This window comes from Ruegeria sp. CL7, assembly GCF_056536445.1.
Genome location: NZ_JBQFPQ010000007.1, coordinates 109,548 through 200,018 on the forward strand (window position 1 = coordinate 109,548; position 90,471 = coordinate 200,018).

76 protein-coding genes, 2 tRNA genes, 1 pseudogene and 2 riboswitches (1 of these 81 cut by a window edge) are annotated in these 90,471 nt (G+C 58.9%); of the genes and pseudogenes, 37 read left to right on the forward strand and 42 right to left on the reverse strand.

Features of this window, described 5'->3' with window-relative positions:
* The 4 genes from ACR0LI_RS16305 to ACR0LI_RS16320 all read right to left on the reverse strand — a co-directional run.
* On the reverse strand, positions 1-457 hold the 5' portion of the coding sequence (locus ACR0LI_RS16305) for a queuosine precursor transporter (protein WP_171637404.1). 191 nt of this gene lie to the left of the window's left edge; 457 of the gene's 648 nt are visible here — the first part of the coding sequence; its start codon is at positions 455-457; its stop codon lies off the left edge, out of view.
* 91 nt (positions 458-548) lie between these two features.
* Positions 549-1,433 carry an esterase-like activity of phytase family protein gene (locus ACR0LI_RS16310; protein WP_171637405.1) on the reverse strand — a complete coding sequence of 295 codons (885 nt, stop codon included), beginning with the start codon at positions 1,431-1,433 and terminating at the stop codon, positions 549-551.
* A complete protein-coding gene (gene mepA, locus ACR0LI_RS16315; RefSeq protein ID WP_480718851.1) occupies positions 1,406-2,269 on the reverse strand; it encodes a penicillin-insensitive murein endopeptidase in 864 nt (287 codons plus the stop codon). Before mepA ends, ACR0LI_RS16310 begins: the two co-directional genes overlap by 28 nt.
* Positions 2,266-3,633 carry an MFS transporter gene (locus ACR0LI_RS16320; RefSeq protein WP_480492034.1) on the reverse strand — a complete coding sequence of 456 codons (1,368 nt, stop codon included), beginning with the start codon at positions 3,631-3,633 and terminating at the stop codon, positions 2,266-2,268. Before ACR0LI_RS16320 ends, mepA begins: the two co-directional genes overlap by 4 nt.
* Before the next feature lie 128 nt (positions 3,634-3,761).
* On the opposite strand from ACR0LI_RS16320, the gene ACR0LI_RS16325 reads away from it, so the two are divergent.
* The 3 genes from ACR0LI_RS16325 (at position 3,762) to yaaA (ending at position 6,969) form a co-directional block, all read left to right on the forward strand.
* Complete coding sequence (locus ACR0LI_RS16325; protein ID WP_005980077.1) at positions 3,762-4,049, forward strand: YggT family protein; 288 nt, start codon at positions 3,762-3,764, stop codon at positions 4,047-4,049.
* A gap of 76 nt (positions 4,050-4,125) precedes the next feature.
* Positions 4,126-6,165 carry a DNA helicase RecQ gene (gene recQ, locus ACR0LI_RS16330; protein WP_480718852.1) on the forward strand — a complete coding sequence of 680 codons (2,040 nt, stop codon included), beginning with the start codon at positions 4,126-4,128 and terminating at the stop codon, positions 6,163-6,165.
* A 33-nt stretch (positions 6,166-6,198) separates the two neighbouring features.
* Complete coding sequence (yaaA, locus tag ACR0LI_RS16335) at positions 6,199-6,969, forward strand: peroxide stress protein YaaA (protein WP_209835175.1); 771 nt, start codon at positions 6,199-6,201, stop codon at positions 6,967-6,969.
* Between the two features lie 90 nt (positions 6,970-7,059).
* Here the strand turns inward: yaaA and ACR0LI_RS16340 are convergent, their stop codons facing one another.
* Positions 7,060-9,318, reverse strand: coding sequence for a response regulator (locus tag ACR0LI_RS16340; RefSeq protein WP_480718853.1), 2,259 nt, complete (start codon positions 9,316-9,318; stop codon positions 7,060-7,062).
* 116 nt (positions 9,319-9,434) lie between these two features.
* Here ACR0LI_RS16340 and ACR0LI_RS16345 point away from each other — a divergent pair, with 116 nt between their 5' ends.
* Together ACR0LI_RS16345 and pbpC are read left to right on the forward strand one after the other, a co-directional pair.
* Positions 9,435-14,861: an alpha-2-macroglobulin family protein gene (locus ACR0LI_RS16345; RefSeq protein ID WP_480718854.1), complete on the forward strand. Its 5,427-nt coding sequence runs from the start codon at positions 9,435-9,437 to the stop codon at positions 14,859-14,861.
* 36 nt (positions 14,862-14,897) lie between these two features.
* Entirely contained in the window at positions 14,898-16,934 is a 2,037-nt protein-coding gene (gene pbpC / locus ACR0LI_RS16350; protein ID WP_480718855.1) for a penicillin-binding protein 1C, read from the forward strand.
* Here pbpC and ACR0LI_RS16355 read toward each other — a convergent pair.
* From ACR0LI_RS16355 to ACR0LI_RS16370, 4 genes are read right to left on the reverse strand one after another with little or no spacing between them, the layout of a single operon-like run.
* Positions 16,931-18,973: a hypothetical protein gene (locus ACR0LI_RS16355; protein ID WP_480718856.1), complete on the reverse strand. Its 2,043-nt coding sequence runs from the start codon at positions 18,971-18,973 to the stop codon at positions 16,931-16,933. The genes pbpC and ACR0LI_RS16355 overlap by 4 nt on opposite strands.
* Positions 18,970-21,732: a DUF4159 domain-containing protein gene (locus ACR0LI_RS16360; RefSeq protein WP_480492091.1), complete on the reverse strand. Its 2,763-nt coding sequence runs from the start codon at positions 21,730-21,732 to the stop codon at positions 18,970-18,972. The genes ACR0LI_RS16355 and ACR0LI_RS16360 overlap by 4 nt, the downstream gene beginning before the upstream one ends.
* Positions 21,729-22,604 (reverse strand): DUF58 domain-containing protein, encoded by an 876-nt coding sequence (locus ACR0LI_RS16365; protein ID WP_171637426.1) that lies wholly within the window; start codon positions 22,602-22,604, stop codon positions 21,729-21,731. Before ACR0LI_RS16365 ends, ACR0LI_RS16360 begins: the two co-directional genes overlap by 4 nt.
* Positions 22,601-23,608, reverse strand: coding sequence for an AAA family ATPase (locus tag ACR0LI_RS16370; protein ID WP_152459465.1), 1,008 nt, complete (start codon positions 23,606-23,608; stop codon positions 22,601-22,603). Before ACR0LI_RS16370 ends, ACR0LI_RS16365 begins: the two co-directional genes overlap by 4 nt.
* 64 nt (positions 23,609-23,672) lie before the next feature.
* Between ACR0LI_RS16370 and ACR0LI_RS16375 the strand changes: the two genes are divergently transcribed.
* Positions 23,673-24,248, forward strand: a complete 576-nt coding sequence (locus ACR0LI_RS16375) for a DUF1285 domain-containing protein (RefSeq protein WP_209835170.1) — start codon at positions 23,673-23,675, stop codon at positions 24,246-24,248.
* Here ACR0LI_RS16375 and ACR0LI_RS16380 read toward each other — a convergent pair.
* The gene (locus ACR0LI_RS16380; protein WP_209835169.1) at positions 24,231-25,199 is read right to left on the reverse strand and encodes a DMT family transporter; all 969 of its coding nucleotides are present in this window, start codon (positions 25,197-25,199) and stop codon (positions 24,231-24,233) included. The two genes, ACR0LI_RS16375 and ACR0LI_RS16380, sit on opposite strands and share 18 nt — an antisense overlap.
* A 158-nt stretch (positions 25,200-25,357) precedes the next feature.
* On the opposite strand from ACR0LI_RS16380, the gene ACR0LI_RS16385 reads away from it, so the two are divergent.
* Both ACR0LI_RS16385 and ACR0LI_RS16390 read left to right on the forward strand, forming a co-directional pair.
* Entirely contained in the window at positions 25,358-26,113 is a 756-nt protein-coding gene (locus ACR0LI_RS16385; RefSeq protein ID WP_210093629.1) for a hydroxypyruvate isomerase family protein, read from the forward strand.
* 74 nt (positions 26,114-26,187) lie between these two features.
* On the forward strand, positions 26,188-26,418 hold the full coding sequence (locus tag ACR0LI_RS16390; protein WP_171117031.1) for a DUF2798 domain-containing protein: 231 nt from the start codon (positions 26,188-26,190) through the stop codon (positions 26,416-26,418).
* 20 nt (positions 26,419-26,438) lie between these two features.
* Here the strand turns inward: ACR0LI_RS16390 and polA are convergent, their stop codons facing one another.
* From polA to ACR0LI_RS16405, 3 genes are all read right to left on the reverse strand, one after another.
* Positions 26,439-29,237, reverse strand: a complete 2,799-nt coding sequence (gene polA, locus ACR0LI_RS16395) for a DNA polymerase I (RefSeq protein ID WP_480718857.1) — start codon at positions 29,235-29,237, stop codon at positions 26,439-26,441.
* 70 nt (positions 29,238-29,307) lie between these two features.
* On the reverse strand, positions 29,308-29,778 hold the full coding sequence (locus ACR0LI_RS16400) for a hypothetical protein (protein ID WP_480718858.1): 471 nt from the start codon (positions 29,776-29,778) through the stop codon (positions 29,308-29,310).
* An 82-nt stretch (positions 29,779-29,860) separates the two neighbouring features.
* The gene (locus ACR0LI_RS16405) at positions 29,861-30,037 is read right to left on the reverse strand and encodes a zinc-finger domain-containing protein (protein WP_171637437.1); all 177 of its coding nucleotides are present in this window, start codon (positions 30,035-30,037) and stop codon (positions 29,861-29,863) included.
* 87 nt (positions 30,038-30,124) lie between these two features.
* On the opposite strand from ACR0LI_RS16405, the gene ACR0LI_RS16410 reads away from it, so the two are divergent.
* A complete protein-coding gene (locus ACR0LI_RS16410) occupies positions 30,125-31,117 on the forward strand; it encodes an ABC transporter ATP-binding protein (protein WP_480718888.1) in 993 nt (330 codons plus the stop codon).
* Here the strand turns inward: ACR0LI_RS16410 and ACR0LI_RS16415 are convergent.
* Positions 31,114-31,578: a DUF1203 domain-containing protein gene (locus tag ACR0LI_RS16415; protein ID WP_171724734.1), complete on the reverse strand. Its 465-nt coding sequence runs from the start codon at positions 31,576-31,578 to the stop codon at positions 31,114-31,116. The genes ACR0LI_RS16410 and ACR0LI_RS16415 overlap by 4 nt on opposite strands.
* A gap of 110 nt (positions 31,579-31,688) precedes the next feature.
* Between ACR0LI_RS16415 and ACR0LI_RS16420 the strand changes: the two genes are divergently transcribed.
* The 3 genes from ACR0LI_RS16420 to ACR0LI_RS16430 all read left to right on the forward strand — a co-directional run bounded on the left by ACR0LI_RS16420 (position 31,689) and on the right by ACR0LI_RS16430 (position 36,143).
* Positions 31,689-34,607: an error-prone DNA polymerase gene (locus ACR0LI_RS16420; protein WP_480718859.1), complete on the forward strand. Its 2,919-nt coding sequence runs from the start codon at positions 31,689-31,691 to the stop codon at positions 34,605-34,607.
* A 48-nt stretch (positions 34,608-34,655) separates the two neighbouring features.
* On the forward strand, positions 34,656-35,069 hold the full coding sequence (locus ACR0LI_RS16425; RefSeq protein WP_209835165.1) for a group III truncated hemoglobin: 414 nt from the start codon (positions 34,656-34,658) through the stop codon (positions 35,067-35,069).
* Positions 35,070-35,204: 135 nt separating this feature from the next.
* Positions 35,205-36,143: a DMT family transporter gene (locus tag ACR0LI_RS16430; protein WP_480718860.1), complete on the forward strand. Its 939-nt coding sequence runs from the start codon at positions 35,205-35,207 to the stop codon at positions 36,141-36,143.
* Here ACR0LI_RS16430 and ACR0LI_RS16435 read toward each other — a convergent pair.
* Together ACR0LI_RS16435 and ACR0LI_RS16440 are read right to left on the reverse strand one after the other, a co-directional pair.
* On the reverse strand, positions 36,138-36,716 hold the full coding sequence (locus ACR0LI_RS16435) for a hypothetical protein (RefSeq protein ID WP_480718861.1): 579 nt from the start codon (positions 36,714-36,716) through the stop codon (positions 36,138-36,140). The two genes, ACR0LI_RS16430 and ACR0LI_RS16435, sit on opposite strands and share 6 nt — an antisense overlap.
* A complete protein-coding gene (locus ACR0LI_RS16440; protein ID WP_209835163.1) occupies positions 36,716-37,828 on the reverse strand; it encodes an S-(hydroxymethyl)glutathione dehydrogenase/class III alcohol dehydrogenase in 1,113 nt (370 codons plus the stop codon). Before ACR0LI_RS16440 ends, ACR0LI_RS16435 begins: the two co-directional genes overlap by 1 nt.
* Before the next feature lie 130 nt (positions 37,829-37,958).
* On the opposite strand from ACR0LI_RS16440, the gene ACR0LI_RS16445 reads away from it, so the two are divergent.
* Both ACR0LI_RS16445 and ACR0LI_RS16450 read left to right on the forward strand, forming a co-directional pair.
* Complete coding sequence (locus ACR0LI_RS16445; protein ID WP_171637451.1) at positions 37,959-38,246, forward strand: I78 family peptidase inhibitor; 288 nt, start codon at positions 37,959-37,961, stop codon at positions 38,244-38,246.
* 62 nt (positions 38,247-38,308) lie between these two features.
* On the forward strand, positions 38,309-39,961 hold the full coding sequence (locus ACR0LI_RS16450; protein WP_480718862.1) for a DUF6504 family protein: 1,653 nt from the start codon (positions 38,309-38,311) through the stop codon (positions 39,959-39,961).
* Between the two features lie 3 nt (positions 39,962-39,964).
* Here ACR0LI_RS16450 and ACR0LI_RS16455 read toward each other — a convergent pair whose 3' ends face one another.
* Complete coding sequence (locus ACR0LI_RS16455; RefSeq protein WP_171637455.1) at positions 39,965-40,690, reverse strand: SDR family NAD(P)-dependent oxidoreductase; 726 nt, start codon at positions 40,688-40,690, stop codon at positions 39,965-39,967.
* A 193-nt stretch (positions 40,691-40,883) separates the two neighbouring features.
* On the opposite strand from ACR0LI_RS16455, the gene ACR0LI_RS16460 reads away from it, so the two are divergent.
* The 5 genes from ACR0LI_RS16460 to ACR0LI_RS16480 are packed head-to-tail and all read left to right on the forward strand — an operon-like array spanning position 40,884 to position 45,090.
* On the forward strand, positions 40,884-42,215 hold the full coding sequence (locus ACR0LI_RS16460; RefSeq protein WP_171637457.1) for an NAD(P)/FAD-dependent oxidoreductase: 1,332 nt from the start codon (positions 40,884-40,886) through the stop codon (positions 42,213-42,215).
* A complete protein-coding gene (locus ACR0LI_RS16465; RefSeq protein ID WP_480718863.1) occupies positions 42,169-42,714 on the forward strand; it encodes a chalcone isomerase family protein in 546 nt (181 codons plus the stop codon). The genes ACR0LI_RS16460 and ACR0LI_RS16465 overlap by 47 nt, the downstream gene beginning before the upstream one ends.
* Complete coding sequence (locus ACR0LI_RS16470; RefSeq protein WP_480718864.1) at positions 42,714-43,937, forward strand: MFS transporter; 1,224 nt, start codon at positions 42,714-42,716, stop codon at positions 43,935-43,937. Before ACR0LI_RS16465 ends, ACR0LI_RS16470 begins: the two co-directional genes overlap by 1 nt.
* Positions 43,934-44,551 carry a DUF3833 domain-containing protein gene (locus tag ACR0LI_RS16475; RefSeq protein WP_480621452.1) on the forward strand — a complete coding sequence of 206 codons (618 nt, stop codon included), beginning with the start codon at positions 43,934-43,936 and terminating at the stop codon, positions 44,549-44,551. Before ACR0LI_RS16470 ends, ACR0LI_RS16475 begins: the two co-directional genes overlap by 4 nt.
* Positions 44,548-45,090 (forward strand): DUF3833 family protein, encoded by a 543-nt coding sequence (locus tag ACR0LI_RS16480; RefSeq protein WP_171206657.1) that lies wholly within the window; start codon positions 44,548-44,550, stop codon positions 45,088-45,090. Before ACR0LI_RS16475 ends, ACR0LI_RS16480 begins: the two co-directional genes overlap by 4 nt.
* A gap of 29 nt (positions 45,091-45,119) precedes the next feature.
* Here the strand turns inward: ACR0LI_RS16480 and ACR0LI_RS16485 are convergent, their stop codons facing one another.
* Together ACR0LI_RS16485 and ACR0LI_RS16490 are read right to left on the reverse strand one after the other, a co-directional pair.
* Positions 45,120-45,344 (reverse strand): hypothetical protein, encoded by a 225-nt coding sequence (locus tag ACR0LI_RS16485; RefSeq protein WP_152459486.1) that lies wholly within the window; start codon positions 45,342-45,344, stop codon positions 45,120-45,122.
* A gap of 301 nt (positions 45,345-45,645) precedes the next feature.
* Positions 45,646-45,798: pseudogene (locus ACR0LI_RS16490) on the reverse strand (IS5/IS1182 family transposase); the annotation flags it as partial.
* A 73-nt stretch (positions 45,799-45,871) separates the two neighbouring features.
* Positions 45,872-46,075: riboswitch (cobalamin riboswitch) on the forward strand.
* An 82-nt stretch (positions 46,076-46,157) separates the two neighbouring features.
* Here ACR0LI_RS16490 and ACR0LI_RS16495 point away from each other — a divergent pair.
* Both ACR0LI_RS16495 and ACR0LI_RS16500 read left to right on the forward strand, forming a co-directional pair.
* On the forward strand, positions 46,158-47,411 hold the full coding sequence (locus ACR0LI_RS16495; RefSeq protein ID WP_480718865.1) for an aromatic ring-hydroxylating oxygenase subunit alpha: 1,254 nt from the start codon (positions 46,158-46,160) through the stop codon (positions 47,409-47,411).
* Between the two features lie 5 nt (positions 47,412-47,416).
* A complete protein-coding gene (locus ACR0LI_RS16500) occupies positions 47,417-48,499 on the forward strand; it encodes an FAD-binding oxidoreductase (RefSeq protein ID WP_480718866.1) in 1,083 nt (360 codons plus the stop codon).
* A 16-nt stretch (positions 48,500-48,515) separates the two neighbouring features.
* Here ACR0LI_RS16500 and ACR0LI_RS16505 read toward each other — a convergent pair whose 3' ends face one another.
* A complete protein-coding gene (locus ACR0LI_RS16505; RefSeq protein ID WP_209835156.1) occupies positions 48,516-48,791 on the reverse strand; it encodes a hypothetical protein in 276 nt (91 codons plus the stop codon).
* A gap of 282 nt (positions 48,792-49,073) precedes the next feature.
* Between ACR0LI_RS16505 and ACR0LI_RS16510 the strand changes: the two genes are divergently transcribed.
* From ACR0LI_RS16510 to ACR0LI_RS16520, 3 genes are all read left to right on the forward strand, one after another.
* Positions 49,074-50,351: a tyrosine-type recombinase/integrase gene (locus ACR0LI_RS16510; RefSeq protein WP_480718867.1), complete on the forward strand. Its 1,278-nt coding sequence runs from the start codon at positions 49,074-49,076 to the stop codon at positions 50,349-50,351.
* An 847-nt stretch (positions 50,352-51,198) separates the two neighbouring features.
* Positions 51,199-54,576 carry a hypothetical protein gene (locus tag ACR0LI_RS16515; protein WP_480718868.1) on the forward strand — a complete coding sequence of 1,126 codons (3,378 nt, stop codon included), beginning with the start codon at positions 51,199-51,201 and terminating at the stop codon, positions 54,574-54,576.
* 434 nt (positions 54,577-55,010) lie between these two features.
* On the forward strand, positions 55,011-56,462 hold the full coding sequence (locus ACR0LI_RS16520) for an AAA family ATPase (RefSeq protein WP_480718869.1): 1,452 nt from the start codon (positions 55,011-55,013) through the stop codon (positions 56,460-56,462).
* 168 nt (positions 56,463-56,630) lie between these two features.
* Here ACR0LI_RS16520 and ACR0LI_RS16525 read toward each other — a convergent pair whose 3' ends face one another.
* Entirely contained in the window at positions 56,631-57,077 is a 447-nt protein-coding gene (locus ACR0LI_RS16525; RefSeq protein ID WP_480718870.1) for a terminase small subunit, read from the reverse strand.
* 386 nt (positions 57,078-57,463) lie between these two features.
* Positions 57,464-57,539: transfer RNA gene (locus ACR0LI_RS16530), tRNA-Lys, on the reverse strand.
* A 210-nt stretch (positions 57,540-57,749) separates the two neighbouring features.
* Here ACR0LI_RS16530 and dapF point away from each other — a divergent pair.
* Together dapF and mtaB are read left to right on the forward strand one after the other, a co-directional pair.
* Positions 57,750-58,592 (forward strand): diaminopimelate epimerase, encoded by an 843-nt coding sequence (gene dapF / locus ACR0LI_RS16535; protein WP_480718871.1) that lies wholly within the window; start codon positions 57,750-57,752, stop codon positions 58,590-58,592.
* Positions 58,589-59,845, forward strand: a complete 1,257-nt coding sequence (gene mtaB, locus ACR0LI_RS16540; protein WP_480718872.1) for a tRNA (N(6)-L-threonylcarbamoyladenosine(37)-C(2))-methylthiotransferase MtaB — start codon at positions 58,589-58,591, stop codon at positions 59,843-59,845. Before dapF ends, mtaB begins: the two co-directional genes overlap by 4 nt.
* A gap of 22 nt (positions 59,846-59,867) precedes the next feature.
* On the opposite strand, the gene ACR0LI_RS16545 is transcribed toward mtaB, so the two are convergent.
* The 4 genes from ACR0LI_RS16545 to petA all read right to left on the reverse strand — a co-directional run bounded on the left by ACR0LI_RS16545 (position 59,868) and on the right by petA (position 63,169).
* A complete protein-coding gene (locus ACR0LI_RS16545) occupies positions 59,868-60,284 on the reverse strand; it encodes a nuclear transport factor 2 family protein (protein ID WP_480486281.1) in 417 nt (138 codons plus the stop codon).
* 150 nt (positions 60,285-60,434) lie between these two features.
* On the reverse strand, positions 60,435-61,220 hold the full coding sequence (locus ACR0LI_RS16550; protein ID WP_171724762.1) for a cytochrome c1: 786 nt from the start codon (positions 61,218-61,220) through the stop codon (positions 60,435-60,437).
* A gap of 17 nt (positions 61,221-61,237) precedes the next feature.
* Entirely contained in the window at positions 61,238-62,569 is a 1,332-nt protein-coding gene (gene petB / locus ACR0LI_RS16555; protein ID WP_480718873.1) for a cytochrome b, read from the reverse strand.
* Positions 62,570-62,584: 15 nt separating this feature from the next.
* Positions 62,585-63,169: a ubiquinol-cytochrome c reductase iron-sulfur subunit gene (petA, locus tag ACR0LI_RS16560; protein ID WP_152459513.1), complete on the reverse strand. Its 585-nt coding sequence runs from the start codon at positions 63,167-63,169 to the stop codon at positions 62,585-62,587.
* A gap of 461 nt (positions 63,170-63,630) precedes the next feature.
* On the opposite strand from petA, the gene ACR0LI_RS16565 reads away from it, so the two are divergent.
* The gene (locus ACR0LI_RS16565) at positions 63,631-64,077 is read left to right on the forward strand and encodes a c-type cytochrome (protein WP_171638455.1); all 447 of its coding nucleotides are present in this window, start codon (positions 63,631-63,633) and stop codon (positions 64,075-64,077) included.
* 19 nt (positions 64,078-64,096) lie between these two features.
* Here the strand turns inward: ACR0LI_RS16565 and ACR0LI_RS16570 are convergent, their stop codons facing one another.
* Positions 64,097-64,708: an FMN-binding negative transcriptional regulator gene (locus tag ACR0LI_RS16570; RefSeq protein WP_480718874.1), complete on the reverse strand. Its 612-nt coding sequence runs from the start codon at positions 64,706-64,708 to the stop codon at positions 64,097-64,099.
* A gap of 54 nt (positions 64,709-64,762) precedes the next feature.
* A riboswitch (FMN riboswitch) is annotated at positions 64,763-64,962 on the forward strand.
* 119 nt (positions 64,963-65,081) lie between these two features.
* Here ACR0LI_RS16570 and ACR0LI_RS16575 point away from each other — a divergent pair.
* The 5 genes from ACR0LI_RS16575 to cobO all read left to right on the forward strand — a co-directional run bounded on the left by ACR0LI_RS16575 (position 65,082) and on the right by cobO (position 69,024).
* Positions 65,082-65,522 (forward strand): 6,7-dimethyl-8-ribityllumazine synthase, encoded by a 441-nt coding sequence (locus ACR0LI_RS16575; RefSeq protein WP_210093605.1) that lies wholly within the window; start codon positions 65,082-65,084, stop codon positions 65,520-65,522.
* A gap of 118 nt (positions 65,523-65,640) precedes the next feature.
* Positions 65,641-66,741: a chorismate synthase gene (gene aroC / locus ACR0LI_RS16580; protein WP_480718875.1), complete on the forward strand. Its 1,101-nt coding sequence runs from the start codon at positions 65,641-65,643 to the stop codon at positions 66,739-66,741.
* Positions 66,725-67,387, forward strand: a complete 663-nt coding sequence (locus ACR0LI_RS16585; RefSeq protein ID WP_480718876.1) for an HD domain-containing protein — start codon at positions 66,725-66,727, stop codon at positions 67,385-67,387. Before aroC ends, ACR0LI_RS16585 begins: the two co-directional genes overlap by 17 nt.
* A gap of 45 nt (positions 67,388-67,432) precedes the next feature.
* Complete coding sequence (locus ACR0LI_RS16590) at positions 67,433-68,368, forward strand: DMT family transporter (RefSeq protein ID WP_480718877.1); 936 nt, start codon at positions 67,433-67,435, stop codon at positions 68,366-68,368.
* Between the two features lie 56 nt (positions 68,369-68,424).
* Positions 68,425-69,024 carry a cob(I)yrinic acid a,c-diamide adenosyltransferase gene (cobO, locus tag ACR0LI_RS16595; protein WP_480718878.1) on the forward strand — a complete coding sequence of 200 codons (600 nt, stop codon included), beginning with the start codon at positions 68,425-68,427 and terminating at the stop codon, positions 69,022-69,024.
* A gap of 74 nt (positions 69,025-69,098) precedes the next feature.
* Here cobO and arsB read toward each other — a convergent pair whose 3' ends face one another.
* The 4 genes from arsB to ACR0LI_RS16615 are packed head-to-tail and all read right to left on the reverse strand — an operon-like array spanning position 69,099 to position 73,199.
* Complete coding sequence (gene arsB, locus ACR0LI_RS16600) at positions 69,099-70,118, reverse strand: ACR3 family arsenite efflux transporter (RefSeq protein WP_480718879.1); 1,020 nt, start codon at positions 70,116-70,118, stop codon at positions 69,099-69,101.
* Positions 70,115-71,380, reverse strand: coding sequence for an organoarsenical effux MFS transporter ArsJ (arsJ, locus tag ACR0LI_RS16605; RefSeq protein WP_480718880.1), 1,266 nt, complete (start codon positions 71,378-71,380; stop codon positions 70,115-70,117). Before arsJ ends, arsB begins: the two co-directional genes overlap by 4 nt.
* The gene (locus ACR0LI_RS16610) at positions 71,377-72,375 is read right to left on the reverse strand and encodes an ArsJ-associated glyceraldehyde-3-phosphate dehydrogenase (protein WP_480718881.1); all 999 of its coding nucleotides are present in this window, start codon (positions 72,373-72,375) and stop codon (positions 71,377-71,379) included. Before ACR0LI_RS16610 ends, arsJ begins: the two co-directional genes overlap by 4 nt.
* On the reverse strand, positions 72,372-73,199 hold the full coding sequence (locus ACR0LI_RS16615; protein WP_480621434.1) for an arsenate reductase/protein-tyrosine-phosphatase family protein: 828 nt from the start codon (positions 73,197-73,199) through the stop codon (positions 72,372-72,374). Before ACR0LI_RS16615 ends, ACR0LI_RS16610 begins: the two co-directional genes overlap by 4 nt.
* Before the next feature lie 235 nt (positions 73,200-73,434).
* On the opposite strand from ACR0LI_RS16615, the gene ACR0LI_RS16620 reads away from it, so the two are divergent.
* A tRNA-Thr gene (locus ACR0LI_RS16620) sits at positions 73,435-73,510 on the forward strand.
* Between the two features lie 62 nt (positions 73,511-73,572).
* On the opposite strand, the gene dxs is transcribed toward ACR0LI_RS16620, so the two are convergent.
* From dxs to ACR0LI_RS16650, 6 genes are all read right to left on the reverse strand, one after another.
* The gene (gene dxs, locus ACR0LI_RS16625; RefSeq protein WP_171638434.1) at positions 73,573-75,501 is read right to left on the reverse strand and encodes a 1-deoxy-D-xylulose-5-phosphate synthase; all 1,929 of its coding nucleotides are present in this window, start codon (positions 75,499-75,501) and stop codon (positions 73,573-73,575) included.
* 16 nt (positions 75,502-75,517) lie between these two features.
* Positions 75,518-76,384, reverse strand: a complete 867-nt coding sequence (locus ACR0LI_RS16630; RefSeq protein ID WP_480718882.1) for a polyprenyl synthetase family protein — start codon at positions 76,382-76,384, stop codon at positions 75,518-75,520.
* The gene (locus ACR0LI_RS16635; protein WP_171638430.1) at positions 76,385-76,627 is read right to left on the reverse strand and encodes an exodeoxyribonuclease VII small subunit; all 243 of its coding nucleotides are present in this window, start codon (positions 76,625-76,627) and stop codon (positions 76,385-76,387) included.
* On the reverse strand, positions 76,624-77,550 hold the full coding sequence (locus ACR0LI_RS16640) for a histone deacetylase family protein (protein WP_480718883.1): 927 nt from the start codon (positions 77,548-77,550) through the stop codon (positions 76,624-76,626). The genes ACR0LI_RS16635 and ACR0LI_RS16640 overlap by 4 nt, the downstream gene beginning before the upstream one ends.
* A gap of 68 nt (positions 77,551-77,618) precedes the next feature.
* Positions 77,619-78,320: a response regulator gene (locus ACR0LI_RS16645; protein WP_152459691.1), complete on the reverse strand. Its 702-nt coding sequence runs from the start codon at positions 78,318-78,320 to the stop codon at positions 77,619-77,621.
* A complete protein-coding gene (locus ACR0LI_RS16650; protein WP_171638426.1) occupies positions 78,317-78,829 on the reverse strand; it encodes a MarR family winged helix-turn-helix transcriptional regulator in 513 nt (170 codons plus the stop codon). Before ACR0LI_RS16650 ends, ACR0LI_RS16645 begins: the two co-directional genes overlap by 4 nt.
* Positions 78,830-78,990: 161 nt before the next feature.
* On the opposite strand from ACR0LI_RS16650, the gene ACR0LI_RS16655 reads away from it, so the two are divergent.
* From ACR0LI_RS16655 to ACR0LI_RS16665, 3 genes are all read left to right on the forward strand, one after another.
* Positions 78,991-79,857, forward strand: coding sequence for a branched-chain amino acid aminotransferase (locus ACR0LI_RS16655; RefSeq protein WP_152459689.1), 867 nt, complete (start codon positions 78,991-78,993; stop codon positions 79,855-79,857).
* A gap of 108 nt (positions 79,858-79,965) precedes the next feature.
* A complete protein-coding gene (locus ACR0LI_RS16660) occupies positions 79,966-80,916 on the forward strand; it encodes an AraC family transcriptional regulator (protein WP_171638422.1) in 951 nt (316 codons plus the stop codon).
* Positions 80,917-81,027: 111 nt separating this feature from the next.
* Positions 81,028-81,393, forward strand: coding sequence for an SPW repeat domain-containing protein (locus tag ACR0LI_RS16665; RefSeq protein ID WP_480621432.1), 366 nt, complete (start codon positions 81,028-81,030; stop codon positions 81,391-81,393).
* 257 nt (positions 81,394-81,650) lie between these two features.
* Here the strand turns inward: ACR0LI_RS16665 and ACR0LI_RS16670 are convergent, their stop codons facing one another.
* The 5 genes from ACR0LI_RS16670 to ACR0LI_RS16690 form a co-directional block, all read right to left on the reverse strand.
* Positions 81,651-82,952 (reverse strand): adenylate/guanylate cyclase domain-containing protein, encoded by a 1,302-nt coding sequence (locus ACR0LI_RS16670; protein WP_171638420.1) that lies wholly within the window; start codon positions 82,950-82,952, stop codon positions 81,651-81,653.
* A gap of 178 nt (positions 82,953-83,130) precedes the next feature.
* Entirely contained in the window at positions 83,131-84,321 is a 1,191-nt protein-coding gene (locus tag ACR0LI_RS16675; protein WP_171724776.1) for an acyl-CoA dehydratase activase-related protein, read from the reverse strand.
* Positions 84,272-86,407 (reverse strand): BadF/BadG/BcrA/BcrD ATPase family protein, encoded by a 2,136-nt coding sequence (locus ACR0LI_RS16680; protein WP_480486260.1) that lies wholly within the window; start codon positions 86,405-86,407, stop codon positions 84,272-84,274. Before ACR0LI_RS16680 ends, ACR0LI_RS16675 begins: the two co-directional genes overlap by 50 nt.
* Positions 86,404-87,915 carry a hypothetical protein gene (locus tag ACR0LI_RS16685; protein WP_480718884.1) on the reverse strand — a complete coding sequence of 504 codons (1,512 nt, stop codon included), beginning with the start codon at positions 87,913-87,915 and terminating at the stop codon, positions 86,404-86,406. The genes ACR0LI_RS16680 and ACR0LI_RS16685 overlap by 4 nt, the downstream gene beginning before the upstream one ends.
* A 152-nt stretch (positions 87,916-88,067) precedes the next feature.
* The gene (locus tag ACR0LI_RS16690) at positions 88,068-89,735 is read right to left on the reverse strand and encodes an amidohydrolase family protein (RefSeq protein WP_480718885.1); all 1,668 of its coding nucleotides are present in this window, start codon (positions 89,733-89,735) and stop codon (positions 88,068-88,070) included.
* A gap of 311 nt (positions 89,736-90,046) precedes the next feature.
* On the opposite strand from ACR0LI_RS16690, the gene ACR0LI_RS16695 reads away from it, so the two are divergent.
* Entirely contained in the window at positions 90,047-90,340 is a 294-nt protein-coding gene (locus ACR0LI_RS16695; RefSeq protein WP_480718886.1) for a hypothetical protein, read from the forward strand.
* The last annotated feature ends 131 nt before the right edge of the window (positions 90,341-90,471 follow it).

Sequence of the window (90,471 nt, forward strand, 5' to 3'; positions counted from 1 at the left end):
AGAAGGTGACCGAGGCCGAGAAGGCGATAGTAAAGAAGATCGCGGTATCCAGCGCCGAACCTACCAAGGTCGAGACCAGCGGCGCACGCCACCATTGACCGCCGCGCATGGCGTTGAACACGGTGACGTCGGTCAACTGCGCGATCAGGAACGCGGTGCCCGAAGCGACGGCGATGCGCAGCGGCACGGCGGCATAGGTAAACCCGTCGCCCTGAAGCATGATCTGGCTGCCGATCAGCGAGCAGATCACCCCGGTGACGAAGCCCGCGAAAACAACCTTGCGGGCCGGGCCCACACCGTAGACGCGGTTCATAATATCAGTGACCAGAAAGGCCAGCGGATAGGTGAAGGCACCCCAGGTCAACAGGCCGTCAAAGATCAGGAACTGGACCAGGATGTTCGAGGCCACGACGATGGCGGCCATGGCAAGAATGCCGGGAATATAGTTGCGTTGCATTTTGTGATGCCCGTTTTGACAAGGTAGCGGCGACTTGGCCAAGGGACCGTCCCAAGGCAGGCTGTGCGTTTAGACCTTCATCTGCCGTGTGTCAATCGGGCAGCAGATACTCGACCAACTCGGTCCGTTGCAGTGCCAGAAAGTTGTCATCCGAGATCATCGTGGCCCGCAAACGTCCCTGATCATCCCGCCAGATCGACAAGCCTTCGAGGTTGTCATGCGCGCCGGTTCCGGTTTCGAACAGGGTTTCCTCGGCGTTTGGCACGTCGCCTGTCAGATCCCATCGCCGCAGGCGCGAGCGAAATCCGATTGCCGTGAGGTTTCGCTCCAACACGTAGAACCGCCCATCAGGACCGAAATCAGCGGCAACCGGTTTGAACCAACCACGCTGGGGCAGAACAAATGGGGTCGACCAGGTTTGGCCATTCCAGCGATAGACGGGAATATTTCCGTCCGAGGTGCGGTTCGTTTCCGGCAGCGTATACAGCCGCCCGCGCCTGTCGATGGCCAGACCTTCAAAGGACCCGTTGTCGGCGAGATGCTGAAATGCCTGCGGGCGTGGCAATACACGCGCCTTCGTGCCAGGTGCGGGGTAATGGGCGACGCGGTGCACCCCTTCGAATGAGATATAGAATCCACCGTCAGGAGCCGCCGCAATCCCCTCGGAATCGCCAACGCCGCCGGACATGAGATGCCCATTGCTGGACAGAACCGGCCATTGCCCCAGAATGCGAATGCCGGTGATCTCGCCATCAAGACGTTCAATGCGCGCAATCACCAACCGTGCCCGGTCGCTCAGCGCCATCATTTGCTGCCCATTGTCCGAAATGTGCAGCGCCGAGAATCCACCGAACCAATCCGCCTTGTCACGCCATGCAAAACTGCTTTGATGTGTGGCGGTTTTTACATCCACTCCAGGGGCCGCCGTGGCCAGAAACAGTGCCGCACCTACTTGGATTGCAAGACTGAGGCGCATTGCTTCGGCAAATCGGCCAGCACATATTCCCGGCGTTTCTTGGGCACCGGCGCGTTCGGGTCGGGCGGCGGCGGGTTCAGAATGTTACGCACCCATTGTTGCGCCTCGGCACAGCCATCGCCTTTGGGTGGTGCATCCTGGTTGACGCATCCCTTTGATCCTCTTGGGCATTTCAGGCGCACATGGAAGTGGTAGTGATGCCCCCACCAGGGCCTGATCTTGCGCAGGTAGGCCCGGTTGCCTTTTTCATCGTTGCACATCTGAACCTTAGCCCCGGGGAACACGAAGATACGTGCCACGCGCTTGTCCTTGGCGGCTTCGCGCAGTACCGCGTGGTGCTGTTTGGTCCAGTTGCTGTTGACGTAGGCGCCGTTCGAGCGGCGCAGCGATATGGACGAAATATTCTCGCGCGCCTTGCGCGACAGGCGCATGTTGTCACCCGGAAGCATCCAGATATCGATATCCAGCCCCAGCTGGTGCGAGCGATGGCCCGAAGTCATTGGCCCGCCCCGCGGCTGGCTGATATCCCCGATATAGAGACCGTTCCAACCCGGCTGTTTGGCTGCAAACCGGCTGAGGTCCTGCACGTAATCGATCGCTTCGGGATGCCCCCAGTTGCGATTGCGCGACAGTCGCATGGCCTGCCACGTGGGCCCGGTCTCGGGCAATTGAACCGATCCGGCCGCACATCCGCGCGAATAACTGCCGAAAGCAGCCGATTTTTGTTGCGAGCTTACCTTCTGTGCCCCGAACAACTGCTTTGCCAAGGGCTGCGCCGATGCCGTATTCGCCAGCGCGGTTATTACCAGTAGTGCCAAAAAACGTAGTAAAATCATCTGCTCTGATCCCCTTCAGGTCTGACCCAGCGCATCAGGAATAGACCCAGAATAAACAACAGAATGATTGGTGACACCCCCAGACGCGCACTGCCGGTTGCGGTTGTTGCAATCCCGATCAACAACGGGGCCGCAAAAGCGGTCGCGCGCCCCGACAGACCATAAAGACCAAAGCTTTCGACCGGGGTTTCGGGGTCGGTGTGGCGCACCATCATCGAACGGCTGGCCGATTGCAGAATGCCTCCCATGCCACCGATCAGCACACCACAGCCAAAGAAGACCATGTCTGGCAGGTTGGATCCGTCAGGCAGGCCGATGCCGTAGATCTGCGTCCGGTTCATCGACACCACTGTGACGCAGACGAAAATCAATACCCAGATCGCTACCAATATCACTGGTTTCGGGCCGTATTTCTTGTCTGCCTTCCCCCCGATCCACGCAAAAACGGCCGAAGCGAGAACGCTGACGATCCCGAATACTCCGATCTTGATCAGATCCCATTCCAACACCAGCCGCGCGTAGACACCACCAAAACTGTACAGCCCGTTCAGAGCGTCGCGATAGAACATGGACGAACCGAGATAACTGGCCAGACTGACGCGATAGCGCAAGTTAGACACTGATTTCGACAACAGGCGCAGCGCCTCACCCACGCTTCCCTTCCTGTCCGTCGCCGCATCGTCGCGGACCCACAGGAAGTATGGCACCATGAACAGAATGAACCAGATTGCCGTAAATGGGCCGACAAAACGCGTGCCTTCCCGGGTGGCGGCATCCAGACCAAAGGCGGGCGTCATCCCGATCAGGGTTTTGCCGTTTGGCTGTTCCACAAACAGCGCCAGCATGATCGCCAGCGAAATCAGCCCTCCAAAATAGCCAAAGGCAAAGCCCGAGCCCGAGATCTCGCCCACTTCGCTGTCATCGCCCAGATCGGGTAGCTGCGAGTTGATGAAGATCAGCGCATATTCCGCACCTACAAAGCCGAAACCAAAAGCCGACAGCATCAGCCACATGTTGGAGCCATCGGGCATCGTATACCAAAGCGCCGCGGACCCGACCGCATACATGACCGAAAAGGCAAATATCCACGGGATGCGCCGCCCCGAGACATCCGCCATCGCCCCCAGAAGCGGCGCACCAAAAGCGATGATCAGCCCGGTGATCGTCAGACAGTTCGCCCAAACAGTCTGCGCGCGCGCCGCAGCCGCCTGCGCATCCAGCCCTTCAGTGGTGAAATACCCGGCGGCGACGCCCGCGAAGTAAGGGCCAAAGACAAAGGTGACCAGAAGGGTGTGAAAGGGCTGGCTGGCCCAGTCAAAGAACCACCAGCCCCAGATGCGCCTGCGCTTGGAAATCTCTGCCATCTCTGCCCCTGTTTATCGTTGCGATTATATGACTGGGCTTTCATTCAAATCGCAAGCGTTGAGTGCCAGACACTTGCTCTTTGTCGCCATGGTGCTTAGGTCTCGGCCAACAAGAATACGGAGAACCCATGCTGTCGCTGATCCAAATCCTGCTGCTGATCCTGGACATTGTCTGGTTCATCATCCTGGCCCATGTGATCATGAGCTGGCTGATCAACTTTCAGGTGCTGAACTTGCACCAACAGCTGGTCGCGCAAATCTGGTACGGGCTGAACCGCCTGTTAGAGCCTATCTATGGCCCGATCCGGCGCATCCTGCCCAATATGGGCGGTCTGGACCTGACGCCGCTGGTGGTGCTGATCGGGGTCTATGCGCTGCGGATCATCCTGATCAACAACGCGGTCTATTTCTACTGACCTCTTGTTCCCCGATTCCGACTGTGTGATTGTCCTTTCAAGAGCAGTCAAATCTTGAAACAGGGCACCCCCGCACATGTTCGACGCCGCGCCTCTGCTGCGAGATGTCTTTGGATTCGATGAATTCCGCCCCGGGCAGGAAGAGATCGTCGATGCCGTAACCGCCGGCCAGAACGTGCTGGCGATCATGCCCACGGGCGGCGGCAAATCCCTGTGTTATCAACTGCCTGCCCTGCTGCGCGACGGGGTCACGGTGGTGATCTCGCCGCTGATCGCCCTGATGCGCGATCAGGTGCGGGGGCTGCAAGAAGCCGGGGTCGAGGCCGGCGCGCTGACCTCGGGCAACACGCCCGAGGAAACCGATGCCGTGTGGGAAGCGCTTGAGGCCGGGCGGCTGAAACTGCTTTACATGGCGCCCGAACGGCTGGCGGCAGGCTCGGCACTGGGCATGTTGCGGCGGATCAATGTCAGCCTGATCGCGGTGGACGAGGCCCATTGCGTCAGCCAGTGGGGCCATGATTTCCGGCCTGATTATTTACGGATCGGAGAGCTGCGGCGCGCCCTGAACGTGCCTCTGGCCGCCTTCACCGCGACCGCCGACGCCGAAACACAGGACGAGATCGTCGAGAAACTGTTCGACGGCACGCCTCCGCGCAAGTTCCTGCGCGGCTTCGACCGCCCGAACATCCACTTGGCCTTTGCCGCCAAGGACAGCCCGCGCAAGCAGATCCTGGATTTCGCCGATGCGCGCCGGGGCCAGTCGGGCATCGTCTATTGCGGCACCCGCAACAAGACCGAAGTTCTGGCGCAGGCGCTGCGCGAACAGGGCCACAGCGCCTGCCACTATCACGGTGGGATGGAGGCCGAGGACCGCCGCATCGTCGAAACCCGCTTCGCGCGCGAGGACGGGTTGATCGTGGTGGCCACCGTGGCCTTTGGCATGGGCATCGACAAACCCGACATCCGCTGGGTCGCCCATGCGGACCTGCCGAAATCCATCGAGGCCTATTACCAGGAAATCGGCCGCGCTGGGCGCGACGGCGGGCCGGCCGAGACCCTGACTCTGTTCGGCCCCGACGATATACGTTTGCGGCGGTCCCAGATTGACGAGGGGCTGGCGCCACCCGAACGCCGCATGGCGGATCATGCGCGGTTGAACGCGCTGCTGGGGTTGGCCGAGGCGCTGGAATGCCGCCGCCAGACCCTGCTGGGCTATTTCGGGGAACAGGCCGCACCCTGTGGCAAATGCGACCTGTGCGATACACCGCCCGAAGTATTTGATGGAACAACACCCGTCCGAATGGCCTTGTCCGCGATTCTTCGCACCGAGGAATGGTTTGGCAGCGGTCATCTGATCGACATCCTTCTGGGAAACGAGACCGACAAGATCCGCGCCCGTCGTCATGATGGTCTGTCCACCTGGGGCATCGGCAAGGACTGGTCGCGCGCGCAATGGCAGGCAATATTCCGCCAGATGATGGGGCACGATCTGGTGCGCCCCGACCCCGAACGCCACGGGGCCTTGCGGATGACCGAGGCCGCCAAACCAATTCTCAAGGGCGAGGCAAAGATCAACCTGCGCAAGGACGCCCTACGCAAGGCAACCCGTCGCCCCGCCGTGAAAGCCATGGTGTCCGATGAAGATGCGCCCTTGCTGTCGGCTCTCAAGGCCAAGAGACGCGCATTGGCAGAATCCGCCCGGGTCCCGGCTTATGTCATTTTTCCGGATCGTACCCTGATCGAAATGGCGGAAAAACGCCCCATGACGCTGGACGAGATGGCCCGGATCGGCGGCGTCGGCGCCAAGAAGCTGGAACGGTATGGCGACACCTTCCTTGAAGTGATAGCGGGCGAGGCCCAGGCGTTGCACCCGGCGCGGCGCAAGCTGGCCGGTCGCGATCAGGGCGACATCTATGACCGTTTGCTGGAAGTACAGTCCCAATTGTCCCGCGGTCCCGAGGGGATAGACAAGCCTCTGACCTGCTCGGCCTCGCAACTGGCAAAGGTGGCACAGATGCGCCCGGATGACCTGCGCGGGCTTGAACAGGTGCTGGGCGACCGGCGTCACGAAAGGTTCGGCACCGCCTTTCTGGACGTGCTGCGTGAGGCGGGCTAGATACGCCGGGACAGGTAAGGAAAGAGGGCAGGTATGCTGGTAGTGATTTCCCCGGCCAAGCGGCTGGACTGGACAGAGCGGGATGTTGAAGTCACACAGCCCGATTTTCAGGATGATGCGATCAGACTGTCCAAAACCGCGCGCAATCTGACCCTTGGCGATCTGAAAAAGCTTATGGGTCTGAGCGATGATCTGGCGCGCCTGAACCGCGATCGCTATCGTGCTTTTTCCGAAATGCCAGACGCCGATGCAACGCGCCCGGCCGCGCTGGCCTTTGCTGGGGACACCTATCAGGGTCTGGAAGCAGCTTCGCTCGATCCTGATGAACTGGCATGGGCACAGGATCATCTGCGCATCCTCTCAGGTCTCTATGGTGTCTTGCGGCCACTGGATGCGATACAGCCCTACAGGCTGGAGATGGGCAGCAAGCTGAAAACACGGCGCGGCAAGACCCTGTATGAGTATTGGCGCGACCAGCTGAGCAAAGCTCTGAACACACAAGGCAACATGATCGGCAGCGACGTTCTGATCAACTGCGCCAGTCAGGAGTATTTCGGCGCCGTGGACCCGAACGCTCTGAAATTGCGCGTCATCTCGCCGGTGTTCATGGAAGACAAGAACGGCACTCCGAAGATCGTGAGTTTCTTTGCCAAAAAGGCGCGTGGTGCAATGGCGCGATATGTCATTCAGCACCGCCTGACCGACCCCGATGCCCTGCTGGATTTCGATGCGGGCGGTTACGCGTATCGTGCTGACCTATCGGAAAAGGATAAACCTGTCTTTGTTCGACCTTATTCGTCCTGAGACCCTGACAACCTGATCGATATTTCCTTCCACGGTTCTGGGCCGTGGATCCGAGCGAGGGGCCAGCCCCTCGCGCTCCACGGGATATTTTCAGCCAGATGAAGTGGGATCCTGTTCGCGGTCACACATGGGTGCATGTTTCTGGGCGAGGTGATTGTCCATGACTTCGCTTACGCCATCCGGTTGGTGTTGCAGGATCATTTGATGAATATGATTTTTGCGCAGCGGTTTCGTCATGTAGTGATCCAACCCCGCGGACAGGATGCCCTGATCGTCACCGGCCATTGCATGAGCAGTTAAGGCGACAATCGGGACATGACGCCCTGTTTCGACCTCGAGCCTGCGGATTTCAGCAGTGGCCTGTTTGCCGTCCATTTTTGGCATCGATATGTCCATGAAGATCAAGTCCGGGTCAAATTCCTGAAACATCTCGACGGCTTCTATTCCATTGGACGCAAATCGCAGATCTATATGCAGGTCTTTGACCATCTTTTTCAGGATCAGCTGGTTGGTAAGATTGTCCTCGGCCGCAAGTACCTTCATGCGCCTTGCTTCCAAGGCCTTGGTTTCTTGGCGGACAGAGACGGGTTTTCGCTGCGTCGAACGACGTTCTGGCGGCGGGGTGTCCTTGAGAGCCACGAGCCTGGAATACAACTCGGCCCTGGGGATCGGCCTCTGCAACACACCGTCGATCAGTTCGCGGGCTGGGTGCGTGTGGATCAGAGATGGATTTGCAGACATCACGATGACCGAGGCGTCGCCCCACCCACGGTCTTTGAGGGTGACGGCAAGATCCAAGCCATCCATATCCGGCAGATCATGATCGCACAGGACAAGTTCAATCGCGCCATGCATTTCTGCCAGCGCCTCGGCCCCTGACGCGCAAACCGTCACTTTGGCCCCCAAACGGCCAAGTTGTTTCGCCAAAATGGCCCGGTTTACGGCCAGATCCTCGACCACCATGACATGATTCACACAATCCGCCAGTTTCGGAGGCTCGGGCTGTGGGCCTTCTGCCGTGGGCAGCGACACCCTGAACCCGAAACAGGATCCCCAACCCGGTTCGCTTTCGACCCAGACTGAACCGCCCATCATGGTGATCAGGCGCCTGGTGATCGCAAGACCCAACCCGGTGCCTTCAAATTGGCGATTGCGTTCATCTTCGACCTGATTGAACTCACCAAAAACGTGGTTGATCTTTTCTGCATCGATACCGATGCCGGTATCTTCGATGGCAACATGGATGTCGCATGTCTGAGCCTGGGCATGCGGAACGCCTGTCACACGGATCAGGACATGACCTTCCGTGGTGAATTTGACTGCGTTGCCGACCAAATTGGTCAGAACCTGCCGTATTCGGCCCGGATCGCCCACAAAAAGGGTGGGCAGGAACAGGTCGTAATCCACAAGCAACGTGAGCCCCTTGTCACGCACGCTTGGCTGCAACAGCATCGCGACTTCAAGAATGCAGCGCTCCAGATCGAAGGGTTCAGGGTGCAGAACCAGCTTGTCCGCCTCGATCTTGGAGTAATCAAGCACGTCGTTGATGATAACCAACAATGCCTCACCCGAATTGCGGATCGTGTTGACATAGAGCCGCTGTTCTTCGTCCAGCGGAAATTCATCAAGCAGTTCGGCCATACCCACGATACCATTCATCGGCGTGCGGATTTCGTGGCTCATATTGGCGAGAAAGGCTGATTTGGCCCTGTTGGCCGCTTCCGCCCGTTCGCGGGCAACCTTCAGTTCTGTTTCGTGCCGGACCGACGCGGTGATGTTGAGTGCCAGGCTGACCACGTCACCACCGCTGCCACGCTGATCAATCAGGCGAATGTAGTGACCGTTCCACAGCTGCATGACGATCGGAGTTGGATTGGCCCGATTCCAGCGTGCCTGCATTCTGGCCTGCCATTCCTCGGCAGTTTCGTCACCGGTATCGACAATTCCTTCGGTGGTCAGCAATTGCAGAATGCGCTGGTAGGAAATCCCTGGCGCCACCTCATCCAGCCCTTCAAACACGCTGAGATATGCAGCGTTTGCGCTGATGAGCCTGCTGTCGCCGTCAAAGAATGCAAACCCGTCCTGAATGGTCTGGATCGAATGCCAAAGGCGGCGTTCGGCAATCTCGATCTTGGCATGAGCAACAGAGAGATCGGATTTGACCTTTTCGTTTTCCCCACGAACAGTTTCGACTTCGGCCTGAGTTTCACCAATGCGCCTGGTCAGCGCCATGGCGTGTTGGCCCAGTTTGCGATTGGCGGCCGAAAGCTCGGCCTGTTTCAAGGCAAGCATTCGTTCGGCTGCCAGACGCGCACGCCGTTCCTGTGCCAGTTTGTTTGCAAGACTCATTTTGATCGATTCCGGGACGTTCGGATTTCAGCATCGCGACAGAGAATGAAAAACTGTTTAAGCCGTTGCGCTACAGGCGCGCGCCATGCAAGGTTGAGCCCAAAGAGGAGAGCACGATGCACCGCTTTGTTTTTATTTCAATAACTTACATAATTGGCCTTCTGATCCTTCCCGCCGCCGTTCTGGCGCAGAGTGCGGTGCCTGAGTTCCGCTATGTCACCTCTCGGGACACGGATTTTTACGGGTCGGATCTGGATCCGTTGTTCGACACCGATCTGAAGTCCTGTGTTCAGGCCTGCTCGGCCAACGCGCAATGTACGGCGTTCACCTATAACACCCGTTCCGATGCCTGCTTTCCCAAAAGTGGCGTGAACAGACAAGAGGCGTATCAAGGCGCATTGTCCGCGCAAAAGGTGCCAAGCAGCGAACAGACTCTAATCTTGGGAAAAACGCGCGCGCAAGCACTGAGCGTCCTGAGTTCTGACGATCTGGATCACGCAAGAAAACAAGCCCGCGATCTGGGATTCCTGCACCCGGCAGGGGGGTATGATCTGCGGGCCGTTCTGGATGCGGCGCGCGACGCAGGCAGTGTCGCACAAACGATGCAGTGGACCGGTGTCGCCGTATCGCTCAGCGACCGCGCGGATCTTTGGGTGGAATATGCGCACCTGCTGCTGGCCATGAACCCTTCGGGTTGGAACGAGCGGCGCGACCTGCGCAACCGCGCGCTGAATGCGGCGATCAATGGCTATCTGCGCGCCGAAACCCCCGGCACCCAGATCGCTGCTCTGATGACCCTTGCGGAAGCCCTGGAAGAGGTTGAGCGCGGGCGCGACATGATTCCCGTTCTTCGGTTGGCCGAGCAGGTGCAGCCGCGCGAAGACGTGCTGACCGCATTGGACAAAGCCATCGGCAAATACGGTTTCCGCGTGGTCGACAGCTCGGTCGAAAGCGATGCGGCAGCCCCCAGGATCTGTATCGAACTCTCGGAATCACTGGTCAAGGCCGGGGTCGACTATGATCCCTTCGTTCAACGTGACGCCGATGGGCTGGTCGTGCAGGCCGAGGACAGCCAGCTTTGCATCGATGGGGTCGCGCATGGCCAGCGTTATCGCCTGACATTGCGCGAAGGCTTGCCTGCCGCCTCGGGCGAAGCACTGAATCGCAGCATCGAACTGACCCATTATGTACGCGACCGGACGCCTTCGGTTCGGTTTCCCGGACGCAGCTATGTCCTTCCGAAATCTGCCAACGCGGCCTTGCCCGTCGAAACGGTCAATGTCACCGAACTGGACCTGACCCTGCGGCGGGTCAGTGACCGGAACCTGTTGCGGGCCGTGCAACAGGACTTTTTCGGCCGCCCGCTCAGCGAATGGCAGGAGGAAGAATTCTCGGACCAGATTGCCCAGGACATCTGGACGGGTACTGCCGAGGTTTCAAACCAGTTGAACCAGACCATGACGGCACGTCTTCCCATGGCCGAAGCGATCTCGGATCAACCTGCCGGTATCTATGCATTGACCGCCCGCGTTCCGGGGGCCGATCCCTATGACGATCCCGGCGCAACGCAATGGTTTGTGCTTTCTGATCTGGGGATCAGCACCGCTCTGGGCACTGACGGGCTGCACGTGACCGTGCGCGGGCTAAGCGACGCGGCACCGCGCGAAGGTGTCGAAGTTTCGCTGATCTCAGGGGCGAACGCCGTCATCTCATCGGCACAGACCGATGAAACCGGCTATGCAAGGTTCGATCCGGGCCTGACACGCGGCACAGGGGCCAGTGCGCCTGCTCTGGTGACGGCGGCAATCGATGAGAGGGATTTCAGCTTTCTCTCGCTGACCGATCCTGCCTTTGACCTGTCGGATCGCGGCGTTGAAGGGCGCGCACCGGCGGGGCCGGTCGATGTCTTTCTGACCACCGACCGAGGTGCCTATAGGGCCGGCGAAGTAATCCATGTCACCGCCCTGTCCCGCGATGGCAAAGCGCAGGCCATCGAGGGCCTGCCTCTGACGGCGATCCTGTATCGCCCGGACGGGGTGGAATACCGCCGGTCTGTCTCGGATGGCGGTGTTGCCGGGGGCCATGTCTTTGCCCTGCCCGTGGCCGCAGACGTACCGCGCGGCGCATGGAAGATTGAAATCAAATCCGATCCAAAAGGCGATGCGCTGGCGCGTCAGACCGTTCTTGTCGAGGATTTCCTTCCCGAACGGATCGATTTCGAACTGACCCTGTCCGACGCACCCCTGCGCCCCGGCGACAGTCCACCGCTCGCGATCGACGCGCGCTATCTGTTTGGAGCGCCGGGGTCGGACCTGAGCATTGACGGGCAGGTCATCGCCCGCCCGGCGAACACGGTCCCGGGCTACGACGGATATCGCTTTGGCCGCTATGATGCAGAAACCTCGATCAAGAGCACATATTTCGGAGACACGCGCACAGACGCAACCGGGCACGCGACCGTGGCGGTCAAAGTCCCCGTGTTAGAAACTGAAGGAAAGCCAATCGAAGCTGAAATCATCGCCCGGCTGGCCGATGGCTCGGGCCGCCCGGTCGAGCGTCGCCTGACCGCGCCCGTCCTGCCGCCGCACCCTGTTATTGGTGTCAAACCTCTGTTCGACGAAGTCATCCCGGAAGGCACCGAGGCAGCGTTCGAGATCGTTGGCCTGTCTCCTGAGTTGACGCCCGTTCCGATGCGTCTCCGCTGGACGCTGAACAAGATAGAAACGCGCTATCAATGGTACCAGCTTCACGGCGACTGGAACTGGGAACCGACAACGCGCCGCAGCCGTGTCGCCACCGGCGAGGTGGACGTCCTCTCTGACCCTCTGACGCTGACGCAACCGGTGGAATGGGGGCGCTATGAACTGGTGGTGCAGCGAGTTGACGGAACATATTCCGAAACCGCCGTCGATTTCTATGCGGGCTGGTATCAGGCCGCCGATGCATCGACCACGCCGGACCGGCTTGAAATGTCGTTGGATCGCGACAGCTATCGCATCGGGGATACGGCGCAGTTGCGGATCGTGCCCCGCATGGCCGGTGTCGCTCAGATCGAAGTCCTTTCGAACCGTCTGATCCACCGCCAGATCGTGGAGGTGCCCGAAGGGGAAACTCTGATCCCGATTGAAGTGACCCAGGATTGGGGCGCCGGGGCTTATGTCACCGCAACCGTGATCCGCCCAATGGATGTTGCAGCCGGTCAGAACCCGGCGCGGGCGATGAGCGTTGCCCATGCCAGCATCGATCCAGTGGACCGCAGACTTTCCGTAACTGTCGACGTGCCCGAGGTCACCGCACCGCGTCAGACGCAAAAAGCCCGTATCAGGGTCGAAAATACCGTGGACGATGAGCCGGTCTGGCTGACGCTGGCCGCCGTCGACGTGGGCATTCTGAACCTCACCGGGTTCAAAAGCCCGGACCCGCAAGGATACTATTTCGGGCAGCGCCGTCTGGGTGTTGATCTGCGGGATGTCTACGGGCGACTGATCGACGGCATGAACGGAGCCATGGGCACAGTGCGCTCGGGCGGCGACAATGACAGCGGGATGCGTCGCCAGTCTCCGCCACCGACACAAGACCTGATGGCCGTGTTCAGTGGCCCGGTCGAGATCGGCGCGGATGGAGAGGTTGAGATCGACATTCCCCTTCCCGCCTTCAACGGAACCGTCCGGCTGATGGCCGTCGCGTGGTCGCGCAAAGCCGTCGGTCAGGCCGAAGCTGAAATGATCGTCCGCGACCCGGTGGTCGCTACCGCCAGCCTTCCGCGCTTCCTTGCCCCGGGCGATCAAAGCCGGATGCGTCTTGAGATCGTCCATGCGGATGGCACACCCGGAGAAATGGCACTTGGCCTGACCGCCTCCAAGGGTTTGGAACTGGGCGCGGCACCGGCCAGCTTTTTGCTGGAGGACGGTGGCAAGGCGGTTTTCGAGATCCCGATCACGGCCGGCGCCATCGGCGATCCTGAAATCAGCGTATCGATCACCACACCTGATGGGCTGGACCTGTCGCAAACCCTGCGCATGCCGGTGCGGGCCAATGACCCGGTGATTGCACAGACGCGGCGTTTTGCCTTGGGCGCAGGCGATAGCTTCCTGTTTTCGCAGGATGTGTTTGACGGGTTCCAGCCGGGTTCGGCCAAGGCCATCCTGTCCGCCGGAGCGTTGGCCAAATTCGACACGCCCGGTCTGCTGGATCAGCTGAACCATTACCCCTATGGTTGCACCGAACAGATCACCAGCAAAGCGCTGCCGTTGCTGTACCTGTCATCCGTTGCGCAAGCCACGGGGCTGGGGGATGGCCCGGTTGTGGATCAACGCATCGCCGATTCGATCCGCAGTATCCTGACTCGTCAGGCCGCAAACGGCGCCTTTGGCCTGTGGCGCGCAGACAGCGGGGATTTCTGGCTGGACGCCTATGTGACCGACTTCCTGTCCCGTGCCCGCATTCAGGGGCATCTCGTGCCGGACCGGGCGTTCGCTCAGGCGATGGACAATCTTCGGAACAGGGTCAATTACGCGCCTGATTTCGACGAAGGCGGTCAGGACATCGCCTATGCCCTGATGGTTCTTGCGCGGGAAGGCGCGGCCTCGATGGGCGATCTGCGTTACTACGCGGATGTCAAAGGGGATGCCTTCGACACCCCTCTGGCGGCGGCGCAACTGGGCGCAGCTCTGGCCTCTTACGGCGACCAGACCCGAGCGGATGCGATGTTCAACCGTGCCGCGCGGATGCTGGATCGGCAACAGAACCAGCAACTGAACGTCTGGCGCGCTGACTACGGCACCCACCTTCGGGATGCAGCGGGCTTGTTAAGCCTTGCCGTGGACGCGGGCAGCGAGGCGATTGACCGCGATGCTTTGATCCAACGGGTGAGCACCGGCCGCGCGCCGCTGTCCACTCAGGAGGCCACGTGGTCATTGCTGGCGGCGCACGCGCTTGTGTCTGACCCAACGGGATCGGGCTTGATGGTCAACGGGGCGCCGGTTTCCGGTCCGTTTGTGAAAGTTCTGCAATCCGGACAGGCGGATGAGATCCACGTCACGGCCGCCGACGGTCAGGCGACGGATATCACTTTGACGGTCACAGGCATCCCGGAGGTTCCGCCCGAGGCAGGCGGCACCGGCTATGCAATCGAACGGCGGTATTATTCGATGGATGGCGATCTGATCGATTCAGACAGCTTTGCCGTGGGTGATCGGTTCGTCACTGTGCTGCAAGTTACACCGTTCGAAAACGGCGGTGCGCGGCTGATGGTGAACGATCCACTGGCCGCCGGGATCGAGATTGACAACCCAAGCCTGCTGCGCTCGGGCGATGTCCGATCGCTGGACTGGCTGGATCTGTCCGACGCCACCCATACCGAGTTCCGCTCGGACCGGTTCCTGGCCGCCGTTGATTTGTCCGGTCGTGAAACCGTGACGCTGGCCTACGTGGCGCGCGCCGTGACACCTGGCGTGTTCCATCATCCGGCGGCCTCGGTCGAAGACATGTACCGCCCGCAGAACCGGGCGCGGACATCTACCGGACGGGTCGCGATCCAGTGACCGGACTTGCGCCATACCCTTGTTTGGGTGGTCGTCATGCCTAAGCGGTCGCGGCTCTTGTTTGCGCTGGCCGGAGCACTCTACCTGACGGCGCTGGCACGGGATGGTGTTGACCGCTGGGTCGATGCCACAACCCTGCCTTCCGTTATGGCTGAAACTTCGGTCGAGATGCGGGACCGGAATGGCGACCTTCTGCGGGCGTTTCCAGTTGAGGATGGCATCTGGAGGCTGCAGCCCGGCGCAGTTGACCCGGATTTCATCGCTATGCTGATCCGGTACGAGGATAAACGGTTCTGGACCCACGCCGGAGTGGACCTCATCGCGATGCTGCGGGCTGCCGGGCAAAGCCTGTGGAACGGGCGTAACGTGTCGGGCGGGTCCACTCTGACCATGCAGGTGGCGCGGTTGATCGAAGATGGCCCAACCGGGCGCTGGAGCGGGAAATTTCGCCAGATCAGAGTCGCATTGGCGTTGGAGCGACGTCTGAGCAAACAGCAAATCCTGAACCTTTATCTGACCCATGCCCCCTATGGTGGCAATCTGGAAGGGCTCCGCGCCGGCGCCCGCGCGTGGTTTGGAAAGGACGCCACCCGGCTGACGCCCGCGCAAAGCGCCCTGTTGGTTGCGTTGCCGCAATCCCCCGAGGCCCGGCGCCCGGATCGCAAGCCCGAGGCTGCCCGGCAGGCCCGCGACCGGGTTCTGAACAGGCTGGTGCGCCACACCGTCCTGACCGATGCCGAAGCGCGCGCGGCCATGACCGAGCCTCTTCCGGATCGGATGAATCCGTTTCCGCGTCTTGCACCTCATCTGACTGACCGCGTGAGGCGGCAAGCACCCGCAACACAGGCCTTCGATCTGACTCTGGATGCCGGATTGCAGGCCCGGCTGGAAACCTTGGTGGCCCGGGCCGCCAACCGCGTCGGACCACGCGTTTCCGGGGCTCTGATCGTGGCCGACCATCGCAGCGGCGAGGTTCTGGCATCGGTCGGATCTGCCGGGTACCAAGATGCCCGTCAGGGGTTCGTGGATATGACCCGGGCCGTACGGTCGCCCGGATCGACCCTGAAACCTCTGGTCTACGGGCTGGCCTTCGATCAGGGGCTGGCCCATCCCGAGACCCTGATCAGCGACAGCCCCGTGATGTTTGGCCGATACGCACCGCGCAATTTCGACGGCGCCTTCCGTGGCGATGTCCGGGTGCGGGACGCCCTACAGCTGTCGCTGAACATCCCCGTCGTGCGCCTGACGAATGAGCTGGGCCCCGCTCGGTTGATGACAGCATTGAGGTTGGCCGGGTCAGAGCCACGTCTGAATGGCGCAACACCCGGATTGGCGATTTCTTTGGGGGGCGTGGGGTTGAGCCTGCACGATCTGGTGCAGGTTTACGCCACTCTGGCAGCTGGCGGCACAGGCCCGATCCTGCATCATGACGTTCTGGCAGACGCCCAGCGCACCCGGCGCGTTCTGTCGGAAACCTCGGCCTGGCAGGTTTCGGACATTCTGGCCGGGCTTGCGCCACCGGCAGGCGGTGCAACAGGGTCGCTGGCCTACAAGACCGGCACGTCTTATGGCCACCGCGATGCCTGGGCCATCGGCTTTGACGGGCAGCACGTCATAGGGGTCTGGCTGGGCCGCGCCGATGGAACGCCTGTTCCCGGTGCATTCGGGGGCGACCTTGCCGCACCCCTGTTGGCCGAGGCTTTCAACCTGTTGAAACCCGATCTAACGCCCCTGCGCCCACCGCCACCTTCGACCTTGCTTGTCGGCGCGGCCCAATTGCCTCAGCCGTTGCAGCGATTTCGCCCCCGCACGACAGCTTTCAATGATGATCCCTCGGCACCGGACCTGCTGTTCCCGCCCGATAACGCCGTATTAGAGACGTCAGGAGCACCTCTGACGGTCAAACTGCGTGGCGGCGTCGGGCCGTTTTCCGTGCTGGCGGATGGCGTGCCGGTGCTGACCGGGCAGCGGCGACGAGAGTTCGAAATCCCAAATCCGGGGACCGGCTTCACCTCACTTGTCGTGGTGGATGCGCAAGGTCAATCCGACAGGGCGTCAATCAGGATCGATTAGCGCCGCCCCTCGCGCAGCCAACCGCCCAACAGGAAACCTCCTGCCAACAGCAAAACCAGCCAAGGCGGCAGCAGACCCGCCTGGGTAACATCCCGTGTCTCGTAGGCATCGCGCGGGGTCAGACCGATCCAGCCCCGACCAGCCGCCGGGCGCCCGGCGCGCACGTTGCGGATCGACGGCAATCCATCTTCCACCCGGATCACGCCGCCCCGCATGCCGGCCAGAACCGGTTCAAGAACATCCCCCGTAGCGATGGTGCGTTCAAACTCCTTCGGCGCGGCGGGACCAAGCCCGATCACGGCCATGTGGTCACCTTCCTGCAAACGGTAAAGACCAATCTCGGGCCCATAGTATTGCGCTTCGAACCGCCCCGGAGAGACCTCCTGCAAGGTGATTTCCAGCATTTCGCCGTTCGGGCGCGTCACAGTCACCGGACCCACATCATCCCCAAGCGTCTGTCGAATGATGCGCATGGACTGGCCGTTGGCTTCGGCCCACAGCGCCTCTTCCTCGAGTTCGGGTTCCTTCATCATCCAATGGGCCAGCCTGCGCAAAAGTTCCAGTTGCGGACCGCCACCTTCAAAGCCACGGCTCCACAGCCAGGCATGGTCCGATGCCAGCATCGCAACACGCCCTTCGCCCACTCGGTCCAGAACCAGCAGGGGGCGTTCGTCAATGCCCGTCATCAGAACCTCGCCCGAGCGATGGTTCACATCGATCTGGCGCAACCAGGCCCCCCAATCCTCGGAATCGCCAAGATTTGTTGTCACCGGATGGCGCTGACCCAACGCGCTGACCTTTGGAACAAAGCGTTCCTCGAAGACACGCGCGGAAGGTTGCGCTGGCAGGATGGGCGCCAGCGGCGACCGAAAAATGCTGTCAGCTCCGGCGAAATCCGGACCGGCGGCAATCAGAACGGCGCCGCCGTCATTGATATAACTGGTGACGTTGTCCAGATAGATTGCAGGCAGGATGCCGCGCCGCTTGTAACGGTCGAATATGATCAGATCGAAATCGTTGATCTTTTCCAGAAACAACTCGCGGGTCGGGAAGGCGATCAAAGACAATTCGTCCACCGGCACGCCATCTTGCTTCTCGGGCGGGCGCAGGATGGTGAAATGCACCAGATCGACCGAGCTGTCGGATTTCAGCAGGTTGCGCCATGTGCGCCCGCCCGGATGCGGCTCGCCCGAGACCAGCAGAACGCGCAGGCGATCCCGAACGCCGTTCATCTGGATCAGCGCGGTGTTGTTGCGGTCGGTCAACTCGCCTTCGGCCAGGGGCACGGAAAACTGGATCACGTTGCGCCCGCCATGAGGCAGGGTGACAGGCAGTTCGACATCCCGACCGATTGGAATACTCAGCTGCTGAGGCTCACCACCATCCACGGAAATCTCCAGCGGCGCTGTCGCGGCACCCGCGGGGGCTGCTCCGCTGTCTTCAACGCGCAGGGTCAAAGTCACCGATTCACCGATGATGGCAAAGGCAGGCGCATTTCGGACGATAAGCCGGCGATCCCAGTCGTCCGCACGCCCGGATTGCAGCAGATGCATCGGCGCTGGCAATTCCGGGGCCTGATCGGCATCGTGCACGATCCCGTCCGATACCACCAGAATGCCTGCGATGCGCGCACGCGGCTCTTCGGCTAGGGCCTCATTCAGGGCGGCCATGACCTGCGTGCCCTCATCCCCGTCACCGTCGCCGATCCGAATGCGGCGCAGTTCCGTATTGTCGCGCGCCTCAATCTCGGCGGCCAGATCTTCGGCGGCCTGCGCCGTTTGTTCGACCCGGTCCGAAAGTGTCTGGCTGGCGCTTTCATCCTCGATCATCAAAACGATATCCGTCAGCGGCGCGCGGTCCTCGACTTGATAGACCGGACCGGACAGTGCCGCGATGACAACCAGGGCCGCCAATCCCCGCAGGGCCCAGCCCGACAAGCCGCGCCACAAGGCCAGAGCTACTCCGACAGCGGCAATCGCCCCCACAGCAGCCAAAAGCGGCCACGGGATCAGCGGGTCGAATATGACGGTTCCGGTCATTGTCCCAACCTGTCCAAAAGGGCGGGCACGTGGACCTGATCGGATTTGTAATTCCCGGTCAGCACGTGCATCACCAGATTGACGCCAAAACGATTGGCCAGTTCGCGTTGCCGTTCCCCGGCATACCCACGACCGACGGGCAAAAGGGCCTGGCCGTTGCGATCCACGGCCCAGGCCCCGGCCCAGTCATTGCCGCCGATAACCACCGGTGTCACGTTGTCATTGAGGTTGCGGAATGGCATCCCTTCGATCTGTTCTGCATCCCCGGGTGCAGCTTCGACCCAGACTTCTGCGCCGGAATAGCGGCCCGGGAAATCCTGGAGCAAATAGAATGTTCTGGTCAGGACGTGATCGCGGGGAATCGGCTCTAATGCAGGGATATTCAGCGGTCCGGCCAGTTGCTGCAACTTGCGGCCATTCGGACTGGATGCGCCGAAACCGGCAATATCCGCATCGCGCGTATCAAACAGGATCATCCCACCCGAACGCAAATAGGCGTTCAGTTTGATATACGCCTCGGCCGAAGGTTGCGGCTGGTTCGGCGTGATGGGCCAATAGAGAAGCGGAAAGAATGCCAGCTCGTCTCGTTCCAGATCAACGCCGATTGGGTCCGCCGGTTCGACAGAGGTGCGAAAGAACAGGGTTTGCGCCAAGCCCCGCAATCCGGCCTCGGCAATATCGTCCACCTGCGTCTCACCGGTCAGCACATGCGCCAGCACAAGCTCGTGCGTTGCAGCGAGGGCAAATTCGGTATCTTCGGGCGTCTGCGCCTGTACGTCCGGCACCAGCAGAAAAGCGGCCAGCGCGGCAGCCGCCGTTCGCGCCAGGCCCAGCCTGCCCGACAAGGCCAGCGAGGCAATCACGTCAACCGTCAACAAGATCAGCGCGAGGCTGAGCAACAGGCCACCAAGCGGGGTTTCCGTGCTGACCTCCTGCCCTTTGATCGGCACATTGGCGGGCCAGGTCACCGGGCGCAGCTCGGTTTCTTCCGAAACCACGTTCAATGCCAGCTTCTGCTTTCCGCTTTCATAGAGACCCGGACGCAAATCTGGCCCGATCCGGCCCGAGATCAGCTGAACGCCATCCACACCGGCCAGGGTTCCGGCATCTGACAAGGCGCCAAACCCGTCCATGATCTGAACCGGCTCCCACGTGGTGCCTTGCAGTTGCGATTCTTGCCGCGACTTGGCTGCCGAAGCCACGGCCAAACGATCCAGCATCTCGACGAACAGGCCCGACAACGGCAGGCTGGACCATTCGGCATCCGCAGTGACGTGAAACAGCACCACCTGCCCAAGCCCCAAAGCCTTGCGTGTTACCAACGGAGTCCCGTCAGACAGCGAAGCAATCACGCGATCCGCCAAGTTAGGGTCTGGTTGCGCCATGACTTGGGTCGAAACAACCACGTCCTTTGGGATATCCAGGCCGAAAAACGGAGAGCTTTCGGGGAATGGAGCCAGCGTCTTGGCTTCGCCCCAGCTCATCGCACCGCCGACGGATCGTCCACCGCTGCGCAGCCGCGCCGGCAACAGGGTGTCTTCGGTATCCCTGCCCAGATCGCTCGCCGCCATGCGCGGACCGGCAAAACGCAGCAGAAGCCCGCCCTGTTCGACCCATTCGATCAAAGCGGCTTCTTCCGGCTCCGACATCTGCGCCACGTCCGACAGGACGATCACATCCGGGTTGGCGGGCAGAACCTCAAGCAGGCCGCCATCGACAAAATCCGCGGTCGGGACCAGAACCTGCGTCAGGTAATGGAGGGGTGACAACAGCTCTAGCCCTTCACGGTTGCGGGTTCCGGCAATCAGCGCAACCTCGCGCCGGCGCAGACTGTCATCGGTCAAAGTCACGGCCCCGGCGGACCTTTGGCCCTGAATTTCAAACCGCGTGATACGGGCGCGCAATTCCGACGGCAGCGCCAGATCGGCCTGCGCCGAGGTTTCGCCGGCCTCCAGGGTCAGCTCAACGGAATGCAGCACCCGGGCCGTGCCAGCCGGATCACGGCCTTGCGCCAATACCGTCACGCGGTCTTCCGGTCCGGGGCCCGCGCGCTGAACGGTCAATTGGATCAGCCCGTCCTGATAGGCCGCAGGCCGGATCGCCACGGGCCGGGAGGCCGCCTGATAGACCGTCACATCTCCGCGCGCCTGAAGGCTGGACACCAGTTCAGCGTGGTCTGCATAATCCAGCCTGTCACTGAACCAATGGGTATCAAATCCGCCGTCAACGGCGTTCAACGCGGCAATGATCTGAGCAATCTGATCCGCATTCGGCTGCCAGGGGTTCGGGGTCAGCCCCGGCAAACGCCCACGCCACGCTTCCGCAGCCTGAAATACCGGTGTTTCCGGCTCTGTCAGGCGCAAAATCGCAACCGTTCGGCCCGCGCGCCCGGCCTCCGACAGTTGCGTGTCGATTTGGTCAAGTGTCGCCGGCCAGCGCGCGGCTCCGGCCCAACTGGCGTCCAGCACCAGCAGCAGCGGCCCGGTTCCGGTTTCATCCCGTGACGGGTTCAGAACCGGCCCTGCCAGCCCGATGATGATCGCAGCCGCCGCCAGCATCCGCAGCAGCAGCAGCCACCATGGGGTGCGGTCGGATACGCTTTCGTCGTCCTTAAGGCCCAACAGCAGCGTGACCGCCGGGAACAAGCGGCGGATCGGAGCGGGCGGAACCGCGCGCAGGATCAGCCACAGGATCGGCAGAGTCAGAAGACCCAGCAACACCCATGGCGCGGTAAAGCCGATGCCCGCCAGAACCGTCATCGCGTGCCCCCATCCAAGGCCCGATAAAGCCATAACAGAGCCGCTTGTGCGCTGTCACCCGTGTGGTGCAGGCCCAGTTGCCAGCCCGTCGCTCGGCACAGTTGCCTCAGCGCGTCCTTGCGGTGCGCCAGGCGTTCCAGATATCGGTCCCGCAGCTCGGCGGCCTTTAGCGTTTCGTGTCGGACGGACCCTCCGACGCTTTCGAAAATGGTGCGCCCGCGATAGGGAAACGACTCTTCACCCGGATCCAGCACTTGCAGAACCACGCCGCGCACGCCACGGTCGGCGGCTTTGGTCAGGGCAAGTTCAACCTCATCCATGGGGCCCAGAAAATCCGAGATGAACACGGCGCGGGCATGAGGGATCATGGCGCGGTGTTCGGGTGGGGCGTAATCCGCTTGATCATCCTCGGACCAGGCCTGCGCCAGCCGAATGATCTGCGCATTGCCGCGCCGGGGCGGCAAGGTGGTGCCGGTCAGACCTACGCGTTCACCGCCGCGCACCAGAAGGATGGATGTCGCCAGCCCCAACAGCCGCGCGCGATCCGCTTTGGTCGGCAGGGTCTTGTCGGACGCAAACCGCATCGAAGCCCCCTGATCGACCCACAGCATCACGGATTGCGCGATCTGCCATTCCCGTTCACGTACGAACTGCTGATCCCCCCGCGCCGAGCGGCGGTGATCGATCATGCGACGGCTGTCGCCGACCTGTGCCGGGCGGTATTGCCAGAAATCATCCCCCATCCCGGACCGCCGTCGACCGTGGTCGCCCAGAAGAACGGTTCCGGCCAAGTGCTCAGCCCGCGCCAAGAGGGGCGGTAGCCGCGATGCCTCGGCTTCGGATCTTTCGCGAAGGGTCAGCTCGGCATTCACGCCGCGGCCTCGGTCCGGATCAGCCCGACAGCGGTCGAATCAATCAGCTCTGCAAGGCTGTCACCACGCGCCCTTGCCGCAAAGTTGAGCGCCATCCGGTGGCTGAGCACCGGGCGCGCCATATCCAGAACATCCTCGGCATTGGGTGCCAGGCGCCCCTGCAACATGGCCCGCGCGCGTACCGTCATCATCAGCGCCTGCGCGGCACGGGGGCCCGGACCCCAGGCCACGGTTTCGGCAACCCGTTCGGACACACCGGGTTCTTCGGGGCGGAACGCCCGCACCAGATCAAGGATCAGTTCAACGACGGATTCTCCGACCGGCATCCGGCGCAACAAGACCTGCGCGGCCAGCAACTCTTCCTTGCTGAAAATCTGATGCGCCTCTTCCTCTTCAACCCCGGTCGTAGCCAGCAGAATATCCCGCTCTGTCTGGCGGTCGGGGTATTCGACGTCAATCTGCACCAGGAACCGGTCAAGCTGGGCTTCGGGCAGCGGATAAGTGCCTTCCTGCTCGATCGGGTTTTGCGTTGCCAGCACGTGGAACGGCGTACCCAATGAACGATCTTCACCCGCCACGGTAACGGTGCGTTCCTGCATCGCCTGCAACAGCGCCGATTGTGTCCGCGGACTTGCCCGGTTGATTTCATCCGCCATCAACAGTTGACAGAAGATCGGGCCGGGAATGAACCGGAAATGGCGGCTGCCATCGTCGGCAGTGTCCAGAACCTCGGACCCAAGAATATCGGCGGGCATCAGATCGGGCGTGAACTGAATGCGGCTGCCATGCAGGCCCATCACCGTCGACAGAGTCTCGACCAGGCGTGTCTTGCCCAAACCCGGCAGACCGATCAACAGGGCATGGCCGCCGCACAAAAGTGCGGTCAGCGTCAGGTCCACGACCCTCTCCTGCCCGATGAAGCGGCGGGTGATCGAGGCCTTGGCCTCTTGCAGCTTGTTTTCCAGCGCTTCGATCTCGGCTACGAGGTCGGCAGGTTCGGTCATGACTTTCCCTTCCGTGGACTATTATGATTGAAGTGTATCGCGCTGAGAGGAAATGGCAAAAGCAATGAGCGGACAAAAACCTGTGAAACCGTCGCCAGATGGTCTGGCGGCATCGGTCAAGGCGGCCAAAACCAACGGTTTACCGCCCGTTCACCTCTGGAATCCTCCGTTTTGCGGCGATCTGGACATCAAGATCGCAAAAGATGGCACATGGAGTTATTTAGGCTCACCCATCAACCGTTTCGAGCTTGTGAAGCTTTTTTCCTCAATTCTTAAGAAGGAAGACGGCAAATACTTCCTCGTCACCCCGGTCGAGAAGGTGGGAATCACTGTAGAAGACGCGCCGTTTGTCGCAGTGGATTTCGTCCGGGACGGGGATGGAAAGGACCAGTCCTTGACCTTCACAACCCATGTTGGCGACCGGGCCTTGGCCGGAGCTGATCATCCGATCCGAATTGTAATCGACCCTGAAACAGATGAACCCTCACCCTACATATTGATCCGCGACAACCTTGAAGCTCGGATAGACCGCAAAAGCTTTTACCGCCTCGTCGAGATCGGAACGCACCATGACGGCTGGTTCGGTGTTTGGTCAGGCGGGCAGTTCTTTGGCCTGATCCCTTCAGCCGACCTGAGCTGACCGCGGCGCGCGATCCTGTGCCAGCACGACAGCCATTGCAACAATGCCCGCACCAAATGCCCGGGTCCAGTTCCACTCGTCCCCCAGCATCAGCATGATCAGCATCACGTAGAACGGGGCAACATTGATGTGAAAAGAGGCCAGCGCCACGCCCAGCTTGCCGACGGAGGTGATGAATAATACCTGGCTGAGACCCATGGAGATAAGCGCATAGATCATCAGCATGCCCGCCTGCTGCGTGTCGAACGCAGTTGCAGGCATCACGTCCAGACCAAACTGCGCCGATCCGAAAACCAGCAGCGATGCCATGGCCAGCCCTCCGACGAAGGTGATCGTGGTGCGCCCGGTCTGGCTCAGTTCGGCGAAATCACGGGCGGTTGCCATGCTGGCCCAGCAGAACAGCACCGTTGATCCAACCGCACAGGCCGCGCCCAGACCCAACTGGGCCGGGGCCAAGGCGCTGGTGGCGATCAATCCGCCGACAATCGACACAAGAACGCCCAGCGCAAAATTCCACTTCAGCCGGCGTGTGCCAGCAGCCAATTCAAGCAATGTGGCCACCAAAGGTGCGCAGGAGACGATGATTGCTACCGTTACCGGGTCGGTTAGCTTTTGCGCCAAGATCAACAGGAACATTCCCAACCCGATTCCAAGGCCTCCGACGGTCATTGCATGACCCCAGCGGGCTGAAACAACCCGGCGCGGCCCGTCCAGAATTACCCAGACCGGAACCATCACCAACACGGCCAGCGCCAGTCGCGCGGCCAACAGGGCAACGGGCGGCCATGTTTGCAACAGCACCTCGGCCGCCGGAAACCCCGCCGCCCATGTCAGCATCGAAGCCACGGCCAACCCGTTGCCCGACAAGGCAGAATGCTGTCCCGCCGGCGCAGAAAGACTGTTCCCGCGGACGGGGTCTGGGCTCATCGCCATCGTTTTCAAACCTTCCATTGGCACGGCGTCAGAAAATTGATTCGCCGCAATGCAGGAAGCGTTTCCGATTTCATCGGGTCGATCTGGTCGAATTTCGACAAACTGTCGTTTTCTGTCACTTTCACAGAAATCAACGCGCGGATAAGGTCGGGCCACCTGAAATCCATGGGCCGCCTATGCCAAAATTCGCCGCGAATATCTCATTGCTCTTTGCCGAACTTCCGTATCTGGATCGGTTTCAGGCAGCGGCAGATGCCGGGTTCAAGGCGGTCGAGATCCTGTTTCCGTACGAACTGGCTGCAAAAGAAACCCGGCGTGCCTTGCTGGCCAACGGGCTCGAACTGGTTCTGATCAACGCGCCTCCGCCGAATTATACCGGTGGCGCACCGGGTTATGCCGCCATCCCCGGCGGTGCGTCCCGGTTTCAGTCTGATATCCGCCGCGTTCTGCGCTACGCTCAGGTGCTGCGGCCGGGTTTCATTCATATCATGTCAGGATACGCCGCCGGGACGGATGCATTGGACTGCTTCGTGCAAAACTTACAGTGGGCCGCCGATTTCGCACCGCAGCAGACATTTACGATCGAACCCCTCAATCCAATGTCCCAACCCGGCTATTTCTTGAACGACTATAATCTGGCGACCGAGGTACTGGGCCGCGTGGATCGCCCGAATGTCGGTCTGCAATATGACAGTTTTCACGCACATATGATCCACGGCGACGCGCTGGCCGTCTGGGAGCGTTTTCACCCCAGCGTTGTCCACGCCCAGATCGGGGCCGCCCCCGAACGTTCTGAACCGGGGCGCGGGCCCACGGATTTCACGCAGCTTTTCGCGGCAATGGATGATGCTGGTTACACCGGTTGGGTCAGTGCCGAATACGCGCCTTCTACCGCTCGAACGGATGCGACCTTGGCTTGGATGCGACATTAACGCCGTTCTTCGGGCTGGAATTAGCAGCCCGAAAGGCGCACATATCGGGCAAGCCGTTTTCAAGGATGACCGATATGATCCCTGCCCGCTTTGCCCATGCCATCTTTGGACTGATCATGTCAGGGCTGATGTCGTGCATTGTCACCGGGATCGCTACGGTCAAGGCAGTGGGGTTCCATCCTGAAACGCTGGGCGACTGGATGGCGTCCTGGGCCTTTTGCTGGCCCATCGCGTTCACGGTGATCCTGGTCCTAGGACCTTCGGTGAAACGTATGGTCGAAGGGTGGGTCAGGCCACAAGGCTGACTTGGGGGGCTGACCCGGTGCTAGTGCGCCTCGGCCCAGTTCGCACCCTGGCCGGCATCAACGCTCAGCTTCACATCCAATTTCACCGCCGGGTCCGAGGCACCCTCCATCACCTCGCGCGCCACATCGATCAGCGGATCCACGGAATCCTCGGCGACTTCGAACAACAATTCGTCATGGACCTGCAACAGCATCCTGGCGGGCAGCCCATTGATCGCACCCGGCATCCGCACCATCGCGCGCCGGATCACATCCGCCGCCGTGCCCTGAATCGGCGCGTTGATCGCCGCCCGGCGCGAGAATCCTGCATGCGGCCCCTTGGCGTTGATTTCGGGCGTGTGGATCTTGCGCCCGAACAGAGTTTGGACATAGCCGTGCTCTTTGGCAAATGCCACCGTGTCATCCATATACTGTCGAATGCCCGGAAAGCGTTCGAAATAGCGGTCGATGAAACCCTGTGCCTCGGCCCGCGGTATGCGCAGGTTGCGCGCCAGGCCGAAGCCCGAGATGCCATAGATCACACCAAAGTTGATTGCCTTGGCCTGACGGCGGATGTCCGGCGTCATCTCGTCCAGCGGCACGTCGAACATTTCCGACGCGGTCATGGCGTGGATGTCCAGCCCGTCGGCAAAGGCCTGTTTCAGGGTCGGAATGTCGGCGATATGCGCCAGGATGCGCAGCTCGATCTGGCTGTAGTCGAGGCTGACCAGAACATTTCCGGGCTCGGCGACAAAGGCCTCGCGGATGCGGCGGCCCTCCTCGGTGCGCACGGGGATATTCTGCAAATTGGGGTCAGTCGAGGCCAGACGCCCCGTATTCGCCCCGGTAATGGCATAAGACGTGTGCACCCGGCCCGTGTCAGGGTTGATATGGGTCTGAAGCGCGTCGGTATAGGTCGATTTCAGCTTGGACAACTGGCGCCAATCCAGCACCCTGCGCGGCAGTTCATGCTCGGTCGCCAGATCTTCCAAAATATCGGCCCCGGTCGAGTACTTGCCGGTCTTCCCCTTCTTGCCGCCTTCCAGGCCCATCTTGTCGAACAGGATCTCGCCCAACTGCGCGGGTGAGCCGACATTGAAATTCTCACCCGCCAGCTCGTGAATTTCAGCCTCTAAACCGGCCATTTTCTGGGCAAAGGCGTTTGACATACGGCTCAGCACGTCGCGGTCGACCTTAATTCCATGCATCTCCATCTCGGCCAGAACCGGCACAAGTGGTCGTTCGAGCGTCTCGTAAACAGTCGTCACCTGCACCCGGTGCAGCTGCGGTTTGAACAATTGCCACAAGCGCAGCGTTATATCCGCATCCTCGGCGGCATAGGCGGTGGCCTCGTCGATCGGCACCTTGTCGAAGGTGATTGCAGATTTGCCTGACCCCAGCAGCGGCTTTATCGGGATCGGCGTGTGGTTGAGATACCGTTCCGAGAGTGTATCCATGCCGTGCCCATGCTCGCCGCCATGCATGGCATAGGACATCAGCATCGTATCATCGATCGGGGCCACATCGATACCGTGACGCCGGAAAATCTTGGCATCGTATTTCATGTTCTGCCCGATTTTGATGATCGAGGGGTCCTCAAGCACCGGCTTCAGTAGCGTCAGCGCCTCATCCAGAGGCATTTGCCCTTCAGCCAGCGCGTCCGACCCGAACAGATCATCCGCCGCACCATCACGGTGGGTCAGCGGGATGTAACAGGCTTCGCCGGCCTCGACACACAGCGAAATTCCGACCAGATCGGCGATCATTTCATTAAGACCGGTGGTTTCAGTATCAACAGCGATCCAGCCTCGTTCATGGGCCTGATCGATCCACTTTTGCAAAGCCGCTGCATCACGGACACATTCATACTTTGCCGCGTCAAACGGGATCGTCTCGGCCTCAACTTCTTTGGCCGCAGGCGCCGGAGCGTCGGCGATGGCCGGTGCCTCGGCCCCCAGCTTGTCGGCGATCCGTTTGGTCAGTGTGCGGAATTCCATATCCGCCAGAAAACCCAGCAGGGTCTCGGCATCGGGCTCTTTCACTTCAAGGTCATCCAGCGTGAAATCCAGCGGCGTGTTCTCGTCCAGTTGCACCAGTTTCTTTGACAGTTCGATCTGATCGCGCTTTTCGATCAGGGTCTGCCGGCGCTTGGGCTGTTTGATTTCCTCGGCCCGGTCCAGCAGTGTTTCCAGATCACCGTATTCGTTGATCAACAGCGCGGCCGTCTTGACCCCGATTCCTGGAGCGCCCGGCACATTGTCAACGGAATCCCCGGCCAGCGCCTGAACATCCACTACGCGCTCAGGAGCAACTCCAAACTTCTCGATCACCCCGTCCCGATCGATACGCTTGTTCTTCATCGCATCCAGCATCTCGACACCGTCACCGACCAACTGCATCAGATCCTTGTCAGAACTTACGATGGTCACGCGCGCCCCCGCCTCGCGCGCCTGCACCGTCAGGGTGGCGATGATGTCGTCGGCCTCATAGCCTTCGAGCTCCTTGCAGGCGATATTGAACGCCTTTGTCGCCTCACGCGTCAGCGGAATTTGCGGGCGCAGGTCTTCGGGCATCGCCTCGCGGTTAGCCTTGTAGAGGTCGTAGAGATCGTTCCGGAAGGTATGGGAACCCTTATCAAAGATCACCGCCACATGGGTCGGCGCATCCGGCCCGGTGTTTCCTTCGACGTATTTCTGAAGCATGTTGCAGAACCCGGACACCGCCCCAATCGGCAGACCATCCGACTTGCGGGTCAGCGGAGGCAGCGCGTGATAGGCCCTGAAAATAAAGGCCGATCCGTCGATCAGATGCAGGTGACATCCTTTTCCGAAATTGCTCATGCGCGCGCTCCCTGTCGGTCAGGGATGGTTCTGCCACAGGGTCGCGCGGGTGACCAGCCAAGAACGCAGCCTAACCGCCAAACAATCCCGAGAAGACGTCAGAGAAACTGTTCAGCAAAGCCATGATCACCAACACTCCCAGCAAAGCAAAAAACGCAAAGGCAAAGAACTGGAACAGGATTGCCCCCGTACCGATAACCATTCCGGCGATGGCAGGGCGCCGCTTTTCGTGACGCAGGATGCCAACGGCCGAGATGACGATCGCAAGCCCGCCAAGCATGGCGACTCCGATCCGCAGGAAATCATCCAGGTCGCGGGCGCGGGCAACGGGCTCGGGTTGTTCCATCCCCGCGGCGGCCCTCAGGGTCGATTTGCCGATCTCGGCGGCCAGTTCGCCCAGCGACACACCCGCAGTCTGCTGAGGTGCAAAGGGCCCCGCCCAGAATACGAACAACGCAGCAAACATCGCCAAAGACGCGATGCAGAACCCAGCCCAGCCGAAAACCGGGTTAACATTGTCAGTGGCCGAAATTCCGGTCATCACGTATCCCTGCTTTGGTTGCGCCAAAGCACTAACATGAAAACCGAGGCAAGATTTGGGCCAAACCCGGCTGGTCGGGCAATCAGCCCTGATCACGGCCCTTCAGCACATATTTGCAGTCGCAATACGGGCATTCGACCCAGCCTGTATCCTCGGGGATTTGCAGCCAGACGCGCGGATGGCCCAATGCGCCTTCGCCGCCGTCACAGGCGACACGGGCGGTTTCGACGATCTTGGTTTCCGGCGCTTCGATGGTCACGGCTGGCGATCCTTCTTCGGTTGTCGGCCTCGCGGGCATGTATTAGGTGCGTTTATGAGCGATGAGCAATCCGGGGGCAAGAGCCACATGAGCGATGCGGCAATCAGGATCGAAGGTCTGCGCAAGACCTATCGTGGCGGCAAGGGTCAGCCTGAGAAACACGCGCTGAAAGGCATTGATTTGACTGTTCCCAGGGGCTCGGTTTTCGGGCTGCTGGGCCCGAACGGCGCCGGGAAATCGACCCTGATCAATATTCTGGCCGGGTTGGTGGTGAAGTCCTCGGGCCGTGTGTCGATCTGGGGTTTCGATCAGGATCAGAATCCGCGGCAATCCCGCGCCGCGATTGGTGTGATGCCGCAGGAGCTGAACCTTGACCCGTTTTTCACCCCGCGGGGCGCCTTGGAAGTACAGGCAGGCCTGTACGGCGTTCCGAAATCCGAACGTCGCAGCGATGAAATCCTTGAACTGGTCGGCCTCAGCGACAAGGCCGAGGCCTATGCCCGCACGCTGTCGGGCGGGATGCGGCGGCGGCTGCTGCTGGCCAAGGCGCTGGTGCACCACCCGAAAATCCTGGTGCTGGACGAACCCACGGCAGGCGTGGATATCGAACTGCGCCAGATGCTGTGGGCCAATGTGTGCAAGCTGAACCAGCAGGGCATGACCATCATCCTGACCACCCACTATCTGGAAGAAGCGCAGGAGATGTGCGACGAAATCGCCATCATCAACCACGGTGAAAAGATCGCTCAGGACAGTACCGCCAACCTGCTGGGCCGAATGGACAGCCGGACCATGGTCATTGTTCCCGACACCCCGGTGGTCGACCTGCCGGTGACCGAAGGCGTCGAGGCCAGCTTACGTGAAGACGGCAGCCTGATACTGCAATATCGCAGCGCCCGGACCAGCGCCGAACAGGTTCTGGAATCCGTCCGGGCGGCGGGCATCCGCATCCGCGACGTGCGCACCGAAGAGGCCGATCTCGAGGACGTGTTTCTGGCCCTGACCTCCTCGCGCACCGACGATGCCCCGGCCGACGATCAGGACCAGCCGCGCCGGGGCCTGCACCGGGTCAAGCTTTAAGCCCTGTCGATCCGTGCTTGGTAGCAGTTGTTCCGTGCAGATCTGACGTGAATATAGGCCACGTCCGGGCGGGCAAAAATGTCGCTGACTTTTGCGTTGATCTGATCCTTGGGCGTGATTGCCCCGGTGCCATAAACGATCCGGTCATCTGGTCCATACCCCTTGATCAAATAGTCGGGTGCAGTGGTCAAAATCTCGGGCAGGGCGTCGCCTTCATAGCGCTCGCAAGGCGTTGCGCACAGAAAGATCGGTCCTGTTTCAGCGTATGGATGTGGCTCTAAAAAGGGGCGATGCGCCAATATCAGCATCTCTGCGCCTTCGGGAATGTTCTTCAGGCAGTGGCGACAGGGGTTGCCTGCCCCCGACGAAACGGCGCGCTCGGGCGCAGCGCCATATGCATCAGGCTGGCCTGCCTGAAGAGCGCGGACTTCGTCAGTGGGCAGAGCGGTGATCTTGAACATATCAGGTCTCCTTTTTCTGCAACCATGCGCGCCTGGCCAGGTTCTGGCGACCCGTTTCCTGCGCAAAGGACTCGAAAAAGAACAAAACGTGAATATAATGTGGAATCGCCATGTATGCCGAACTGTCGATCACGTCGAACTTCACCTTCCTCACCGGGGCCTCGCACCCCGAGGAGTACATGGAGCGCGCCGTCACCCTGGGCCTGCCCGCCATCGCCATCGCCGATGACAACTCGGTGGCCGGCATCGTCCGCGCCCATACCCAGGCGCGCGAGATCGCCCGCAAGGTCCGTGAGCGCCGCGCGTGGGACGAGCAGAGCACGCCCATCGGCCCGCCCTGCCCCGATCACATCCCGAAACCGCCCTCGTTCCCGGTGCATGCGGTGCCGCGCCTGATCCCGGCGGCGCGGCTGATTTTTACCGATGCCCCGCCCGTCACCGCCCTGCCCATCAACCGGCAGGGTTGGGCCAACCTGTGCCGCCTCCTGTCCACCGGACGGCTGCGCGCGGCCAAGGGCGACTGCATCCTGCACCTGTCCGACCTGCTGGAATTTTCCGACGGTCTGCACCTGCTGCTCTGGCCACAGGCGGGCCGCCCAACCGGCGGCGCGAGCGGATGGCGGACACAGGCGGAACAGCTGACGCGCCGCTTTGCCGGTCGCATGCATCTGCTGATTCACCCTCGGTATGATGGCGCCGATAGCGCATTTTTTCACTTGTTAGAGACTGAATCTCATCATCTGAACCTGCCCACAATCGCCAGCGCCGCGCCGATGATGCATCACGGGTCGCGCCGCAAGCTGGGTGATGTGCTGACCGCGATCCGCCTGCGCCGCAAGGTGGACGATCTGGGCCGCGACGCGCTGGCCAATGGCGAACAGCGCCTGCGCTCGGAACCCGAGATGCTGCGCATTTTCAAGGGCTTTGAGGACGCCGTGGCCCGCGCTTATGCGCTCAGCCAGGAACTCACATTCTCGCTGGACGAGCTGCGCTATGAATATCCCAGCGAGGGCAGCGACCAGGAAACCCCGACCCAGCGCCTGCATCGGCTGGCGCATGAAGGGTTGAAATGGCGCTATCCCGCCGGGGCGTCCGAGAAAGCCAAAAAGATGCTGGCGCATGAACTGACGCTGATCGGCAAGCTGAAATACGAACCCTACTTCCTGACCGTCCGCGACATCGTCCATTTCGCCCGCTCGCGCGGTATCCTGTGCCAGGGGCGCGGCTCGGCAGCAAACTCTGTCGTCTGTTTCTGTCTTGGCATCACCGAGGTCAGCCCCGAGATGGGCACCATGGTGTTTGAACGTTTCGTCTCCGAGGCGCGGGACGAGCCGCCCGACATCGATGTCGATTTCGAACATGAACGCCGCGAAGAGGTGATCCAGCACATCTATGACTGCTATGGCCGCGAACGCGCGGGGCTGTGCGCCACGGTTGTCCACTATCGGGGCAAGCGCGCCATCCGAGAGGTGGGCCGCGCCATGGGCCTGACCGAAGATACGATCTCGGCGCTTTCCTCACAGCTTTGGGGGTTTTTCTCGGCCTCGGGGCTCGAGGCACAACGGATGCGCGAGATCGGCCTCGACCCCCAAGACCGCCGCCTGAAACAGACTCTAATGTTGGTTCATGAGATCGACGGCTTTCCCCGCCACCTCTCTCAGCACGTGGGAGGATTCATCATCACCGAGGGTCGGCTGGATGAGCTTGTCCCCATCGAAAACGCCACGATGGAGGGCCGCACGGTCATCTGCTGGGACAAGGACGATATCGACAGTCTTGGCATCCTCAAGGTCGATGTCCTCAGCCTTGGCATGCTGACCTGCATCCGCAAGGCCTTCGACCTGATCGGCCAGCATCACCAGACCAGCTACACCCTTGCCACCCTGCCGCCCGAGGATCCGGTGGTCTATGACATGCTGTGCAAGGCAGACTCGGTGGGCGTGTTCCAGGTGGAATCACGCGCGCAGATGAACTTCCTTCCCCGGATGCGGCCGCGCAATTTCTATGATCTGGTGATCGAGGTCGCCATCATCCGCCCCGGCCCCATCCAGGGCGATATGGTTCACCCCTATATCCGCCGCCGGAACGGAGAGGAGGAGGTCAGCTTTCCCTCGGACGCACTGGGCGAGGTCTTGGGCAAGACGCTGGGCGTGCCGTTGTTTCAGGAACAGGCGATGCAGATCGCCATTGTGGGTGCGGGGTTCACCCCGGAACAGGCCGACCGGCTGCGACGGTCGCTGGCGACCTTCAAGAAGCATGGCAATGTCAGCGAATTCCGCGCGCTGTTCCTGCGCGGCATGAAGCGCAACGGCTATGATGACGACTTTGCCGAGCGGTGTTTTTCACAGATCGAAGGGTTTGGCTCATACGGTTTCCCCGAAAGCCACGCGGCCAGCTTTGCACTGCTGGTCTATGCCAGCGCCTGGATCAAATGCCACCATCCCGGTATTTTCGCCTGCGCCCTGCTGAATTCACAGCCGATGGGGTTCTATGCCCCTGCCCAGATCGTGCGCGATGCGCGGGAACATGGGGTGCAGGTGCGTCCGGTCTGCATCAATGCCAGCTTCTGGGACAACGTGATGGAGCCCGACGGCCATGGCGGGCTGGCCCTGCGGCTGGGGTTCCGCCAGATCAAGGGCCTCAGCGAGGAAGACGCCAGCTGGCTGACCGCCGCGCGCGGCAACGGCTACCATCAGGTCGATGATGTCTGGCGTCGTGCGGGGCTGGGCCCGTCGGTGATCGAACGGCTGGCCGAGGCCGATGCCTTTGCCGCCTGCAGCCTGACCCGGCGCGAGGCGCTGTGGCAGGCCAAGGCAATTGCCACAGCCAAGCCTCTGCCCCTGTTTGCGCAGGATCTGGAAGGCGAGGCGCTGGACGAGCCCGCCGCCCATCTGCCCCGGATGTCGCTGGGCGAACAGGTGGTCGAGGATTACGTCGCCACCCGCCTGAGCCTGCGGGCGCATCCCGTGGCCCTGCTGCGGCACCTGCTGACGCCGGGGCAGCGCGACAATACCACCTCTGTCACATAACGCCGGAACCGCCTATCTGCCAAAAAACAGAGGTGAAAACAGGCCACCATGACCAGACCAACCCTTCCGCCGCGCTTTCCCGCGACGCCCGAGCAGATCAACGCACAGGTTCGCGCCTTTTACGCCCGTGTGCGGCAGGACGCGGTACTTGGCCCTGTATTCGCCAACCATGTCACCGACTGGCCCGCGCATGAGGAAAAGATCGCATCCTTCTGGCGCAACGCCATCCTGTTCGAGCGCAGCTATGACGGCAACCCGCAGCGGGTGCATATCGAACGACCGGACGTGAAGCCCGAGATGTTCGCCCATTGGCTGGACCTGTTCGAAGAGGTCGCCACCCAGACCCTGCCCCCGGAAACCGCCACCCCATGGATCGCTCTGGCGCGCCGCATCGGTGTTGGGATGAAAGCCGGGGTGCAATCGGCCCGCCAGCCCAAGAACGCGCCACCGATCCTGCGTTGAGCCCACGTCATGGCTGCCTTGCGATGTTAGCGGTAAATTAGGGGCTATGCGGGTCGAGGAAATAGGGTTAGTCAGAGACAAGACAGCCCCTTTTGCGCTGCCCCTTCACATCGACACATCACCCGAGGCCGACCCATGAGCACTCAGAACACCACCCTCCGGGGTCTTGGCTATGCATTCGCGGGCTTTGCGGTCTTCGCCACCCATGACGCGCTGATCAAGGTGCTGGGCGGGACCTACTCGGTGATGCAGATCATCTTTTTTGCCACGCTGTTTTCCTTTGTTCCGATGGCCGTGACGATCTTGACGGACCGGACCACGGGCAACTTCCGGCCGCATCACCCCTGGTTGGTGTTGCTGCGCTCGGGTCTGATGGTCACGGCCATGTCCTGCGCGTTCTACGCCTTTTCGGTCCTGCCCCTGGCCGAGGTCTATTCGTTGCTGTTTTCTTTCCCGCTGATCGTCACGGTCCTGTCGATTCCGATACTGGGCGAAGTCGTCCGGGCCCAGCGCTGGGCTGCGGTTGGCGTGGGTCTGATCGGGGTGCTGATCGTTCTGCGCCCCGGCGCAACGGATATCACGCTCGGCCATCTGGCCGCCCTGATGGCCGCATTCTGTAGCGCCTTTGCATCGGTGCTGGTGCGCAAGATCGGGAACGAGGAACGCTCGGCCGTGCTGATCCTCTACCCAATGCTGCTGGCGATCGTGGTCATGAGCCTGGCCCAACCGGCCGTTTATCAGCCGCCGTCCCTGTTGCATCTGGCCATGATGGCGCTGGTCGGCGTGTTTTCGGTGATCGCCCAGCACCTGATCATTCTGGCCTATCGCGCTGCGCCCGCAGGCGTCATCGCGCCCAGCCAGTACAGCCAGATCATCTGGGCCACGATATTCGGCATGATGTTCTTTGGCGAAACGCCCGACATGTGGGTCGCAGTCGGGGCCAGCATCATCATCGCGTCCGGTGTGTTCGTTGTCTGGCGCGAGAGCCGGGCGAACACATCGTCTGTAAACACTCCGGTGCTGAGGGTTCGGTCACCGCGATCGGATACCGGGGCGTCGCGACCGGGTTCATGAGGAAACGGTAAATACATCTCCGCCACTAAGAATCCAAATTTTAGAGAATCTGCGCCCTATTTGGTTACAACCGGAAAGAGCGGATGTCTTCCATTCCAAGTCTTCAAAATCGTCCCAATCTGTGTTCGCATAAATAAGCAACTCGTCCACGCCAGAACTACATTTCTTTGCTTTTGAAAGGATAGCCTTTTCAACTAGGGCTCCAAACTTTGCCATTCTGTCCGGGTCCATCAAGTCTATTTCTCGAACGATAGGCTCACCGAAGCCTAAACCTCTTTTTTCACGCGCCGTCCATTCCGCTTGCTCCCGAGGATCGCTCGCTTCGACGACCTCAATTCCAGTCGAGGAGCCGTCGCTAGTCAAAACAAAATCCGGGTTTTCACTTTCTTCCACTTTTACAGGAAAACTGAGTAGACCATTTTGGCACTGATGCAGCAGCAAGAGTCGAAGACAAAATCTTTCGAGTTCTTTTTGTCGACCCCGCCTTTCCAATCGCGGGGGAGCAAAAGCTCCCCACGTTTCTAACTTTTGAAGCAATTCGTCGCTGTCATCAGCGACGAAAGCAAACTGCACTAGTAAATCACCACTGACCGGATACTTTCGCCCTTGTGCATCAGGTCGAAGCCGGTGTTGATGTCGTCCAGACCCATGGTGTGGGTGATCATCGGGTCTATCTCGATCTTGCCTTCCATGTACCAGTCGACGATCTTGGGCACGTCCGTGCGCCCACGTGCGCCGCCGAAAGCGGTGCCGCGCCACGACCGGCCGGTGACCAGCTGGAACGGACGGGTCGAGATCTCGGCCCCCGCGGGTGCGACGCCGATGATGATGGATTCGCCCCAGCCCTTGTGCGCCGATTCCAGCGCCGCGCGCATCACGCCGACATTGCCTGTTGCATCAAAGGTGTAATCCGCGCCGCCCTTGGTCAGGTTGACCAGATAGGGCACCAGATCGCCCTCGACCTCGGACGGGTTGACGAAATCGGTCATGCCGAATTTCTCGGCCATCTCGACCTTGGCCGGGTTCAGGTCGACGCCGACGATCTGATCGGCCCCGGCCAGACGCAGGCCCTGAATGACATTCAGACCGATCCCGCCTAGGCCGAACACGATGGCGCGGCTGCCGATTTCCACCTTGGCGGTGTTGATCACCGCGCCAATGCCGGTGGTCACACCACAACCGATGTAGCAGATCTTGTCGAAAGGCGCGTCTTCACGCACTTTGGCCAGCGCAATCTCGGGCAGAACCGTGTGGTTCGAGAAGGTCGAGCAGCCCATGTAATGCAGGATCGGATCCCCATCCAAGGTCGAGAAACGAGAGGTGCCATCGGGCATCAGGCCCTGGCCCTGGGTTTCCCGGATCGCCTGACACAGGTTGGTCTTGGGATGCAGACAGTATTCGCACTCACGGCATTCGGGGGTGTAGAGCGGGATCACATGATCGCCCGGCTTCAGGCTGGTCACGCCTGGGCCGACCTCGACCACGACGCCTGCGCCTTCATGGCCCAGAATGGCCGGGAACAGGCCTTCGGGGTCGGCACCCGACAGGGTGAATTCATCCGTATGACAGATACCGGTGGCCTTGATTTCAACCAGAACCTCGCCCGCCTTTGGGCCTTCAAGGTTCACATCCATCACTTCCAAAGGTTTGCCTGCCTGAATGGCGACGGCGGCACGGGTACGCATGGTACTTATCTCCCTGTCACTTTTGCCCCGACCCTGCGTCAAATACAGGGTGGTTTCAACTGTGCTTTCTTGGCAGGTTGGCTAATTATTTGATATTGCAGAAACGACATTGCCAGAATGAGGAACGCCAATGCACCGTTTTTTACCGATCTTTATCTTTCTGGCGGCCTGCGCAGACACAAGCGTCCCGCAGGATGTCGCCGCCACCTCAGAAGACGCACCTGTTGATCTGGCATTTTGCAAGGGCGAGCCCTTTGCCGAATCCGTTGGTCAGCCCGTTTCAACGATTCAGGCTGGTCTTCCCGAACGGTCTCGTGTTTTGGGCCCGGACGACATCGCGACACAGGATTACCGTATCGACAGGCTGAACGTCTATGTGAACGACGCCGGTGTTATTCAGCGTCTGACCTGCGGGTAAGCGTGGACTCGGCAGGTGATTCTGAATTAAGAACAAAATAAGAACATCAATGATGCCTGCCGATGCCCAAACGCCGAATTCTTTCGCTCTGGTTTCCCCGTCTGGGGGCCGAACGGCTGGTCCGCGCCGCGCGGGGCCTGCATGCCGGGCCTTTGGCCGTTGTGGCCGAACAGTCGAACATGCAGATCGTCACGTCATTGAATGCCGAGGCGCAGGCCGCCGGATTGCGCGTGGGTCAGCCGGTCCGCGATGCCCATGCCATGTGCGCCAGCCTGATCACCCGCCCTCGCAACGCCCCGGCCGAGGCTGCGTTTCTGACCGCGCTGCGCCGCTGGGCGGGCAAGTTCAGCCCGTGGGTGGCCGAAGAGGCCCCCGATGGCCTGATCGTTGACCTGTCGGGCTGTGCCCATCTGTTCGGCGGTGAAGAGGCCTTGCTGAGCGTGCTTGAGACCGACTGCGCCGACATGGGCCTGAGCGTGCAGATGGGCATCGCCGACACGCTGGGCGCAGCCTGGGCGTTGGCGCGCTATGCCGGGCAAGAGGCCACGTCCGATCGCAACGGTGATGCTATTGCCCAAGAGGCCCGCGCCACCCGCGCCCGGGCAAGCAAGCGGCGGCACTGGACCAGGGGCGGGGCCGCGCCACAGGTGATGGCGCTGGGCGGTGGCGCTCGGATTGCCGCGCCGGGGCAGGCCTATGGCGCGCTCAGCCCCCTGCCCATCGCGGCGCTGCGACTGGACGATCAGACCGTGGCGCAACTGAACCGCCTGGGCCTGCGCCGGATCGGTGATCTGCTGGGCCAGCCGCGTGCCAGTTTGGCACGGCGGTTCGGCCGCGGGCTGGTGTTGCGTCTGGATCAGGCCATGGGCAGCGCGCCCGAGCCGGTCTCGCCCGCCCGTCCGCCCAATCACTTTGCGGTGCGGATGACTCTGCCCAACCCGATTGGCCTGGTCGAAGACGTGATGGCCGCTGTCGATCGGATTCTGCCAACGCTCTGCACCAAACTGGAAGAGAAGGGGCGCGGGGTCCGCACGCTGCGCCTGGAAGCCCACCGTGCGGATCAGGCCGCTGAAATTATCGAGATCGGCCTGGCCCGTCCGACCTATGATAAAAACCGCATTCGCCCTTTGTTAGAGATGAAAGTTGACAAGATCGACGCAGGCTATGGCATCGACTTGCTGCGGCTTGAAGCGATCCAGACAGAACCCATCCACGCCCGCACCATCGCCGGTCATGCCGAAGCGCGCCGCGTGGCCCGCAACCGGCTTGAGGGCAATACAGCCGTGGATGACCTGATTGGGAAACTGGGCGCGCGGGTAGGGCTGGACGCGATCACCCGGCGGCATCCTGCGGCCTCTCATATCCCCGAGAAAACGGCGCAAACGCTGGCGGCGGCCTGGTCGGAACCCGCGCGCGACTGGCTTGCCCCGCCGCGCCCCCGCCCCTTGCAGATGTGGCAGCCCGAACCCGTGATGGCCCCGGAAACCCCGAATGTGCCTCGCACCTTTCGCTGGCGTGGACGAGACTGGCAACTGGCACAGGCCACCGGCCCGGAACGCATCGCGCCGGAATGGTGGCTGGATGATCCCAACTGGCGCAGCGGGGTACGCGATTACTGGGTGGTGGTGACAGAACAAGGGGAGCGCCTGTGGTTGTTCTATGGGCACGGGGGCGCGATGTCCGCAGGCTGGTTCTGTCAGGGGCAGTTTTGTTAGAGTCTATTTCCCACGATAAACCAGCAGATCCGGCAGACAGTCGATCAGACGAATGAACCAGGAAAACGGTGCCGGAAAATCTGTACGGAAACGGCGACGCGCCATCGCCTTGACCACGCGATCCGCCGCATCCTCGGGCGACATCAGCATCGGCATCTTGAAACCGTTCTTTTCGGTCAGTCGGGTCTTGATAAAGCCCGGATTGACGATACGCACCGTCACGCCAGTATCCGCCAGATCGTGTCGCATCGTCTCGGCCAGAGAAATCAGTGCGGCCTTGCTGGCTCCGTACCCGATGGCGGCAGGCAGCCCATGATACCCGGCCAGTGACCCGATCAGAGTAACCTCTCCCTGGCCTGCCCGGACAAAACCCGGAACGGTTTCACCCAGAACCCGCAGCGCACCCAGATAGTTCACATCGCTCATCCTGAGCGACGCCTCGGTGTCCCATTCGGCCGAACGCATGGGGTCATAAGCCCCGGCATTGTAAACCAGCCCATCGACATGCCCCGCCTCGGCAACAGCCGAACGAACAGAGTCTAAATCGGTCACATCGCACCGGATCGCGCGCGCATCCGGCAGTTCAGAACACAGTTCGGACAACCTCTCAAGATTGCGCGCAGACAGGATCAGGGAAGCACCCTGTTGGCCAAGCGCATGCGCCAAAGCGCGACCCAGCCCTTCGCTAGCGCCGATGATCCAAATGGTTTTGCCGTCAAAGCTGCTCATGTGTGGGCCGATTCAGTTGTGTTTCACGATAATACGGCCTTGCGCCCGCTTCGGATCAAAACGGTTGCGCAGGTCACGGAAGCTCAAACCAGACGCCACAAGGTAGTGCATCTGTTAAAAACTTCTAATCGGATTGATCCACTTGTGCCTACCCTGCGTATCTTCTTGTAAACTGTCACATAAAGAGGCTGGAATGTTCGACGAACCCCGGGGTGTACGGAAGAAAATCGCGATTGTAGGTGCAGGCATTTCGGGTCTTTCCGCCGCTTACTATCTTTCAAAAAACAACGACGTGACAGTCTATGAGGCCGAGCCTCGGCTTGGTGGCCATGCCCGCACGGTGATGGCCGGAAAGAACGGGGATCAACCGGTCGATACGGGCTTTATCGTCTTCAACTATGCGACATATCCCTACCTGACCCGACTGTTTGATGAGCTCGGCGTGCCCGTGATCGAAAGCGAGATGAGCTTTGGCGCGACAATCGACAATGGCCGCATTGAATACGGGCTGAACAATCTGCGCACACTGACCGCTCAAAAGCGCAATCTGGCGCGTCCGGCTTACTATAAGATGATCGCTGATATTCTGCGGTTTGGCAAAGAAGCCCCCGGAGCCGCCAAGGACGATGACACCACGATTGGCGAATTGGTGGACCAGCTGCGGCTGGGTCACTGGTTCCGGCACAATTATCTGATGCCGATGTGCGGTGCCATCTGGTCCACGCCGGTCGAGTTCGTGGATCAGTTCCCCGCACGCTCTTTGGTACAGTTTTTCCGCAATCACGCTTTGCTGGCAAGTGGTCGCGCAAACCAGCATCAATGGTACACGGTCAAAGGCGGCAGCATAGAGTATGTCCGCCGGATCGACGCAGCCCTTCGTGCGCGGGGGGCAGAAATACGTCTGGCCAGCCCCGTTCAGAATATATCCCGTGACGAGATGGGCATCACCATCCACAGCCAGGGCGCCGTGGATCAGTTCGATGAAATCATCCTGGCCACCCATTCGGACCAGTCGCTTGCCATTTTAGGTGATGGCGCGACCCCCGCGGAAGCCGCTGCATTGGGCGCAATCCGCTACCAGCCCAATATGGCCATATTGCATTGTGACCCAGGTCAGATGCCAAAGCGGCGCGCCTGTTGGTCAAGCTGGACCTATCGATCGCAAGCCGGAGACGTGGGGGTAACCTACTGGATGAACCGGCTTCAGAACATTCCGGACAGTGACCCGCTGTTTGTAACGCTGAACGCTTCATCAGAAATTCCCGCGGAAAAGATCTATGACAAAGTCGAATTTGCCCATCCGGTCTTCGACAAGGCCGCGCTGAAGGCGCAAGGGCAAATCCGCGAGATGCAGGGACAGAACCGAACCTGGTTTGCCGGTGCTTACAACCGGCACGGATTTCACGAAGACGGGATAGCCAGCGCGATGCATGTCGTTGCTCGAATAAATGGTGCCCCGCAAACCATCGGAGCTGACAATGGCATTCTTGGGAAAGACCCGGCCCTATCTGTTGCCGCAGAATAAGGCGATATGGCGCACAGCGTTTCTTGCACTTTCCTTGCTGATCCCCAATGGGCTGATCGCATCGCCGGTCACGGAAGAACTGAACGGTGCCCAACTGCGCGGAACCGCGACGTTCCGGTATCTGGGTTTGCCGATCTATGACGCCAAACTCTATACGCCCAAAGGTGCGCCGTTCAGTTGGAGCGAAGATATCGCCCTGCAACTGACCTATCGCAAGAACATCAAGAAGAAAGCGTTGGTCAATTCGACGCTTGACGAGATGGACCGCATTGGCCGTTCAGCACCGGTTCGCGACCAACTGAACCGGTGTTTCAAAGCCGTGGAAAAAGGGGACAGCTATCTGGCGGTTTCTGATGGTCCCGACAAGGTCAGTTTCTGGTTGAACGGGCAAAAGACGTGCACCATGGCGCATCCGGGCATCAAGCGCAGTTTCATGTCTGTATTCCTGGGAGACAACACGCGGTCCGCGTCCTTCACGCGCAGGCTACAGGGGCGGTGATGCTCTATCCCCGGGTCAGTCTCTATGCGCTGATGCTCGCTGCGGCGGGTATCCCGCTTTATATCCACTTGCCGCGCTTTGCAGCCGTGAACCTGGGTATTGGCCTTGGGGTCATTGGTACGGTGCTGCTGGTGATCCGTTTGGTGGATCTGGTGCAGGATCCGCTGATCGGTTGGGCAATCGACCGATGGCCCGGCGGCCAGCTTGCATTTGCCGCGATGGCGGCTTTGGGGCTGGCGATCGGGTTTCCCCTGCTTTTCAATCTGCCGCAGGGTGCCAGCGTGCCGGAACTGGTCGCGATCCTTATCTTGCTGTTCTCGGCATACAGCCTGGGAACCATCCTTCTGTATGGTCGCAGCGCAACTCTGGCGAAGCGAACCGATCCGAAAGAGCTGATGACACTGGCCGCCTATCGTGAAGGCGGGCAGTTGACCGGAGTGGTCATCGCAGCCAGCGCTCCGGCCCTGTTGGTTGCTTTCGGGGCACACTCCCAAGGCTACCCCGCATTCGGCGCGTTCCTGGCGCTGCTGTCCGTTCTGACCTTGATACTGACGATCCCGATCTGGCGACGCAAGCCGATCACCGGATCAGGCCTGTCCTTTGCAGGTCTGGGTCAGGCCGGTGGCTTGCGCCTACTTGCGCTGGGTTTGGTCAACAGCCTCCCGGTTGCCATAACCTCCACCCTGTTTCTATTTTTTGTGGAAGACCGGCTGCAACTGCCGGGCAAGGCAGGTCCTTTGTTGATCCTGTTCTTCCTGAGCGCAGGCGCGAGCGTTCCGCTCTGGGCAAAGCTCAGTAACAAAATTGGCCCGAAACAGACTCTGATTATCGCCATGCCGCTCTCGATCGCCGGCTTTATCGGCGCCGCCACACTGAGTGCAGGAAATCTTGCGGGTTTTGCAATGATCTGTCTCGCCTCGGGCGCGGCGTTGGGCGCGGATATGGTCGTGTTGCCTGCGATGTTCTCGATCGTCCTTACCCGGGCCGGGCTGAACGCATCAGCCGCGTTTGGCATCTGGTCCTTCGCTGGCAAACTGGGCCTCGCCCTGGCTGCCTTTTTCACTCTGCCGCTGCTGGAACGCAGCGGTTTCACCCCCGGTCAAACCAATTCAGCACAGGCACTGGATACACTCAATCTTGCCTATGCGGTGCTGCCCTGCATCCTGAAAGTCGGAGCGTTCGGGATGGTGTTGACCCTGCCCACCGAGGTCACAAGCAAATGAACGCTTTCACCATCATCCTTCTGGTCCTTCTGACCGCTGTCTTCATCCGTGCAAGGCTGCTGAGCTTTCGCGCGCAATCGCCGTCCGATTACAGTGGCACCGGGCCAGATTTTTCCCTGAAAAAACACCTGAACGGAGAGATCTTGTCCGAGGGCCTGATCTATGGCCCCAACGGCAAAATGTCGAACAGCTTTGTCGCGCGCATGTCCGGCGAATGGCAAGGCAACTCGGGCACGCTGACCGAGTACTTCACCTACTCCAACGGAAAACAGATGACCCGCAAATGGTACCTGACGCTGGGAACTGGCAACACATTCACGGCAATGGCGGATGATATCGTGGGCGAAGGTCGGGGCATTATCTCGGGGTCCACGGTAAAACTGACCTATCGTATCATTCTGCCAGATGACGCTGGTGGACACACACTGGATGTCACCGATTGGATGTACCTGACAGAAACCGGCGTCATCATGAATCGGTCCGAGATGCGCAAGTTTGGCGTCAAGGTCGCGGAACTGATCGCCACAATGCGTCCAAGCCCCAGATCGAAACCGATGCATCCAAGTGGGTCAAACGGGTATGACGCGACTTCGGAAGGGAAGCCGTTGCAATGATCACCTTTCGCTCTTTCATCGCCTGCATTGCCATCGCAAGCCTTGCAATTCTGGCGGCCTGCTCCAGCAAACCGAAGGTACCAAAAACGTTTCTGTCGGACCGACAGTTGAACCTGGAAGAGTTTTTTGAGGGTAAAACAGTGGCCTACGGTCAGTTTCAGGATGTTCTGGGAAATATCCCCCGCAGATTCACGGTTGATATCGACGGAACATGGGACGGCGAAACCCTGACCCTGGTCGAAGACTTCGTCTACGACGATGGCGCGACGGAACAACGCATCTGGACATTGACCAAAACCGGAGAGGATACGTGGACCGGTACGGCGCCTGGCGTGCTGGGCACCGCCAGCGGGATTGAACGCGGGGATACGTTCAACTGGAAATACAAGATCGACCTGCCGATCAAGGACGGGACCATGCGTGTCAAATTCGACGACTGGATGTGGCTGCTGGACGACGACCGTCTGCTGAACCGCGCGTATGTCTCACGCTATGGCGTCCGTCTGGGTGAAGTCATCCTGTTCTTCGAGAAGAAATAGGGCCGTCAGGCCCGGTTTCATCACAAAAGTCAGTAGAAAATAAACTCGTCCACCAATGCTGTCGTCGATCCCTTGACCTCACCGGCCGTGTTTGCCCTTGGCCCGTCCGAGGCTGCGCCCTCGGCGCGTTCGCCGCCCTCGACCTTCAAGCGCGCGCGTTCTATCTGCCCCCAGAGGAAAAACAGACCATCCCGTTTTCCCATGAGGCGCGAAGGAACTGTTGTCCGCAAAACACCTGTTTTCGGTTTTGGCATCTGCTCTCTTACTGCCTCCGGTGTTTTCCACCATTTTCGGAAAACGTAATGGTTTTTCCCGAAAAAGACAATTTTTTATGGACAAAATGAGGTTTTCTACCGTCCGTTGACAGGATGGACTGACAACTCTCGCATGACGGATATTCGCCTTCTTCACCTGCCTCATGGCAAGCCAGCACTATCCCAAACGGATCAACTTCACCCAAAAGGGTTTGCTGCAAACCTCCTTCACTTGGCCTGACTCTCTCTTTTCCAGCCATGCTCAGGCGACGTGCAGCGTTTCGTTTCTGTGCAGAGCAGCCGGGCCTTCGCTGTCACGGCTGGGGGACAATTTGACGGCGCGGATGTCAGACGTGGCCGCATCCATCGCAAAGCCCACTGGCCCCTGCAGAACGCCGTGCTGGCGGGCTTGCCATGCCCCTGTGCCAAGGACCGTGATCCCGGCGCCGTCCACTCAGCCGGAAAATTTCCATGTCTGTTTTGAAACCGGAAATGTCGCAAGCATTTCAGCGCCCAAGCAGGTAGAAAGTAGGCTGCCATCGTGAGGTGCCGCTGTTTGATTCTCAGACCGCGGAGAATTGGGAAGCCGGTGGAATTCCGGCGCTGCCCCCGCAACGGTAAGGAAGGTCAGGTTCGACAATCAACCACTGGGACGAGGATCCCGGGAAGGTGTCGCAACCGGGTGCAAGCCCCTTTCAAGTCCGGAAACCAGCCTTGCAGATATGTCAAACCGCGGGTGGCGGTGGGGGCACGGGTTTCGGACGTGGTCCTCGCGCGCCTCCGGACGGTTCCTCCCTGTCATCTGCCCAAGCAATGCCGCGGGGCGCGGCAGGAGAGCCAGAAGTGAACAATGTCCAAAACCTGTTGGCGCGTCGAATCCCGGGCTATGCTCTGGAACGGGCCTTTTACACCGACCCCGAGATCTTTCAGACCGACCTGGAAACCATCCACTATCGCGAATGGCTCTTTGCCATTCCGGCCTGTGAACTGGTGAAAGCCGGCGACTATGTAACGTACAACGTGGGTGCCTATCGCGTGATCATCGTGCGCGGCGCCGACAACCAGATCCGGGCGTTTCACAACACCTGCCGCCATCGCGGCTCGATCATATGCAAGGCGGCAAAAGGCAACGCGCCGAAGCTGGTTTGCCCGTATCACCAATGGACCTACGAGCTTGACGGCTCTTTGCTGTGGGCCCGCGACATGGGGCCAGAGTTTGATCCCAGACAGCATGGTTTGAAGACGGTTCATTGCCGCGAGCTTGCCGGGTTGGTCTATATCTGTCTGGCGGATGTCGCCCCGGATTTTGACACGTTTGCCAATATCGCGCGCCCGTATCTTGAGCCGCATGATCTTGCGAATGCCAAGGTCGCATTCGAAAGCTCGATCATCGAGAACGGCAACTGGAAACTGGTCTGGGAAAACAATCGCGAGTGCTATCACTGCGGCGGCAACCACCCTGCGCTGTGCCGGACCTTCCCTGATGATCCGGGCGTGACGGGGATCGAAGGCGGTGAAACCCCAGCCTATATGCAAGCCCATTTCGACAGGTGCCAGTCAGCGGGTATGCCATCGCAGTTCTATCTGCACGAGGACGGCCAATTCCGTCTGGCGCGGATACCGCTGAAAGAAGGCGCCGAGAGCTATACGATGGACGGGAAATCCGCCGTGCGCCGCTGGTTGGGCCGGTCGCCCTTTGCGGATGCGGGATCGCTTTTGAAGTTCCACTATCCGACCACGTGGAACCACTTTCTTGCCGATCACTCGATTGTTTTCCGTGTTACGCCGATCAGCCCGACAGAGACCGAGGTCACGACCAAATGGCTGGTCAACAAGGATGCGGTTGAAGGCGTTGACTACGACGTGAAACGCCTGACCGAAGTCTGGGTCGCCACGAATGACGAAGACCGTCAGGTGGTCGAGGACAACCAGCAGGGCATCAACAGCCCGGCCTATGTGCCCGGCCCGTATTCAGCCATTCAGGAATCCGGCGTACTGCAATTCGTGGATTGGTATTGCAGCACAGTGTCGGCCCGCCTGACCCCTGACTACATGGCGGCGGAGTAAGTCTGATGAAAGATCTGGACACGCTTTCATCAGCCGTTTGGCAGGATGGAGAGATGCTGGAATGTGTCTCGGTCGTGCCCGAGATGCCGAACACCGCCAGCTTTTCGTTCCGGGCCCCCTCTGGGGCGCAGTTCGCCTATCACCCCGGTCAGTTCCTGACGCTCGAGATTCCGGCGCCCGGCCAGCCCGGGGGAGTCGTGTATCGCACCTACACGATCTCATCGTCGCCATCGCGGCCGCGGTCGATCACCATCACCGCCAAAGCGCAACCCGACAGTATCGGCACGCGCTGGATGCTGGACAATCTTCAACCCGGCATGCGGCTCAAGGCCATTGGGCCTGCGGGCCTGTTCACCAACGCACTGAGCGATGCGCGCAAGTTCCTGTTTATCTCGGCTGGCTCAGGCATCACACCGATGATGTCAATGACCACCTGCATGTGGGACGAAGGCCGCGATCTGGACGTTGTCTTCATCAACTGCGCCAAGCGGCCATCCGAGATCATCTTCCGCCAGCGCTTGGAACAGATGGCCAGCCGCACGGATGGTTTGGACCTGAAGTTCGTGGTGGAAGAGCCGGACCGCTACCGCCCATGGACGGGATATCAGGGGCAGTTCAACCAATTGATGCTGGGCCTGATGGCGCCGGATTACCTTGAGCGCGAAGTCTATTGCTGCGGTCCCGAGCCCTTCATGCAAGCGGTGCGCGACGCGCTGGCCGGTCTTGGTTTTGATATGAACAACTACCATCAGGAAAGCTTCGGCGCGCCGGTGGAAACCGAGGCGGATCAGCCCGAGTTGGATGACGTTGTTCTGGACGACGACAGCAGCGCCGAAATCCTGTTCGCGACCTCGGGCGTGACGGCCAAGGTTGCCGAGACCGACACGGTGCTTGCCGCCGCCCGCTCGGTTGGCCTGAACATTCCGTCAGGCTGTACCTTCGGCGTGTGCGGTACCTGCAAGGTCAAGAAAACTGCTGGCGAGGTCCACATGGTCCACAACGGAGGGATCTCGGAAGACGACATCGACGCGGGGTACATTCTGGCCTGCTGCTCGAACCCGATCGGCAAGGTCGAAGTCGAGGTTTAGGCGCTTCGCATCCCGATCAAAGCCGCAGCGTGGCTGACACCCGCTGCGGCTTTCGGCGCGTTTTTTCTGCCCGTTGCAGAATCCGGGCCAGATTGGGTCGCCGGATGTCCGGCACTTTCAGAACTTTGTCATCTTCACGCAGAACCAGCTGCCCGTCTGCTCTGGGTTTCGACATGTGCGAGGCGTGGACCTCTTCCATCGCATCCCGCTTGATACCATGCTGGCCGAATTCGAGATTTGTTCCGCCGAGGTCGTGTTGGATGGCACAAAGCGTGTCCGGCACCTCGATCAAGCCCGTGGCTTCGACCGTCGTTCACAGCTGGGCCAAACACAAGCAGTTCGCTGTAAGCCAAGATCATAGTCCATGAAAAAAAGTGGTGAGCCGTGCAGGATTCGAACCTGCGACCCACTGATTAAAAGTCAGTTTGATCAGGCTGACTTACTTTGACACATCTTGGCATGTTCGGACATAGATCATTGTAACTATTGACATTTATTTGACGCATGATTCCACTAGCGGTCAGGTCGAGGCAAGACTCGACACCAAAATGTCCGTTAATAGTCCGTGAATATCATGCCCATCACAAAGACCATCAAATTCACCAACAGCGTCATAGATAAGGCCCTCAAAAACAGGGCGGAAACCACCGTATACAGAGACACAGAGGTTAAAGGCCTCATGTTGCGGGTCGGTCCGCGCAATGCCACATACAGCCTTGACTACAAGCAACCGGGCACCCGCCCGGATGGCCGCCGCTGGCCGTCGCAAACATTCAAGATCGGCACACCTGCATCACATGATGTTGCTGCCGCCCGAAAGGCGGCTGCGGCGCTTAAGGTCAGTGTGAACGAGGGTCACGACCCGGCCTCTGACCGCAAGACCCAGCGTGCGAAGCGTGCCTTGGAAGTGGCCCAAGCCAAAACAATGAATGACTTGGTTGAAGACTACATTGCCGCCAACCTCTCAGAGCCTACAAACCATTGTGTTACTCAGAAGGGCGCACTGCGTAACGCTGTGAAGGAGATGAACGTCGAAAAGGTTGGACCAGAGGCTGTAACCACCGGTGCAATCATGGACATGTTGCGTCTTCACAGGGGCCGACCACGTGCCTTGCACCGTTTCGGTGCCCTGAGCAGGTTCTTCGACGATCTCGTAAGCAGGGAGGTTGTTTCTGCGAACCCTTGCCAGAAGGTTCCCAAGCCAAAGCGACCCAAGCCGCCTGCGCCTCGCACTCGGTACTATACAGCAACCGAAGTACAAGCGCTGTACGAGGCCAGTGGCCTCCCACCCAACGAACTGCTGTTTTTGCGTTGTGCGCTGTACCTGCCATTGAGGCAGGGCGAACTAGCCAACCTTAGGGGTGAGCACGTTGACAAAGCGGGTTCCCGCCTTCTGCTGCCGGGCAAAATCACAAAGAACGGCGATCCGTTTGCACTGCCTGTGCCCAGTGCAGTTTTCGAATTTCTGGACAATGCTGACATTGATCTTTCTGAGGGGGTAAGCGTGTTCGGCCTGTCACCCACCGAAAAGCCGTTCTCTGGTCATAGCGCATTGGCTAAACGGGTTAGGGCGGCATCAGGTATTGCCGACTTCAACATGCACCACTTGCGCCGCACTTTCCTCACGACGCTTGCTGAGACGGGTGCAGCTGACGCAGCAGTTGCTGACGCGCTTTTGAACCATAGGCAGTCTGCAACTCGTTCTGGCGTACTGGCAGCCTACAATCACGCGAGCCTTTGGCCGCAAAAGGTCAGGGTGATGGATACATGGTCGACGTTGGTCACGAATGCTGTTGGTCGCGGCACATGGCAGGCTGAACCTCAAGTTATTAAATTTACCCTCCCGGCCTAACCGTGAACCACACAGCCTCAGAGGGCGGCACCAGCCGCCATACCGCGCATCGGCTAGGTAACCCACTGGACAAGGCGTTGTGAGGCCTTTCCGAGCCTCAACCACGCCTCCTACTTGGAGCTCCAATATGGATGTCGGGCTCAGGTCCAGCTTTGACAACAACGGCAGGCAGCCCACATCCACCGCACATGCAAAGCGCTGAGTGAAACTTGGATGAAGTGGTGCAACGCCACCACCAAAGCGTCGAAACATCAGGGAGCACTTGATTTCACCGTACCTTGGAACTGGTTGAGCCGCCGCTGGGTCTTGCTGTTCAAGCACTTGAAATAGTTGAGTATAGACGTCACCCAAAGAAGATTTGACTGTTGTGCACATCGGCTCTTCCAAATTCCGCAGATGGGCGTACGTTGCCATTCGCATAAACGTCCATAGCGCAAGATTTTTTATAGTGACTGTATTCGATATACCACCCGACCGATTGCCAGAACTGAATGATGCTGTTTTTCGAGAGCTCGTTGCACGGCTTTGCGAGGCTGAGAGAGAACGACAAGAAGGACACCGCCTCGAGGTTCGTTGGGGCGGTCGTCAGACGGCTGCAGACGGGGGCTTGGATGTAGTCGTCGAAGCTACAGGACCCTTCATTCCGCATGGACCTCTGCAGCGCAGACATACCGGAGTGCAAGTAAAGCTGGGCGACCTCATTCCTAGCGCCGTTGGCGAAGAAATGCATTCAAATGGGAGGCTGCGACCCTCGATCTCAACACTGGCAGCAGGGCACGGAGCGTATCTGATCGTCAGCGCCGGAGCAAACTGCTCTGATGTGATGCTTCAGCGAAGACAAGATGCCATGCGGGACGCCGTTGCCGGAGACCCAAACGCTGCCCACATCAATCTCGCCTTCTTAGACCGCAATGCGCTGGCCCGTTGGGTCAGTACACATCCATCTGTAGCAGCGTGGCTCCGAGAGCACATGTTGCTCCCTTGCCTGGATGGTTGGAAACAATATGGTCGGTGGTCGGCTACGCCATCAGGTGCAGATGACACCCTGATCTGTGAAGAAGGCCTGCGCTTCTACGTAAAGGACAGACAACCCACAACAGATTTAGTCGAAGCCATCGATGCGATTAGAGAGCTTGTGAGAACCGGAGATGCTGCAGTTCGTATCGCTGGGCTCTCAGGTATCGGGAAGAGCCGCATCGTCCAAGCGCTGTTTGAACAGGTTGGCAACACTCCAGAACTGCCTCCTTCTCAGGCCGTATACGCTGACCTTGGCCATACGCTCGCGACTTCTCCCATGCAGATGCTTGAAGCCATGCTTCAACTTGGTGCACCTGCGGTTCTTGTCGCCGACAACTGTCCTCCGGACACCCATCAAGCACTTGCTCGGCGGCTCGCGGAAGTTGGAAGTGAAGTTCGGCTGGTGACCGTGGAGTATGATGTCCGAAGCGATCGACCCGAAGAAACCGATGTCGTCAGAATAGAAGCCGAGGGTCCGGACATCGTAGAACGTCTGTTAAGGCGCCGCAGACCTGACCTCTCGTCCTTGGATGCCAGGCGGTTGGCAGAGCTCGCACTTGGAAACGCTCGGCTTGGCCTGGCCTTGGCACAAGCTGCGCCTCAAACTGGTTCACTGTCGACGTTCGAAGAAGCGGAACTCTTTGACCGCCTCTTTTGGCAACGGGAGTCGCGTGATGCGGCGCTCGCTAACGGTGCCGAGGTCTTGTCACTTGTCTACTCGTTCGACGTAGAAGGCGTCGAAGAACCTGACGAATTAGCTGTCTTGGGCTCACTTATTGGCGTGAACCCCGGCGAGTTATATCGGCATGCAGCTACCCTTTTGGAACGAGGCCTTGCCCAAGCACGAAGTAGATGGCGCGCAATCTTGCCGCACGCCCTGGCCAACAGGCTCGCACAAGGTGCGCTTAGAAACATCCGTTGGCGAGACGTGGCCAACACATTTGCTGACAAACCCAGATTGCGCCAGTCTCTAGCACGACGGCTGTCCTACCTCCACGACGTGGAGGAGGCCCGACTGATCGTACGTCGTTGGATGGAGCCAGATGGGCCACTTGCAGACCCTACCTCCGAGATAGAGCTTTTCAGCACCGTGTCGCATCTCGTAAACCAAGAGGTCCTTGATTTTGTTGAGGCTCGGATTGCGTCTGGAGAACAGCTCGACCAACCGGGCAACTCTATCGATGACGTGATTGGGATGACATTACGGGCTGCGCATGGCGAGACACTTTTTGCACGCTCTTGCAACGCTCTCGTCGGACTTGCAGTTTGCCTCGACCCGTCGGGTGAAACTCGAGCAGATGCAGCAATCGAAAATCTGTTCGGGCTGTTTCTTTCGGGGACGCTGGCACGAACTGAAGCTCGAATTTCAGTTGCACGAGACGCGCTATTATCAAGTGACCAACGAGTGGTTATTCGTGGTAAGGCGATGCTCGCTTCAGCCCTAAAGACTGACTTTTGGTCACCTTCTTTCCACTTCGACTTGGACGCGCGCCCCGACGCCCATGGCTGGGAGCCACGAGGTGACGAGATCGTTGAATGGTTCGAGGCATGGTTCGCTTTAGCTGCTGAAGTTGCGAACTCTGGCAACCCAGATGCGGAAGAAGCCGCACGCACTGCGCTTTCAAGAAGGTTGAGGGAACTCTGGCGCTGTGTACCGTCGCTGCGGACCCCTCTCCTCGAAACCATTCGTGAGCAGCACGCAAGGAGATCATGGCCAGAAGCTCGTCAATCGCTACACCGGTTGTTGTACTTGTCTCGACGAAGAGGCGACGATTTCCCGGAAGAAGACATCATTGCAGTTCGAGAATTGATTGAGGAGTTGGCTCCTGACGATCTGGAGGCCCGGGTGCACAGCGAACTAGCTGTGCGTTGGGATGTTGAGCTGGATGAGGACGACGACACTGATGCAGCATTTCAGCGGCGTGCAGAACGGCTCGAGGAACTAGGTCACGAGTTGGCTGCAGATCCCGATGTTTTAAGACGCGTCATTCCTGAAGTTTTGCGGAGTGACGGCCCTGGGTTTCAATCGCTCGGCGAGGGCATTGCAGAGGCTTCGGAGGACCCTTTAGCCACGTGGGCCATATTAAGAGACGCTCACCTCACTGAGCCCGACCGGTCGCGGCAATTGAGCCTTCTATCGGCCTACCTGCAAAAATTAGACGAAGAAGCCCCCGAAACTGCTGAACCAATTCGGCAGGAATGCCGCGAGAACGTTCGACTTAGGTGTGATTATGCTTTTTTCCTTCCGGATGGAGCCCTTTCGCCAGAGGAGGTTGAACTGGTCATTGAGTTCGCTGCGGACACGGTAGTTCACGCGCATCAGTTGGCCGACATCGTCTGGCGCGAAAATCGCGAACTTAGTGACGTTGATCGTGTCCGCCTGATGCGTTCGTTACTCTCTAGGCCTGAAGGTCCCAGGTTGGTTGTGCGGTCACTCAGTATGCTACGGCATGTCGAGACCGATGATCGCCGAGTATGGCCAGAAGACATTCGGCAAGTTGGACTTGAAGCTTTGGAGACGCTTATCTCCGGTGAACGGGTTGACGACAATCTCGATCATACGATGGGGAATGTCACTCGCTATTGTCTGGAAGAAGACGATGGGTCTGGAGCCGAGCGTCTACTCTCCGCCCTCACAGATCACGCGACGCGAAGATATGGCTCAATATTCGACGTGGATGACACCGCAAGTGCCATTGCCGCTAGTGCACCGGCTGCCTACCTAAACGCGGCCATTCCTGACCCTGACGCAGGGTCAAGGGGTTTTGACCTTCGAGCTCGTTACGCCAGATCGCCGTTATCGGGCATCCCACCAGAAGCGCTCGTGGACTGGTGTTCAGTGAACGATTCACGATGGACAGTAATCGCGCAGTATCTTGAGCTTTTTCCCGCAGATCGACGCGGCAGTGCAGAGAGCAACAACGAGGAGAATCTCTCCCCTCAGATAGTTGCGATATTGGAAGCCGCTCCCGAGCCTGGTGCAGTGGTGGACGCGCTTGTCGGAAACCTCTCTCCCATGAGTTGGTCCGGCAGCAGAGCGGCCATTATCGAGCGTCGGCTAGGGGTTTTAGAACAACTGCAAGATCATCCACGCCAAGAAATTGGAGTTGCGGTCGCCAGACACGTTCCTCGTGTTCGAGAGTGGATCGCTGCGGAAAGGGAGCGAGAATCGGTTGAAGATGCGGCTCGCGACCAGCGGTTCGAATAGTGGGCCTTGGCGCGCGCCATTGAACAGGCCTCACTAGTGCGCCGTTAACGGGGTGCATGCAGAGGCAAATGAATGCGTTCTCGCGCCGGGAAAAAAATTAAAAAAATTCTCTGAAAGGGACGACCGGATTCGGCGGATGGTGACAATTGGGGTCATCATTCATTCGATGGAGACGACTTATGACCCGTCCTGCTAGGACCCCTAATCCCGTTTGCACCTGTGGAGCCGAACTCCCCAAATATGCAGACCGTCAGACATTGGCGGCCATCATTACCAAGCGGCTATTCCCTGTGACCGCCCGCACGATCCGCACATGGCCTCTAACTGTTTGGCACCCGAATAAGAAGGCGGTGCACAACGTCCAAGAGGCGCTTGAGCACGCCGAGCAGAAGATGAATACGGCGAACTGTTTCAAGCAGGCGGAGGGCTGAGGAATGGTCCGAACTCAAGCAACCCACGCGCCCACTGGCTATCATTTGTACCTCCAACAGTGCTTTCGGCACATCAACCCGGAGATTGATGAACACACTGCCCGGAGGCTCATTTGTGACGCATTCGCAATTGGCGCGGGTGCTAACGACGTGCTGGAGATTGTTTTGAACTGGCAGGCGGACGGCCCTCATGACCAGAACTGGCTTGTGGAAACATGGTCGTCATTCCGCTCCGGCTGGGAGGTTAACAGCGGTGCACTCGAAAAAATGGCGGATGAGTCTGGTGCAGGCCTCGACATTTTCAGGGGGATTGGCGCATCCCAAGGCAATCATAACACCCCGAAAGCCAAACCAGTCTTGAGGGAGGTTGCTGGCAAACCCATCAAGGCAGGCTGGGCTGACGACAAGAGCGTCGCTGCCTTAGCACAGCGCTTTGAGCAGGCCTTGTTGCCAGATGATCCAATGGACATGCGTGGGCCGACGCCGTTGATCGAAGGTGTATTGGACCTCAACTGTCTATCCGTGATGTACGGTAAGCCGGGCTGCGGTAAGACGTTTCTAGCCCTAGACATGGCCAATACCATCGCAACCGGAGGCACATGGAACGGCGCTCAGGTCACGCAAGGATTGGTGGTATACATCGCCGCTGAGGGTGAGGGTGGAATGTCGCTCCGGGTTCAGAGCTTGCGCAATGGGCGTAGCCGACACCTGCAGGTCATCTCTCTTTCAGTAAACTTGCTCGACGTTGATGGTGATGTCATGGGACTGCTCCTTCAAATCAAACGTCTAGAGAGCATCCATGGTCCAGCAAGGCTGATCGTGTTTGACACACTGGCGCGCTGCATGCAGGGCGCAGACGAAAATTCCAACTCTGCGATGGGTACGCTCACGCAAGTGACAGACATGCTGCGTGAAGCGACAGGCGCGCACGTGATGTTGGTTCACCATACGGGAAAGGCGGCAGAGCGCGGAATGCGTGGGCATTCGGCATTGCTGGGAGCCTGTGACACGGTGCTTCGTCTAGTGCCGTCAAAGGGTAGCGTCGCCGTTAAGGCCGAAAAGCAGAAGGACCTTGAGGACGGACCGGTCTGTGCCTTTCGTCTGAAACCTGTTGTCGCGTGTGGAAATGGGCGGTCCTCTGCATGTGTTGAGTTTGTGACATTACCGTCGCGTTCGGACGATTCACCTGCGCTGCAAGGCAACTGCTTGATCGCACTCAACGCGCTTCAAGACTTTCTGTCTATGCACGGTGAGGAGGTCTGCTTGGACCTTGACTCCGGTGAAAAACTGAATGTCACGGCAGCGGCCTGGACTGCCTTCATGTCTTGGGGGGCGAACTGCTTCGACCTCCCTGACACGAGCAGGAAGCGGCGCGCCCTGAAAAATGCGCTCAGCCAGCTTGAAGATTTGGGCCTCATTGAGACATCGTCGCACTATGTGTGGCTGGTTGATTGATCAGCCTAAAGATAGCTTATGAACGCTTGGCTCTGACACTACATACATACTACTATTCTAAGTAGTATGTATGTATGTCGGCACCGGCGGGCGGCAGTGTTCGAATAGAATTACGTTCAAAACCTTCGCCAATTCGCCCAACAGATAGGCTTGAGGTAGTAGCCCGCGTCACGCTTGACCTGACAGCCTCATCAGAGATTCATTGTCTAGCCGAACATATGGGCTTCCGGACACCATGGTCTCCAACTCTTCTAATGAGCACTCGGTCAGGTCACGTGGCCCAGAGTTGGTGACTGGTCCGGGACGTTTGGGCGGAACCCAACCGAGCCGGTCTAGCACGTCCCGTGCGGCCTGCAAGCGCAGCTGAGGGCTGACTGTCGGGCTCAGTAGCACTTCCTGCACGACGCCCAACGCGGCGGGACCCAGTGCCTTCAACCGGTCATTCATGGCATCTCGGACCATCTCAGTGACTTGCGGGTCACGCAGCCACCTATAGCCCATGCTGTGCGCCGAGGGTTTGGGGACTCCAGCGTGCAGTGCTGCCTGAGTGGCGTTGCCGCACTCTGCATATGCTTCGGCGAATCTCGCCCGTTTAGCCCAGTCGGCTGCAGCCATGCTGCTATCTCCCTACTAACAGTTCAGACTAAGGCTAGCCTAAACACGCCATGCTGATCGTCCTTAAGCGGCGCGTGTTTGTCAGCAGCAGGATGGCAAATTCGAGAAACCCGCTTCGCTCGGTGGGAAGGCTGGGGAGGTGCATTTATCAGCGGGACTCCTACAGGCGGGGTGCGCCCCCACCCCCCCATACTGGATGGTCCTAGTCCGCTCTGAGCATTCCATGGAGGTTCAAACGGTTCCGCCTGATGCGAGAGAACGCAACAGGCAAATTGATGTTGACCTGTTGCATCAATGTCGTCCGTGAATAGTCCGTGAAAACCGGACGCGCCTACCAGCAAAGTACTGGCACACACTCCGCAAGGTGTTGTTATTTATTAAAAAAGTGGTGAGCCGTGCAGGATTCGAACCTGCGACCCACTGATTAAAAGTCAGTTGCTCTACCAACTGAGCTAACGGCCCACTCTTTTGTTGGATCTGTTGATCCGTGGCGCTCTTTACGGCAATTCCCCGACCGGGTTCAAGCCCTTATTTTGCGCCTCGTTTCGCCGTAACAACGCGTGTTTCCGGCAACCCGATAGGCGGCCTAATTAGGCAGGTGGCGCTGGAGGGTCAACCCCTTTTTTGAGGAATCTTCGCGACAGGGTGGATTCATGTTCGGACCGACGTTATATGCCCGCCATGCAACAGAGACTCGACACCGGACTGCCCTTCATAAAGATGCACGGGCTGGGCAATGACTTTGTCATTGTTGACGCACGCGCACAGGATGCCCCGATCACGCCGACGCTGGCCCGGGGAATCGGGCATCGGCAATTTGGGGTGGGATTCGATCAGTTGGCCGTTATCGAAAAGGGTGAAGCCGACGCGCATCTGGTGTTCTACAATTCCGATGGATCAACCTCTGCCGCCTGCGGCAACGCCACCCGCTGTATTGCACGGTTGCTTATGGATGAGACGGGTCGCTCTGCCCTCAAGCTCACCACGGAACGGGGAACCCTTCATGCGCGGGATGCCGGCGATGGGCTCACCTCGGTCAACATGGGGCACCCGCAGCTGGACTGGCGCGAAGTTCCTCTGGCAGAAGAGATGGACACGCTGGAATTGCCGATCGAAGGCACCCCGACGGCAACGGGAATGGGCAACCCGCATTGCACGTTCTTCGTTGACAACGCCGAAGCGATCCCGTTGGCAGAATTCGGCGCGCGTTACGAATACCACCCGCTTTATCCCGAACGCACTAATGTCCAGGTGGCCCAGGTCATTGGTCCGGATCACATCCGTATGCGCGTATGGGAGCGCGGAGTAGGCATCACTCTGGCATCTGGGTCTTCGTCCTGTGCAACGGTCGTGGCCGCCGCGCGACGGGGGCTGACCGGGCGCAAAGTACGGATTGATTTGGATGGTGGCACGCTTTGGGTCGACTGGCGCGACGATGGTGTCTGGATGACCGGCCCGACATGTCACGTTTTCTCTGGCACTCTGACGCCTGAATTTCTGAGGTCACTGGGATGAACCCGCCCAAGTTCACCACGTTGGGCTGCCGCCTGAATGCCTATGAAACTGAGGCGATGAAAGAACTGTCGCAACAGGCCGGTCTGACAGACGCTGTGGTGGTGAACACATGCGCCGTGACGGCTGAGGCCGTGCGCAAGGCCCGGCAGGAAATCCGCAAGCTACGGCGCGAGAATCCGAATGCCCGCCTGATCGTCACAGGCTGTGCCGCCCAGACCGAGCCCGAAACCTTTGCGCAGATGGACGAGGTCGATGCGGTCATCGGTAACACTGAAAAGATGCAGCCCGAGACCTGGCAAGGCATGGCGACTGATTTCATCGGTCAGACCGAGGCGGTGCAGGTGGATGACATCATGTCGGTCACCGAAACGGCCGGCCATCTGATCGACGGATTCGGCACCCGCTCGCGCGCCTATGTGCAGGTCCAGAACGGTTGTGACCACCGCTGTACCTTCTGCATCATTCCCTATGGCCGGGGCAACTCGCGCAGCGTGCCAGCCGGTGTGGTGGTGGATCAGATCAAGCGGCTTGTCGACAAGGGCTATAACGAGGTCGTGCTGACCGGGGTCGATCTGACATCCTGGGGCGTCGACCTGCCCGCAAGCCCCAAACTGGGCGATCTTGTCATGCGCATCCTCAAGCTGGTGCCCGACCTGCCGCGCCTGCGCATCAGCTCGATCGATTCGATCGAGGTGGACGAGAATCTGATGCAGGCCATCGCAACCGAGCCGCGCCTGATGCCGCATCTGCACCTGTCGCTTCAGCACGGCGACGATCTGATTCTAAAGCGCATGAAACGCCGCCATCTGCGCGACGACGCCATCCGCTTTACCGAAGAGGCACGCAAGCTGCGCCCCGACATGACCTTTGGTGCGGATATCATCGCAGGCTTCCCGACCGAGTCCGAAGCGCATTTCGAAAACTCGCTGAAGCTGATCAGCGACTGCGACCTGACTTGGCTGCATGTCTTCCCCTATTCCAAGCGTGAAGGCACACCGGCGGCCCGCATACCGCAGCAGGTGAATGGAACGGTCATCAAGGATCGCGCCGCCCGCTTGCGCGCAGCAGGCGACGCTCAGGTCACAAAGCACTTGTCACAACAAATCGGCAAAACCCATCACATCCTGATGGAAAGCCCGCACATGGGCCGAACCGAGCAATTCACCGAAGTGTCCTTTTCGGCCCCCCGGACCGAGGGCGAGATCGTGACGGCGGCAGTCACCGGTCATACTCAAACCCAGCTGATCGCGTGATGGCGTCGGCTGCCGGCGGCATTCATTGCCCGGTCACGGCAGCGAGGGCGGCCGTGTCGTAGAATTCCTGATATTCGCAGACCCGGTCGCCGCAGAACTTGCAAATGACAACGACCGGCGTTTCGACCTTCTGGCCGCTGGCTTTGTGTGTCCAGGCCGTGACGCCCACCCCGACGACCCGGTCGTCCTGGGCTATGGTGTCCTGCAACGTCCAGTGGACCATTTCGAAGGCATCCGTCAATTCCTTCAGATATTGGTGCATCTGACCCTGCCCCTTGCGGGCGCAACTGAAGTCCAGCCCGTTTTTCCCGTCGCCAAGGGACCGGATGCAGATATCGTCGGTCGTGTAGTCGTCCCACATTTTCAGGTTCGAACCCTTGGATTCGTTCCATCTGGAAAAGGCCTCGCGCAGTTTCGCGGCATTCGACAAAGCGTTCATGACAATTCACTCCAAAATGACTTCTACAATGCAACCAGCGTCGTGTTGCACGGGGTTCGCGTCAAGGAACAAGTTGTCGAGCGGTTTCAAAGAAAAAGCCCCGCGCGACGCACGGGGCCTTTTGAATTTCCTTAAACCTACCCTGACGGATCAGACCGATTTCTTGCCCTTATGCGGAGCCCACAGGCGCTTGTTGACCAGATAGAGAAGCACCGACAGAACGGTGAGGAAAATCACGCCAACAAAGCCGGCGTTCTTGCGCTCCATCATCTTCGGCTCGGCCGCCCACATCAGGAACGCCGCGACGTCCTCTGACATGTGTTCGACAGAGTTCGAGTGCCCGTCAGCAAACTCGACCTGTTCATCCGCCAGCGGCGGTGCCATCGAAATCCAGCCGCCGGGGAAGGCCTTGTTTTCGTAGAGGACAGTGCCTGCCTCTTCCTTCTCTTCACCAGTATAGCCGTCCAGCAGTGAGGCGATGTACTCGGCTCCGCCCATGCCTTTGACCAGCTGATTGATGCCCAGACCGTAAGGTCCGTGGAAGCCCGCGCGGGCCTTGGCCATCAGGCTCAGGTCCGGTGCGCCGACACCGTTGTTGGCCGGGAAGTGGTCAGTCGGAATCGCCGGGCGGAAATCGTCCAGCTCGGGGTCGAACACTTCGAAGTTGCCCGCTGCATAAGCGATAACTTCTTCTTCCGAATAGCCCAGCGCTTCCAGATCGCGCAGAGGCACATATTGCAGACCGTGGCAGGCTGCGCAGACCTCGGTATAGATCTGCAGGCCGCGCTGCAGCTGATGCTGGTCCCAGGTACCGAAGGGACCTTCGAACGAGAAGTCGAAGTCTTCGATATGCTGCTCACCCCCACCTGCTGCAATGGATGCAACAGGGGTCAGGGCCAAGGCAAACGCGGCGCCGATTGCAAGTTTCTTGAACATGTTTCCGGTCCCTCTTCTTACTCGGCCGGCGTGGCTTTGGCGTCAGCCTTGCCATAATGCGCGTTGAAGTCTTCTTCGATGGTCTCGGGCTGTGCCAGAGGCTTCTCGATCACTCCGAGGATCGGCATGATCACGAAGAAATAGGCGAACCAGTAGGCGGACGCGATCAGCGAGAAGGTCGCATAGGGCTCTTCCGCGGGCATCGCACCCAGCCACATCAGGGCAAAGAAGTCGATGACCAGCAGGTAGAACCACCATTTGAACATCGGACGGTACTTGCCCGAACGCACGTTCGAGGTGTCCAGCCAGGGCGCCAGCGCCATGGCCAGGATCGCACCGAACATCGCCAGAACACCGAAGAACTTGGCATCAATGATACCTCCGGTGATGAAGCTGGCGAATTGAACGACCCAGACCTCACCGGTGAACGCGCGCAGGATCGCGTAGAACGGCAGGAAGTACCATTCGGGAACAATGTGTGCAGGTGTCACCAGAGGGTTGGCTTCGATGTAGTTGTCCGGGTGGCCCAGATAGTTCGGCATAAAGCCCACGACGGCCCAGAACACGACCAGGATCACGGCTAGGGCGAAGAGATCCTTGATCACGAAGTACGGCCAGAACGGCAGCGTGTCTTTCTCGGCCTCAGCTTTCGAGCCCCGGCGCACTTCAACACCTGTCGGGTTGTTGTTGCCGGTGGTGTGGAAGGCCCAGATATGCACCACAACCAATGCCGCAATGATAAACGGCAGCAGATAGTGCAACGAGAAGAAGCGGTTCAGCGTGGCGTTATCCACCGCCGGTCCGCCCAGCAGCCAGGTCTGCAGCGCATCACCGACAAACGGGATGGCGCCAAACAGGCCGGTGATCACGGTCGCACCCCAGAAGGACATCTGACCCCAGGGCAGAACATAGCCCATAAAGGCGGTGCCCATCATCATCAGATAGATCAGCATACCGATGATCCACGTGATTTCACGCGGGGCTTTGTACGAGCCGTAGAACAGGCCGCGGAACATGTGGATGTAAACCGCCACAAAGAACAGCGACGCGCCATTCATGTGCAGATAGCGGATAAAGTGACCGCCATTCACGTTGCGCATGATGTGCTCGATGCTGGCAAAGGCCAGATCGACATGCGGGGTATAGTGCATCACCAAAACGATACCGGTGATGATTTGCAGCGCCAGGCAGAACGCCAGAACGATGCCCCAGATCCACCACCAGTTCAGGTTCTTGGGGGTCGGGATCATAAGGGTATCGTACAGCAGGCCGACAATCGGCAGGCGGCTGTTCAGCCACTTCTCGCCGTTTGTCTTCGGCTCGTAATGATCGTGGGGAATTCCGGACATAAGTTTGGGTCTCCCTTAGCCGAGTTTGATTGTGCTGTTGTCCACCCATTCTGCGGGCGGGACAGGCAGGTTCTCAGGCGCGGGGCCTTTACGGATACGACCGGCGAGGTCGTAGTGCGAGCCGTGGCACGGGCAGAACCAGCCACCGAAGTCGCCGGCATCCCCCAGAGGCACACAGCCGAGGTGCGTACAAACGCCCATCTGAACGATCCAAGCACCCGGCGCTTCGCCTTCCGGTGACGGCATGACACGGTTTGCGTCAGTCGCAGGCGCATCTGCGCTCAGGTTGAAGTTGCGTGCCAGCGGATCTGGCAGCGCATCAACACCTTCGGCGTCCTGTTCCTGGGCTTCCTGAATCTCGGCACCGGTGCGGTGACGGACAAAAACGGGTTTTCCCAGCCATTTTACCGTCAGTTGCGTGCCCGGCTCGACGCCGCTCACATCCACACGGATCGAGGACAGCGCCTGAACGTCTGCCGACGGGTTCATTTGGTTGATCAGTGGCCATACGGCTGCACCCGTTGCAACGACACCTGCGCCGCCAGCGACGTAGTACAGGAAATCTCTGCGGGTGCCTTCGTGGTCTTCTGCGTGGGACACGAGGTTATCTCCGATTATCTGGCGCCCGCGGACGGGCAAATAGCTCGCGCACCGCACGAATGCGGTGTCTTAACCGCGCTTACTATCGGGGAGAATAGTGTTCGTCCAGCGTTCATAAACGCGCAATACGCCGCATGTGTCCCTTCATGCACGTGACGAGGGGCTTTTTTTGGTGATTCTCGTCCGCAACTTTATCTGCGGCTTCGAATCAACGGGGGTTGATTCGAACTTCGAACTCAGTTTTGCAGGCGAAATCCAGCCCGATTCTGACCACCAGTCGGCCAATCATTTGAGAGCGTATTCTTGACAATCAGCATCGCGAAGCAGCGATTGTCTGCTGGGTAAATCATATTTGCCAAATAGATGATTTAAATCGAAAATTGAGCGCAATTACACAGTTGCACTTTTTGCGTGAATACCGGACAGCGCAAAAACGCGCGAACTCCTGCAAGGAGACCCCAATGTCAAAAATCACCCTGGCCACTGCGATACTCACATTGGCCCTGTCCTCGCAAACACTTGCGGCAGGTGATCCAGCGAAAGGCGAGGCGATGTACAACCGCTGTTCATCGTGTCATGCGATCATCAAGGACGGCGAAGTACTGGTCAAAGGCGGAATCACCGGCCCGAATCTCTATGGTGTCGTCGGACGTGTCGCCGGGTCCGAAAATGACTATCGCTACGGCAGCGAGCGCCTGCCGGTCGGTATGTTCACCGATGACATGATCCGTGCCGGCGAAGAAGGTCTGATCTGGACCGAAGAAAACATTGCCGCCTATTCCAAAGACCCCATCGGTTTCATCAAAGAGTATCTGGATGACGAAACCGCCCGCCCGAACATGAGCGTCAAGCTCAGGAAAGGCGCGGAAGATATCGCCGCCTATCTGGCAACTTTCAGTTCCGAGTAATCCTGTTTCCCGGTGCTGGTTACGCCTTGTGTATCAAGGCGGCCAGCTGACCGGTTTCACTGCCAAATCCGCTGCGAACTTTGTCGGCAGCAGCGATTCTTGCATCCTCCGGCTTGTTCTGGCCCAGTTTCCAGGTGCCCTGGATATCCTCTACCTGCATCCGGCATGGTACGATCATCCGCATCATTCTGGCCAACGCGTCATCAGACATTTTCCCGGTGACCCATGGCGCTTTGGGCAACAGTCGATCTTCAAAGAATGCCGTTTGTCGATCCAGCAAATCACGCAGCTCGTCCTGCGGGCGCAGTTCAAGCCGTCCGGTCAGGTGCACGGCAACATAGTTCCAAGTCGGAACCTGATCGGCGACACCGTACCAGTCGGGCGAGACATAGCCATCAGGCCCCTGCACCGCGATCCTGACCTCTTTCGGCCCGTGCAGCATACGGACAATCGGGTTTGATCGCACCAGATGAAGATCGACCACCGCACCGTCCTCAGACAGCAGAAAGGGCACGTGACTGATCAATGGCGCGCCGTCGCCGGAAATCGCCAGAACGCCAAAAGCCCGGTCACGGGCGAATTCAATATGACGCGCACGATCCTCGGCGCGGAAGGCTGGATTTGGGTGCATGGGCGACCTCCTGCCAAATCTCTTGCAGATGGGGTTGGTTCTTGGCAAGGTCTGCCTCGTTCTCAGGGCGGGGTGGAATTCCCCACCGGCGGTATGCGGGCCATGACCCGTAAGCCCGCGAGCGGCTCTGCCGTGTCCACGATCCGAACGGCAGAGGCCGGTATTCGGACAAAGTGTGGAACCACGAAAGAGTGTCAGCAGATCTGGTGAGAGGCCAGAGCCGACGGTCAAAGTCCGGATGGAAGAGAACGTGCAAGTCGTGCCGGTGAACCGGCGCGCCTGCTCGTGATCGCCTTGGGTGACGTGTCATGCCGGGCTGGCAGCAAAGGTTTTCGCGACCGCCAGCAGGCCACCGAACTGAAAGGAGATCACGATGACACACACCCGCTATGCTTTTGTCAAAGCCAACTGGCATTCCGACATCGTCGACCGCGCGCTGGACGGGTTTCTTGAACTGATCCCGGCCGATCAGGTCGATGTTTTCGACGTTCCCGGCGCGTTCGAGATGCCGCTGCTGGCCCGCGATCTGGCCCAAACCGGCCGCTACGCGGCTGTCGCCTGCGCCGCATTTGTCGTGGATGGCGGCATTTACCGGCACGACTTCGTGGCGCAGGCCGTCGTGGACGGGTTGATGCGCGCCGGCATGGATACCGGCGTACCGGTCCTGTCCGTCTCCCTGACGCCGCACCAGTATCAGGAAACCGATCATCACAACGCCATCTACCGCGCGCATTTTGTTGAGAAAGGCCGCGAAGCCGCACAAGCTGCGCTGAAAATCACAGCGACCCGAACGGCGCTGACGCAGGCCGCCTGATCTTCATCTTCTCAAAACTACTCATTCGCGCCACCGCAAGGTGGCGCGCACCAATTCGCAAATCCCCTTGAGGCTCACGGCGCTCCCCGCTAATCACGATCCCAAAGGAGCCCGCCCCATGTCGATGAACAGTTTTGGCCATCTATTCCGTGTCACCACCTGGGGTGAAAGCCATGGACCCGCCTTGGGTGCCACTGTTGACGGCTGTCCGCCGGGTGTCGCGATCGACGAGACCAAGATCCAGCACTGGCTGGACAAGCGCAAACCGGGGCAGAACAAGTTCACCACCCAGCGGCGCGAACCCGATCAGGTGAAAATCCTGTCTGGTGTGTTCGAAGGGCAGACCACCGGAACGCCTGTGCAACTGATGATCGAGAACACCGATCAGCGCTCGAAAGACTATGGCGATATCATGGATAAGTTCCGCCCGGGGCACGCCGATATCACCTATTGGCAGAAATACGGGATCCGGGATTATCGCGGCGGCGGGCGGAGTTCTGCACGCGAAACAGCATCACGTGTTGCTGCGGGTGGATTGGCGCGTGAGGCGATCAAACAGATTGCGCCCAACGTGCAGATCACCGGATACATGACCCAGATCGGGCCGCATAAGATCGAGCGCGACAATTTCGACTGGTCCCAGATCGAGCAGAACCCGTTCTGGACACCGGATGCGCAAGCCGCCGAGAAGTGGGCCACCTATCTGGACGATCTGCGCAAGTCCGGCAACTCGGTTGGCGCAATTGTCGAAGTTGTGGCGCGTGGCGTGCCCGCAGGGCTTGGCGCGCCGGTTTATGCCAAGTTAGACACTGATCTAGCCGCTGCGATGATGTCGATCAACGCGGTGAAAGGCGTCGAAATCGGCGAAGGCATGGCCGCGGCTGAACTGACGGGCGAGGCCAACGCGGATGAGATTTTCATGGGCCAGAATGGCCCACAATACAGCTCGAACCATGCGGGCGGGATTCTGGGCGGCATCTCAACCGGACAGGACATCGTCGTTCGCTTTGCAGTCAAGCCGACCTCGTCTATTCTGACCACACGCAAAACCATCACCAAATCAGGCGAAGAGACCGAGATCATCACCAAGGGCCGTCACGACCCTTGTGTTGGTATTCGCGCGGTCCCGGTAGGAGAGGCGATGATGGCCTGCGTGATCCTCGACCACCTGCTCTTGCATCGCGGCCAGATCGGAGAGAACCGTGGACGGATCGGCTGATCTGCGCTCCCGCCTGCGGGCTGTGGTCGCACATCGCATGGAAACGGATCCGGCCCATGATCTGGCCCATCTGGATCGTGTTTGGACCAACGCCCGGGCCATCGCAGATGATCAAACCGATATGTCCGTGCTGCTGGCCGCATGTTACCTGCACGATCTTGTGAATCTGCCCAAGGACGATCCCGCCCGGCATCTTGCCTCGCGCAGATCCGCAGCTGAATCAGAGCCTATTCTTAAGGAAATCGGGTTTGAGGCCGATCAGGTCCGTGCGATCCAGCACGCGATCGAAGCCCATAGTTTTTCGGCCGATATCCCCCCTGAAACGATCGAGGCACGCATTCTGCGCGATGCGGACCGCCTTGACGCCCTAGGCGCCATCGGTATCGCCCGCAACTTTTCCGTTTCCGGAGCCTTGGGGCGTACTCTTTACGATCCGGCGGACCCTTTTGCCCAAGCCCGGCCACTGGATGACCTTCATTTCTCGCTCGACCACTGGAAGGTGAAACTTCTGCGCCTGCCAGGTGACATGTTGACCGAAACCGGAAGGCGGATTGCAGAACAACGCACCGCGCGCATGATCCGCTTTCTTGAAGAATTCGCCGAAGAGATCGGCTGTTCCTTGCCGCAATCCTGGGTGAATTGCTGAATCCACCCGTTGATCTTTGCCCGTCAAAGACGCAGGTTCGCGCCGATGACAAAACCCTTAACTTCGCATCGACCTCTGCTTGCCGTAACGCTGAAGCTGTGCGCCTTGTTCCTGTTCACGTCGATGTCCGCGCTGGTCAAAGCACTTTCAGATGAATTCCCGCCGGGCCAATTGGTGTTTTTCCGATCCCTGTTCGCAATCCCCGTGATCATTCTTTGGCTCATCGCGCGGGGGGAGTTGTCGAAAGGCTTTGTGGTCAAGAAACCCATGGGCCATTTCTGGCGCGGTGTTCTGGGGACAAGCGCCATGGGTCTTACCTTTACCGGCCTCAGCCTGTTGCCCCTGCCGGAAGTTACTGCCATCGGCTATGCGACACCGATCTTCACCCTGATTCTGGCCGCCGTCATGCTGGGCGAACGGATTCGGCTTATCCGTATCGGCGCTGTGGCTTTGGGTCTGCTGGGCGTCCTGATCATGATATGGCCACGTATTGGCACCACCAAGATGGAACTCGCCGCCACCATCGGCGCGTTATGCGTGTTGGGCGCAACCCTCGCCCGTGCCTTCGTTCAGATCCATATCCGGCAATTGGTCAAGGTCGATCACGCTGCGGCCATCGTGTTCTATTTCTCAATGACCGCGACGCTCCTGTCCGCTCTGACAGCATTCTGGGGATGGACGATGCCCACATGGAATCAGGCTCTGATCATGGTCATGATGGGCCTGATCGGCGGCGTCGCGCAGATTTTGGTCACATCTTCCTATCGGTTTGGCCAGGCCTCGATGCTGGCGCCTTATGACTATGCAACCATGCTTTTTGCGATCGTGATCGGCTATGTCTGGTTCGACGAACTGCCAACGCTTGCAATCCTGATCGGGGCCGCGCTGGTGATTGCAGGCAATGTTGTCGTCATCTGGCGCGAACACCAGTTGGGGCTGGAGCGGGGCAAGGTCCGGTCGGTTACAGACCCCAAAGCATGACTTTACCTTTTGCAATCTTCCCCTAGGTTGGGCCGAACAGTCAAAGAGGTTCCCAAATGAGCGACGCGCAGGATCACAAGGAAAAGATGCAGAAGGTGCAGGCCCAGCACCGCAAGAAAGTGTCCGAGGCCGTGGATCCAGGCCGCGGTCTGGTCCTGATCAATACCGGCAAGGGCAAAGGCAAATCCTCGGCCGCGTTCGGCGTGGTCATTCGTGCCTTGGGCTGGGGCCAGAAGGTTGCTGTGGTGCAGTTCATCAAGGGCAAGTGGAAAACCGGCGAGCGCCGTTTCTTCGAAGAGCGCGATCTGGTGACATGGCATACGATGGGCGAAGGTTTTACCTGGGACACACAGGACCGGGAGCGCGATATTGCGGCTGCCAATGCCGCCTTCGACAAGGCCTGCGCCCTGATGTCCAGCGGCGAATACGATCTGGTTGTGCTGGACGAGATCAACATCGCCCTGCGTTACGAATACCTGTCGGTCGAACAGGTCATCGAAGGTTTGAACACGCGTTCGGAAAAGACCAGCGTATTCCTGACTGGTCGCGGCGCGCCGAACGCGCTGCGTGACTATGCTGATCTGGTCACGGAAATGACCGAGGAGAAACACCCGTTCCAAGCGGGCATCAAAGCACAGCGCGGCGTGGATTTCTGAAGCAACGTTGCTGCAAGGCTGGCGGTGCATAGCCGCCAGTTCCGATTATCGCCCTGCTGCGTTGACCGATTCTGTCATGTCGCAGGTTCCGGGAAACGCTGGCGTGTTCGGTTGGCGAAAGCCACAAGCGACAGCATCACCGGTACTTCGACCAGGACCCCCACGACCGTCGCCAGTGCCGCGCCGGAATGAAGACCGAACAAGCTGATTGCGACGGCAACGGCCAGTTCAAAAAAGTTCGATGTCCCGATCATGGCACAGGGCGCTGCGATCCGGTGGGGAACCTTCAGCGCAAAAGCCGCGCCATAGGCAATGGCAAAAATACCGTAGCTTTGGATCAGAATGGGAACGGCGATCAACACGATGACCGTGGGTTTCGCCAGAATGGTCTGACCTTGCAGGCCGAACAAGATAACCACGGTTGCTGTCAATCCCATGACGGACCACGGTTTCACCCGCGCCGAAAAGGCTTCTATCGCCTGTTTAGAGCCTAATCTGCGGCGGGTGATCAACCCGGCGACAAGCGGCAGCACCACATAAAGGACCGTGGCCAAAACCAAAGTCTGCCATGGCACTTCGATGTCAGTGACCCCCAGCAAAAAGGCCACGATCGGCGCAAATGCCACGACCATGATCAGATCATTGACCGAGACCTGAACCAGGGTGTAGGTCGCGTCGCCTTTGGTCAGTTGCGACCACACGAACACCATGGCGGTACAAGGGGCGGCCCCCAGCAGGATCAGACCGGCGGTGTATTGCGCAGCATCTTCGGGCGCGATCCAAGGCGCGAAGACATAGTCGAAAAACAGGACAGCCAGCAGCGCCATGGTGAAAGGCTTTATCAGCCAGTTCACCACCAGCGTCACAATCAGACCACGCGGCTGGCGGGCAACCCCGGCGACTGCACCGAAATCGACGTTGACCATCATCGGATAGACCATTGCCCAGATCAGCACCGCCACCACCAGGTTGACGCTGGCAACTTCGGCGCTTGCCACCAGTTGCACCAGCCCCGGCGCGGCCAGTCCGATCAGGACACCACCGATCATCGCAAGTGCAACCCAGATCGTGAGATACCGTTCAAAAATGCTCATGATAACGCCTCGGAAGTTTGATCCATAAGTTTGCCGGACGTCAGCGCAGCAAGGCCAACCATCACGGCCGCCGTGCCCAGCACCAGGGGCAGCCCCCCGACCTGATAGGTCAGGCCGGACAAAACGGTTCCGGCCAACCGCCCCGTCGCATTTGCCATGTAGTAAAAGCCGACATCCATCGTCACACGCTCGGACCGGGTGAAGGCAAGAATCAGATAGGAATGCAGCGATGAATTGACCGCGAAGATCGCACCAAAGACCAAAAGCCCGACGACCAGTGTCAGGGTCAGCCAGGTCTCGGGCCCATTTGACAGCAAAACTGCCAGTGTCAGAGCCGCAGGAACACAGAACAGGATCGCCGCCCAGTTGCGTGCGGCACGGATCAGATCACCTTCGGTTCGATCTGACGCACGAAGAATCCTTGGCGCGTTGGCCTGCACGGCGCCATAGAGGATGATCCACACCGCCATGAATGTTCCGATCATGAAGAACGCGGCCCGCTTGCCCTCTTCGGTGCCATCTGAAAGAACAGCATAGAAATAGATCGGGATGCCGACCACGAACCAGACGTCCCGCGCGCCGAACAGGAAGACACGCGCCGCGGACAACCAGTTCACATTTGCGGATTTTGAAAAAACCTCAGAGAACTTTGCGCCCTTGCGCCCCTTCGGCAGGCCCGCTGGCATGAACAGCATCACCGCGACCAGGATCACCGCCAGAACGGCGGCCATGGCAAGCACTGCCGGAAGGAAGCCCAGTGTTGCAAGCATGGCGGCACCCAACAGGAATCCCAGCCCTTTGACCGCGTTTTTCGAACCCGTCAGAACCGCAACCCATCGAAACAACGCGCCTCCTTCGGAAGGAGCCAGCAATTTGACCGCCGATTTCGAAGACATCTTGGCCAGATCCTTGGCTACTCCACTGGCCCCTTGCACGATCATGACAAAAGTGACCGAAGCCGCGACGGTCCAGTTCGGGTTAAGCTGCGTCATGGCGAGCAACGCGACGATCTGCACCCCCAGCCCAGCATAGAGGGTCGAGGTCAGCCCGAACCGTGCGGCGATCCAACCGGCGGACAGGTTGGTGACAATCCCGGCGATTTCATAAAGCACAAAAAGATAGGCAAGCTGCACCGGTGAAAAGCCCAGTGTGTGAAAGTGCAACAGCACCAACATCCTGAGCGCCCCGTCGGTCAGCATGAAGGCCCAATAGGCAGCCGTGACCGCGATATAAGCCGACAGTCCTTCGGGGCGTTGCGTCACAATGATGCCCCGACCATCAGCGCGACATCCACCAGCCGATGCGCATAACCCATCTCGTTGTCGTACCACGCATAGATTTTCACCTGCGTCCCGTTCACAACCATGGTCGAGGGCGCATCGACGATCGAAGAGCGTTCGTCATTGGTGTAATCGGTGGACACCAGCGGGCGCGTCTCATAGCCCAGAATGCCCTTCAGTTCGCCTTCGGCAGCGGCTTTGAAGAAGGCGTTGACCTCTTCAACCGTGGTTTCACGCTCAACCTCGAAAACGCAATCGGTCAGCGAAGCGTTCAGCAATGGCACCCGAACCGCATGGCCGTTCAGCCGCCCTTTGAGTTCAGGGTAGATCAGTGTGATGGCCGTGGCCGACCCGGTCGTGGTCGGGATCAAAGAGTTCAGGGCCGAGCGTGCGCGCCTGAGATCCTTGGCAGGCCGATCCACAATTGTCTGCGTGTTGGTTACGTCGTGAATCGTCGTCATTGATCCATGGCGGATGCCCAGGTTTTCGTGAACGACCTTCACGACAGGCGCAAGACAGTTTGTCGTGCACGAGGCCGCCGTCACGATCCTATGCGCCGCGGGGTCGTAGGTTCCGTCATTCACACCCATGACGATATTGGCCGTCGGCCCGTCCTTGACCGGAGCAGAGACAACAACCTTCTTCACCCCAGCGTCAAAATACGGTGCCAGCATCGCTTCGGTCTTGAACACGCCGGTGCAGTCGATCACCACGTCAACACCGTCCAGCGGCAACGCGCTCAGGTCTTTTGTGCCAACGAACGGCAGGCGGGTACCGTTGACCGTGATGCTGTCTGCATCATGGTCGAATTCCGCGTCCCAGCGCCCATGCACGGTGTCGAACTCCAGCAGATGCGCATGCATCTCGGGATCACCGACGGCATCGTTGATCCAGGCTATCTTTGCGCCTTTTTCAAGCAAGGGCTTCAGGGCCAGTTTTCCCATACGGCCAAGGCCGTTCAGTGCGTAGGTGGTCATTTCGTTTCCTCGGTAGGCGTACGCCCGATTTCATCGACGGCGGATTGCAATGCGATCCGGTCAAGGCTTTCGACCGGCAATGACGAAAAGGCCTGAATCCGGCGCTTCAGTGCACCATAGGCGGTTTGAAAGGCCAGGCTTTTCTCGGCGTCGGTACCTTCGGCCTTGACCGGATCTTCCACGCCCCAATGGCCACTTATCGGTTGACCCTCCCAAGCCGGGCATTCTTCGTTGGCGGCCTGATTGCAGACAGTAAAGACGAAATCCATGACGGGCGCGTCCGGCGCCGAAAACTCGGACAGATTCTTCGGCCGCAGGCCCGAGATATCGTGCCCCTTGTCGTGCAGAATCTGCACCGCAAAGGGATTGAGCTCTGAACTGGGCCGCGTCCCGGCCGAATAGACGTTGAACCGGTCGCCGCCGATCTGTCGCAGCAAGGATTCGGCAAAAATCGAACGGGCCGAGTTGCCGGAACAAATGAACAGCACATTGACCTTTCGGTTCGTCGCGGTGTCTTTGGGAAAGGGCATGCAGATATCCGGACGGCCACGGCAGCAATCCACGATCAGGAAATCCAACATCTGCTGCACAGTTTTCATTTCAATCGAATAGAGCAGAGACGTCCCGGATCGTTCCTGTTTCACCAATCCCGACCGCTGCAATGCATTCAGGTAGTTCGACATGGTACTGGGTTTGATATCCAGCTCCGCTGCCAGTTCGCCCGCGGGAACCCTGTCAGGAAACCGTCGCATCAACATGCGAAACACGGTGATGCGCTGCGGGTGGCCAAGGATGGTAAACTGATCGATTATCTTTTCTATCATATTTCATGAATTATTAAAATAAAGAAGATGGGTCAATTTTATTCCGCATCGTCACAAAAAATTCACGGATCAGAGCGCCAATTTGAAAGACTGGCCGCAGGCTTTCGGTTCACAACTCGAGGCCCAGCCGTGCTGAGCAACGTCAAAACGGTTACGACCGGGCTTGCAGGCGCCAGACTGACGGTTTAAACGAAGCTTCGCATCCGGTCATAATCAGTTCCATATGACCTAAGGTGCCGCTGTAGCTCAGCTGGTAGAGCACGTCATTCGTAATGATGGGGTCGGGGGTTCGAGTCCCTTCAGCGGCACCAGATATATCCAGGTCAAACGGAATTCGGCCCTCGCAACCTCCGCTGCCCTGCCGACTGGCGCGCTAAGCGCGTTTCTCTCCGATCGAGGCAACACCCAGAACGTCCAGAACTTTCGCTTCGATATGCTCGGCATTCATGCCGGCCACCGCATACATGTCCGCGGGGCTGGCTTGATCGATGAAAATATCCGGCAAAACCATCGAACGGTATTTCAACCCCCGATCAAATACACCTTCATCTGCCAAAAGTTGAGCGACATGGCTGCCAAAACCGCCAACGGCCCCTTCTTCTATGGTGATCAACGCCTCGTGGCGGGATACCAGATCCAGGATCAGGTCACGGTCAAGAGGTTTGGCAAAACGAGCATCGGCAATCGTGGGCGTTATGCCTTTGGCTGAAAGGGATTCCGCCGCCTTCTGAACCTCTGCCAGACGTGTACCGAATGAAAGCAAAGCCACCCGCGCACCTTCCCGGATAACGCGGCCCTTGCCGATCTCCAGAACCTCGCCGCGTTCGGGCAAGTCCACCCCGACACCTTCGCCGCGCGGATAGCGGAACGCAATGGGGCCTTCGTCATGCGCGGCGGCGGTCGCCACCATATGCATCAGCTCGGCCTCGTCTGCGGCAGCCATGACGACCATACCGGGCAGGTTGGCCAAATAGGCAATGTCGAACGACCCCGCATGGGTGGCGCCGTCAGCCCCGACCAAACCTGCCCGGTCGATTGCAAAACGTACGGGCAGGCGCTGAATCGCCACGTCATGTACCACCTGGTCGTAACCACGCTGCAGAAAGGTCGAATACATTGCGCAAAACGGCTTCATTCCTCCTGCGGCAAGCGCAGCCGAAAACGTCACGCCGTGCTGTTCGGCAATCGCCACATCAAAGCAACGTGACGGATAGCGCTCGGCGAACAGGTTGAGGCCAGTTCCGTCGGGCATCGCAGCAGTCACGGCAACGATCTTGTCGTCACGCGCGGCCTCATCCACCAGCGCCTTGCCGAATACAGACGTATAAGAGGGCGCGTTTGAAGGTGCCTTCTTTTGCTCCCCAGTAACCACATCGAACTTGGCCGTGGCATGGCCTTTGTCGCGGGCCTGTTCGGCGGGGGCATACCCCTTGCCTTTTTTCGTCAATACATGGATCAGAATCGGCCCGGTTGCCCGTGCTTTGACCGTGCGCAGAACAGGCAGCAGCTGGTCCATGTCATGGCCATCTATCGGGCCGAGATAGGAAAACCCAAGCTCTTCGAACAGCGTGCCGCCCACCGCCATGCCTTTCAGCATCTCCTTGGCGCGCTTGGCACCCTCCCGGAATGGCTCGGGCAGCAATGAGACAGCGCCTTTTGCAGCAGCTTTCAGATCGTGAAACGGTTCTTCGGAATAGATACGCGATAAATAGCTGGACAACGCACCAACTGGCGGCGCGATGCTCATCTCGTTGTCGTTCAGAATGACGATCAGACGCTTTTTCAGGTGGCCTGCATTGTTCATCGCCTCAAAGGCCATGCCCGCAGACATCGAACCATCGCCGATCACCGCAATTGCGTCGCCCAGCCCTTCGGGCGTGACACCACCCAGATCCCGTGCGACAGCAAAACCCAAAGCAGCGCTGATCGACGTGCTGGAATGCGCAGCGCCAAATGGATCATAGGGGCTTTCGCTGCGCTTGGTGAAACCGCTGAGGCCATCCTTCATGCGCAATGTGCGGATGCGATCACGTCGTTCGGTCAGGATTTTGTGCGGATAACACTGATGACCCACATCCCAGATGATCTTGTCTCGGGGCGTATCAAACACAGCGTGCAACGCGGTGGTCAGTTCAACGACACCCAAGCCGGCCCCCAAATGCCCGCCGGTCACGGCAACCGCCGAAATTGTTTCGGCCCGCAACTCCTGTGCGACTTGGTGCAGCTGCGCGTCCGAGAACTGCTTGAGATCCGCTGGGCGGTTCACAAGATCCAGCAAGGGCGTATTGGGGCGGTCAGACATGTGTCGCGTTCCTGGCTTAGCTGTCCCGGGCAATAACGAAGCGGGCGGCTTCCTTCAAGGTTTCCGCCCTCGGACCAAACCCGTCCAAAGCGGCGCAGGCCTGATCCACAAGTTCACTTGCGCGGGCTTTGGCAGCAGGCAGACCCAAAAGCGAAACAAAAGTGGCTTTCCCTGCCTCGGTATCCTTTTGCAATCGCTTGCCCGCCTTTTGGGCATCGCCTTCGATATCAAGGATGTCATCTGCGATCTGAAAAGCAAGACCCATTGCCCGGGCATATCGGCGCAACGGGTCAGGATCGGATCGGGCCATAACGGCGCCAACGCAGGCAGACCACTCGATCAGGGCGCCCGTCTTGCCGGCCTGAAGACGCGTGATTTCGTCCAGCGTCAGCGGTTTGGCGGCCGTTTCCGCCGCAATGTCCAGCGCCTGTCCCAGCACCATACCTTGTGCGCCGCTGGCTTTGGCCAGGGTCAGGGCAAGGTCTGCGCGAATGTCTGCGGACCCAACCTGAGAACAGGTGCAAAGTTCGAAAGCAAGCGTCTGAAGGGCATCCCCGGCCAGAACAGCCGTGCCCTCATCCCACTCTACGTGAACGGTGGGCCGCCCGCGGCGCAGGTCATCGTCATCCATGCAGGGCAGGTCGTCATGCACCAGGGAATAAGCGTGCAGCGCCTCTATGGCCGTGGCCGGCCAGATCGCCCGGTCTTCTTCAACACCGTGCAGTCGGGCACTTTCCAATGCTAGAAACCCGCGCAGCCGCTTTCCGCCTCGGGTGGCATATGCCATGGCCCGGGTTACATCCACGTCTGCAAACGCGCCCAAAACCAGATCAAAATGGCTTTGAATGCTGGCAGCATCCTGCGCAAGTCTTTCGGGGAACATTCACATACCTTCGACGGGCGTCGTACCGGTCGGCTGACCACTGGCGTCCAGAGTGATCGCTGCGACTTTTTCTTCCGCGCGCTTCAACTCGTCTTCGCACCGCTTTTTCAGCGCCGCGCCGCGTTCGTACAGCGCAATTGATTGATCCAGCGCGACATCGCCACGTTCCAGCTGGCCGACTACGGCTTCAAGCTCTTTCATCGCCTGTTCGAATGTCATCTGGTCTACGGGAGTCTGGGTCATCGGGCTGCCTTTATCAATTCTTCCACATGGGCGCGTGTGGCCTGGGCCAGTGCGTTCAGATCATACCCGCCTTCCAGAGTCGAGACGATACGACCGTCGCAAACCTCGTCGGCAATCCTGCACAGCTCTGCGGTGATCCAGGCGAAGTCATCAGTGGCCCAGTTCAGATTGGCCAGCGGGTCGTCCTGATGGGCGTCGAACCCGGCAGAAATGATGATCAGTTCCGGCCTGAAGACCCGCAAGCGCGGAAAGGCCTTCGTTTCATAGGCGGCACGCATCTCGACGCCGCCACTGCCGGGCGCCAGAGGGATGTTGAGAACCGTATCATGAACACCCGTTTCCTCGGGCCGGCCCGATCCGGGCCACAAAGGCATCTGCTGGCTGGTTATCACCAATGCCCGCGCTTCATCCCACAACAGGTCCTGGGTTCCATTGCCGTGATGCACGTCAAAGTCGACCACCGCCACACGATTCAAGCCGTGATGGTCCAGCGCGTGTTTCGCCGCCAATGCTGCATTTCCAAACAGGCAGAAGCCCATGGCCGTTTCGGTTTCCGCATGGTGCCCCGGCGGGCGAATGGCACAGAACGCGTTCGATGCTTCACCGCCCAAAACCAGATCAACGGCCCGCACCGCCGCACCCGCCGCGCGGTATGCTGCGTCCACCGATCCCGGAGACAGGAACGTATCCCCGTCGATCTGTGCGAACCCGTCCGCAGGGCGCGCGGCCCGAATGTCGCGGATATAGCTCTCGGGGTGAATGCGCAGAAGATCGTCATCCGCAGCCAGCGGAGCCGTCACCCGCTTCAGCTCCAGCGCTTCCAATGCATGCAATATATGCTCCAGCCGTGCCACCCGTTCCGGGTGCCCGTCAGGTGTCACATGGCCCAGACAATCGGCGTGGGTCAAAAGGGCGGTTGTCATTGGGATCCCATCTTCATCTGGCTACAAATATCCTCGCCGAAGGCCAAAAAACGCCGCGCAGCGGCATCTCAATCCGGCGCAAGCATATACCCCGCGCCCCGCACAGTCTGCAAATAGCGTGGCTGCTTGGGGTCCTGTTCGATTTTGCGTCGAAGGCGCGTGATTTGCACATCCACCGCGCGCTCCTGCGCCTGACCCTTGTCGCGGCCCAGATCCTCGACCAGCTTGGCGCGGCTGATGGGCTCTCCGGGCTGGGCCGAGAATATCTTCATCAACTGGCTTTCGGTTGCGGTCAGACGGACCGGGTCTTCGCCCTGCCACATCTCACCGCGTTCAATGTCATAGCGGATGGGCCCGAGGTTCAGGATCTTCGCCGTGGTTTCTTCTGCCGGCGTTTCCGGCATCCGGCGCAGGATCGCATTGATCCGCAACAGCAGCTCTTTCGGCTCGAACGGTTTTGCCAGGTAATCATCCGCCCCGGCCTCGAGGCCCGCGATCCGGTGTTCCGTCTCGCCCTTTGCTGTCAGCAGCAGGATCGGTGTCGTATGCGTTTCCCGCAAAGCGCGGGTCAGACTGACACCATCCTCGCCCGGCATCATCACGTCCATGACGATCATGTCGAAATCCAACCCCGACAATACGCGCCGCGCGTGGGCCGCATCCCGTGCCGCAGTAACCAAAAACCCGTTTCGCATCAAAAACTTCTTGAGCAGATCACGAATGCGCTCGTCGTCGTCAACAATCAGCAGATGGGCATCCATATCGCTCATGTGGTCGTATCCCGAAGTTTCGTATAGGCATGACGCATATCAGCATCCATCATTGCTTCAAGCACTTTGCGAAATCCGGCCACGGCTTCGGGACCGGCATCCTTGTAGGCGGCGCGCATTCTTGCCCGCTGAGCATCCGACAACGTGGTTTCCAGCGACTGCCCCTTTTCTGTCAGAAATAGGTGGCGTTCGCGTTTGTCCACTGTACCCACGCGGCTTTCCACCAAACCATCCTCGATCAAGGTTCGCAAAACCCTGTTCAGAGACTGTTTTGTCACGCCAAGGATGGCCAACAAATTGTTGACCGTCGTGCCCGGCGCGCGGTTGATGAAGTGGATTGCCCGGTGGTGGGCGCGGCCATAGGCCATCTCTGCGAGGATGCGGTCGGGATCAGCCGTAAAGCCACGGTAGGCGAAGAACATGGCCTCGATCCCCTGCCTCAATTGCTCATCGGTCAAAAACAAAAGGCTCTCGCCCCCATAACGCGGGGCCGGACGGACGTCGGACATATCATGCCTCATTCGTTACTACCGGGGCCGAGTTTATGTCAGCGTTATTGACATTCCAAGAGTAGAGCGGTATCGAATTGCAGTTTTTGCGCAATATTGTGTCCGCACCGGACCTAAATCGCGCAACAATCGAAAACTCAACCCGGTTCAGGAGGTTTCGCATGGCGGGGTATGATGATCGTGATGGCACCATTTGGATGGATGGCAAGCTGGTGCCCTGGCGTGAGGCCAATGTGCACATTCTGACCCACGCAATGCACTATGCGTCATCGGTATTCGAAGGCGAGCGCGCATACAACGGTAAGATCTTCAAAAGCCGCGAACATTCCCAGCGTCTGATCGCCTCGGCCGAAGCGCTGGACATGCCGATGCCTTATTCGGTTGATGAAATCGAAGCTGCGAAGGAAGAAGCGCTGAAAGCCAGCGGTTTGCAGGACGCATATGTGCGGGCGTTGGTCTGGCGTGGCTCGGGCGAGGATATGGGCGTGGCTTCGGCGCGCAATCCGGTGCGCATGGCCATCGCCGTCTGGCCTTGGGGCGCCTATTACGGCGATGCCAAGATGCAGGGCGCCAAGCTGGACATCGCCGAATGGAAACGCCCCAGCCCGGAAACCATTCCGGTCCATGCTAAGGCGGCGGGTCTTTACATGATTTGCACCATATCCAAGCACAAGGCCGAGGCCAAAGGATGCTCGGACGCATTGTTCATGGACTGGCGCGGTTATGTCGCCGAGGCCACCGGCGCAAACGTGTTTTTCGTCAAGGATGGCGAGGTGCATACCCCGCTGGCAGACTGCTTCCTGAACGGCATCACCCGCCAGACGGTGATCCAGATGCTGAAAGACAAGGGCATCACCGTGCATGAGCGCCGCATCAAGCCCGAAGAAATGGCTGACTTCGAACAGTGCTGGCTGACCGGCACCGCGGCCGAGGTCACGCCTGTCGGACAGATCGGCGAATATACATTCGAGGTCGGCGACCTGACCCGCCAAATCGCCGAAGATTACGAGAAACTGGTTCGCTCGTAAGACATTGCCCCCGCTTTGTCGGGGGCCTTTTTGTTGCCAAACGTGCAATTTTTTGTGCAAACCGTTCGGCCATCTGGACGGATTGCACAGATTGCGTATCTTCGGCACATGTTGGACCTTCTCAGCGATATTCTCACCCGCCTTTCCCTGCGCGGCACGTTTTACTTTCGCACGTCATTCACTCCGCCCTTCGGAATTCAGGTGCCGGGGTTCGAAAACGTGGCGCGGTTTCATTTTGTGCAGCGTGGTGAGCTGAAGGTTCATGTCTCGACCACGGGCGAAACGCTGCGGTTGAGGCAGGGGGACCTGATCCTGATCCCCCACGGGGCGCCACACGCATTGCTCTGCGCCGAGGTCAAGCCGTTGGACGCATTGCCTCTGGAGCAGGTGCTGGAGCGCGCGGGCTACTCGGGCGAAGGCGTGCTGGTCTATGGCGGTGATGACGAGGAACGGGATACACAGCTGATCTGCGGTCATTTCTCTTTTTCCGGCCCGGCCGGCCGAAACGGCACCGGGCATATGCTGATCGACCGCCTGCCGCCCTATATCCTGATCGAGAATTATGGCGAAGAGGCCGGATCGTGGATGGAAGCCACCCTGCGCATGATCGGCTCTGAGGTTTCAGGCGCAAAAATCGGTGGCGACCTGATCGCGCTGAAACTGTCCGAGGCCCTGTTCGCACAGGCGATCCGGGCCTATCTGGAGCGTCAGAGCCCGCAGGATTCCGCATTGGCAGGATTTGCTGATCAGCGCATCTCGCGGGCCTTGACCGCGTTCCACCAGGCCCCGGCCAAGGACTGGAGCGTCGCGTCTTTGGCACGTGTGGCGGGTATGTCGCGCACTGCCTTTGCTCAGCGTTTTGCTGAAAAGATGGACACTACGCCGATGCAGTACCTCACGGATTGGCGGATGCAAATCGCGTGCCACGGCCTGACCGAGGCAAGATGGAACGTTGCAGATGCAGCGGCCGAGGTCGGGTATGCCTCCGAGGCGGCTTTCTCACGCGTGTTCAAGAAACAGGTTGGGCTGTCACCGGCTGCGTACCGGGCGATGCATTGATCCCCCAGGTTTTTTGAACGATCTGCATGGTATTAGAGACGATCAGGAATTCAGCGTTCGGCTTGGGCGTCCTACCTTCCCTTTATCATTGATTGAGAAAAGGAAGATCTGATGTCCCTGCGTTTCGTTACCCGCTCTGTCCATGCTTACCTCGACTACCCCGTCGCCATTGCCCTCATGACGTTGCCGTTCCTGTTGGGATTGGGCCAATCCAACCCCCTGGCCCTGTGGCTGTCGGTTGTCACCGGTGTTGCTGCGTTTGTTCTGACGGTACTGACGGATCACCACCTTGGGATTTGGCGGGTCCTTCCCTACAAGTTCCATCTGGCCGTAGACTTGATTGTCGGCATCGCATTCCTGTTTGCACCCAGCGTCCTGGGGTTCTCAGGACTGGATGCGGTGTTTTATTGGCTGAACGGCGCGGCCGTGGTGCTTGTCATCTCGCTCAGCGCGCCCGAGCAGGAAGTTGCCGCATAAAACCGCTGACCACGGTTGTCCCAGTTTCACCGTAAAGCGCCAAGGTCCGAGCCGCCGGGGTTTTCATCCGGCGGCTCGTTTTTGAAAAAGCGGCCGGGCTTCAAAGGAATGCTCTCACTGTCACAACAGGCCATCCGGCTGCGGCTCGCAGCTGCCTCCGCGTGATCTGTTGTTTCAACTGACCCAGGTTCGCCCCATTCCAGTCACTGATTGAACCCGCACTGACATTGGCACGTTTCACCGAGAAGATAAGGTTTTCAGCCTTTGATGAGCCGCTCGGACGAGTGTGACGTTGCAGGTTTGTCGTGGACCTTCAGCAGCCAATACGGTTGGATTTCGCCATTTCCCTTGATATTGATAACCTCTCGTCTCTCGCAATCTACATATTCGGCTATCTCGTCTCTTACTTCGGGTGAGATTTGAACGCGCCCGGGTTCTCCGGTGCTTTCCATTCTTGAGGCGATGTTGACTGTATCACCCCAAACGTCAAAAAACGGTTTGTCGCCGCCGATTACACCTGCGATTACCGGGCCTTTGTGAATTCCGACCCGCAGGGACACCTTTGGATGCAGTTTGTCTGTCACCTGCTCGACCGTCGCAATCATATCAATCGCCAACGCCGCCATGCGAACAGAATCCGGTTGCCTCTCTTTGACCGAGGGGTCCAAACCACCTGCAACCATGTAACTGTCACCGATGGTTTTGATTTTCTCCAGCTTGTAGCTCAAAACCAGTTCATCGAATGCTGAGAACACGGAGCCCAGCAATTTGACCGTCGCCCTTGCCCCATTGGCGGCCGCGAATTCAGAAAATCCAGACAAATCAGAAAACAGAATTGTGGCGTCATCAATTCTTTCAGCGATTAACCTGTCCGGGTGCGCTTTGATGCGCCTTGCAATGCGCGAAGGCAAAAGAACATTTATCAGCCGCTCGGAAACAGCAAATTCCCTTTCCAAAGCATCTTCGTATCGATCTATTGCGGCATTTGCAGAGTAGGAGGTGAAAAAAAGCGCCGAGACGATTCCCAAAATCAATACAATGAAAATAACATCCTGAGGCTGCCTTACAAATCCGTCCCGATATGACTGCGCAATAATATCCCAAATCGTTTCGCCGGGCGGTATATGCAAAGGAACGACAAGCGATATGTAAATAAACAAAGCTGCGCTGAGGATCGTTATCAAAGTGATCCAGCGCCAATATGCGGCCCCTAGAAAATAAAAAAGCAAGGGCGGGCCGACCAGCAAGACCAGATGATCTTCACCGTTTTTGCCGACGCTGATGTCATGGGCCAGAAACAGGAATAACCACACTGTAAAATAAGCGACTTTGACCTCAAGGCCGAAGCGATCCAACGTCATCGTCAAAAGTGCCGCGAAGCCAAGACCAAAGTTTACCCATGCGAGATATCTCCAGTCTGGTCCAAGTTGGAACTGGTAGAAAGCTGTGAAACCGAACCCAAGCGACGCAATAAAGGCTGCAACGTTAACAACCTGCATTTTTCGTCTTATTTTTCCATCGTCGATCGGATTTTCAGAGTCCACAATGTGTTTCAGCAAAGCATCGCCCCCGCGCCAGCTCTATGCAAAATATCCCTCAAATCCCTTTCTTAGTCGATAAGCCCCAGGTTGTTTGTTCAGAAGTCAATTTCGCGTCGAGACGCCAACACAGCCTGAACCGCTTTTGGCCTCGCGCCCGCAAACGGGGGCCGTACTGCCCTGAAAATCGGCCGTTGGATCAAGTTGGCAACAACAATTCAGGTGGTGCTGTTTTCAGGGCCTCCAGTTTGCTCTGAATGATATTCGGCGATTTCTGTTCCAGATAGTAAGCAATGGTTTCCACGCGAATTCGGACAGAGCCGGCAGGTTTCGTCTCATCGAGATCCTGAAACACAAAGAAAAGCGTTCCAAGCGCTTCGGTAATTTCCTGGACTGGTGAATAAGTCGGCTGGTCCATTCCGCATTCATAGCTTGAAAACCGGATTGAACAGGTTATCCACGGCATAATAGATCCATAGCGTGCAGCCCAAAGAAGTTCGTTGGTGTTTGCACTGTGAGACGTTTTCCAAATATCCGAAATGTCAAAAGGGCTTTGAATTCGGCCAGCTTTGATCAGATCGCCGTATAACCAATCCAGTATCTCTGCGTCCAATGGCAGGTACTGACCCCAGAGGATCGGATAACCAAAGGCCTGCAACTCACTTTCAATGGCGTGGCCAATTCCGGTGTCCATGTGGTAGGGGCGGCCCAAGGCCAGGATGCAAGGTCGATGTTGTGTGGCGCACTCGGACAGTACCGCCAGACTTTGCCGCCGCAGACTCTGATCAAACTCTTGAAGGGCGTCATAAGCTTTGGAAACCGCAGCGCGCAGTTCAGCCAAGCGCAAGTCGGTGATTACGCCCTTCAGGGCATCGTACAGCTGCCGGGTCGCAATTTGTGGGTCTGCCAAGGATACGGCGGGCGAAAGATAATGTACGCCCACTTCCTTGAACACGTCCTTTTCCCGCCGAAATCCGGCTCGTGTACTTTCGGGGCCGGCAATAACGCGCGGGCAGGCCATGTTTTCCCGAACATGACCCCGCAAAAAGGATGGGACAGTCAGGATTATGGGAACGAACAGGATATCAATGGGGCGCTTTTGCCCGTCCAGCAATTCACCATAATGGCCGGACATGCACTTGACGGGGTAACAGCAATCAACAGCACCACGCCCTTTTCCGAATTTCAGCTGTTGTGCTTCTGATGTGTCCGACGAATAGACGATATTGCGGCGATTGATTCCCAGTTCAACGAACAATGTCGTCCAAAACCTGTGCGTCGACCACTGGTTCAGGACCCGAGGGATGCCGATCCGAAAATCCCGCTTGGGTGGTTTGGACTTAGCGAAAGGCGCCTTCGCGAACGCTTTCTGCAATATTTGGATTGGCATTCGCTTCCTCGTCGATTTGCTTTTTTCGCGCTTTCATCTCGGCTGCGTCTTCAATCAACCCTTTCGAGCAAGAATTGCCGGTAATCACCCGCTCCCACCCTTCCGCCAGAGGAACCTTGCTGTTTGCCCGGCCACGACCGCCGGGGATCTGAACATCCACAAAGGCCCGGCTACAGTTCATCGCACACCACTTGCAGGTGGTTTTGCTGTTGGTTGTACTGACATATTCCAACTCTTCGATGCGGTCGTGCCCGACGAAGCGGGACGTTTGCCCGGTGTTCACATGTTCGAGCGCCAGAAGGGCGGCGCCCAAAGCGCCAGCCTCGCCAGCATGAGGGTGCACGGTAATTTCCGCGTCAGGAATTTTACCCCTGATGAAATCGATCTGGGCTTTGACGACGGCCAGGTTTCGATGTGTTCCACCTTGCAGAACAAACTTCCTGCCGATGGCCTTGAGGTTCTGAAACTGCCCGGCATAGACCCAAACATTCAGGGGCAGGACCGCAGCAAGGCTTGCCATGATTTCTTCTGCCGCCCACCCTTTGCGTTGCTGGTTCACGATGTCGGACTGAAGGAACACGCCGCACCCCATCATGAGTTTCGGCATCCGCTTGGCGCTGAAGGCTTTTTCGGCGTAATCCTCAAGCCGGACATCATAGCGTTCGGCAACGCCTTGAAGAAACGCCCCATTGCCGGAAGAACATTGGGAATTGAGCCGAAAATCGACGACCGCTTTCTGCCGCAACAGCATGATTTTGACATCGGTCCCACCGACGTCGCATATCGCGTCTGCGTCGGGATGTATGTGCATGGCAGCAGCCGCATGTGCGACCGTCTCAACCACTGGCACGTCCGCCCCCAAAATATCCTTCAGCAGATCTTTCCCGTACCCCGTTAGGCCAAGAGCGCCGATATCCTCGATCCCTGCATCGCGCAACTTGCGGAAAACGGACTTGGCGTCTTCGATCGGGTTTCCCTGACTATGCTGATAAACCGAAGCCTTAATTTCAGCGTCGCAGTCCAACGCCACCGCCTTGACCGTAGTGCTGCCGAAATCGCACCCGACATAATATGTCTCGGCCACAACGGGCTGGGGCATCTGGATCACTGGTTGCGTAAAATCCTCCAGGAACCGGACGAGTTCACCGTTCCGGGCCAAGGCCTCTTGCCCGGTCTTGGCCTTTTCACCGTGTTGGCCTGTTTCCACCCACCATTTCAGGCCATCCGTGCCGGAATAGGCCCGGGATACATTTTGTTCCCGACGAGATATCTCGACGCAACCAAGGCTTGCATAGTACAAGGCATCGCCGGGAACCAGGATTGCATCGGTGACGCTCTGTCCTGCTTCCAATACGACATTGCGCTCGTCCCAGAGCGCGGCCAAATGGCTTGCCCAAGCCTGCTGAAGACCTTGAAAGAACATGTTCGGCCCACCCAGCAAAAGCACTGATGGTGTGGGGGTGTTGCCTTTTGTCAAAGTCGCCAGGTTCTGCCGCACGACTGCGTCAAACAAGCTTGCGATGATTTCGGTCTTGGGAACTCCGGCCTTGACCAGACTGTTTGCGTCCGTCTCTGCAAAGATCCCACATTTGGCGCTGATCCGATGAAGGGTTTGTCCATCGAATGGCAGAGTGGTCAGCTCGTCCGGGGAGATGTTCAGTTTTCGTGCGGACTTTTCGATAAAGGTGCCCGTACCGCCGCTGCACGCTGATTGCATATAGACCTGCTTGGCCTTGCCTGCGGTAGTTGGTGTGAAGAACAACGTCTTCATGTCTTCACCGCCAATTTCAGACACGAAATGCACATCCGGATGCAACGCTTCGACGGCGGCGGCGACGGCGACAACCTCCTGGATTTGCCGCGCGTTCACATGATCTGCCAGTGTCCCTGCCCCGGATCCTGTAAACGTGACGACATCGCGACCGGCGGTCAGGCCGGCCTCCAGCTCCATCTGCGACAGCAGTTCAAGGGTTTTCTCGGCCTGGCGTGTTTTGTGACGACCATAGGCTTTCCAGATGACTTCGCCATCTTCCACCACGACGCCTTTTACAGTTGTCGATCCAATATCTACCCCAGCGAATTTCACAACGTGGTATTTCCCAGCTCAAGCACGACATTGGATGCCGTACCCACGGCGCCGCGATGGGGAACTTTCCAAAATGGCGTGTTGACCTTGGGATGCTCTTTGGCACGCTTTCTGGCCTCGTCCGCAGTCAACCCGGCGGCGGCAAGAGCAGATTCAAATTCCTCATGCGCGCGGATCTTGGCGTCTGCCAGCACCATCTGGCACCGCGACAAAGCGTGTACGTCGCTGTCCCCTTTTACCTCGATTGGGGCATAGAGCATGTCCGGATACCGGCCCTGTACGGCCGCCATTGCGCCGATGCTCATTGTGTTGGGAAGGCAGCCATAGGGCGACAGCTCGCAAATCATATGTGCCTTTCGCTGGGTATGCGCCCAGATCGCCTTGGCGATCAGCAAATCACCCTCACCCCCGTTGATCATGTTGTCAAAAAACGGAGCCGCCAATTTGCCCAGCTTGTCCTGATCGGGCATCGGACGCGGAACACTCCCCAGCATCCGGCGCATCTGATCGTATTTGAACCTGAAAAAGCGCTGCCCAAGTTTCAACAGAACATAATTCTGACGCGCTTTTTCTTTTATCCCGAAACCCAGCTCCAGCTTTTGTCCGCCATACCGCATCAGGTAGTCGAACCATACGACCATCGGCGCCGGCTGAACTTCGGCGCCTTCGCCTTCAAGCCAGTTATGCATATTGTAGTTTTGCACCCCTTCGGCGGTGGCCAGATAGAACTCGCCGGTAATCTTGACCATCGGCTTGACCCTCAAGCGATCAAGCTGGATGTCTTCAAAATGGCCGCGCGCACGCCTCATGGCCTTCAGAAAGCGTCTGGTCGTCGCATGCCACAGGACTGATCCCCATTTCGGCATGTGTTTCGGCCTGCTCAACATGACGTCGTATATCTCGGAAACCGCCTTCTGAGCCGCCCGGTTGGTCGCTCCTTGCTCTAGCTCATAGGGTCGCAGCTGGTATTCCAGATCCTGAATGGCATCCGCAGCCATCATGCCCAAGGCCGTGCTCAGCAGCAGGTGAATGTCAGTCTGCAAACCGGCGTCTTTGCCTTTCGACTGATCGATTTCATGCTGCTGAACCAGGAACATCCTGAACGCCTCGAGCCCCAGGTTCTTCAGCGCAAGCTCATAGCTTTGGTGATATTGACCGAAACGGCAGGCTCCGCAGGCCCCGGCGGTCACATAAACATATTTTTCGGCCACTTCGTCAGCCCCGATGGCCTCGGCTTCGTTTCTGAGGAAACTCGACAAGTTGCCCGTCGTGAAAGCTGTGGGGCAGCACTGTCCGACATCCGCCAGTTCACGTCCCAGGTACAAGTCTTCAACTGTCACATCAGGCAGGCGCTGCGCATTGTAGCCCGCGCTTTTGAACAGGCCTTCCAGCAGTTTTTCGGCGCGCCACGTAACCCCACCAAACAACAGGGTGACATCCTTGCGCTGATCCGCAGTAAAAGGACGAGGTTCGTAAGCCCTATAAGACTCTTCCAAAATACGACTCATAAAAATACCCCCCAACCAACATAACATGTATTTACAATGCACAATATATTATTCAGAGATCGCCTCAGGTATTGGGAGTCCGTGTGAAACAGGACCATCGGAAATTCAGGTTGTCATGGACGCCGGTCAGGCACTCTCAGCCTGGAAATCCATCAAATACCCAGGAATTTTTTTGCATTTCCTTCAAAGAAGTTAGGTGCACAAGGACTGATCTGTGGATCGCTGAAGAACTTGTCAAATTCGATCAGGTATTCACGGGTTCTGCCGACCATCAGGGGCATCGCCCAATCCGTTCCAAAACACACTTTGTCCCGGAAATGGTGCGGTGCGTTCTTGGTTCTCTTGGCCACTAGTACTGATTTCAATCGCTGAAATATCTTTGGCTTGAGCTTTGAATCCAGAATTCCCAAAAAATGACCCAAGCCAAGATAGACATTGTCGAATTCCTCAACCAAGCGAATAGCACGATAGGCAAATGTTTGGTCAAAATTGTTGGTTGCTGCCCATCCCATCCAATCTACTTCTTTTGCGCCACCACCATGAGCCAGGAACAACCAAAGGTCCTGGGCATTGTGGGTCTCCATCGCGTGCTTCCACAACTCTGGATCGGAATAGACGCCGTAACCTTTCTCCACCTCAAACCCCATCGGGCTGCAATGGGCAAACAAACGCAGGTTGTGGCTGGAGAAATGGCGAATGATGTCACCCATCTTGGCCTGTGCCATCGGGTAGGGCGCAGGGTTCTGCGCTTTTTCTTTGTACTTGTCCAGACTTCGCCCAGGGGCGACCGGGGTCTGGTAGCCGCGCATATCGATCGGCCGGATCCCCAAGGGCGGATAGATTTTGTATCCCGTTATCCCTAGTGCAACGCCTGAATCGACAATCTGTTTCCAGTTCCCGCCTCGAAACGGGTCAACTGCCCCAAAATTGATCAATTCATTCGGGTTCTCAGCTGCGAGTGACTGCATCCGGTCCATTTGTTCGGTGAAGTCAAAATACGGCGGTAGGAATCCGGGCATCCAAAATTCCTTGAGCTTGTCGAAGGCACGGCGCATATCCAGCAGGATACCCACGAAAAGGCTGGCTTCCGGGTCGCTCGGCTGACCATCCTTCTTGAAATCCCTCTTGAGCGCTTTGAACCGGTTTCGCTCGGACAAGGTCATGATGACAAAGAATTCAAGAAACTGAAAGATAATGCCGATTTGACCGATTGGAATGCGGACGGCACGAAAGCCGGCATCAGATCCAGGTTTGTACAACTCACCCGGCTGCATGTGTTCAGCTTCATGAAAGAAATCTCTTTCTGCCGCTTTTTGACCAGCGGTCCTGAAGGCCTCGGCCAGAAAACGGTCCAGCAAATCAGGGTCCGTGCCACTGTCTCCAAAGACGGACCTTTCAGAAATTCTGTCGCCGCCCACAAGCTGAACACCTATTGGGAGGTCACCCGCCCTTGAATAGTTGATATCACGGTCAATATCGTTCAGGGCTCGGATCAGCTCCTCTGTGTCCTTCCAATCTTGGTGGCTGGGGTTGGGTGTCGATTGATACTCTCTGATCTTCTCGCGAACTGGATGTGCAATGGCCCGCATAAGCCGGTCCACATCGTGATCGAGCAACGCGTCGATCAAATCGTCCTGGTCAGGTTCTTCCGTCGCGAGTTTGCTGAAGTCACTCATGCGGGTCAAACGAACCGCCAGAAAGGCCAACCCAAGCGAAAACCAATACAGTGAAGTGAACGAGTAGAAGATACTGTGCAACGGTAAATATCGCGCCGTGAACAGGTGGGTGTGCATGTCAATAAAGGTGTTTTTGTCAGTCATATTTTTGGCTCCACGAAATAAAATTCAGCCGGGAATTTTCTGTTTTCGTATGACTTTGCTGTCAGAAACCGGACATGGCTTTTGGCCTTAATCTGCTGAGTTTAAGGTTTTTCGAAAATTTTTGCAATTTTCAGCCCCGGCAACCCGCTTCACCAAATCCAAGTTGAGCAGGGCATTTTGCGGTCAGTCCATGTGAGGTGTTGGCAGAGTTCTCAACACCTTTACCGCATCCGGCCATCGCCGATTGGTCCGCTATCGCATGGGAGATGTAGAAGCGTTCGAGATCGCGCGTCTTCAGGAGGTGGTTGCAAATGACTGGTAACTGGAAGCCCATCGAATTTGCGACCATTGCTGCACTGGCCCGGATCAATCTGCAAGTTTTACTGGCCGACTGGTTGCCAGATGGCCGGATCATTGGGCGCGAATGGGTGGCGCCGAATCCCACCCGCGCAGATCGGTCGCGGGGTTCGTTTCGGATCAATCTCGACAGCGGACTGTGGGCAGACTTTGCGACGGGTGAAAAAGGCGGGGATGCCATCAGCCTTTTTGCCTATCTGAACGAGGTGCAGCAAGGTAGACCACACGTGCGCTGGCTCGGCGCCTAGCCTTTGTTGCACATTCACCACAGGACGACTCCGCTCCTGATGCTTCCACAGTGCTTCCAGCGGGGTTGGCACAAATTGCAACACCGCCTTGAGGCGGTGCGTAACATACTGTTTTATGTAGGTAATATTGG

What these genes read in the sequence shown, in the direction of transcription:
- ACR0LI_RS16310 (WP_171637405.1), bottom strand. Translation starts at nt 1,433, where the DNA reads ATGCGCCTCAGTCTTGCAATCCAAGTAGGTGCGGCACTGTTTCTGGCC.
- mepA (WP_480718851.1), bottom strand. Translation starts at nt 2,269, where the DNA reads ATGATTTTACTACGTTTTTTGGCACTACTGGTAATAACCGCGCTGGCG.
- ACR0LI_RS16320 (WP_480492034.1), bottom strand. Translation starts at nt 3,633, where the DNA reads ATGGCAGAGATTTCCAAGCGCAGGCGCATCTGGGGCTGGTGGTTCTTT.
- ACR0LI_RS16325 (WP_005980077.1), top strand. Translation starts at nt 3,762, where the DNA reads ATGCTGTCGCTGATCCAAATCCTGCTGCTGATCCTGGACATTGTCTGG.
- recQ (WP_480718852.1), top strand. Translation starts at nt 4,126, where the DNA reads ATGTTCGACGCCGCGCCTCTGCTGCGAGATGTCTTTGGATTCGATGAA.
- yaaA (WP_209835175.1), top strand. Translation starts at nt 6,199, where the DNA reads ATGCTGGTAGTGATTTCCCCGGCCAAGCGGCTGGACTGGACAGAGCGG.
- ACR0LI_RS16340 (WP_480718853.1), bottom strand. Translation starts at nt 9,318, where the DNA reads ATGAGTCTTGCAAACAAACTGGCACAGGAACGGCGTGCGCGTCTGGCA.
- ACR0LI_RS16345 (WP_480718854.1), top strand. Translation starts at nt 9,435, where the DNA reads ATGCACCGCTTTGTTTTTATTTCAATAACTTACATAATTGGCCTTCTG.
- pbpC (WP_480718855.1), top strand. Translation starts at nt 14,898, where the DNA reads ATGCCTAAGCGGTCGCGGCTCTTGTTTGCGCTGGCCGGAGCACTCTAC.
- ACR0LI_RS16355 (WP_480718856.1), bottom strand. Translation starts at nt 18,973, where the DNA reads ATGACCGGAACCGTCATATTCGACCCGCTGATCCCGTGGCCGCTTTTG.
- ACR0LI_RS16360 (WP_480492091.1), bottom strand. Translation starts at nt 21,732, where the DNA reads ATGACGGTTCTGGCGGGCATCGGCTTTACCGCGCCATGGGTGTTGCTG.
- ACR0LI_RS16370 (WP_152459465.1), bottom strand. Translation starts at nt 23,608, where the DNA reads ATGACCGAACCTGCCGACCTCGTAGCCGAGATCGAAGCGCTGGAAAAC.
- ACR0LI_RS16375 (WP_209835170.1), top strand. Translation starts at nt 23,673, where the DNA reads ATGAGCGGACAAAAACCTGTGAAACCGTCGCCAGATGGTCTGGCGGCA.
- ACR0LI_RS16380 (WP_209835169.1), bottom strand. Translation starts at nt 25,199, where the DNA reads ATGGAAGGTTTGAAAACGATGGCGATGAGCCCAGACCCCGTCCGCGGG.
- ACR0LI_RS16385 (WP_210093629.1), top strand. Translation starts at nt 25,358, where the DNA reads ATGCCAAAATTCGCCGCGAATATCTCATTGCTCTTTGCCGAACTTCCG.
- ACR0LI_RS16390 (WP_171117031.1), top strand. Translation starts at nt 26,188, where the DNA reads ATGATCCCTGCCCGCTTTGCCCATGCCATCTTTGGACTGATCATGTCA.
- polA (WP_480718857.1), bottom strand. Translation starts at nt 29,237, where the DNA reads ATGAGCAATTTCGGAAAAGGATGTCACCTGCATCTGATCGACGGATCG.
- ACR0LI_RS16400 (WP_480718858.1), bottom strand. Translation starts at nt 29,778, where the DNA reads ATGACCGGAATTTCGGCCACTGACAATGTTAACCCGGTTTTCGGCTGG.
- ACR0LI_RS16410 (WP_480718888.1), top strand. Translation starts at nt 30,125, where the DNA reads ATGAGCGATGCGGCAATCAGGATCGAAGGTCTGCGCAAGACCTATCGT.
- ACR0LI_RS16415 (WP_171724734.1), bottom strand. Translation starts at nt 31,578, where the DNA reads ATGTTCAAGATCACCGCTCTGCCCACTGACGAAGTCCGCGCTCTTCAG.
- ACR0LI_RS16420 (WP_480718859.1), top strand. Translation starts at nt 31,689, where the DNA reads ATGTATGCCGAACTGTCGATCACGTCGAACTTCACCTTCCTCACCGGG.
- ACR0LI_RS16425 (WP_209835165.1), top strand. Translation starts at nt 34,656, where the DNA reads ATGACCAGACCAACCCTTCCGCCGCGCTTTCCCGCGACGCCCGAGCAG.
- ACR0LI_RS16430 (WP_480718860.1), top strand. Translation starts at nt 35,205, where the DNA reads ATGAGCACTCAGAACACCACCCTCCGGGGTCTTGGCTATGCATTCGCG.
- ACR0LI_RS16440 (WP_209835163.1), bottom strand. Translation starts at nt 37,828, where the DNA reads ATGCGTACCCGTGCCGCCGTCGCCATTCAGGCAGGCAAACCTTTGGAA.
- ACR0LI_RS16445 (WP_171637451.1), top strand. Translation starts at nt 37,959, where the DNA reads ATGCACCGTTTTTTACCGATCTTTATCTTTCTGGCGGCCTGCGCAGAC.
- ACR0LI_RS16450 (WP_480718862.1), top strand. Translation starts at nt 38,309, where the DNA reads ATGCCCAAACGCCGAATTCTTTCGCTCTGGTTTCCCCGTCTGGGGGCC.
- ACR0LI_RS16455 (WP_171637455.1), bottom strand. Translation starts at nt 40,690, where the DNA reads ATGAGCAGCTTTGACGGCAAAACCATTTGGATCATCGGCGCTAGCGAA.
- ACR0LI_RS16460 (WP_171637457.1), top strand. Translation starts at nt 40,884, where the DNA reads ATGTTCGACGAACCCCGGGGTGTACGGAAGAAAATCGCGATTGTAGGT.
- ACR0LI_RS16465 (WP_480718863.1), top strand. Translation starts at nt 42,169, where the DNA reads ATGGCATTCTTGGGAAAGACCCGGCCCTATCTGTTGCCGCAGAATAAG.
- ACR0LI_RS16470 (WP_480718864.1), top strand. Translation starts at nt 42,714, where the DNA reads ATGCTCTATCCCCGGGTCAGTCTCTATGCGCTGATGCTCGCTGCGGCG.
- ACR0LI_RS16475 (WP_480621452.1), top strand. Translation starts at nt 43,934, where the DNA reads ATGAACGCTTTCACCATCATCCTTCTGGTCCTTCTGACCGCTGTCTTC.
- ACR0LI_RS16480 (WP_171206657.1), top strand. Translation starts at nt 44,548, where the DNA reads ATGATCACCTTTCGCTCTTTCATCGCCTGCATTGCCATCGCAAGCCTT.
- ACR0LI_RS16485 (WP_152459486.1), bottom strand. Translation starts at nt 45,344, where the DNA reads ATGCCAAAACCGAAAACAGGTGTTTTGCGGACAACAGTTCCTTCGCGC.
- ACR0LI_RS16495 (WP_480718865.1), top strand. Translation starts at nt 46,158, where the DNA reads ATGCCGCGGGGCGCGGCAGGAGAGCCAGAAGTGAACAATGTCCAAAAC.
- ACR0LI_RS16500 (WP_480718866.1), top strand. Translation starts at nt 47,417, where the DNA reads ATGAAAGATCTGGACACGCTTTCATCAGCCGTTTGGCAGGATGGAGAG.
- ACR0LI_RS16510 (WP_480718867.1), top strand. Translation starts at nt 49,074, where the DNA reads ATGCCCATCACAAAGACCATCAAATTCACCAACAGCGTCATAGATAAG.
- ACR0LI_RS16515 (WP_480718868.1), top strand. Translation starts at nt 51,199, where the DNA reads ATGCGGGACGCCGTTGCCGGAGACCCAAACGCTGCCCACATCAATCTC.
- ACR0LI_RS16520 (WP_480718869.1), top strand. Translation starts at nt 55,011, where the DNA reads ATGGTCCGAACTCAAGCAACCCACGCGCCCACTGGCTATCATTTGTAC.
- ACR0LI_RS16525 (WP_480718870.1), bottom strand. Translation starts at nt 57,077, where the DNA reads ATGGCTGCAGCCGACTGGGCTAAACGGGCGAGATTCGCCGAAGCATAT.
- dapF (WP_480718871.1), top strand. Translation starts at nt 57,750, where the DNA reads ATGCCCGCCATGCAACAGAGACTCGACACCGGACTGCCCTTCATAAAG.
- mtaB (WP_480718872.1), top strand. Translation starts at nt 58,589, where the DNA reads ATGAACCCGCCCAAGTTCACCACGTTGGGCTGCCGCCTGAATGCCTAT.
- ACR0LI_RS16545 (WP_480486281.1), bottom strand. Translation starts at nt 60,284, where the DNA reads ATGAACGCTTTGTCGAATGCCGCGAAACTGCGCGAGGCCTTTTCCAGA.
- ACR0LI_RS16550 (WP_171724762.1), bottom strand. Translation starts at nt 61,220, where the DNA reads ATGTTCAAGAAACTTGCAATCGGCGCCGCGTTTGCCTTGGCCCTGACC.
- petB (WP_480718873.1), bottom strand. Translation starts at nt 62,569, where the DNA reads ATGTCCGGAATTCCCCACGATCATTACGAGCCGAAGACAAACGGCGAG.
- ACR0LI_RS16565 (WP_171638455.1), top strand. Translation starts at nt 63,631, where the DNA reads ATGTCAAAAATCACCCTGGCCACTGCGATACTCACATTGGCCCTGTCC.
- ACR0LI_RS16570 (WP_480718874.1), bottom strand. Translation starts at nt 64,708, where the DNA reads ATGCACCCAAATCCAGCCTTCCGCGCCGAGGATCGTGCGCGTCATATT.
- ACR0LI_RS16575 (WP_210093605.1), top strand. Translation starts at nt 65,082, where the DNA reads ATGACACACACCCGCTATGCTTTTGTCAAAGCCAACTGGCATTCCGAC.
- aroC (WP_480718875.1), top strand. Translation starts at nt 65,641, where the DNA reads ATGTCGATGAACAGTTTTGGCCATCTATTCCGTGTCACCACCTGGGGT.
- ACR0LI_RS16590 (WP_480718877.1), top strand. Translation starts at nt 67,433, where the DNA reads ATGACAAAACCCTTAACTTCGCATCGACCTCTGCTTGCCGTAACGCTG.
- cobO (WP_480718878.1), top strand. Translation starts at nt 68,425, where the DNA reads ATGAGCGACGCGCAGGATCACAAGGAAAAGATGCAGAAGGTGCAGGCC.
- arsB (WP_480718879.1), bottom strand. Translation starts at nt 70,118, where the DNA reads ATGAGCATTTTTGAACGGTATCTCACGATCTGGGTTGCACTTGCGATG.
- ACR0LI_RS16610 (WP_480718881.1), bottom strand. Translation starts at nt 72,375, where the DNA reads ATGACCACCTACGCACTGAACGGCCTTGGCCGTATGGGAAAACTGGCC.
- ACR0LI_RS16615 (WP_480621434.1), bottom strand. Translation starts at nt 73,199, where the DNA reads ATGATAGAAAAGATAATCGATCAGTTTACCATCCTTGGCCACCCGCAG.
- dxs (WP_171638434.1), bottom strand. Translation starts at nt 75,501, where the DNA reads ATGTCTGACCGCCCCAATACGCCCTTGCTGGATCTTGTGAACCGCCCA.
- ACR0LI_RS16630 (WP_480718882.1), bottom strand. Translation starts at nt 76,384, where the DNA reads ATGTTCCCCGAAAGACTTGCGCAGGATGCTGCCAGCATTCAAAGCCAT.
- ACR0LI_RS16635 (WP_171638430.1), bottom strand. Translation starts at nt 76,627, where the DNA reads ATGACCCAGACTCCCGTAGACCAGATGACATTCGAACAGGCGATGAAA.
- ACR0LI_RS16640 (WP_480718883.1), bottom strand. Translation starts at nt 77,550, where the DNA reads ATGACAACCGCCCTTTTGACCCACGCCGATTGTCTGGGCCATGTGACA.
- ACR0LI_RS16645 (WP_152459691.1), bottom strand. Translation starts at nt 78,320, where the DNA reads ATGAGCGATATGGATGCCCATCTGCTGATTGTTGACGACGACGAGCGC.
- ACR0LI_RS16650 (WP_171638426.1), bottom strand. Translation starts at nt 78,829, where the DNA reads ATGTCCGACGTCCGTCCGGCCCCGCGTTATGGGGGCGAGAGCCTTTTG.
- ACR0LI_RS16655 (WP_152459689.1), top strand. Translation starts at nt 78,991, where the DNA reads ATGGCGGGGTATGATGATCGTGATGGCACCATTTGGATGGATGGCAAG.
- ACR0LI_RS16660 (WP_171638422.1), top strand. Translation starts at nt 79,966, where the DNA reads ATGTTGGACCTTCTCAGCGATATTCTCACCCGCCTTTCCCTGCGCGGC.
- ACR0LI_RS16665 (WP_480621432.1), top strand. Translation starts at nt 81,028, where the DNA reads ATGTCCCTGCGTTTCGTTACCCGCTCTGTCCATGCTTACCTCGACTAC.
- ACR0LI_RS16675 (WP_171724776.1), bottom strand. Translation starts at nt 84,321, where the DNA reads ATGCCAATCCAAATATTGCAGAAAGCGTTCGCGAAGGCGCCTTTCGCT.
- ACR0LI_RS16685 (WP_480718884.1), bottom strand. Translation starts at nt 87,915, where the DNA reads ATGAGTCGTATTTTGGAAGAGTCTTATAGGGCTTACGAACCTCGTCCT.
- ACR0LI_RS16690 (WP_480718885.1), bottom strand. Translation starts at nt 89,735, where the DNA reads ATGACTGACAAAAACACCTTTATTGACATGCACACCCACCTGTTCACG.
- ACR0LI_RS16695 (WP_480718886.1), top strand. Translation starts at nt 90,047, where the DNA reads ATGACTGGTAACTGGAAGCCCATCGAATTTGCGACCATTGCTGCACTG.